Annotated in this window: 98 protein-coding genes, 6 tRNA genes and 1 other annotated feature (1 of these 105 running past the window's edge); of the genes, 69 read left to right on the forward strand and 35 right to left on the reverse strand. The window is 69.8% G+C overall.

Annotated features, from left to right (window positions below; genetic code table 11):
* Positions 1-1,524 precede the first annotated feature (1,524 nt).
* Genes CJ197_RS05695 through CJ197_RS05750 form a run of 12 tightly spaced genes read left to right on the forward strand, consistent with a single transcriptional unit; the run spans position 1,525 to position 15,522 of the window.
* The gene (locus tag CJ197_RS05695) at positions 1,525-2,514 is read left to right on the forward strand and encodes a hypothetical protein (RefSeq protein WP_233190664.1); all 990 of its coding nucleotides are present in this window, start codon (positions 1,525-1,527) and stop codon (positions 2,512-2,514) included.
* On the forward strand, positions 2,511-3,527 hold the full coding sequence (locus CJ197_RS05700) for an HAD-IIA family hydrolase (protein WP_102235788.1): 1,017 nt from the start codon (positions 2,511-2,513) through the stop codon (positions 3,525-3,527). Before CJ197_RS05695 ends, CJ197_RS05700 begins: the two co-directional genes overlap by 4 nt.
* Positions 3,524-4,423, forward strand: coding sequence for a TlyA family RNA methyltransferase (locus CJ197_RS05705; protein ID WP_102235789.1), 900 nt, complete (start codon positions 3,524-3,526; stop codon positions 4,421-4,423). Before CJ197_RS05700 ends, CJ197_RS05705 begins: the two co-directional genes overlap by 4 nt.
* Before the next feature lie 3 nt (positions 4,424-4,426).
* Positions 4,427-5,371: an NAD kinase gene (locus CJ197_RS05710; protein WP_102235790.1), complete on the forward strand. Its 945-nt coding sequence runs from the start codon at positions 4,427-4,429 to the stop codon at positions 5,369-5,371.
* Positions 5,372-5,383: 12 nt separating this feature from the next.
* Entirely contained in the window at positions 5,384-7,105 is a 1,722-nt protein-coding gene (gene recN, locus CJ197_RS05715; RefSeq protein WP_102235791.1) for a DNA repair protein RecN, read from the forward strand.
* Positions 7,102-8,286 carry a putative cytokinetic ring protein SteA gene (steA, locus tag CJ197_RS05720; protein WP_102235792.1) on the forward strand — a complete coding sequence of 395 codons (1,185 nt, stop codon included), beginning with the start codon at positions 7,102-7,104 and terminating at the stop codon, positions 8,284-8,286. Before recN ends, steA begins: the two co-directional genes overlap by 4 nt.
* 14 nt (positions 8,287-8,300) lie before the next feature.
* A complete protein-coding gene (locus tag CJ197_RS05725) occupies positions 8,301-9,392 on the forward strand; it encodes a copper transporter (protein WP_102235793.1) in 1,092 nt (363 codons plus the stop codon).
* On the forward strand, positions 9,389-10,192 hold the full coding sequence (locus CJ197_RS05730) for a hypothetical protein (protein WP_102235794.1): 804 nt from the start codon (positions 9,389-9,391) through the stop codon (positions 10,190-10,192). Before CJ197_RS05725 ends, CJ197_RS05730 begins: the two co-directional genes overlap by 4 nt.
* Positions 10,189-11,943: a murein biosynthesis integral membrane protein MurJ gene (gene murJ / locus CJ197_RS05735; RefSeq protein WP_233190665.1), complete on the forward strand. Its 1,755-nt coding sequence runs from the start codon at positions 10,189-10,191 to the stop codon at positions 11,941-11,943. Before CJ197_RS05730 ends, murJ begins: the two co-directional genes overlap by 4 nt.
* A complete protein-coding gene (locus CJ197_RS05740) occupies positions 11,940-13,067 on the forward strand; it encodes a glycosyltransferase family 4 protein (protein ID WP_102235795.1) in 1,128 nt (375 codons plus the stop codon). The genes murJ and CJ197_RS05740 overlap by 4 nt, the downstream gene beginning before the upstream one ends.
* Before the next feature lie 6 nt (positions 13,068-13,073).
* Positions 13,074-14,852, forward strand: a complete 1,779-nt coding sequence (locus CJ197_RS05745) for a CTP synthase (RefSeq protein WP_102235796.1) — start codon at positions 13,074-13,076, stop codon at positions 14,850-14,852.
* 4 nt (positions 14,853-14,856) lie between these two features.
* Positions 14,857-15,522, forward strand: coding sequence for an NUDIX hydrolase (locus CJ197_RS05750; RefSeq protein WP_102235797.1), 666 nt, complete (start codon positions 14,857-14,859; stop codon positions 15,520-15,522).
* Between the two features lie 9 nt (positions 15,523-15,531).
* Here CJ197_RS05750 and CJ197_RS05755 read toward each other — a convergent pair whose 3' ends face one another.
* From CJ197_RS05755 to msrB, 3 genes are all read right to left on the reverse strand, one after another.
* Positions 15,532-16,803 (reverse strand): HRDC domain-containing protein, encoded by a 1,272-nt coding sequence (locus tag CJ197_RS05755; protein WP_158239384.1) that lies wholly within the window; start codon positions 16,801-16,803, stop codon positions 15,532-15,534.
* Positions 16,800-17,426 carry a DUF3000 domain-containing protein gene (locus tag CJ197_RS05760; protein WP_102235798.1) on the reverse strand — a complete coding sequence of 209 codons (627 nt, stop codon included), beginning with the start codon at positions 17,424-17,426 and terminating at the stop codon, positions 16,800-16,802. Before CJ197_RS05760 ends, CJ197_RS05755 begins: the two co-directional genes overlap by 4 nt.
* Positions 17,427-17,546: 120 nt before the next feature.
* Positions 17,547-17,975 carry a peptide-methionine (R)-S-oxide reductase MsrB gene (gene msrB / locus CJ197_RS05765; protein ID WP_102235799.1) on the reverse strand — a complete coding sequence of 143 codons (429 nt, stop codon included), beginning with the start codon at positions 17,973-17,975 and terminating at the stop codon, positions 17,547-17,549.
* Positions 17,976-18,054: 79 nt separating this feature from the next.
* Between msrB and CJ197_RS05770 the strand changes: the two genes are divergently transcribed.
* Positions 18,055-19,407 carry a S9 family peptidase gene (locus CJ197_RS05770; protein ID WP_102235800.1) on the forward strand — a complete coding sequence of 451 codons (1,353 nt, stop codon included), beginning with the start codon at positions 18,055-18,057 and terminating at the stop codon, positions 19,405-19,407.
* A 24-nt stretch (positions 19,408-19,431) separates the two neighbouring features.
* Here CJ197_RS05770 and CJ197_RS05775 read toward each other — a convergent pair whose 3' ends face one another.
* Positions 19,432-20,175 (reverse strand): dihydrofolate reductase family protein, encoded by a 744-nt coding sequence (locus CJ197_RS05775; RefSeq protein ID WP_102235801.1) that lies wholly within the window; start codon positions 20,173-20,175, stop codon positions 19,432-19,434.
* Positions 20,176-20,306: 131 nt separating this feature from the next.
* On the opposite strand from CJ197_RS05775, the gene zapE reads away from it, so the two are divergent.
* Entirely contained in the window at positions 20,307-21,338 is a 1,032-nt protein-coding gene (gene zapE / locus CJ197_RS05780; protein ID WP_102235802.1) for a cell division protein ZapE, read from the forward strand.
* A gap of 43 nt (positions 21,339-21,381) precedes the next feature.
* On the opposite strand, the gene treZ is transcribed toward zapE, so the two are convergent.
* From treZ to CJ197_RS05805, 5 genes are all read right to left on the reverse strand, one after another.
* Positions 21,382-23,172, reverse strand: a complete 1,791-nt coding sequence (gene treZ / locus CJ197_RS05785; protein WP_102235803.1) for a malto-oligosyltrehalose trehalohydrolase — start codon at positions 23,170-23,172, stop codon at positions 21,382-21,384.
* The gene (gene treY, locus CJ197_RS05790; protein ID WP_233190666.1) at positions 23,169-25,739 is read right to left on the reverse strand and encodes a malto-oligosyltrehalose synthase; all 2,571 of its coding nucleotides are present in this window, start codon (positions 25,737-25,739) and stop codon (positions 23,169-23,171) included. Before treY ends, treZ begins: the two co-directional genes overlap by 4 nt.
* Positions 25,740-25,812: 73 nt before the next feature.
* Entirely contained in the window at positions 25,813-27,978 is a 2,166-nt protein-coding gene (glgX, locus tag CJ197_RS05795; RefSeq protein ID WP_102235805.1) for a glycogen debranching protein GlgX, read from the reverse strand.
* A 173-nt stretch (positions 27,979-28,151) separates the two neighbouring features.
* Positions 28,152-28,223: transfer RNA gene (locus CJ197_RS05800), tRNA-Val, on the reverse strand.
* Positions 28,224-28,250: 27 nt separating this feature from the next.
* A tRNA-Gly gene (locus CJ197_RS05805) sits at positions 28,251-28,326 on the reverse strand.
* Between the two features lie 238 nt (positions 28,327-28,564).
* On the opposite strand from CJ197_RS05805, the gene CJ197_RS05810 reads away from it, so the two are divergent.
* From CJ197_RS05810 to CJ197_RS05850, 9 genes are all read left to right on the forward strand, one after another.
* Positions 28,565-28,636, forward strand: a tRNA-Val gene (locus CJ197_RS05810).
* Between the two features lie 23 nt (positions 28,637-28,659).
* A tRNA-Gly gene (locus tag CJ197_RS05815) sits at positions 28,660-28,732 on the forward strand.
* Positions 28,733-28,805: 73 nt separating this feature from the next.
* Positions 28,806-28,876: transfer RNA gene (locus CJ197_RS05820), tRNA-Cys, on the forward strand.
* A gap of 24 nt (positions 28,877-28,900) precedes the next feature.
* Positions 28,901-28,972: transfer RNA gene (locus CJ197_RS05825), tRNA-Val, on the forward strand.
* A 182-nt stretch (positions 28,973-29,154) separates the two neighbouring features.
* The gene (locus CJ197_RS05830; protein WP_102235806.1) at positions 29,155-29,859 is read left to right on the forward strand and encodes a hypothetical protein; all 705 of its coding nucleotides are present in this window, start codon (positions 29,155-29,157) and stop codon (positions 29,857-29,859) included.
* A complete protein-coding gene (locus CJ197_RS05835) occupies positions 29,856-30,383 on the forward strand; it encodes an OmpA family protein (protein ID WP_233190667.1) in 528 nt (175 codons plus the stop codon). Before CJ197_RS05830 ends, CJ197_RS05835 begins: the two co-directional genes overlap by 4 nt.
* Positions 30,384-30,440: 57 nt before the next feature.
* The gene (locus tag CJ197_RS05840) at positions 30,441-31,163 is read left to right on the forward strand and encodes a response regulator transcription factor (RefSeq protein ID WP_102235807.1); all 723 of its coding nucleotides are present in this window, start codon (positions 30,441-30,443) and stop codon (positions 31,161-31,163) included.
* Entirely contained in the window at positions 31,160-32,059 is a 900-nt protein-coding gene (locus CJ197_RS05845; RefSeq protein ID WP_102235808.1) for a sensor histidine kinase KdpD, read from the forward strand. The genes CJ197_RS05840 and CJ197_RS05845 overlap by 4 nt, the downstream gene beginning before the upstream one ends.
* A gap of 97 nt (positions 32,060-32,156) precedes the next feature.
* Complete coding sequence (locus CJ197_RS05850) at positions 32,157-32,774, forward strand: FMN-dependent NADH-azoreductase (RefSeq protein ID WP_102235809.1); 618 nt, start codon at positions 32,157-32,159, stop codon at positions 32,772-32,774.
* A 104-nt stretch (positions 32,775-32,878) separates the two neighbouring features.
* Here the strand turns inward: CJ197_RS05850 and ctlX are convergent, their stop codons facing one another.
* Together ctlX and CJ197_RS05860 are read right to left on the reverse strand one after the other, a co-directional pair.
* Complete coding sequence (ctlX, locus tag CJ197_RS05855; protein ID WP_102235810.1) at positions 32,879-33,898, reverse strand: citrulline utilization hydrolase CtlX; 1,020 nt, start codon at positions 33,896-33,898, stop codon at positions 32,879-32,881.
* Between the two features lie 2 nt (positions 33,899-33,900).
* A complete protein-coding gene (locus CJ197_RS05860; protein WP_102235811.1) occupies positions 33,901-34,929 on the reverse strand; it encodes an ornithine cyclodeaminase in 1,029 nt (342 codons plus the stop codon).
* 196 nt (positions 34,930-35,125) lie between these two features.
* On the opposite strand from CJ197_RS05860, the gene CJ197_RS05865 reads away from it, so the two are divergent.
* The 13 genes from CJ197_RS05865 (at position 35,126) to CJ197_RS05925 (ending at position 49,705) form a co-directional block, all read left to right on the forward strand.
* A complete protein-coding gene (locus CJ197_RS05865; protein ID WP_102236001.1) occupies positions 35,126-35,557 on the forward strand; it encodes an Lrp/AsnC family transcriptional regulator in 432 nt (143 codons plus the stop codon).
* Between the two features lie 117 nt (positions 35,558-35,674).
* Positions 35,675-37,672 (forward strand): threonine--tRNA ligase, encoded by a 1,998-nt coding sequence (thrS, locus tag CJ197_RS05870; RefSeq protein ID WP_102235812.1) that lies wholly within the window; start codon positions 35,675-35,677, stop codon positions 37,670-37,672.
* A gap of 44 nt (positions 37,673-37,716) precedes the next feature.
* A complete protein-coding gene (locus CJ197_RS05875; RefSeq protein ID WP_102235813.1) occupies positions 37,717-38,316 on the forward strand; it encodes an HIT domain-containing protein in 600 nt (199 codons plus the stop codon).
* On the forward strand, positions 38,313-39,593 hold the full coding sequence (locus tag CJ197_RS05880) for a PrsW family intramembrane metalloprotease (RefSeq protein WP_102235814.1): 1,281 nt from the start codon (positions 38,313-38,315) through the stop codon (positions 39,591-39,593). The genes CJ197_RS05875 and CJ197_RS05880 overlap by 4 nt, the downstream gene beginning before the upstream one ends.
* Positions 39,594-39,755: 162 nt before the next feature.
* Entirely contained in the window at positions 39,756-40,514 is a 759-nt protein-coding gene (locus tag CJ197_RS05885) for a YebC/PmpR family DNA-binding transcriptional regulator (protein WP_102235815.1), read from the forward strand.
* A 77-nt stretch (positions 40,515-40,591) separates the two neighbouring features.
* Positions 40,592-41,185, forward strand: coding sequence for a crossover junction endodeoxyribonuclease RuvC (gene ruvC / locus CJ197_RS05890; protein WP_102235816.1), 594 nt, complete (start codon positions 40,592-40,594; stop codon positions 41,183-41,185).
* A 26-nt stretch (positions 41,186-41,211) separates the two neighbouring features.
* Complete coding sequence (gene ruvA, locus CJ197_RS05895) at positions 41,212-41,844, forward strand: Holliday junction branch migration protein RuvA (protein ID WP_102235817.1); 633 nt, start codon at positions 41,212-41,214, stop codon at positions 41,842-41,844.
* A gap of 26 nt (positions 41,845-41,870) precedes the next feature.
* Positions 41,871-42,929, forward strand: coding sequence for a Holliday junction branch migration DNA helicase RuvB (ruvB, locus tag CJ197_RS05900; RefSeq protein ID WP_102236002.1), 1,059 nt, complete (start codon positions 41,871-41,873; stop codon positions 42,927-42,929).
* Positions 42,930-43,082: 153 nt separating this feature from the next.
* Complete coding sequence (yajC, locus tag CJ197_RS05905; protein WP_233190668.1) at positions 43,083-43,535, forward strand: preprotein translocase subunit YajC; 453 nt, start codon at positions 43,083-43,085, stop codon at positions 43,533-43,535.
* A 62-nt stretch (positions 43,536-43,597) separates the two neighbouring features.
* A complete protein-coding gene (gene secD / locus CJ197_RS05910; protein WP_102235818.1) occupies positions 43,598-45,562 on the forward strand; it encodes a protein translocase subunit SecD in 1,965 nt (654 codons plus the stop codon).
* Positions 45,559-46,578 carry a protein translocase subunit SecF gene (gene secF, locus CJ197_RS05915; RefSeq protein ID WP_102235819.1) on the forward strand — a complete coding sequence of 340 codons (1,020 nt, stop codon included), beginning with the start codon at positions 45,559-45,561 and terminating at the stop codon, positions 46,576-46,578. The genes secD and secF overlap by 4 nt, the downstream gene beginning before the upstream one ends.
* Positions 46,579-46,586: 8 nt before the next feature.
* On the forward strand, positions 46,587-47,141 hold the full coding sequence (locus CJ197_RS05920) for an adenine phosphoribosyltransferase (protein WP_102235820.1): 555 nt from the start codon (positions 46,587-46,589) through the stop codon (positions 47,139-47,141).
* A 158-nt stretch (positions 47,142-47,299) separates the two neighbouring features.
* Positions 47,300-49,705, forward strand: coding sequence for a bifunctional (p)ppGpp synthetase/guanosine-3',5'-bis(diphosphate) 3'-pyrophosphohydrolase (locus tag CJ197_RS05925; RefSeq protein WP_102235821.1), 2,406 nt, complete (start codon positions 47,300-47,302; stop codon positions 49,703-49,705).
* On the opposite strand, the gene CJ197_RS05930 is transcribed toward CJ197_RS05925, so the two are convergent.
* Positions 49,692-50,360, reverse strand: a complete 669-nt coding sequence (locus tag CJ197_RS05930; RefSeq protein ID WP_233190669.1) for a hypothetical protein — start codon at positions 50,358-50,360, stop codon at positions 49,692-49,694. The genes CJ197_RS05925 and CJ197_RS05930 overlap by 14 nt on opposite strands.
* A gap of 128 nt (positions 50,361-50,488) precedes the next feature.
* Positions 50,489-52,099 carry a DUF349 domain-containing protein gene (locus tag CJ197_RS05935; RefSeq protein WP_102235823.1) on the reverse strand — a complete coding sequence of 537 codons (1,611 nt, stop codon included), beginning with the start codon at positions 52,097-52,099 and terminating at the stop codon, positions 50,489-50,491.
* Positions 52,100-52,308: 209 nt separating this feature from the next.
* Here CJ197_RS05935 and hisS point away from each other — a divergent pair, with 209 nt between their 5' ends.
* Together hisS and trxA are read left to right on the forward strand one after the other, a co-directional pair.
* Positions 52,309-53,706 (forward strand): histidine--tRNA ligase, encoded by a 1,398-nt coding sequence (gene hisS / locus CJ197_RS05940; protein WP_102235824.1) that lies wholly within the window; start codon positions 52,309-52,311, stop codon positions 53,704-53,706.
* 60 nt (positions 53,707-53,766) lie between these two features.
* On the forward strand, positions 53,767-54,147 hold the full coding sequence (gene trxA, locus CJ197_RS05945; RefSeq protein WP_102235825.1) for a thioredoxin: 381 nt from the start codon (positions 53,767-53,769) through the stop codon (positions 54,145-54,147).
* A gap of 104 nt (positions 54,148-54,251) precedes the next feature.
* On the opposite strand, the gene CJ197_RS05950 is transcribed toward trxA, so the two are convergent.
* Complete coding sequence (locus tag CJ197_RS05950) at positions 54,252-56,147, reverse strand: DEAD/DEAH box helicase (RefSeq protein ID WP_102235826.1); 1,896 nt, start codon at positions 56,145-56,147, stop codon at positions 54,252-54,254.
* A 265-nt stretch (positions 56,148-56,412) separates the two neighbouring features.
* Here CJ197_RS05950 and aspS point away from each other — a divergent pair, with 265 nt between their 5' ends.
* Positions 56,413-58,248 carry an aspartate--tRNA ligase gene (gene aspS, locus CJ197_RS05955; RefSeq protein ID WP_102235827.1) on the forward strand — a complete coding sequence of 612 codons (1,836 nt, stop codon included), beginning with the start codon at positions 56,413-56,415 and terminating at the stop codon, positions 58,246-58,248.
* A gap of 155 nt (positions 58,249-58,403) precedes the next feature.
* Here aspS and CJ197_RS05960 read toward each other — a convergent pair whose 3' ends face one another.
* Complete coding sequence (locus CJ197_RS05960; RefSeq protein ID WP_102235828.1) at positions 58,404-58,997, reverse strand: DUF3043 domain-containing protein; 594 nt, start codon at positions 58,995-58,997, stop codon at positions 58,404-58,406.
* An 81-nt stretch (positions 58,998-59,078) separates the two neighbouring features.
* On the opposite strand from CJ197_RS05960, the gene CJ197_RS05965 reads away from it, so the two are divergent.
* The 7 genes from CJ197_RS05965 (at position 59,079) to CJ197_RS05995 (ending at position 65,176) form a co-directional block, all read left to right on the forward strand.
* Complete coding sequence (locus CJ197_RS05965; RefSeq protein WP_102235829.1) at positions 59,079-60,482, forward strand: dipeptidase; 1,404 nt, start codon at positions 59,079-59,081, stop codon at positions 60,480-60,482.
* Positions 60,479-60,766, forward strand: a complete 288-nt coding sequence (locus CJ197_RS05970; protein WP_102235830.1) for a hypothetical protein — start codon at positions 60,479-60,481, stop codon at positions 60,764-60,766. The genes CJ197_RS05965 and CJ197_RS05970 overlap by 4 nt, the downstream gene beginning before the upstream one ends.
* A gap of 115 nt (positions 60,767-60,881) precedes the next feature.
* On the forward strand, positions 60,882-61,241 hold the full coding sequence (gene erpA, locus CJ197_RS05975; RefSeq protein WP_102235831.1) for an iron-sulfur cluster insertion protein ErpA: 360 nt from the start codon (positions 60,882-60,884) through the stop codon (positions 61,239-61,241).
* 389 nt (positions 61,242-61,630) lie between these two features.
* On the forward strand, positions 61,631-62,554 hold the full coding sequence (gene coxB / locus CJ197_RS05980; protein ID WP_102235832.1) for a cytochrome c oxidase subunit II: 924 nt from the start codon (positions 61,631-61,633) through the stop codon (positions 62,552-62,554).
* Positions 62,555-62,557: 3 nt separating this feature from the next.
* Positions 62,558-64,273: a cytochrome c oxidase subunit I gene (ctaD, locus tag CJ197_RS05985; protein ID WP_102235833.1), complete on the forward strand. Its 1,716-nt coding sequence runs from the start codon at positions 62,558-62,560 to the stop codon at positions 64,271-64,273.
* Position 64,274: 1 nt separating this feature from the next.
* Positions 64,275-64,691 (forward strand): cytochrome c oxidase subunit 4, encoded by a 417-nt coding sequence (locus CJ197_RS05990; RefSeq protein ID WP_102235834.1) that lies wholly within the window; start codon positions 64,275-64,277, stop codon positions 64,689-64,691.
* A gap of 212 nt (positions 64,692-64,903) precedes the next feature.
* Entirely contained in the window at positions 64,904-65,176 is a 273-nt protein-coding gene (locus CJ197_RS05995; RefSeq protein WP_102235835.1) for a hypothetical protein, read from the forward strand.
* A 319-nt stretch (positions 65,177-65,495) separates the two neighbouring features.
* Here the strand turns inward: CJ197_RS05995 and CJ197_RS06000 are convergent, their stop codons facing one another.
* Genes CJ197_RS06000 through CJ197_RS06010 form a run of 3 tightly spaced genes read right to left on the reverse strand, consistent with a single transcriptional unit; the run spans position 65,496 to position 68,481 of the window.
* A complete protein-coding gene (locus CJ197_RS06000; RefSeq protein WP_102235836.1) occupies positions 65,496-66,287 on the reverse strand; it encodes a FadR/GntR family transcriptional regulator in 792 nt (263 codons plus the stop codon).
* Positions 66,284-67,276: a dihydrodipicolinate synthase family protein gene (locus CJ197_RS06005; protein WP_102235837.1), complete on the reverse strand. Its 993-nt coding sequence runs from the start codon at positions 67,274-67,276 to the stop codon at positions 66,284-66,286. Before CJ197_RS06005 ends, CJ197_RS06000 begins: the two co-directional genes overlap by 4 nt.
* Complete coding sequence (locus CJ197_RS06010; protein ID WP_158239386.1) at positions 67,273-68,481, reverse strand: sialidase family protein; 1,209 nt, start codon at positions 68,479-68,481, stop codon at positions 67,273-67,275. The genes CJ197_RS06005 and CJ197_RS06010 overlap by 4 nt, the downstream gene beginning before the upstream one ends.
* A gap of 250 nt (positions 68,482-68,731) precedes the next feature.
* On the opposite strand from CJ197_RS06010, the gene CJ197_RS06015 reads away from it, so the two are divergent.
* From CJ197_RS06015 to CJ197_RS06030, 4 genes are read left to right on the forward strand one after another with little or no spacing between them, the layout of a single operon-like run.
* Positions 68,732-70,357, forward strand: coding sequence for an extracellular solute-binding protein (locus tag CJ197_RS06015; protein ID WP_158239387.1), 1,626 nt, complete (start codon positions 68,732-68,734; stop codon positions 70,355-70,357).
* Between the two features lie 4 nt (positions 70,358-70,361).
* Positions 70,362-71,375: a sugar ABC transporter permease gene (locus CJ197_RS06020; RefSeq protein WP_102235840.1), complete on the forward strand. Its 1,014-nt coding sequence runs from the start codon at positions 70,362-70,364 to the stop codon at positions 71,373-71,375.
* Position 71,376: 1 nt separating this feature from the next.
* A complete protein-coding gene (locus tag CJ197_RS06025) occupies positions 71,377-72,261 on the forward strand; it encodes a carbohydrate ABC transporter permease (protein WP_102235841.1) in 885 nt (294 codons plus the stop codon).
* Between the two features lie 3 nt (positions 72,262-72,264).
* The gene (locus CJ197_RS06030) at positions 72,265-73,473 is read left to right on the forward strand and encodes an exo-alpha-sialidase (RefSeq protein ID WP_102235842.1); all 1,209 of its coding nucleotides are present in this window, start codon (positions 72,265-72,267) and stop codon (positions 73,471-73,473) included.
* 391 nt (positions 73,474-73,864) lie between these two features.
* On the opposite strand, the gene CJ197_RS06035 is transcribed toward CJ197_RS06030, so the two are convergent.
* The 5 genes from CJ197_RS06035 to CJ197_RS06055 form a co-directional block, all read right to left on the reverse strand.
* A protein-coding gene (locus CJ197_RS06035; protein ID WP_233190670.1) for an IS3 family transposase occupies positions 73,865-75,132 on the reverse strand; the annotation gives its coding sequence in 2 pieces (ribosomal slippage) (positions 73,865-74,850 and positions 74,850-75,132; 1,269 coding nt in all).
* Positions 74,723-74,851 (reverse strand) — a sequence feature (AL1L pseudoknot). Its footprint overlaps the gene before it by 129 nt.
* A 283-nt stretch (positions 75,133-75,415) precedes the next feature.
* Positions 75,416-77,092, reverse strand: coding sequence for a cytochrome bc complex cytochrome b subunit (locus CJ197_RS06040; RefSeq protein ID WP_102235843.1), 1,677 nt, complete (start codon positions 77,090-77,092; stop codon positions 75,416-75,418).
* Positions 77,093-77,097: 5 nt separating this feature from the next.
* Positions 77,098-78,174, reverse strand: a complete 1,077-nt coding sequence (locus CJ197_RS06045) for a ubiquinol-cytochrome c reductase iron-sulfur subunit (protein WP_102235844.1) — start codon at positions 78,172-78,174, stop codon at positions 77,098-77,100.
* Between the two features lie 8 nt (positions 78,175-78,182).
* Entirely contained in the window at positions 78,183-78,983 is an 801-nt protein-coding gene (locus CJ197_RS06050; protein ID WP_102235845.1) for a c-type cytochrome, read from the reverse strand.
* Positions 78,984-79,074: 91 nt separating this feature from the next.
* Entirely contained in the window at positions 79,075-79,806 is a 732-nt protein-coding gene (locus CJ197_RS06055) for a heme-copper oxidase subunit III (protein ID WP_102235846.1), read from the reverse strand.
* A 235-nt stretch (positions 79,807-80,041) separates the two neighbouring features.
* Here CJ197_RS06055 and trpD point away from each other — a divergent pair, with 235 nt between their 5' ends.
* Positions 80,042-81,124, forward strand: coding sequence for an anthranilate phosphoribosyltransferase (gene trpD, locus CJ197_RS06060; RefSeq protein ID WP_102235847.1), 1,083 nt, complete (start codon positions 80,042-80,044; stop codon positions 81,122-81,124).
* An 89-nt stretch (positions 81,125-81,213) separates the two neighbouring features.
* On the opposite strand, the gene CJ197_RS06065 is transcribed toward trpD, so the two are convergent.
* The 3 genes from CJ197_RS06065 to CJ197_RS06075 form a co-directional block, all read right to left on the reverse strand.
* Entirely contained in the window at positions 81,214-81,495 is a 282-nt protein-coding gene (locus tag CJ197_RS06065; RefSeq protein WP_102235848.1) for an Lrp/AsnC family transcriptional regulator, read from the reverse strand.
* A gap of 55 nt (positions 81,496-81,550) precedes the next feature.
* Positions 81,551-83,212, reverse strand: coding sequence for a DEDD exonuclease domain-containing protein (locus CJ197_RS06070; protein WP_102235849.1), 1,662 nt, complete (start codon positions 83,210-83,212; stop codon positions 81,551-81,553).
* Between the two features lie 137 nt (positions 83,213-83,349).
* Complete coding sequence (locus CJ197_RS06075; RefSeq protein ID WP_102235850.1) at positions 83,350-85,158, reverse strand: long-chain fatty acid--CoA ligase; 1,809 nt, start codon at positions 85,156-85,158, stop codon at positions 83,350-83,352.
* Positions 85,159-85,363: 205 nt separating this feature from the next.
* On the opposite strand from CJ197_RS06075, the gene CJ197_RS06080 reads away from it, so the two are divergent.
* Positions 85,364-86,299 (forward strand): ROK family glucokinase, encoded by a 936-nt coding sequence (locus CJ197_RS06080; protein WP_102235851.1) that lies wholly within the window; start codon positions 85,364-85,366, stop codon positions 86,297-86,299.
* A gap of 77 nt (positions 86,300-86,376) precedes the next feature.
* Here the strand turns inward: CJ197_RS06080 and CJ197_RS06085 are convergent, their stop codons facing one another.
* The gene (locus CJ197_RS06085; RefSeq protein ID WP_102235852.1) at positions 86,377-86,934 is read right to left on the reverse strand and encodes a hypothetical protein; all 558 of its coding nucleotides are present in this window, start codon (positions 86,932-86,934) and stop codon (positions 86,377-86,379) included.
* Positions 86,931-87,704 carry a carboxylesterase gene (locus tag CJ197_RS06090; protein WP_102235853.1) on the reverse strand — a complete coding sequence of 258 codons (774 nt, stop codon included), beginning with the start codon at positions 87,702-87,704 and terminating at the stop codon, positions 86,931-86,933. The genes CJ197_RS06085 and CJ197_RS06090 overlap by 4 nt, the downstream gene beginning before the upstream one ends.
* Before the next feature lie 68 nt (positions 87,705-87,772).
* Here CJ197_RS06090 and CJ197_RS06095 point away from each other — a divergent pair, with 68 nt between their 5' ends.
* Together CJ197_RS06095 and CJ197_RS06100 are read left to right on the forward strand one after the other, a co-directional pair.
* A complete protein-coding gene (locus CJ197_RS06095) occupies positions 87,773-88,498 on the forward strand; it encodes a 1-acyl-sn-glycerol-3-phosphate acyltransferase (protein ID WP_233190671.1) in 726 nt (241 codons plus the stop codon).
* 112 nt (positions 88,499-88,610) lie between these two features.
* Positions 88,611-90,008, forward strand: a complete 1,398-nt coding sequence (locus CJ197_RS06100; protein WP_102235854.1) for a class II 3-deoxy-7-phosphoheptulonate synthase — start codon at positions 88,611-88,613, stop codon at positions 90,006-90,008.
* A gap of 90 nt (positions 90,009-90,098) precedes the next feature.
* Here CJ197_RS06100 and pknB read toward each other — a convergent pair whose 3' ends face one another.
* Positions 90,099-92,201, reverse strand: a complete 2,103-nt coding sequence (pknB, locus tag CJ197_RS06105) for a Stk1 family PASTA domain-containing Ser/Thr kinase (protein ID WP_102235855.1) — start codon at positions 92,199-92,201, stop codon at positions 90,099-90,101.
* Between the two features lie 155 nt (positions 92,202-92,356).
* Here pknB and CJ197_RS06110 point away from each other — a divergent pair, with 155 nt between their 5' ends.
* Complete coding sequence (locus tag CJ197_RS06110; RefSeq protein WP_102235856.1) at positions 92,357-92,710, forward strand: Rv2175c family DNA-binding protein; 354 nt, start codon at positions 92,357-92,359, stop codon at positions 92,708-92,710.
* Between the two features lie 51 nt (positions 92,711-92,761).
* Here the strand turns inward: CJ197_RS06110 and CJ197_RS06115 are convergent, their stop codons facing one another.
* Complete coding sequence (locus CJ197_RS06115) at positions 92,762-93,889, reverse strand: polyprenyl synthetase family protein (RefSeq protein WP_102235857.1); 1,128 nt, start codon at positions 93,887-93,889, stop codon at positions 92,762-92,764.
* Positions 93,890-94,052: 163 nt separating this feature from the next.
* On the opposite strand from CJ197_RS06115, the gene CJ197_RS06120 reads away from it, so the two are divergent.
* The 5 genes from CJ197_RS06120 to CJ197_RS06140 all read left to right on the forward strand — a co-directional run bounded on the left by CJ197_RS06120 (position 94,053) and on the right by CJ197_RS06140 (position 99,220).
* Entirely contained in the window at positions 94,053-95,210 is a 1,158-nt protein-coding gene (locus CJ197_RS06120; RefSeq protein WP_102236005.1) for a hypothetical protein, read from the forward strand.
* Positions 95,211-95,261: 51 nt separating this feature from the next.
* Positions 95,262-96,407 (forward strand): homoserine O-acetyltransferase, encoded by a 1,146-nt coding sequence (locus CJ197_RS06125; RefSeq protein ID WP_102235858.1) that lies wholly within the window; start codon positions 95,262-95,264, stop codon positions 96,405-96,407.
* A 63-nt stretch (positions 96,408-96,470) separates the two neighbouring features.
* Positions 96,471-96,869, forward strand: a complete 399-nt coding sequence (locus tag CJ197_RS06130) for a universal stress protein (RefSeq protein WP_102235859.1) — start codon at positions 96,471-96,473, stop codon at positions 96,867-96,869.
* A 328-nt stretch (positions 96,870-97,197) separates the two neighbouring features.
* Positions 97,198-98,703 carry an RNA polymerase sigma factor gene (locus tag CJ197_RS06135; protein WP_233190672.1) on the forward strand — a complete coding sequence of 502 codons (1,506 nt, stop codon included), beginning with the start codon at positions 97,198-97,200 and terminating at the stop codon, positions 98,701-98,703.
* 1 nt (position 98,704) lies between these two features.
* Positions 98,705-99,220 carry a GNAT family N-acetyltransferase gene (locus CJ197_RS06140; protein ID WP_102235861.1) on the forward strand — a complete coding sequence of 172 codons (516 nt, stop codon included), beginning with the start codon at positions 98,705-98,707 and terminating at the stop codon, positions 99,218-99,220.
* Between the two features lie 167 nt (positions 99,221-99,387).
* Here the strand turns inward: CJ197_RS06140 and CJ197_RS06145 are convergent, their stop codons facing one another.
* Positions 99,388-99,606: a hypothetical protein gene (locus tag CJ197_RS06145; protein ID WP_102235862.1), complete on the reverse strand. Its 219-nt coding sequence runs from the start codon at positions 99,604-99,606 to the stop codon at positions 99,388-99,390.
* A gap of 141 nt (positions 99,607-99,747) precedes the next feature.
* Here CJ197_RS06145 and CJ197_RS06150 point away from each other — a divergent pair, with 141 nt between their 5' ends.
* From CJ197_RS06150 to CJ197_RS06160, 3 genes are read left to right on the forward strand one after another with little or no spacing between them, the layout of a single operon-like run.
* Positions 99,748-101,865, forward strand: a complete 2,118-nt coding sequence (locus CJ197_RS06150; RefSeq protein ID WP_102235863.1) for a type IIA DNA topoisomerase subunit B — start codon at positions 99,748-99,750, stop codon at positions 101,863-101,865.
* Positions 101,862-102,647: an imidazole glycerol phosphate synthase subunit HisF gene (hisF, locus tag CJ197_RS06155; protein WP_102235864.1), complete on the forward strand. Its 786-nt coding sequence runs from the start codon at positions 101,862-101,864 to the stop codon at positions 102,645-102,647. Before CJ197_RS06150 ends, hisF begins: the two co-directional genes overlap by 4 nt.
* Positions 102,644-103,549 carry a metallophosphoesterase gene (locus CJ197_RS06160; protein WP_102235865.1) on the forward strand — a complete coding sequence of 302 codons (906 nt, stop codon included), beginning with the start codon at positions 102,644-102,646 and terminating at the stop codon, positions 103,547-103,549. The genes hisF and CJ197_RS06160 overlap by 4 nt, the downstream gene beginning before the upstream one ends.
* A gap of 44 nt (positions 103,550-103,593) precedes the next feature.
* On the opposite strand, the gene CJ197_RS06165 is transcribed toward CJ197_RS06160, so the two are convergent.
* Both CJ197_RS06165 and CJ197_RS06170 read right to left on the reverse strand, forming a co-directional pair.
* On the reverse strand, positions 103,594-104,481 hold the full coding sequence (locus tag CJ197_RS06165; protein WP_102235866.1) for a D-hexose-6-phosphate mutarotase: 888 nt from the start codon (positions 104,479-104,481) through the stop codon (positions 103,594-103,596).
* A 4-nt stretch (positions 104,482-104,485) separates the two neighbouring features.
* A complete protein-coding gene (locus CJ197_RS06170) occupies positions 104,486-106,942 on the reverse strand; it encodes a DNA topoisomerase (ATP-hydrolyzing) subunit A (protein ID WP_102235867.1) in 2,457 nt (818 codons plus the stop codon).
* Between the two features lie 180 nt (positions 106,943-107,122).
* Between CJ197_RS06170 and CJ197_RS06175 the strand changes: the two genes are divergently transcribed.
* From CJ197_RS06175 to CJ197_RS06185, 3 genes are all read left to right on the forward strand, one after another.
* The gene (locus CJ197_RS06175; RefSeq protein ID WP_102235868.1) at positions 107,123-109,864 is read left to right on the forward strand and encodes a GNAT family N-acetyltransferase; all 2,742 of its coding nucleotides are present in this window, start codon (positions 107,123-107,125) and stop codon (positions 109,862-109,864) included.
* Positions 109,865-109,999: 135 nt separating this feature from the next.
* Entirely contained in the window at positions 110,000-110,596 is a 597-nt protein-coding gene (locus CJ197_RS06180) for a DUF5998 family protein (protein WP_102235869.1), read from the forward strand.
* Between the two features lie 7 nt (positions 110,597-110,603).
* Positions 110,604-111,731 carry an alkaline phosphatase family protein gene (locus CJ197_RS06185; protein WP_233190673.1) on the forward strand — a complete coding sequence of 376 codons (1,128 nt, stop codon included), beginning with the start codon at positions 110,604-110,606 and terminating at the stop codon, positions 111,729-111,731.
* A gap of 56 nt (positions 111,732-111,787) precedes the next feature.
* Here CJ197_RS06185 and sepH read toward each other — a convergent pair whose 3' ends face one another.
* Positions 111,788-113,089 carry a septation protein SepH gene (gene sepH, locus CJ197_RS06190; protein ID WP_102235871.1) on the reverse strand — a complete coding sequence of 434 codons (1,302 nt, stop codon included), beginning with the start codon at positions 113,087-113,089 and terminating at the stop codon, positions 111,788-111,790.
* 368 nt (positions 113,090-113,457) lie between these two features.
* Between sepH and CJ197_RS06195 the strand changes: the two genes are divergently transcribed.
* Positions 113,458-113,757, forward strand: coding sequence for a DUF4193 domain-containing protein (locus CJ197_RS06195; protein WP_102235872.1), 300 nt, complete (start codon positions 113,458-113,460; stop codon positions 113,755-113,757).
* A gap of 101 nt (positions 113,758-113,858) precedes the next feature.
* Here CJ197_RS06195 and CJ197_RS06200 read toward each other — a convergent pair whose 3' ends face one another.
* Positions 113,859-114,419 (reverse strand): DUF3093 family protein, encoded by a 561-nt coding sequence (locus tag CJ197_RS06200; protein ID WP_102235873.1) that lies wholly within the window; start codon positions 114,417-114,419, stop codon positions 113,859-113,861.
* A gap of 73 nt (positions 114,420-114,492) precedes the next feature.
* Between CJ197_RS06200 and dut the strand changes: the two genes are divergently transcribed.
* Positions 114,493-114,996: a dUTP diphosphatase gene (gene dut, locus CJ197_RS06205; RefSeq protein WP_102235874.1), complete on the forward strand. Its 504-nt coding sequence runs from the start codon at positions 114,493-114,495 to the stop codon at positions 114,994-114,996.
* Positions 114,993-115,343 carry the beginning of a DUF3710 domain-containing protein gene (locus CJ197_RS06210; RefSeq protein ID WP_233190674.1) on the forward strand. Its footprint extends 435 nt past the window's final position, so only the first 351 of its 786 coding nucleotides appear in the window; the start codon lies at positions 114,993-114,995; its stop codon lies off the right edge, out of view. The genes dut and CJ197_RS06210 overlap by 4 nt, the downstream gene beginning before the upstream one ends.

Below are 115,343 nucleotides of genomic sequence, written 5' to 3' on the forward strand. Positions count from 1 at the left end.
AGGGAGCGGGTCACGCAGACCCCCACCAGCACAATGGTGGGAGCGTCGCGGACCCGCTCCCTTTCTCATACCCGAAAACACTCGTCCGCAACAGATGCGCCGTGACAGGCAGGAGTTTCACCCAGGCGGTCCCAGTTTCACAGTGACGAGCGGCGGTCTCAGAGGGACGGGCAGCAGCTTCACGATGCCAGGCAGCAACGTCGGCACCGCATCTTGCGTCGCGCACGCTGCATGCGCCAGGCCACGCCCCGGGCACGTGGTGGACTCGCCTTTCCCGGCCACGCTTGAGCATGATCCACCATCTACCCCGGAGTACCGCGGGCCCGAGCCCGCATATGCCGCTGAGACCCGCACTACGCCGGGGTAAGTGGCGGGCAGGACGCTGGAAGACCAAGCTGGCGAACCCAGGGGCGGGAGGGCCCAGTGGAAGAAAGTGGGGGCGGGAGTGTGCAGCGGGAGAACGCAGTGTGAGGGAGGGTGCAGCGGGGGATTTGCCAGGGGCGGGAGGGCTTAGCGGGGGAGCGCCCGGGAGCAGGAGGGCCTGCGGGAGACGTGGGGCTGGAGTGTGGCGAGGGGGAGCTCAGTCGAGCACAGGGTGCGAGCGCCGCAGGCATCGCTGAGTGATATCGCTGAGTGATGGGGATGCTGCGTCGGTGGATTGTCCTCGCTGATGGCGCAGCTGCGAGGGTCGTCACCTCTACGCAGGGTTCTGCCGTGAAAGCTGTCACGGATCCGCCAGCTACTGGCAAGTCAGCTGTCGTGGGTCCCGTACGCTCACAGGACAACGGTATAGGGCGAGCAGAGACGGAACTTCACGTGGCTGAACACAGGCAGGACGACGATCACCGAGCCCCGCGCGAGCGGGAGCATCGGGCTGCTCGCCGCCCCGCCGGGAAGTCCCCACGCACGGGCTCGCACTCCGGACGCCAGGATCACCGGGCAGGCCGTAACCCGTCGCGTCGCGAAGACAGTTCCTCGCGGTCTGATGGCGGCGGCGAACGTCGGGACGGTTTTGGCCCACGACGCGATGAAGGCAAGCCGCGTCGAGAGGGCTACCAGGACCGCACCACGCGCCGTGACGAGCAAGGTGGGCGGTGGGAGAACTCCGGCCGTCCCCGCGAGGACCGAAGTGGTCGCTGGGAGAAGCCCGGCCGCTCCCGTGACGACCGCGGCGGTCGCTGGGAAGGCGCACGACGCAGCCGCGACGACCGCGGGGGGCGGAGGGAGAATTCCGGCCGTCCCCGCGAGGACCGGGGCGGGCGCTGGGGCGATCGCGACCGCAACCGGGGTGAGCGGGGTACGCAGCTCGACAATCGCGGACCCCACCGTGAAGACCGTGCGCCTCACCGTGATGACCGTGGTCGCCGCCGCGAGGATCGCGCGCCGCGTCGCGATGACCGCGGATACCGCGGTGACGACCGGCGGGCCCACCGCTCGCGCGAACGCTACAACGACCGGAGCACCAGCCGGCCCGGACAGGACGCACGCGCGGATCGTCCCTTGGAACCGCGCACCCTCGATGGCGTGACCGGTCGGGAGCTTGCCGCCGAGACCTACGACGAACTGCGCGGACTCAGCAAGGAGACTGCGGAACGCGTCGCCCGGCATATGGTCTCCGCATACCTGCTCGAAGCCGAGGATCAGGAGACCGCTCAGGCTCACGCCCGCTTCGCCGCGCGCCTCGGCGGACGCGTCGGCGTCGTCCGAGAATGCTTCGGCATCATCGCTTACAACGCCGGTGACTACCGCACAGCAGTGCGGGAGCTGCGCACCGCGATGCGGATCACGGGCCGCGTGGATCTGCTGCCCCTGCTCGCCGATGCCGAACGTGGACTGGGCCGACCAGAACGCGCCCTGGACATCGCCGCCTCCGACGACGCCGCGGCCCTGTCCGTCAGCGAATCGATCGAGCTGATGATCGTCGTGGCCGGCGCCTATGCCGACACCGGCGATATCGAGACTGCGCTGCGCACCCTCGAGACGCCCGCTCTGCGTCACAAGGTCGACGGGAAATGGCAGGTCCGCCTTTGGGTCGCCTACTCCGACCTGCTCGACCGGGCCGGACGCAGCGAAGAGGCACGCCGCTGGCTGACTCTCGCCGCCGACGCCGACACCGACGGCATCACGGACGCCGGCGAGCGCCTGGGGCGCCCCGCCTCGGTCGTCCCTGCGGATCCCACCTGGGAAGACGACGAGCAGGTCAGCGTCCTGGACACCTACGATCCGGATGCCGATGCGGCCGACGCCGAGGTGGCAGAGCCGGACGCAGGGGAGTCGGTGACAGCCGACACCGACTCGCCGGAAACTAACAGCGAGTCCACGGAAACTGACACCGAATCGACGGAAACCGGCGCCGAGACGACAGAGACGGACCGGCGGGCAGATGAGACATCCGGCGCCTCGCCGACCGTCTCCGAGCCGACTGCCGCTGAGCAGACTGCCCCCGATACAGCTGCCCCTGAGACCGCCGACGCCGATACTCCGGCCGTCGACCCTGCTGAGGAGCGCGTGTGATCCGCCGTCCCGACCCCTCGCTGCTGGACCTGTACGACACCCTGCTGCTGGACCTCGACGGCACCCTCATGCACGGCGGCAATCCCATCCCGCACGCCGCCGAGGCCGTTCAGCGCGCCCGCGAGGCCGACCGCACCATCGTCTTCGCCACCAACAACGCGTCCCGCACCCCGCAGCAGGCCGCCGAGCACCTCGCGCACGTCGGCGTCACAGCGCATCCGGCAGAGTTCGCGACCTCCCCGCAGATCGCTGCCCGCCTCCTGGCCGAGCAGCTCGAGCAGGGACAGCACGTCCTCGTCGTCGGGGGGCCGGCCCTCGCCAGCGAGGTGCGCGCAGCCGGCCTCACCCCCGTGGAACGCGATAACGATGACGTCGCCGCCGTGATCCAGGGCTGGTCCCCGGAGCTCGGCTGGTCGCATCTGGCGGAAGGGGCCTACGCGATCGCCCGCGGCGCCCTGTGGATGGCCACCAACACCGACGCCACCCTCCCCACCGAACGCGGTATGGCCCCCGGCAACGGCTCCCTCGTCGCTGCCCTGCGCCACGCCACCGGCCAGGAGCCGATGGTCGCCGGCAAGCCCGGGCCCGGGATGTTCCGCCTCGCAGCCGAGAGCCACGGTGCCCGGCGCCCCCTGGTGATCGGCGACCGGCTCGACACCGACATCGAAGGTGCCGTCCGCGCCGAGATGGACTCCCTGCTGGTCCTCACCGGCGTCGACACAATCGAGACTGCCCTGCGCGCCGACGCGATCCGTCGGCCCACCTATGTGTTGCCGGACCTCTCTGGCCTGCATGCCCCCTTCGTGCTGCCCGTCGTGGACGGCACCGCCGCCCGCTGCGGCGCCACCGGCGCGGACCTCGCCGGCGATGATCTGCACCTGCGCGGGGAGCTCAGCGATGCGCGGGTGGTCGCCGCGGCCTTGGCGCTGCTGCGTCGGCACTATCCCGAAACCGCCTTCACCGGCCGCATCCTGGGGCCCGACGGCACCGAGACGGTGCCGCTGCCGCGGTGAGCACCCAGCGACTGGACGTCGCGCTGCTCGCGGCGGGCCTCGCCCGCTCGCGCACCCACGCCCGGCGCATCATCGAGGAGGGCCGCGCCCGCCTCAACGGCACCGCACCCACCCGGGCTGCCACCCCGGTGCCTCGCGGCGCCCGCCTGGAGGTCGTCGACGTCCCCGACGGCATCGAGTACGCCTCCCGCGCCGCCCACAAGCTGCTCGGCGCACTGGACGCCCTCGGCCTGGACCCGGCCGGGTTGAGTTGCCTGGACGCCGGTGCCTCCACCGGCGGGTTCACCGATGTTCTGCTACGCCGTGGCGCAGCGCATGTCCTCGCCGTCGACATCGGCCACGACCAGTTGGCCGAGCATGTGCGATCCGATGCGCGGGTCAGCGTCCACGACGGCACCAGCGTGCGCGACCTCACCCCCGACCTGCTGGGGCAGCGCGTCGACCTCATCGTCGCGGATCTGTCCTTCATCTCCCTGCGCACCGTGCTACCCGCCCTCGCCACCGTGCTGCGACCCCGCGGCGAGCTGCTGCTCATGGTCAAACCCCAGTTCGAGGTGGGCCGACAGGCCCTGCCGAAGTCCGGTGTGGTCACCGACCCGGCGGCGCGCCTCCGCGCCGTCGAGGGGGTCGTGGAAGCTGCCGCGCACGAAGGGCTCGAGCTGCTGGCCGTCGGCCCCAGCACCCTGCCCGGACAGGACGGGAACCACGAGTACTTTGTGCATCTGGCCCCTGGCGGCGCGCGGTCCGCTCCCGCGGCCCAGGCCTGTGACATGATCAGGACTGCCGTGCATGACCAGCGCCCGATGCGCCGCGCTGACCTGCCCGCCCAGCAGCGCATGAGCGACCGCGCGACCATGACCAGCACCGACCAGCAGCACAGCGATGAGGGGGACTGAGCGATGCGACGCTTCCTCCTGTACGTCCACACCGGACGCGCCGCCGCCCTGCAGGCCGCCCTCAGCGTCCTCGAGGAGCTGCGGCTGCGGGGCGTGCGCGGCGTGATCATGCAGCAGCAGTCCCAGGAGATCCTCGCCCTTGGCCCAGACCTCGCGCCCCCGCGCCTGCAGAGCTTCCTCACCAGCGGCGCAGTGGACATCATCGATGCGGACGCGGCCCCGGGCGACATCGAACTCGGCATCGTCCTGGGCGGCGACGGGACCATCCTGCGTGCCCTGGAGGCCGTCCGCGACGTCGACGTCCCCGTGCACGGGGTGAACCTCGGGCACGTCGGCTTCCTCGCCGAGAGCGAGGTCGAAGATCTCTCCATCACCGTGGCCCGGCTGCTGGATGGCGACTACGAGATCGAAGAGCGCAGCACGCTGGAGATCACCGTGCTGGATGCCGACGATGAGCCCGTCGCCCATCACTGGGCCCTCAACGAGGCCTCCCTCGAGAAGGCCGACCGCCAGCGCATGATCAACGTCGCTATCGAGATCGATGGCCGCCCCGTCTCCTCCTTCGGCTGTGACGGTGTGCTGATGTCCACCCCCACCGGCTCCACCGCTTACGCCTTCAGCGCCGGTGGGCCGGTGGTGTGGCCCGAGGTCGATGCGATCGTGCTCGTGCCCCTGGCAGCCCACGCCCTGTTCGCCCGCCCCCTCGTGCTGGGTCGCTCCTCTGTTGTCGCCGTGGAGATGACTCTGGACAATCGCGAGGAAGGCGAGCTGACCCTCGACGGTCGCCGCACAGAGTCCATTCGCGCCGGCATGCGGATCGAGGCGCGGCTGTCCCCCAACTCCGTCACGCTCGCCCGCCTGGCCCCGACCCCCTTCGCCGACCGCCTGGTGGAGAAGTTCCAGCTGCCCGTGGTGGGCTGGCGGGGCCGCGGTCCCCGCACCCGCTGAGGCCGGCCCAGCATGCTGTCCACGCTGCGCATCCGCAACATCGGCGTCATCGACGACGCCCTGCTCGAGTTCGGACCCGGCTTCACCGCCCTGACCGGCGAGACCGGCGCCGGCAAGACCATGATCGTCACGGGCCTGACCATGCTGCTGGGCGCCCGCCTGGACCGCGGCCGCACCCGCGAGGCCTCCACCGTGGATGGCACCCTGTCCCTGACCGGCCACACCGACCTCGCCGCGGCCCTCGACGAGCTGGGCGCCGAGGAGGAGGACGGGGAGGTGCTCGTGGTCCGACGGGTCACCCGTGACGGCCGCTCCCGCGCCCAGCTCGGCGGGGTGCCCATCCCCATCGGCACCCTCTCCCGCCTGGTGGGCACCGCCGTCACCGTCCACGGCCAGTCCGACCAGCAGCGCCTGCGCGACCCCGATGCGCAGCGCGAGGCCCTGGACCGCTTCGCCGGAAACGACGTCGCAGAACCGCTCGAGCGTCATCAGCGACTGTGGCGCGAACGCGGCAGCCTCGCCGCACGGGTCCAGGAGCTGCAGGAGCTGCTGGCTGAGCGGGACCGCCGCGGCACCGCCCTGCGCGAGGCCCTCGAACGCCTCGAACAGGCCGACCCCCAGGCGGGTGAGGACGCGGCCCTGCGCACCGAGATCGAACGGCTCGGCAATGCTGAGGAGCTGCGCGGTGCCGCCGCCCAGGCGGCCCTCGCCCTGGTGGGGGAGGACGACGGGCCCGCCGCCGGTGCACTGGTGGACATCGCCTCCCAGGCCGTGGGCCGCGCCGCCCGCACCGATCAGACCCTTGCCCCGCTCGGCGAGCGACTGGATGCCCTGCGCATCGAGATCAGCGATCTGGCCGCCGAGCTGTCACGCTACGCCGAGGACATCGACACCTCTCCGGGCCGTATCGCCGCAGCGAATGAGCGCCTCCACGAACTGACCGTCCTGGTGCGGGAGCTCGGGCCATTGCTGCCCGGTCCCGATGGGCCCGCCGAGAGCATCAGCGAGCTGCTGGAGACCTCCCGCGGCGCCGCCGCCGACCTCGAGAGCTACGACGGGGCTGAGACCGAGCTCGCGAGCGCCCGCGAGCGCCTCGAGGAGCTGAACTCCGAGCTGGAGGAGACTGCCGCCGCGCTCACCGCCGCTCGCACTCGCGCCGCCGAGGCCCTCTCCCAGGCGGTGCAGGAGGAGCTGCGGCACCTGGAGATGCCCGATGCGCGTTTGCAGGTCGAGGTCGCTGAACACGCGCCCCGCTCCCACGGCCGCGATGCGGTGGCGATCCTGCTGGCTCCCCACCCCGGGGCGGAGCACCTGCCGGTCGCGCAGGCCGCCTCCGGCGGTGAGCTCTCCCGCGTCATGCTCGCCCTCGAGGTGGCGCTGGCCTCCTCCCGCCGCGACCGCAGTGCCGCCCCCGTGTTCGTGTTCGACGAGATCGACGCCGGGATCGGCGGGCGCGCCGCCCTCGCCGTCGGCCAGCGCCTGGCCCGTCTGGCCCGCCACGCGCAGGTCATCGTCGTCACCCATCTGCCGCAGGTCGCCGCGCACGCCGGCACTCACCTGCAGATCGTGAAGACGACCGACGGCACCGCGACCAGCTCCACCGTTGTCACCCTGGATCGGGCCGCACGGATCCGGGAGCTCGCCCGCATGCTCGCCGGCGATGACGCCTCCGATGTTGCCCTCGCCCACGCTGAGGAGCTGCTGGATGAGGCCGGGCCGCGGGGGCGCGCATGAACCGCACCGACCTCCCACAGAGCGTCACCGGCACCGCCCGGCTCGGCAAACGCACCAAGGACCTCACCAAACGCCTGCAGCCCGGCGACATCGCCGTCATCGACCATGAGGACATCGACCGCGTAGCCGCCGAAGCGCTCGTGGATCGTCGCCCCGCGGCGGTGCTGAACGCCGCCGCCTCCACCTCTGGGCGCTACCCCAACGCCGGCCCGCAGATCCTCGTGGACGCCGGGGTGCTGCTCGTCGATAACCTCGGCGCCGCCGTGTTCGAGGACCTCCACGACGGGGAGCACATCACCGTCGACGGCGCGAGCGTCCATCACGAGGACGGCGAGGTGGCCCGCGGCACCCGCCAGGACCCCGAGACGATCGCCGCCGCGCTCGAGGCCGCCCGCGAGGGTCTGTCCGAGCAGCTTGAGCTGTTCGCCCAGAACACCATGGAGTACATGCTGCGCGAGCGGGACCTGCTGCTGGACGGCATCGGAGCCCCGGATGTGCGCACCCGCCTGGAGGGGCGCCCCGTGCTGATCGTGGTGCGCGGCTACCACTACAAGGAGGACCTGGCGACCCTGCGCCCCTTCCTGCGGGAGAACCGCCCGGTGATCATCGGGGTGGACGGCGGGGCCGATGCGGTCATCGAGGCCGGATTCCATCCCGACATGATCATCGGCGATATGGACTCCGTCTCGGATCGAGCCCTGCGCAGCGGCAGCGAACTGGTGGTCCACGCCTATCGCGACGGGCGCGCCCCCGGCATGGAACGCCTCGAGGCCCTGGGTCTGGCGAAGAATGCGATCGCCTTCCCTGCTTCCGGCACCAGCGAGGACATCGCCATGCTGCTGGCTGATGAGAAGGGCGCGAGCGTCATCGTGGCCGTCGGCACCCACGGCACCCTCGAGGAGTTCCTGGACAAAGGCCGTGCCGGTATGAGCTCCACCTTCCTCACCCGGCTGCGGATCGGCTCGAAGCTCGTGGACGCCAAGGGCGTCTCCCGCCTGTACCGTCAGAGGATCTCCACCTTCCAGCTGGTGCTGCTGGCCCTGGCCGGGCTGGCGGCCCTCGCGGTCGCGCTGTGGGCCACCCCGGGCGGGCAGGCGCTCGTCCAGATCCTCGGGGCCCGCATCGATTCCGTGCTGTCCTGGTTCACCCTGCTGTTCTCACCCCGGCCCCCCGGGTCCTAGGAGGCCCCGATCCCGTGATCGACTTCCGCTATCACCTCGTCTCCCTGATCTCGGTGTTCCTCGCGCTCGCCGTGGGCATCGTGCTGGGCGCCGGCCCGCTGCGCGAGAACCTCGGCGACCAGCTCGCCGGGCAGGTCGAGCAGCTGCGCACCGAGGCCGAGCAGCTGCGCAACGACAAGGAGGACCTGGCCGCACGCAACGATCAGCTGACCACCTTCATCGCGGAGGCGGGGCCCCAGCTGGTGGACACCACCCTCGAGGGGCGGCACATCGTGGTTCTCACCGACGGGGACGCCACCCGCACCGCTGTGGAGCGGATGAACGGCCTGCTCGATGAGGCTGATGTCGCCTCCCGCGCCGAGGTGCGCCTGCGCAGCAGCCTGTGGGATCCCGCCGAGGCGCAGACGCGGGCCGAAGCACTCGAGCAGATCCGGGCGATCGCCCCCGCCGTGCTGCCCAGCTCCGATGCCGGAGCGCTGACCGACCCGGCGCTGCTGGCCGGGACCATCCCCACTCTGCTGGACCCGGAGCCGGCTGAGCCGCTTCCCTCCGAGCTGCGCTCCCAGGTGTGGCAGGTGCTGATCGACCTGCAGCTCGTCTCGATCGTCGGCGATCTGCCCGAGCGGGTGGACGGCATCGTCGTGGCCGCCGCTTCCCCCGAGGAGCTTGCCACCGGGCAGGACGAGCAGGCGGCCGCCGAGCAGTCCCAGAACCTCCTGGGCGCCCAGACCGCCCTGGTCGATGCCCTGGCCGGTGCGCAGCTGCCCACGGTGGTTTCCGCCGTCACCCCCGATAACGACGGCTCCACCGGCATTCTGCGCACCGTGCGCGGCAATGACGCCGGGCAGGTGCTGTCCACGACGGACCGACTGCAGGAGCCCGATGGGCCGCTGCTGAGCATCCTCGCGCTGGTGGAGCAGACCCGCGGCGGGAACGGCGCCTACGGCACCACGGTCGATGCCGACGCCCGGATGCCCGAGCTGCCCGAGACCGTAGCCGTGAGCGGGCAGGACGCCCAGAATGCGCAGGACGGTTCCGCACCCTCCGACGGCGGGGGAGAGGGCGGCGCCGATCGTGACGACACGGCCGACGGGGGCGAGGGATGATCCGCACCCTCGCGCGCGAGCTGCGCCGCACCAACTATGCCGGGCGTGAGGTGACCCTGCTCGAAGGGGCCCTGGTGATCGCCTCGACCAGCGCTCTGGCCTGCCGCGGACCCCAGCGCCGGGACGCCGTAGTGCTGCTCGGAATCGGCGCCCTGGGGCTCGCCGATGACCTTCTGGAGCCGCATCAGCGCCGCGCCGGACGGGCCACCGCCAAGGGGCTGCGGGGGCATCTGGGCCAGCTGCGCCGCGGACACCTCACCACCGGCGGGGCGAAAGCCCTGGGCATCCCGGTGCTGGCCCTGCTCGGGGCGGTTGGCGCTCCGGCCCCGCGCAGCGGCGGGATGATCCTCGCCGATGCCGCGCTCGCCGCAGGCTGCGCGAACCTCGTGAACCTCCTGGATCTGCGGCCTGGCCGCGCCCTGAAGGCGACGCTGCCCGCGGCGGCGCTGCTGGCAGCCCCCGCCAGCCGACCCGGCGCCGATACGGACCGCAGCGCCTCCGGCCGCATCCTCGCCACCGCCGCGCTGCTGCCGGGACTTGCCGCCCTGCCTGCTGATCTGGCTGAGCGCGGCATGCTCGGCGATGCGGGCGCGAACGTGCTCGGCGCTGCTGTCGGCACCGCTGCCGCGCGTCGGCTGCCCGTCCCCGCTCGTCTGCTCGCCCTCACGACCGTTCTTACCCTCACCCTGATCAGCGAACGCGTGTCCTTCAGCGCCGTGATCGACCGGACCCCGGCACTGCACGCCCTGGATCAGCTGGGCCGGCGCCGAGGGCCCGCCGCGACGGAGGAGACCTCGTGAGCGCCCCCGCGACCCCGGATCCGGCCGACCCGGCAGCGGTGGCATCCGGCCGCCGGATCGGCCGGGCGGTGCTGCGCGGCGCCGGGGTGATCCTCGTGGTCACCATCCTTGCGCGCATCGCCGGATTCGCCCGCTACCTCGTGTTCGGGGCGAGCGTCGGCGCGGGGGACGTCGGCACCGCCTATGCGACCGCGAACCTGCTGCCCAATGTGCTGTTCGAGATCGCCGCAGGTGGGGCGCTCGCCGCCGTGGTGGTGCCGCTCGTGGCAGGACTGATGCCCGAGCGGGACGGCACGGAGCAGGTCACCGGCGCAGCACCTGATGCTGCCGCTCCCCGCGATGGCCGCGCCCTGGCGGATCGCATCATCTCCGCGCTTCTGACCTGGACGCTGCTCGGAACGGGAGTGCTCACAGCCGCGCTCGTGCTGCTGGCCGATCAGCTTGCGACCCTCCTGCTGGCCTCCGATGGGACCGTGGGCGTCGCCCTCGGGGCGACGCTGCTGCGGATCTTCGCTCTCCAGCTGCCGCTGTACGGCATCTCCGTGGTCCTCGGCGCCTACCTCCAGGCCCGCAAACGCTTCCTGTGGCCAGCGATGATGCCGCTGCTGAGCTCCCTGACCGTCATGATCGCCTACCGCGCCTACGCCCACCTCGTGCCGCCCGTGGCGACCACCGCGACGATCGACCCCGCGGCGGTGGCCTGGCTCGGCTGGGGCACCACCGCCGGGGTCGCCGCAATGGCACTGCCCGTCCTGATCGTCTCGCTGCGTGCCGGACTGCGCCTGCGCCCCACCCTGCGCATGCCCGGCGGGTATGGCCGACGCGCCCTGGCCCTGGGAGGTGCCGGCGTCGGAGCCGTCGGTGCCCAGCAGCTCGTGCTGGCCCTGGTGATGCTGCTGGCCATGCGCGCCGGCGGTGTCGGCACCCTCCCGGTGTTCCAGTACGCCCAGGCGCTGTACCTGCTGCCCTTCGCGGTGCTCGTGGTTCCGCTGGTCACCGCGGTCTTCTCGCACCTGTCGGAGATGCGTCTGGTCAGCGACCGCACCGGCTTCTCCCGTATCGCGGCGATCTCCGTGCGCACCGTCATCATGGTCAGCGTCATCGGGGCGGCGATGCTCATCGCCGGTGGCCCCGCCCTCGAGCAGTTCTTCCGCATCGTGGACCGCGCCGGCGCCGCCGGGGTGGGGGCCGCGACCGCCGGGATGGGGCTGGGCCTGATCGGCTATGCGACCACCCACCAGTGCACCCGCATCCTCTCCGCCGCGCTGCGGGCGAAGGATGCGCTGCTGGTCGGCTCGGTGGGATGGGCCGTCGCCGCCGGGCTGATCGTTGTGCTGGTGCTGGTCAGCCCTACCCGCTCCGCGGCGGAGGCCGCGACGGTCTTCGCGCTGTGCATCGGCGTGGGGATGGGCGTGGGCGGGCTCGTGGGGCTCATGCGCATCGCCGACATCCTCGAGCTCGGCGGGCACCTCGCCCAGGTGCGCCGCTGCGCCCTCGTGGTCCCCATCGCGCTGGCCACCGGAGCGGTGCCCGGACTGCTGCTGGGCCGCGCCCTCATCACCACCGACACAGGGGAGATCGGTGCGGTCCTCAGCGGTATCGCCGCCGGACTGCTCGCCGCGCTCCTCAGCGCCGCGGTGATGGTCCTCGCGGACCCGTCGCTGATCCGTCAGGTCCGTGGCCGCCTGCGCCGCCGCCACGAGCAGGACCCCGCCACCGCCGAGGAGCTGGACCCGGGCGAGGCCGCATGAGCATCCTGGTGGTGCGACCGCGCGCGAGCGGGGGACTGGCCGCCCACGTGGACCAGGAGCTCGCCGTGCTGCGCCGCGCCGGCGTGGATGTGCGCGAAGCGGCCGTGACCATTCGCGAACGCCCCCACCTGCGCGAAGACGCCCGTACCATCCAGGCGCTGCGCCGCCAGGTCGCACAGACCCCCGGGCCCGTGACCGTCCACGCCCATGGACTGCGGGCCGGGGCTCTTACGGCCCTGGCCCTGCCCAGACGGCGCCACCGCCTCGTCGTCACGCTGCATAACCTCCCCATCGGCTCCCGCGCCACCCGCCTGATCGGCACCGCCCTGCTGCGCATCCTCGCCCGCCGGGCCGATGCTGTGCTCGCCGTCTCCCCGGACCTCGCCGCGGCCGCGCGCGCAGCCGGTGCGCGGGAGGTCCACCACGCCGTGATCCCCGCCCCCGCGCGAGAGCACCGCAGCGACGCGCAGAGCGCTGCCCTACCGGTCTCTCCCACGGACGACGCCCCCGCGGTGGACAGGGGGCACGGGGAGCCCGGACACCCCGCTGGTCCGGCGCCGACGGAGGCGCTGCGCGCCCTGGTCATCGCCCGCCTGGCCCCCCAGAAAGGCCTGGACACCCTCCTGGACGCCGCCGCGCTGCTGCACCAGCCGCCGCACCGCCACGAGCCCGACGCCCCGCCGCGTGTGCACATCGACATCGCCGGGGACGGTCCGCTGCACGATCAGCTCGCCGCTCGCATCGCCCGCGAGGACCTCCCCGTGCGGCTCCTGGGCCGCCGCGAGGACATCCCCGCGCTGCTGGCCTCGAGCGACCTCGTGATCTCCGCCGCCCGCTGGGAAGGGCAGCCCGTCTCCCTGCAGGAAGCGCTGCAGGCCGGACGGGCCATCGTCGCCACCGACGCGGGCGGCACCCGCTGGGTCACGGGCGGCGCCGCCGCCCTGGTCCCGGTGGGGGATGCTCCCGCGCTCGCCGCTGCGATCCGCGCGCTCGCCGACCCCGACGTGCGCCGACACGCCGAAGCCGCCGCCCGCCGCCGCGCCCGCGACCTGCCCGATGCGGAGGATCTGCTCGGCCAGCTGCGGACGGTGCTCACGCCGTCCGGGGCTGACCTGATAGGTTGACAGTCCGTGGCAGATACCAGCGCGAACACCCCCACGCCCACCACCGGCCCTCTCCCGCGGATCAGCGCCGCCCCCACCAAGCCGTTCCGAAATCCCGGCGCGACCAAGCACATCTTCGTCACCGGCGGGGTGGTCTCGAGCCTCGGCAAAGGCCTGACCGCCTCGAGCCTCGGCATGCTGCTGAAGAACCGTGGACTGCGCGTGCGGATGCAGAAGCTGGACCCGTACCTCAACGTCGACCCCGGCACCATGAACCCCTTCCAGCACGGCGAGGTGTTCGTCACCGACGACGGCGCCGAGACCGACCTGGACATCGGGCATTACGAACGGTTCCTCGACGAGAACCTCACCGCCGATGCGAACGTCACCACCGGCCAGGTGTACTCCACCGTCATCGCCAAGGAACGGCGCGGCGAATACCTCGGCGACACCGTCCAGGTCATCCCCCATATCACCGGGGCGATCAAGGACCGCATGCGCGCCCAGGCCGGGGAAGACGTCGACGTGATCATCACCGAGATCGGCGGGACCGTCGGCGACATCGAATCCCAGCCCTTCCTCGAAGCCGCCCGCCAGGTCCGCCAGGACGTCGGCCGGGATGACGTGTTCTTCATCCACGTCTCCCTGGTGCCGTTCATCGGCCCCTCCCAGGAGCTCAAGACCAAGCCCACCCAGCATTCCGTGGCGGCGCTGCGCTCGATCGGCATCCAGCCCGATGCGATCGTGCTGCGCAGCGACCGGGAGCTGCCCGCCTCCGTCAAAGCGAAGATCTCCTCGATGTGCGACGTGGACCTCGATGCCGTCGTCACCTGCCCGGACGCCCCCTCGATCTACGACATCCCGCGGGTGCTGCACGCCGAAGGGCTGGACGCCTACGCGATCCGCCGCCTGAACCTGCTCAGCCGCGATGTGGACTGGACCGCCTGGGAAGACCTGCTGCAGCGCGTCCACCACCCCGCCTACGAACTGACCGTTGCGCTGGTGGGCAAGTACATCGACCTGCCCGACGCCTACCTCTCCGTGACCGAAGCGCTGCGCGCCGGAGGGTTCCACCACGGCGCCCGCATCCACCTGCGCTGGGTGCAGGCCGATGACTGCACCACCCCCGAGGGCGCCCGCGAGCAGCTGAAGGACGTCGATGCGATCGTCGTGCCCGGCGGCTTCGGGATCCGCGGCGTCGACGGGAAGATCGGCGCCCTCCACCACGCCCGCACCCACCGCATCCCCACCCTCGGCCTGTGCCTGGGCATGCAGTCCATGGTGATCGAGCACGCCCGGCACCAGCTGGGCCTGCTCGTCGCGAACTCCACCGAGTTCGACCCGGAGACCACCGACCCGGTGATCGCCACCATGGCCGAGCAGCGGGACATCATCGCCGGGGAGGGGGACTTGGGCGGCACCATGCGCCTGGGCACCTACGCGCATCACCTGGCCGAGGGATCGCTCGCCGCCGACACCTACGGCAGCACCGAGGTGTCCGAGCGCCACCGCCACCGCTACGAGGTCAACGATGCCTACCGCGCCCGGCTCGAGGAGACGGGCCTGAAGATCTCCGGCACCTCCACTCTCGAGGACGGTCACGAGCTGGTGGAGTTCGTCGAGCTCGACCGCAGCGAGCACCCCTACTACATCGGCACCCAGGCCCATCCGGAGCTGCGCAGCCGCCCCACCCGCGCGCATCCCCTGTTCGCCGGGCTGATCGGCGCGGCCCTGCAGGCGCAGATGGACACGCGACTGCTCGAAGTCGACCCCGAGCCCGCCGAGCCCCTGCGCTTCAAGGAGTGAGACGATGACCGACCAGACCAGTCCCGAGCCCGCCCTGGAGACGGGCGCTGCGCTGCGCGACGAGGTCGGGCGGCGTTCCGTCGCCGCCCGACGCACCCTCCACGAGGGCATGATCTTCGACCTCGTGCGCGACACCGTCGACTTCACCGCCGAGGTCCGTTTCGACCGCGAGTACCTGTGCCACACCGGGGCCGTCGCCGTCCTCGCCCTGGACGAACAGGACCGCGTGCTGCTGATCCGGCAGTACCGCCATGCCGTCGGCGCGACGCTGTGGGAGATCCCCGCCGGGCTGCTGGACCGGGACGGAGAGGCACCGCACCGCGCTGCCCTGCGCGAGCTCGCCGAGGAGGCGGGGGTCAGTGCCACCGCCCTGCGCACTCTGGTGGATCTGCGTCCCTCACCCGGCGGCAGCGACGAGGTGATCCGCGTCTACCTCGCCACCGGCCTCACTGCGGCCACGCTGGACTTCGAGCGCACCGACGAGGAGGCGGAGCTCATCACCGCCTGGGTGCCGCTGCAGGAGGCCATCACCGCGGCGCTCGATGGCCGGATCACGAACGCCACCACTGTCAGCGCCTTGCTGACGCTGGCTGCGGTGCGTTCCGGGGAGGGCATCGCCGCCCTCCGCCCGGCCGATGCACCCTTCCTCGAGCGGCCCGGGCGCGACTGACCGCCCCGCTCAGGGGGCGTTCGTCGCGGGAGGAGCAACGTCCTCGAGCATCGCCCGATGGATGACGGGGGCGGACTGCTCCACCTGCCAGGGGCGCGCCCCCAGCTGCTGCAGCGCCGCGGCGACCTCCTCTTCCGCGCCGGCGCCCTCGTGCTCCCACACCCAGTGCCGCAGCAGTCCCGGCTGCAGCAGGTTCTCGCTGGGCAGCTCGAGGTCCTCGGCCCGCTGCGCGACGGCCGCGCGCACCGCCCGGTAGCGCTCGGCCACCTCCGGATACTTCTTCGACCACAGCTTGTGCGGCGGGGGATAGGACCGCTCGGACCGTGCGGGCAGATGCGCCTCCGGCAGCTCCACCCCGCTGCGGGCCGTCTTCCACCACTGGTCCTTGGCCCGCATCGCCTTCGGCAGCGCCCGCTCAAAAGCCTCCCGCCCCCGCGGAGCCTCCTTCGCCGCAGCCACCAGATCCCGGTCCCGGATCACCCGATGCGGGGACAGATCCTCGCGCGCAGCGATCTCATCGCGCCGCGTCCACATCGCGCGCGCTGCCGCGAGCTGCCTCGGTGACTTCAGCGCCCCCAGACCGTGCAGCCCCCGCCAGCTCGCCGAGCGCGTGGGCCCCGGCTCATGGGTGCGCTCATGCTCGAACTCCTGCTGCGCCCACGCGGTCTTCCCCGCCTGTGCGAGACGCTGGGCGAGCACATCCTTGACCTCGATCAGCACCTCCACATCCAGCGCCGCGTACACCAGCCAGCTCTCCGGCAGCGGACGCTGTGACCAGTCCGCGGCAGAATGCTCCTTCGCCAGGCGCAGCCCCAGGGTGTCGGCGACCACGGCGCCCAGCCCCACCTTCTCCATCCCCAGCAGGCGCGCCGCCAGCTCGGTGTCGAACAGCGATGCGGGCACAAGCCCCAGCTCCGCCAGGCTCGGCAGATCCGCCCCGGCCGCATGCAGCACCCATTCACGCTGCCCGAGCAGAGTCTTCAGACCCTGGGGGATCGTGAAGGCCAGCGGGTCGATCAGCGCGGTGCCCGCGCTGGCGGTGCGCAGCTGGATGAGGTAGGCGCGGGCGCTGTAGCGGTAGCTCGAGGCACGCTCGGCATCCACCGCCACCGGTTCCTGCGGCGCACGTGCGGCGGCCTCGCACCACGCGCGCAGCGGCTGGATCCGGTCGATCACCGGCACGAGTCCATCGCGCGGCGCCGTGAGGTCCCGCAACACCGGGGAGTCAGGGGAGCCCTGCGAGTCAGGGGAGTTCTTGGGGATGCTCTGCTCTGCGCTCACGCGAGCCCCTCATCGGCAGCGGCATGCGGGGCGCGTGCCCGGTGCGTCGGCGCGATCGGCGCGATCCGCGGAGGCGCTGGCGGCAGACCACCTGCGGCCGCGAGCATCGCCGTCCAGGCCGCGAAGTGCGGCCCCAGCTCCACGGTCCCGGCCGCATCCGGCTCCGGGGTCCAGGAGATCCGCATCTCCACATCCACCGTGGAGGGGCGCCCTGCAAGCGCCCCATAGGACTGGGAGACAACCCGCGTGGCGGTGCAGCCCAGCTCCCGGGCGTCAGCATCATGCAGCTCGAGCGACTCGGTCACCCACGACCACGCCACATCCCCCAGCATCGATTCGATCGCGAACTCGGGCTCCAGCTGTGCCTGCACCAGCGCCACCATCCGGAACGTCCCGTCCCAGGACTCCTGCCCGGCCGGGTCGTGGAGGATCACGAGGCGTCCCGATGAGAGCTCCTCGTCATGGACCGTGATCTCGCCTGTGCACGCCCACGTCGAGGGCGCCATCCGGGACGGCGCAGGAATGGTGCGCCAGACCATCTCGGGGCGCAGCGGCGCCGCGATCATCGCATCGATCGCGGCGGTGAAGGCGTCATCACCGGAGCGGATTCTATGGACGGACACCCTGCGAGGCTATCCGCGCACCCTCGCGCTCCCGCTCAGGCGCGCCGTCGTGCCCGCCGGGTGCAGGGACCACAGCGCGCTGACAGCCCTCGTGAGGCTCCGCGCCTCGGGGTGAGCGGCTCAGGCGTCGTCGCTGTGCCGCAGGGAGATCGAATTGATGCAGTACCGCTGATCGGTGGGAGTGGGAAAGCCCTCTCCCTCGAACACATGCCCCAGGTGGGAGCCGCAGCGCGCGCACCGAACCTCGATCCGGCGCATCCCCAGCGAGGTGTCCTCCAGCAGCTCCACCGCCGCAGAGTCCGTCGGCGCCCAGAATGCGGGCCAGCCGCAGTGGGCATCGAACTGGGTGTCCGCGGTGAACAGCTCTGCCCCGCAGGCCCGGCAGGCATAGGTGCCCGCCTCACGCACCTCCTCGTACTCCCCGGTGCCCGGACGCTCCGTGCCGCCCTCGCGCAGCACGTGGAACTCGGCGGGGGAGAGGCGTTCGCGCCACTGCTCGGCGCTGAGCGCCACCGGGTAGGAGGAGGAACCGATCTGCTCGCTGCTCATGGGGCCGATGCTATCTGGCTTGCCGTGCTCACGACTTTGCCGTCCTCACTGCATTGCCGCCCTCACTACACTGCCCGCTATGAGCAGCGAACCCACGCCCCAGCGCCCTCCCGGGCTGCTCCAGCGCGCACTCACCAGCCCGCCGATCCGGCCCGACCTCGCCCGCTGGCATGAGGTAGCGGTGATGGGTGCTATCGGCGCTGCGGCGGCGTTCACACTCAGCGGCGGCCTGCTGACTCTGGGCGCGCGCGTCATGGCGCGCCTGCCCCTGGTGCCCCGCGAGGGTCTGCGCGGCCGCCCCGACCTCACCGTCCGCGCTGTCCACGAGGACCGGGTGCACCTGGATGCGAACCCCACCTCGTTGCGCGGAGGCGTCATGGCGCTGCGGCAGAACACGGGCACCGCGCATGTGCGGCTCGGCGAGGTCATCGGCCACCCCACACCCCGCACGGTGGCGCGACAGATGCTCGCCGCGGACACCGATGTGCCGCTGGCTGTGGACCGGGCGACCTCGAACGGTTTTTTCTGGGCCGGGGACCCGCGCACCGCGCACGGACTGCCCACGACCGAAGTGCATATCGAATCCCCGGTGGGGCACATGCCCGCCTGGCTGGTCCGTCCTGATGCGGTGCGCGGCGCGGCCGATGGTCACGCGGACACCTGGGCGATCCTCGTGCACGGGCACGGATCCGCCCGCGGGGAGGCGCTGCGCGTGATCCCCCTGCTGCACCGCCTGGGGCTCACCAGCCTGGTCATCACCTACCGCAATGACGCCGGGGCCCCGGCCTCCGCGGACCGCATGCATCACCTGGGGTCGGCGGAATGGGAGGACACTGAGGCGGCGATCGAGTTCGCCCTGGCCCACGGCGCCCGTCGAATCCTGCTGATGGGCTGGTCGATGGGTGGCGGGATCGTGCTGCGCACCTCCGTGCGCTCAGCGCACCGCGAGCAGATCGCCGCGCTCGTGCTCGACTCCCCAGCCGTGGACTGGCAGGACATCCTCATCTACCACGCGACCGCGCTGAAGGCCCCGGCACCGATGCGGCGCCTGGCCCTGTGGATGATGACCTCCCAGATGGGCGCGAGGATGGTGCGCCTGCACGAACCGCTCGCCCTGCATGAGATGACCCCCAGCTACTACGCTGAGCATCTGCGCCACCGCACCCTGCTGTTCCACGCCATGGACGATGCCACCGTCCCGCCCGAGCCCAGCCGACTGCTGGCCGCCCGCCGCAAGGACCTCATCGAGTACGTGCCGGTCGACGGCGCCTCCCACACCCGCGAGTGGAACCGGGACCCCGCCCGGTACGAGCGGCGCCTGGCGGACTTCCTCATCGATGCCCTGGACCTCGAGGACGTCGGCGAGATCAGCTTCCCGGTCCGCGATCCCGCCGCGCCGGCCCTCGAAGGATCCATCGGCCTGCGCCTGTGACGCGGTTCCGCGGGGGAGAGCTGCTTACGCCGGGCGCGTGTAACGGCTGCTGCTTGCGTGCTCGCCCACCAGCAGGGAGCGCAGCTGCCAGGGCTGATCATGCGCCGGCGCCCGCAGCACCGGCGGGGAATCGCCGCCCACGGTCCGATGGGTGGTGGACAGGCACAGCTCATCGAGCACACCGGCGTGCAGCAGCCATCCCAGGGTCGACGGACCGCCCTCGGCCTGGATGCCGCGCAGCCCCCGCGCCGCGAGCAGCGCGATGACCTGCTGTGGGGTATCTGCCCCCAGCACCCGCTCCCGCGGCAGCCCTGAGCGCTCCGCCGCGTCCTTGGCCCCCGCGGCGGGGGTGATGAGCAGCGTGGTGCCGTCCGGATCCACCCCGCGGGGCAGCTCACCGCTGCGGGAGAGGATCGCCAGCACCGGGCGGTCCCCGCCGCCGGGCCGACGGGAGGGCGTGAGCAGCCCCGCATGCCCCTGCACCTGGGTGTAGTCCTCCGCTCGCGCCGTCTGCGCCCCCACCAGCACCACATCTGCGAGGGCCCGCAGTACCGAGAACACGAGCGAGTCATCCGGATTGCGCAGCGGGCCGCTCGTCCCATCGGCCCCCACCACCGCCCCGTCGATCGTCGTGTTCATCATGGCGCGCACCCGCACGGCATCGCGCGGCAGCGCATACAGCTCGGCGAGCAGCTGCACCCCCGCGGCGTTATCGCGCACCGGCAGCGAGGCAGGCAGCACCGCACCATGGCGCAGCAGCAGATGCATCGAACCTCCCCGGGGACAGCAGGCGGCGCCTCGGGGCATGTCCCCGTCGGCCCACCGGACCATGTGGTACCGATCATCCCGCAGGCTCGCGGCTCACCGCCAGCTCACGGCCTGCGCCTAGACTCGGCCGGGTGATCGAAGCCCTCAGCGACCGCCGGCCCGAACCGTCTCTCGAGCGCATGCTCGCAGACCTCGTGCCCCCGCCGCGGTTCGCGAGCGCCCGCCTGGACACCTACGTGCCCGACCCCGCGCACGCCTCCCAGCAGGAGGCCAAGGAGCGCATCGCCGCCTTCGCCGCCGCGCTGGACCGGCCCCGCGGGGGGATCCTCTCCAAGCTGCGGCGCCGCAGCGAACCCGCCCGCGGCATCTACCTCGACGGCGGCTTCGGGGTCGGCAAGACCCACCTGCTGACCTCCCTGTTCCATGAGGCGGGCGGCCAGCGGGTGTACGGCACCTTTGTGGAGTACACGGACCTGGTGGGGGAGCTCGGCTTCCAGAAGGCCGTGGACCTGCTGGCTGAATCCCGGCTCGTGTGCATCGACGAGTTCGAGCTCGACGACCCCGGCGACACCCTGCTCATGACCCGGCTGATCCGCGAGCTGTCCGACCGGCAGGTCGCGATCGTCGCCACCTCCAACACCCTCCCGGACGCCCTGGGGGAGGGGCGGTTCGCCGCCCAGGACTTCCTGCGAGAGATCCAGGCGATGGCGGAGCGTTTCGAGGTGCTGCGGATCGACGGTGAGGACTACCGGCGCCGCGACTCCACCGCCGAGATCACCGCCGTGGCCGAGGAGGCGCTGCGCGAGCACGCTGCTGCGGCCGATGGTGCCACGCTCGATGCCTTCGAGGACCTGCTGGCCCACCTCACGCAGGTGCATCCCTCCCGCTACGAGGCGCTGATCGACGATGTGCGCGCCGTCCACCTCACCGGGGTGCGGGGCCTGACGCATCATCACGACGCGCTGCGCTTCGTGGTGCTCATCGACCGTCTCTACGATCAGCAGATCCCGGTGCTGCTGTCCCTCGCCGGGGCGGGGGATCAGGGGGTGCTCGAGGACCTGTTCACCCCCGAGATGCTCACCTCCGGGTACCGCAAGAAGTATCTCCGGGCCCTGTCACGCTTGGCCTCCCTCACCCGCGACGGCGCCGCCCTGCTGGGCTGAGCAGCCTGCCTCAGCGGCACGGCCCCGTGGCGGGCAGTGCCGGTCAGGCGAGCTGCAGCACGATCACGCCCGGGCCTGGGAGGTACCCCGGATCTGCGGCATCGGCGCCGAAGCTCGCGAGCACCCCATCGGCCGCAGAGATCCCGGCCTGATCGAGCACCTGCGCCGCCTCGAGCGGCTGCTCTCCCTGGTGGGCGAGCACGCCGATGCTCCCGCGGCGCAGCAGCACGGTCTGCTCGCCCAGCACGGTCACCTCCGCGGAGCGCAGATCCGGGTCGCGCAGGTCCTCGTGCTCGCGCCGCAGCCGCAGCAGCGTGCGATACCACTCCAGCATCACCGCATGCGGGGCCTGCTCCCGCTCTTCCCAGCGCAGCAGCGCGGAGGTGAAGGTCTGCTCCTGCTGCGGGTCCGGGACCGGATCGGACCAGCCCATCGCCGCGAACTCCTCGGCCCGGCCAGCGCTGACCAGGGGGCCAAGCTCTTCGTCATGGTCGGTGAAGAAGGGGAACGGCGTCGAGGCCGCCCATTCTTCCCCCTGGAACAGCATCGGCGTGCCCGGCCCCAGCAAGATCAGCGCGGCCGCAGCCGCATGCAGCGCTGGCGGCAGGCCATGGTGAATGCGGTCACCGGCCGCCCGGTTCCCCACCTGGTCGTGGTCCTGCAGGAAGGTGACGAAGGAATGCGCGTCATAGTCGGTGCTCGCGGGATCCACCGGGGCACCCCACGTCTGCCCGCGGAAGGAGGAGTAGCTGCCGTCATGCAGGAACATGCCCGTCAGGACCTTCGCCAGTGCCTCGGCGGACCCGAAATCGCCGTAGTAGCCCTGGCGCTCGCCGGTGATCCACGCATGCACCCCGTGGTGCACATCATCGGCCCACTGCATATCCATCCCGAGCCCGCCAACAGCAGTAGGCGAGACGGTCGTGGGCTGATTGCGATCCGATTCCGCGATGAGGGTGAGGGGCCGTCCGGTCTCCTCCTCCCAGGCGGTGACGGCATCGGCGAGCTCGGCGAGGAAAGGCTGCGATGCTTCCTCATCGCGCAGCTCATGCACGGCATCCAGCCGCAGGCCATCCACCCCCACGTCCACGAGCCACTGCCGGGCGCTGCCCAGCAGGAAGGCACGCACCTGCGCGGAGCCCTCCTGGTCGAGGTTGACCGCATCGCCCCACGGGGTCTGGTAGTGCTCCGTGAAATACGGGCCGAACATGCCCAGGTAGTTCCCGGAAGGCCCCAGATGGTTGTGCACCACATCGAGCAGCACCGCGAGGCCGCGCCGATGCGCCGCCGCGACGAAACGGGCCAGCGCCGCCGGGCCCCCGTAGGCGGCATGCGTCGCATACAGGCCCACCCCGTCGTATCCCCAGCCGCGGGAACCGGGGAAAGTCGCCACCGGCATGAGCTCTACCGCGTCCACTCCCAGGTCCACCAGCTCATCAAGACGCTCAATCGCGCTGTCCAGGGTGCCGCCGCGGCCGTCCGGGCCGGGCGTGAACGTGCCCACGTGCAGCTCGTACAGCACCGCCCCGCGCAGGTCAGCGCCCCGCCAGCCGACGTTTTCCCGCAGGGCCCGCGGATCGACCACCTCGGACGGCGCATGGACCCCGTCGGGCTGGGACAGCGAGCGCGGATCCGGCAGCCACAGCGGCCCGCCATCGAGCCGGAAAGCGTAGCGTTCCCCGGGCCGGGCCGGCCGATCAGGCAACTCGAACCACCCCTGGCCACACGGGCGCAGCGGATGGATGACCCCCTCCACCTGCACGTCCACAGCGGACGCGGCGGGGGCCCACACCTCGTAGCGGTCGTAGGCACGCTCCGGCACGGGGCGGCTCATCGGGTGGTCTCCGGCGCGGCCGACGGGGCAGCGGCCGGCACGAGCAGCGCCACCGGCCAGCCGCTGAGCAGCTCGGCGAGGGGCAGGCGTCCGCCGTCATGCTCGGCCCCGGTGAGCAGGTCGCGCCACCGCCCCTCAGGCAGGGCGATCCAGTTCTCGCCCCAGCCGCCGCGCCGCTCAAGGCCGCTCGCCAGGCGCGTGACCACGGTGACTGCTTCCACCGGCCCGTCGGCGACGGCGCGACCGAAAGCCACGGCGTGCGCGGTGGTCGTGGGCAGCGGACGGTAGGAGGCCTCCCGGCCGCGGAACAGCTCGGGCCGCTCCCTGCGCAGCACGAGCGCCCGATGCGTCAGCCACTGCTTCTCATCGCCGAGCCCCTCCGGCCCGGCACCGTCGATCATGCGGACCAGGCGCTCGGCATGCGCGGCATGATCCACCGGGCGGCGGTTATCGGGATCCACGAGGGAGAAGTCCACCCGCTCATTGCCCTGATACACATCCGGCACGCCCGGCATTGTCAGCTGCACGAGCTTCTGCCCGAGGATCGCGGCGCGCTGCGCGCTCGCGGTGCGGCGGTTCCACTGCGCGAGGATCTCGGCGACCTCCGCACTGGTGATCGCGGCGCGGCCCAAATCCTGGACCTGCTGCTCATAGTCGGCGTCCTGCTCAGTCCAGGTGGTGTGCACTTTCGCTTCGCGCATCGCCTTGGCGAGGTAGCTCTCGAGCCGCTCGGCATCCAGCGGCGGCGCGTCACAGCCGGGCAGCGGGGAGCAGCCAGCCAGCACCTGCCACAGCAGCAGCTCGATCGCGCCATCCACGCGGTCGCCACGGTGCGCACTCGTCGTGCGATCCAGCTCCTGAACCACCAGGGACCACTCGAGCGGCAGCTCCGTCAGCACCGCCAGGCGTGCGCGCACGTCCTCGCTGCGCTTGGTGTCATGCGTGGACAGCGTCGTCATCGCATCGGGGTAGGTGCGCAGCATGTGCTGGGCGTGATCGTGCAGCTCATCGGGCTCCACGCCGATCCGCTCCGGATCCGCGCCCACCTCCGTCACCGGCGCGAAGCGGGTGTAGCGGTAGAAGGCGGTGTCCTCCAGGCCCTTGGCGTGCACTGGCCCGCAGGTCTGGGCGAAGCGCACCACCACTTCGTCGCGCTCGGCGCGCCGGGTGCGGCCCGCGCTGCCCACCTCATCGCCGCACACGAGCGCCAGCACGATCTCGAGCGTCGCCGTGAGATCCTCATCGTCCCCCAGCTCGGTGCGGGCCCGGGCCGCCGCCTGCTCGAGCACCGCCCTTTCGGATCCGGGCGCCGGCTCCCCGGGCACGATGTAGGCGCGGTAGCGATCCATCGACCCCAGCAGCGCCACGATCACGGTCTGGATGTTCCGCCGCGTGGTGTCCCGCAGCCGGATGTCCTCTTGGCAGATGCGGTGGATCAGCGTGGTCAGCCGCTCGATCTCCGCCCACAGGCTGGTGGACATGATCAGCGCCGCAGACTCCCGGGCGATCTCCGCGAAGGGGCGCAGATCCCCGGTGCGACGCTGCCACAGATGCGTCAGCCCCAGCGCGCCATGCGGATCATGGAACAGCCCGCCCACGCGCCATAGCGCGTCATAGCCCGTGGTGCCCGCACAGGGGAAATCGGAGGGCAGATGCTCCTCGCCCTCCAGGATTTTCTCCACCACCGTCCAGGCGCCCCCGGAGGCTGCGTGCAGATCCCGCAGGTAGCCGCGCGGATCGGCGAGCCCATCGGGATGGTCGATGCGGTAGCCGTCGATCACGCCCTCAGCCTGCAGGCCCAGCAGCAGCTCATGGGTGGCCGCGAACACCTCGGGGTCCTCCACTCGCACCGCCGCGAGGGTGTTCACATCGAAGAAGCGCCGGTAGTTCAGCTCCTCATCGGAGACCTTCCAGTACGCCAGGCGGTACCACTGGCGATCCAGCAGATCCGCGAGCCCCAGATGCTCGGTGCCCTCCGCGACCGGCAGCACGTGCTCGAAGTACCGCACCACCGTCTCGGTGCGCACCGACCCGTCGGCCTGCGGCACATCGACCTCATCCAGGGCGATCTCACCATCGGCGAGGACCGCGCCGATCGGGCGGCCCAGCACCGGCACCAGCAGGGACCGTTCGGCCGAGAGCTCTACGTCGAACCACGCCGCGTACGGGGAGGCGGGGCCCTCGCGCAGCACCGACCACAGGGCGCGGTTGTGCCAGATCGGGGTGGGGATCGCCATGTGGTTGGGGACCACATCGACGATCAGGCCCATGCCGTGGTCATGCGCCTGCGCGGCGAGGCGCCGCAGGGCCGCCTCACCGCCGATCTCCGCGCTGATGCGCGTGTGGTCCACGACGTCATAGCCATGCATCGACCCGGGCGCGGCCTGCAGGACGGGTGAGCAGAACAGGTGCCCGACGCCGAGCCGCGCCAGATACGGCACCACCCGCACCGCGTCATCGGCGGTGAACTCCGCGCTCAGCTGCAGCCGGTAGGTCGACGTGGGGGCGGCAGGCGCAGCGGGCGGAGTGGAGGTCAGGGAGGTGGGGGCGGCGGGTGCGGTGCTCACGATGGGGCTCCTCGGCTCGACGGCTGGTCGGCCGGGCGCGCTGGCGCAGCCCGGCCGACGGGGCAGGTTGGTCTCAGGCGCGGGCCGGACGGTCCGTGTCCGCGCTCTCGGTCTCCTCGGCGTCCAGGTCCATTGGCGGACGCAGGAGGATCAGCAGGGAGTGGCCCGGTCGGGTCAGCGTCGCGCCGGCCTCGAGCGTGGTGCCCACGTCGATCGTGTCGCCGGTGCCCAGGACCACCTCCCACTGCTCCCCGTGATGCGCGGGCGGCAGGGTGAAGTTCACGTCATTGCCGGAGGCGTTGAACATCACCAGGGCGGAGTCGTCCACGATCTGCTCGCCGCGCTGATTGGGCTCGGGGATCGCGGAGCCGTTGAGGAACATGGTCAGGCACTTGTTCTGCGCCTCGTCCCAGTCCTCCTGGGTCATCGGCTCCCCGTCGGTGGCGAACCACTCCACATCCGGCAGTTCGCTCTCGGCGCCGTCGCGCACCGTGCCCTGCAGGAAGCGGCGCCGCCGGAAGATCGGATGCTCCTGCCGCAGGGCGATCATCTCCCGGGTGAAGGCCAGCATGTCCTGCTGGTGTGCATCCAGGTCCCAGTCCATCCAGGACAGCTCATTGTCCTGGCAGTAGGTGTTGTTGTTGCCGTCCTGGGTGCGGCCCATCTCGTCGCCGTGCAGGATCATCGGCACGCCCTGGCTGAGCAGCAGCGTGGCCATGAGGTTCTTCGCCCGACGGGTGCGCAGCGCCAGCACGTCCGCATCCTCCGTCGGCCCTTCGGCGCCGGAGTTCCACGAACGGTTGTGGCTCTCGCCGTCGTTGCCGCCCTCGCCGTTGGCCTCATTGTGGCGGTCGTTGTAGGAGACCAGGTCCCGCAGGGTGAAACCGTCGTGCGCGGTGACGAAATTGATCGAGGCGATCGGGGTGCGGCCGGTGTGCTGGTACAGATCCGACGAGCCGGCCAGACGCGAGGTGAAGTCGGCGAGCTTGCCCGGCTCAGAGCGGTGGAAGTCCCGCACTGTGTCGCGGTACTTGCCGTTCCACTCCGACCACAGCGGTGGAAAGCCGCCCACCTGGTAGCCGCCCTCGCCCAGATCCCACGGCTCGGCGATCAGCTTCACCTGGGAGATGATCGGATCCTGCTGGATGATGTCGAAGAACGCCGACAGGCGATCCACCTCGTGCAGCTCCCGGGCGAGCGTGGAGGCCAGATCGAAGCGGAAGCCGTCCACGTGCATCTCGGTCACCCAGTACCGCAGCGAGTCCATGATCAGCTGCAGCACATGCGGCGTGCGCATGAGCAGCGAGTTCCCGGTGCCGGTGGTGTCGTAGTAGTGGGAGCGGTCCTCCTCCACCAGGCGGTAGTAGGCGGCGTTGTCGATGCCGCGGAAGCACAGGGTGGGGCCCATGTGGTTGCCTTCGGCGGTGTGGTTGTAGACCACGTCGAGGATCACCTCGATGTTCGCTTCGTGCAGGTTCTTCACCATCTGCTTGAACTCTTGGACCTGCTGACCCGCGTCCCCGGCGTAGGCGTACTCGTTGTGCGGGGCGAAGAAGCCGATGGTGTTGTAGCCCCAATAGTTGCGCAGGCCCTTCTCCACCAGGTGGCCGTCCTGGACGAACTGGTGCACGGGCATCAGCTCCACCGCCGTGACACCCAGCTCCTTGAGGTGCTCGATGATCGCCGGGTGACCCATCGCCACATAGGTGCCCCGGATCGACTCATCGATGTCCGGGTGCTGCATGGTCAGGCCCTTGACGTGGGCCTCGTAGATGACGGTGTCGTGGTACTCATGGGCCGGGGGGTGATCGTTGCCCCAGTCGAAGTAGGGCGAGACCACGACGGAGTGCATGGTGTGCGCACCGGAGTCCTCGGTGTTGCGCTGGGCGTGGTCATCGAAGTCGTAGCTGTACAGCGAAGGATGGTTGGAGGCCATGCCGGCGATCGCCTTCGCGTACGGGTCCAGCAGCAGTTTGCTGGGGTCGCAGCGGTGCCCGGAGGCCGGGTCGTAAGGGCCGTGCACGCGGTAGCCGTATCGCTGACCGGGCTGCACCGCGGGGAGGTAGACGTGCCACACGTAGGCGTCGACCTCGGTGACCTCGATGCGACGCTCGCTGCCGTCATCGTCGATGAGGCACAGTTCGACGCGCTCGGCGACCTCCGAGAAGAGTGCGAAGTTCGTGCCCGAGCCGTCGAAGGTGGCACCCAGGGGGTAGGACTGTCCGGTCCAGATCTGCATGGGCTCAGAGTACGTGCCATCATCGCCCGGCCCGGTGGTTGCAGCGTGTCTGTGCGGGGTCGGTCACCTGGTGGACATCTCCGCGTGACCTGGATGACCATCGCGGGGTGATGCGCAGGGCAGCGGGGAGAGCACAGAAACGGCCCCGGCAGCTACCGGGGCCGTTCAGGGCGTGGGCGATACTGGGATCGAACCAGTGACCTCTTCCGTGTCAGGGAAGCGCGCTACCGCTGCGCCAATCGCCCGCTGCGTCCGAGGACGCGAGGGAGGGATGGAGCGGACGACCGGATTCGAACCGGCGACCCTCACCTTGGCAAGGTGATGCTCTACCAACTGAGCTACGTCCGCAGGTGTCAGGCGCTGTGCTGAGCGGGGTGTGCTCGGCGGCATGACCGACGAGGAAGAACAGTAGTCCGCATCGATGGCTCGAGGCAAATGCGCGGGGCCGGCCGTGGCCGAGGTCACCGGGGGTGAGTCCTGGGGACTCACCGGCAGTGGATCGGATGTAGGTCACACTGGATCTGGCGTGAACCGCACCGAAAAGCGTGTAGGCTTCTTCGAGTCCGCTTCCGAGCGGGCGCACCGAGGGCGATTGGCGCAGCGGTAGCGCGCTTCCTTCACACGGAAGAGGTCACTGGTTCGATCCCAGTATCGCCCACGCGGGATCCACGGATCCCCCGTGCGGACATAGCTCAGCTGGTAGAGCATCACCTTGCCAAGGTGAGGGTCGCCGGTTCGAATCCGGTTGTCCGCTCCGAGGAACGGCGCCTCGACGATCCCGTCGGGAGCGCCGTTTCGCATGGAGGGGCGGCGCACGCCATCTCCCTGGTGGGTTGGCCGAGTGGTTAGGCAACGGCCTGCAAAGCCGTGTACACGGGTTCGAATCCCGTACCCACCTCTCCGCGACGCGCAGGCGTCGTCGGCGCGATTGGCGCAGCGGTAGCGCGCTTCCCTGACACGGAAGAGGTCACTGGTTCGATCCCAGTATCGCGCACGGGAAGCAGGGCCCCGATCTTCGGATCGGGGCCCTGTCGCATGCCGGATAACCTCGTGTCGCAGGACTGCGACAGACGCGCCGCACCTGGTACACCGATGCGACGTTTCTCCGCCGGACGATACGTAGTCTCCTACTCGTCAGCGCGGAGACGCCGCGCATCACGATGGGGGAGGACCACCATGACCACGGCCGCACGCACATCCGTCATGTCGCGCCGCGGAGCTGTTGCGCTCGCGCTGCTCGGCGCGGCGAGCCTCACCGGCTGCTCCTTGAGCCTCGGCGAGGAGAAGAAGGACTCCGGTGTCTCTGGGGGAGAGGGCGAGAACGCCCCGCAGGAGGACGGGCAGGAGCCGTCCGACGGCAGCGGACCGCAGGACGGCACCGAGCCGGCCGCCTCTGACGGCGGCGGCGATGAAGACACCGTCATCGATGAGGAGACGCAGGCCGCGGGCGTGAACCCGGCCGACCTCGGAGAGCCCGTCTTCACCGCCGAGATCCCTGCCGTCGTGGACGGCGACCCCGAGGCGACGATGACCGTCTCGCTGTACGGCCTGCGCCGCAGCGGCGAGACCCTCATCGCCACCTTCAGCTTCCTCGTCAATTCCTCAGCGAAGGACGTCGAGTCCTCCTGGCTCTGGGACTACCTGGGGGGCCAGGGCTGGAACCCGTTCGCGGTGGACACCGTGAATCTCAACCGCCACGGTGTCATGAAGTCCGACCAGAACCAGTACACGCAGACCGAGTACCAGGGAACGGAATTCCTGCCCGGGCAGACGTTCTACGCCTTCGCCATGTTCGCCGCCCCGCCGAAGGACGTCACCACGATGGATGTCAACCTGGTCGACGGCGCTCCGATGGCGACCGACGTGGAGATCGAAGGATGAGCGCCGCACCCGCCCCGCAGGCCACCTGGAGCCGACGCGGAGCCGTCATGCTGCTCGGCCTTGCCGCCGTGGGACTGGCCGGCCGTGCCCTCGCCGATGGCGAGGAGAACATCTCGCCCCTGGACCCGATGATCGCCCCGCTGGACAAGCAGATCACGCCGCTGGAGACCGTCGACCGCGACGGTGAGGACACGGTCATCACCCTCGCCTCCGACATCCTGTTCGAGACCGGCAAGAGCGACCTCAGTGACGCGGCGACCGCCAAGATCGGGAAGCTCGTGAAGGATGTCCCGAAGGGGGTGGAGATCCTCGTCGACGGGTACACCGACAATGTGCCCTACCAGCGCGGTAACGACGTGCTGTCGAAGGAGCGTGCGCAGGCGGTGGCCGATGCGATCACCGCATCGCGATCGGATCTGAAGCCGAAGGTCACCGGACACGGCGAAGCCGACCCGGTGGCCAGCAATGACGAGCCCGATGGCCGCGCCCAGAACCGTCGGGTGGAGATCCGCTATGACGGCTGACATTGAACCGGGCGGGGCTGCCGGCCCCGCAACCGGATCCTGACCGGAAGGACACCGATGCTCCCTCCCGCTACTCGGCCGAGGATCCTTCTCGTCGACGACGATGCGACGATCCGCGAGCATCTCGGCCCGGTGCTCGAGCGCAACGGCCTCGAGGTCACTACGGCCATCGACGGTGCCGATGCCCTGCGCCGCATCAGCTCGCGGCGCCCGGACCTCGTGATCCTCGATGTGCTCATGCCCGTGCTGGACGGCCGCGAGACCCTGCGGCGCATCCGCGCCGAAGGAGATTGGCTGCCCGTCATCCTGCTCACCGAGGTGGGGGAGACCTTCGAGCGGGCCGCCGCGCTGGATGAGGGGGCCGATGACTACCTCACCAAGCCCTTTGACCCCCTCGAGCTGCTGGCCCGCATTCGCGCGGTGCTGCGCCGCAGCATCGCCGGGGTAGCGCCCCTGAGCGCGGCCGAGGCCCTGGTGGCTGGGAACGTGCGGCTCGAGCGCCCCGCTCGGCGCGTGCTGCTGGACGGACGGGAAAGGGCGCTCACGCCGCGTGCATTCGCGCTGCTGGAGTTCCTCATGAGCCATCCCGACGAGGTGTTCAGCAGGGAGCGCCTCATGGAACGCGTGTGGGGCTTCGAGTCGATCGTCACCACGCGCGCGGTAGACCACCGCATCGCTGAGATCCGCCGCGTGCTCGAGGACGATCCCTCCACCCCGATCTACCTCGAGACCGTTCCCGGCACGGGGTATCGCTTCCTGGCTGCGGTGGAGCGCGCATGAGGCGCTTCCTCCTGTCCGCTCTGCTCGCCCTGCCCGCACTGGGCCTGGTGACGAGCCTGGTGTGGTGGCTGCTCGGCGGCGGCCCTGACTACCGCATCACCGGCTCCCTCACCTGGGTTCCGGTGCTGGTGGGGCTCCTCGCCGCCCTCGCCCTGTTGCCCACCCTCGCCGTCGGGGCGCTTGTGCGCCGGCGCGAGGAGCATGTCCGCGCCGAAGCTCAGCAGGAGCATGCGGAACGGCGCCGACGACTGCTGGCCCGGCTGGATCACGAGATGAAGAACCCCATCCAGGGGATCCGGGCGGCGCTCGCCGATGAACCCTCCGACCGGCAGCGTGCCAGCATCGACCTGCAGGCTCGCCGCCTCAGCGGGCTGCTGGGGGATCTGCGCAAGATCAGCGAGGTGGAGCACGCCACGCTGGAGCGCTCCACCGTCAACCTCGCCGAACTGGTCGATGAGGTGGTGCTCTGCGCCGGGGAACTGCCCGGCGCATCCCAGCGCCGGCTCGGCATCTCCCTGCCGCGAGCACCCCGTCCGCTGCCACCGGTGAGCGCGGACTCCGACCTGCTGTTCCTGGCACTCAGCAATGTGCTCACCAACGCTGTGAAGTACTCCGCGCCCGGGGACGCGATCGAGATCCGGGGCCGCGAGGAGGACGGCCAGGTGGTGCTCGAGATCGCCGATACCGGGCGCGGCATCCCGGCCGATGAGCTGGCCCTGGTGTGGGAGGAGCTCGAACGCTCCCGCGAGGTGCGGGGGACGGAAGGTTCCGGACTCGGACTGCCCATGGTGCGCGCGATCATGGAGCGTCACGGCGGTACGGCAAACCTCGCCTCCTGGCACGGCCAGGGATCTACAGTCACGCTGCGCCTGCCGGCCGCACCCGCAGGAGGCTGAGTGGGAACGGGTGCACACGTGAGGCTCCTCACGTAGGGTGATTGCGAGCCGCACATCCAGCTCGGCGCACGCCGGGTACGACGTCGAAGGAGACATCATGCGAGTCCTCGTCATCCGCGCCCACCCCCTGGGCTCCGACAAGTCCCGTTCCATGGCCATGACCGATGCTTTTCTCGAGGGGCTGCGCAGTGCACATCCCAATGCCGCGGTGGATGAGGTCCGGCTGTACGACACCGCCGTCCCGGAGATCGACCTCGACCTCATGAGCGCATGGGAGGCCCAGGCCGCGGGGGAGCACTTCTCGCATCTCTCGGCGCAGCAGCAGAACAAGCTCGCGCTGTTCGACCAGTACACGAAGCAGTTCCTCGCTGCGGACCTCGTGGTGATCGCCAACCCCCTGTGGAACCTCTCGATCCCCACCCGTCTGAAGGCCTGGATCGACACCGTCTGCCGCTCCGGCATCTCTTTCCGCTACAACGAGTCCGGGGAGCCCGAGGGCCTGATCACCGGGAAGAAGGTCGTTCACCTGCAGGCCAGCGGCGGTCACTTCAACCAGCAGGATCCTGCCACGCAGTACGTCGCAGGAATGTTCCGTTTCCTGGGCTGCGAGGTGGAGTCCTACGCCGCCGAGGGCATGGACCACGAACCGGACCGGGCCGAGGAGATCATGCAGCAGGCCCTTGCTGCGGTGCGAGAGCTCGCGGCGAGCCTGTGACCGCAGAAGAGTGTTTCTAGCCGCACAGAGCTTCTGGCCGCACAGAGCTTCTGGCCGATCGGCGCGCCGGGCTGGGCTGGTCTCAGCCCGGCCCGGCGCGCTGATCATTGCGCGCGGCGCTGCAGGTGCAGTCCCGCGATCATGCAGCGTACGGATCCGCCGGCCGCCTCGATCGTCGGCACCGGCTGCGCGAGCACGCGCACATGCGCCTCCAGCATCGCCAGCTGATCCGGCTGCAGCGAGGCATGGGCGGTGGTGGACATCGCCAGCACCGGGCCGCCGCGGCCAGTCAGCTCCTTGCAGTTCCCCGCGAAGGAGCGCACCTGCGCCTCGGTCAGCTCGACCACGGTGCGGCCGCTCTCGCGCAGCGCGTGCAGCACCCGCTCGCGCTGGATCTGGTCCCGGATCATCTCCGCGCCGATCACGGCGATCTCTTCGCCGATGCTCATGAGCACGTTCGTGTGGTATACGGGCACGCCCGTCGCATCGCTCGCATCGAACACGAGCGGCACGTAGCCGCGGTCACGGCAGAACTCCGCCAGCAGCTCTTCGTCCATCCGCCGGGACCGGCAGGCGTAGGCCACCCGGTGCACATGGTCGAGCACCATCGCGCCGGTGCCCTCGAGGAACCGGCCGTCCTCCTCGCCGGGGGAGTAGTCCACCACGCGGCGCACCACGAAGCCCTGGCGCAGGCGTCGCAGCACATCACCACGTCGTTCGGGACGACGGTTCGGGGCGTACAGCGGGAACAGGCACACCGTCCCGTCGGCGTGGGTGGTGATCCAGTTGTTCGGGAACACGCTGTCCGGGCGGCGGGCCGAGGCGTCGTCGAACACCGTCACCGCGACACCGGCCCGCCGCAGCGCCGCCGCGAGGGCCGTCACCTCCGCGCGAGCTCGCGCGGCGACGTCTGCGGGGCTGCCGTCGGCCAGGCGCTGGAAGGCGTTGTCCGCCCGCGTGACCGGGTTCGGGGTGAAGTGGTGGGGGCGCACCAGGAACACGGCCGATGGCGACTGCGCCGTGCGCAGCCCGGAGGCATCCGCCGCGCGGGCCGCGCGCGCATCCGCGTCGGTGAGCGGAACCTGGGCACCTCGGACGGGGGAGAGCACGTCCGTGAGGCTCATCCTCAGCCCACCGGGCTGAGGGCAGCGACCAGGGAGAACAGGTCCTTGGGATCCTCGGGATCCGCCACCAGGTCCACCTGTCCCATCAGCTCGGTGCCGAGGTTCGCCTCGCGCGCGTAGCGCAGCCCCGCGAAGTCGGAGACCGCGAAGCCCACGGAGTCGAAGATCGTGACCTGCTCGGCGCTCTCGCGGCCCGGATGCGCCCCCGAGAGCACCTCGAACAGCTCCACGACGGGGAAGTCGGGCTCCTTCTGCTGAATCTCGCCCTCGATCCGGGTCTGCGGCGTGAACTCCACGAACACCGGTCCGCGGTCGAGGACCGCGGCCTCCAGCTCGGTCTTGCCAGGGCAGTCCCCGCCGATCGCGTTCAGGTGCATGCCGGGGGCGACCATGTCGTCGGTGAGGATCGTGGCGAGAGCCTTGTCCGCGGTGCACGTCGTGACGATGTCCGCGCCCTGGACGGCCTCCTGCGGCGAGTCGGCGCGGTGGATCCGGAAGCCCAGCGGCTCGAGGTTGCGGCACATCTTGTCTATCGCCGCGGGATCGATGTCGTAAATCCGCAAATCCTCGATGCCCAGCACCGCCCGCATCGCCAGGGCCTGGAACTCAGACTGCGAGCCGGAGCCGATCATCGCGCTGATGCGGGAGTCCGGCCGGGCCAGGTGCTTCGCGGCCATCGCGGAGGTCGCCGCGGTGCGCAGCGCCGTCAGCAGTGTCATCTCCGCCAGGAAGATCGGGTACCCGTTGTCCACATCCGCCAGGGCGCCGAAGGCTGTCACGGTCTGGAACCCGCGCGCCGGGTTCAGCGGATGACCGTTGACGAACTTGAAGGAGTACAGCTCACCATCGGAGGTGGGCATCAGCTCGATCACGCCGAACGGGGTGTGGGAGGCCACGCGCGGCGTCTTGTCGAAGCGGTCGAAGCGCCGGTAGTCATCCTCCACGTACTGCGCCATGCCGCGCAGGATCGCCTCCGCACCATCGCGCTGAATCCAGCGCGCCATCGCGGCCACATCGAGCAGATCGGTCATCTCGCATCCTTCCCGGCACCTCGTCGTGCCCTGGTCCAGTCATCGTGCAGTTCCAGTCAGCGTGCGGTGCCTCGCGCAGCACCTGGGCACGCTTGGCCCGACGCTACGGAGAACGAAGTGCGTGCTCAAGAGGCGACGTGCGCGAAATTTTCGCCATAGCTTCGCAATGTGTCGGGGTCTGATTAGCATGCTGTTCATGTCAGCCCTCAGCGACCTCGATCAGCGGCTCCTGGCAGCGCTGCGCACCGACGGACGCGCTCCCATCACGCACCTGGCCGAGCGCCTGGGCGTCTCCCGCGCGACCGTCACCGCGCGCATGGATGCCCTCGCCGCGCGGGGCGTGATCACCGGGTACACGGTGCGGGTGCGTGAGCCTGCAGCGCTCGGCCAGGTCCGGGCCGTGAGCTTCATCGAGGTCGAGGGGCGCACCACCGACCGGGTGATCCGCCACCTGCGCGGCTTCGAGGAGATCCAGGCACTGCACACCACCAACGGCGGCTGGGATCTGGTGGCGGAGATCGTCTGCCGAGACCTGCCGGCCTTCGATGCGGTGCTGCGGCGCCTGCGCGCCATCGAGGGCGTGGTCAACTCTGAGACGTCACTGCTGCTGAGCTCCGTGCTGCGCTGAGCACGCCGCAGTGCGGCGCGCCCGCTGAGGCGGCTACGATCACGGGTGGATCCGGCATCGTCGGTCGGATCGACCCGATCCAAGGAGAACAGCACCGTGAATCAGCCCCCGTCCGCCATGGACATCCGCATCACCCTCGATGGCACTCCGCACGCCACGACCGCCGGGACCACGGGCACCGAGCTGTTCACGGGCCGCTCCGAGATCATCGCCCTGCGGATCGACGGTCAGCTGCGCGACCTCGCGACCGCCGTCGAGGACGGACAGGACGTCCAGGGCGTGGAGATCACCAGCGAAGACGGGCTGAACATTCTGCGGCACTCGACCGCGCACGTCCTCGCCCAGGCCGTCCAGAAGGTGAATCCCGCAGCGAAGCTCGGCATCGGCCCCTTCATCACCGACGGCTTCTACTACGACTTCGACGTCGCCGAGCCCTTCACCCCCGAGGACCTCAAGGCCCTCGAGAAGCAGATGATGCGCATCATCAAGGAGGGCCAGCGCTTCGTGCGCCGCGAGATCTCCGACGATGACGCCCGCGCCGAGGAAGCCGATGAGCCCTACAAGATGGAGCTCATCGGCCTGAAGTCGAGCGCTGCCGATGCTGCCGAGGGCGCCTCCGTTGAGGTCGGCGAGGGCGGGCTGACCATGTACGACAACGTCAACCGCCGCGATGAGGTGGTATGGACGGACCTGTGCCGTGGCCCGCACCTGCCCACCACCAAGCACATCGGCAACGGCTTCGCCCTCACCCGCTCCGCCGCCGCCTACTGGCGCGGCAGCGAGAAGAACCCGATGCTGCAGCGCATCTACGGCACCGCCTGGGCCACCAAGGAGGACCTGCGCGCCCACCAGGAGCGCATCGCCGAGGCCGAGCGGCGCGACCACCGCAAGCTGGGCAGCGAGCTGGATCTGTTCTCCTTCCCCGACGAGATCGGCTCGGGCCTGGCGGTCTTCCACCCCAAGGGCGCGATGATCCGCATGGAGATGGAGGAATACTCCCGCCGCCAGCACGTGAAGGCCGGCTACTCCTTCGTGAACACCCCGCACATCACCAAGGGGCAGCTGTTCCAGACCTCCGGCCACCTGGACTGGTACCAGGAGGGCATGTACCCCGCCATGCACCTCGATGAGGAGCGTGACGAGACCGGGCAGATCACCAAGCAGGGCCAGGACTACTACCTCAAGCCCATGAACTGCCCGATGCACAACCTCGTCTTCCGCTCCCGCGGCCGCTCCTACCGCGAGCTGCCGCTGCGGCTGTTCGAGTTCGGCACCGTGTACCGCAATGAGAAGTCCGGCGTCGTGCACGGTCTCACTCGCGCCCGCGGCTTCACGCAGGACGATGCGCACATCTACTGCACCCGCGAGCAGATGCGCGAGGAGCTCACCACGCTGCTGACCTTCGTGCTGGACCTGCTCAAGGACTACGGGCTGGAAGACTTCTACCTCGAGCTGTCCACCAAGAACCCCGAGAAGTTCGTGGGCGATGACGCGACCTGGGAGGAGGCCACCCGCACGCTCGAGGAGGTCGCCACCGCCTCGGGTCTGGATCTCGTGCCCGATTCCGGCGGCGCCGCCTTCTACGGCCCCAAGATCTCCGTCCAGGCCAAGGACGCGATCGGCCGCACCTGGCAGATGTCCACCATCCAGCTGGACTTCAACCTCCCGGAGCGCTTCGACCTGGAGTACACCGCGCCCGACGGCTCCCGCCAGCGCCCGGTGATGATCCATCGTGCCCTGTTCGGCTCCATCGAGCGGTTCTTCGGGGTGCTCACCGAGCATTACGCGGGCGCGTTCCCGGTGTGGCTGGCCCCCGTGCAGGTGGTCGGCATCCCCGTGGCCGCTGAGTACGTGCCCTACCTCGAGCAGGTCGCCGCGAAGCTGCGCGAGCACGGGGTGCGCGTCCAGGTGGACGCCTCCGATGACCGCATGCAGAAGAAGATCCGCACCCACACCAAGGAGAAGGTGCCGTACCTGCTGATCGCCGGTGGCGAGGACCAGGACAAGGGCGCGGTCTCCTTCCGCCTGCGCGACGGCTCCCAGGACAACGGCATCCCCGTCGACGAAGCTGTAGAGCGCATCGTCACGGCGATCCGGGACAAGGTGCAGGTGTGATCCCAGCGGGGGGAGTGCAGGGGACGGGCGGCCACGAGGATCCGATGATCGAGGATGCCCGCGACTTCGCGGGCATCCCCGATGACACCGAGCGGCTGTGGACACCGCACCGCATGGCGTACATCGGCGGGCAGGACAAGCCCGAGGACCCCGATGACGGCCAGCAGTGCCCCTTCTGCCGGGGACCGCAGCGCAGCGACGAGGACGCCCTGATCGTCCACCGCGGCGAGGTGGCCTACGTGATCCTGAACCTGTACCCCTACAACTCCGGGCACCTGCTGGTGTGCCCGTACCGGCACGTCTCGGACTACACCGACCTCACCGATGCGGAGGTGACGGAGGTTGCGGAGCTCACGCGCACCGCCATGCGCGTGATCCGTGAGGTCTCCGCCCCAGCCGGGTTCAACCTGGGTATGAACCAGGGCGAGGTGGCCGGTGCGGGGATCGCCGCCCACCTGCACCAGCACGTGGTGCCGCGCTGGCGGGGAGATGCGAACTTCCTGCCGATCGTGGCGCGCACCAAGGCGGTGCCGATCCTGCTGGCGGACACCCGTCGGCTCTACGCCGCGGCCTGGCCGGGCACCGATGATCGACCGGGCACCAAGGACCGGCCCGGCGCCGAAGATCGAACGGGGGAGCGATGAGCAGCACGGAGGCACCGCCGCGCGCGGGAGCACCCACGACCGCTTACGGCTATGACATCGACCGGGTGGACCCCCGAGCCCCCGGCCGTCTGGGAGCGGACCCCGCGCCGCTGCGACGGCCCGCCCGCTGGATGCGCTGGCTCGTGCTGGCCTCCGCTATCGCCAGCGCCCTGATCCTGCTGGGCATGCTGATCTATCTGCTGATCAAGGTGTTCATCCCGATGGGGATCGGCACCTCCCTGGTCGCGCTCACCGCTGCGCTCGTGCCCGTCGGCATCGTTGTCGCCGCCGTGTGGTGGATCGACCGGTACACCCCGCAGCCCCTGGGCAGCCTCGGCTATGCCTTCGCCTGGGGAGCGATCGGCTCGATTGTCACCACGCTGCTGTTCGGCCCGTACTTCACCTCCGCGATCACCCCCGAGGACGCCCATCCCGTGGTCCAGCAGTTCCTCGGCGCGGTCATCCAGGCTCCCGTGGTCGAGGAGAGCTTCAAATCGCTGGGCCTTGTGCTGCTGCTGGTCTTCGGCCGCCGCTACATCGCCGGGCCGATCGACGGCGTGGTGTACGCCGCGTTGATCGCCGGCGGTTTCGCCTTCACCGAGAACATCCTGTACTTCGCGAACTCTTTCCACGAGGCTCAGGCCTCCGGGCAGCTGGCCGGTTTCTGGGAGATCTTCTTCATGCGCGGTCTGCTCTCCCCCTTCGCGCATGTGTCCTTCACCGCGCTCGCCGGGCTCGGGCTCGGCATCGCCGCCGAACGGCGTTCGCTCATGCTCTACTTCGGCCTCGGCATCGGCGGGCTCGCCCTGGGAATGGTGCTGCACGCCCTGTGGAACGGCTCCACCTTCTTCATCCCCATGGATCCCGAAAACCCGATGGCCGGGTTCCTGCGCTACTACCTCATCGTGCAGGTGCCGATCTTCCTGCTGCTCAGCGCCCTGGTGATCGTGCTGCGACTGCGGGAGAAACGGATCCTGCGCCGACAGCTGTCCGCCTACGGACGGGCCGGCTGGTTCTCCCCCGAGGAGGTGGAGATGCTCGTCTCGATGCGCCGCCGCGGCAAGGCCGAACGCTGGGCCCGCCGCCACGGCGCGGTGGCGCGCCTGGGCATGCGCCACCTCATCCGCACCGCGATCGCCCTGGGGCTCGAGCGGCACAGCGTCCTGTTCGCCCGCGCCACGCCTCGCACTCGCGCCCGCGAACGCCACCTGCTCGAGGCCATCACGGCCGACCGGCGCCTGATCGGCTCCCTCAGCGCGCCGGTCGTGCGCTCCTGATCTGCGGCACCACCGGCGCGCCGAGGCTGCGATGCCCTGCGAACCCCGCTCGCAGGTGACATCGCTGCCTGTCGGCCCGCGCCCGTCGGCCCCTGCCTGTCCGGTCGCCTAGACTGGGGCGGCATTCCGCCATGTGGTGGCGGACGAGATGGGAGGAGAGAGATGGCCGGGCATTCCAAGTGGGCGACGACCAAGCATAAGAAGGCCGTCATCGACGCCAAGCGCGGCAAGCTGTTCGCCAAGCTGGTGAAGAACATCGAGGTGGCCGCGCGCATGGGCGGCCCCGACCCCGCGGGCAACCCGACGCTCTACGACGCCATCCAGAAGGCGAAGAAGTCCTCCGTCCCCAATGACAACATAGACCGCGCCGTCAAGCGCGGCGGCGGTCTCGACGGCGGGGGAGTGAACTACGAGACCCTCATGTACGAGGGATACGCGCCCGGTGGCGTGGCCGTGCTCGTCGAGTGCCTCACCGACAACAAGAACCGTGCGGTCTCCGAGGTGCGGCTGGCCTTCAGCCGCAACGGCGGCAACATGGCCGAATCCGGCTCGGTGGCCTATCTCTTCGAGCGCCGCGGCGTGGTGACGCTCGCCAAGGGTGAGCACACGGAGGATGAGCTGCTCGAGGTCGTGCTCGATGCCGGCGCCGAGGAGATCAACGACGAGGGCGAGACCTTCGAGATCATCTCCGAGGCCACGGATGTCGTGGCGGTGCGCTCCGCGCTGCAGGAAGCGGACATCGACTACGACAGCGCCGAGGCGCAGTTCGTGCCCACGATGCGCACCCCCGTGGACCTTGATGGCGCGAAGAAGGCACTGCGTCTTATCGAGGCGCTCGAGGATAGCGACGACGTGCAGAACGTCTACTCCAACCTCGACATCCCCGACGATATCGCCGCCCAGCTCGAGGACGAGGACTGACCTGTGCGACGGTCCGCCGCTCCGCCGCGCGGACCGTCGCGCCCCGGATCCCGGGCCCACCCCGGATGAGGAGCACCGTGACGACGCTGCGCGTGATGGGGATCGACCCCGGCCTGACCCGCTGCGGCGTAGGCATCGTGGACGCCCTGGGCGGGCGGCGCGCGCGCCTCGTGCAGGCCCACGTGATCCGCTCAGCCGCCGAGGACCCGCTGGATCAGCGCCTGCTCACGATCGCGCGCGGACTGCGTGCGGCGCTCGAGGAGTTCGACCCCGATGCCGTGGCCGTCGAGCGCGTGTTCAGCCAATCGAACATCTCCACCGTGATGGGCACGGCCCAGGTCTCCGGCATCGCCCTGCTCGAGGCGGCCGAGCGGGGCATCCCGACCGCCCAGCACACCCCCTCCGAGGTGAAAGCCGCGGTGACCGGCAGTGGCCGCGCCGACAAGAAGCAGATCCAGACCGTGCTGATGAAGGTGCTGCGGCTGGACGCCGCCCCGCAGCCCGCCGATGCCTCCGATGCGGTGGCGATCGCGCTCACCCAGCTGTGGCGCGGTGGGGGACCGGTGGCCCTGGATGCCACCGGCGGCGCCCGCACCAGCGCCCAGGCCATCTGGGCGCGCGCCGAGCGGGAGGCCCGACGCGCCCGGGAACGCTCCACCTCCCGGCAGTGATCGAACACGTGTTCTAGGGTGTCCCCGTGATCGCAACTCTCACCGGCACCGTCACCCGCATCGGCCTGGATTTCCTCATCCTCGAGGTGGCCGGGGTGGGCTACCTGGTGCGCACCACTCCGCAGGCCCTGTCCGCGACCCGGCACGGGGCCGAGCTCATGTTGCACACCGAGATGATCGTGCGCGAGGACGCCCTGACTCTCTACGGCTTCCCGCAGGCGGAGGAGGCCGAGACCTTCCGGATCATCCAGTCCGTCAGCGGCATCGGCCCGCGCACCGCCCTGGCCGTGCTGACGGTGATGGATCCCGAGGAGCTGCGGCGTGCCGTGGCCGAGCAGGACCAGAAGGCGCTCACCCGCATCCCCGGCATCGGCCCCAAGGGCGCCTCCCGCATGCTCCTGGAGCTCGGCGGGAAGCTCCCGGCGCCGACGGAGAGCGCCCCCGTCCCAGCCCGGGCGGACGCCCCCGCCCCGGTCACCGGTGCGGATACCGATGTGGTCGAGGCCCTCGTGGGGCTCGGCTGGGCAGAGAAGGCCGCGCACGGTGCGGTCACCGCCGCACGCGAAGAGATCACCGGGACCGACGGTGGGGCTGGCGCTGACGTGGATGCGGCGTCGCTGCTGCGCCAGGCCCTGCGGCGCCTCGGGAGCCACCGATGAGCGAAGCCGCGCAGAGCCCGGACGCGATGAGCGCCGAGGCCACGAACACCACTGAATCGCCGCTGACCAGCCCCGATGCCGTCGCCCCCGAGCGCGCCGCCGAGGCCGCGCTGCGTCCGCGCCGCCTCGACGAGTTTGTCGGCCAGCAGGTGGTGCGCGACCAGCTCTCCCTCGTGCTCGACGCTGCCGTCGGGCGGGGACGCGCCCCTGAGCATGTGCTGCTGTCCGGGCCGCCGGGCCTGGGCAAGACCACCCTGGCGATGATCATCGCCGCGGAGCTGTCCGCGCCGCTGCGCATCACCTCCGGGCCCGCGATTCAGCATGCCGGGGACCTCGCGGCGATCCTCTCCTCCCTCGACGAGGGGGAGGTGCTGTTCATCGACGAGATCCACCGCCTGGCCCGCCCCGCAGAAGAGATGCTCTACATCGCCATGGAGGACTTCCGGGTCGATGTCGTGGTCGGCAAGGGCGTCGGCGCGACGTCGATCCCGCTGGACCTGCCGCCCTTCACGGTCGTGGGCGCCACCACCCGGGCCGGGCTCCTGCCCGCTCCGCTGCGCGACCGCTTCGGCTTCGTCGGACACCTGGACTTCTACACCGCCGCCGAGCTGCACGAGGTGGTGCGCCGCAGTGCAGACCGCCTCGAGGTGCAGCTCGAGGATGCCGCGGCCCGGGAGATCGCCTCCCGGTCTCGCGGCACTCCGCGCATCGCCAATCGCCTGCTGCGCCGCGTGCGGGACTGGGCGCAGGTGCGCGGCAGCGGCCGCCTGGATCTCGATGCCGCACGCGAGGCTCTGCGCGTCTATGAAGTGGACGAGCGGGGCTTGGACCGCCTGGATCGCGCGGTGCTCTCGGCCCTGTGCCGACGCTTCACCGGCGGCCCCGTGGGCCTGTCCACCCTCGCTGTCGCCGTGGGGGAGGAGACTGAGACCGTCGAGACGATGGTCGAGCCCTACCTCGTGCGGGAGGGTTTCCTGCTGCGCACCCCGCGGGGCCGAGCCGCCGCCCCCGCCGCGTGGGAGCACCTGGGGCTCGAGCCGCCCACCCCCGAGGAGGGCACCGCGCCGATGCTCGGCCGGTTCTGAGCCGCATTCCCCGCATATCGAGCATCGACGACGGCTGCGTCACCCTGGCATGGCAGGACCTGCTGCGGCAGGTACAGTGGACCGTCGGACACCATCGAGGACCGGGCCCGGTGCCCGGCGCCATGCGCCAGCCCACCCCCTGAAAGGACACCTGTGGAAGCCTTCCTGCCGCTCCTTCTCATCATGGGCGTGATGCTGCTGCCCATGCTGTTCCTCTCCAGCCGCCAGCGGAAGATGCAGCAGCGGCACCTGGAGATGGTGAACAAGCTGGGCGTCGGCGATGAAGTGCGCACCCACTCCGGGTTCTTCGGTCTGATCGTCGAGACCTACGACGACGTCGTCATCCTCGAATCCGAGGACGGCTCCCAGTCCAAGTGGGCGCGCCAGGCCATCGCCGCCGCGGTCGACCCGCAGGAGGGCACCGACCAGGAGGCCCTCGGCGCTGAGGAGAGCGACGCCGTCGAGAGCGCCGATGCCGACCAGTCCGCCGAGACCACCCTCACCGAGCCGGATGCTGAGGGCAGCACCGGGACCGCCCGGGAGGGCGAGGTCCCCGGTGTGACCACCTCCCCGGCCAACCACGAGGCCGAGCGCCGCCAGAACTGATCCAGCGTGCCGGGGGCGCGAGCTCCCGACCCCGAGCCCGTCGTCCTGAGGAACCACGCACCATGCCCGCACGTCGCATCGCCCTCGTGGCTCTCGCGGTGATCATCCTGCTGCTGGGCGGCGGGATCGGCGCCGGCGTCAGCCAGGGAGGCTGGCAGGCCGCCCCCAAACTCGCCCTTGACCTCGAGGGAGGCACTCAGGTCATCCTCCAGGCCCAGTCCCGTGACGGCTCAGCGATCGACGCCGCCGCCATGGAGCAAGCCCGCCAGATCATGAGCCAGCGCGTGAACGCGATGGGCGTGGCGGAGACCGAGATCACCGTCCAGGGCGGTACCAACATCGTCGTGGACGTCCCGGGGCAGCTCGACCAGGCGACCTCCGAAGCGATCCGCCAGACCGCCGCGATGTCTTTCCGCCCGGTGCTGGGGGTCGTCGCCCCCGAAGGCAGTGGAGATCCGATGCCCTCTGACGGCGGTGGCGCCGACGCCGGTGGTGGTTCCGACGCCGGTGGCGCCGAGGACACGGGCGAGGAGTCCAGTGCCCCGCCCGTGGATCCCTCCGAGCAGAAGTTCGAAGGGCTGATCGGCTCTGATCCCGCGCTCGGCCCGCCGCCGGCCGTCGCCGAGGGCGAGCTGCCCTACCCGGCGTGGTCCTCCGAATGGATCACCCCCGAGGTGCAGGCCGAGGTGATGGCCGCCGACTGCGTGGACCCCGCGGCGCAGCAGGAGCGCACCGCCCAGACCGCCGCCGATGAGCCGACGGTGGCCTGCGCCCCCGACGGCTCGGCGAAGTATCTGCTGGGTCCCGAAGTGGTCGCCGGTGCCGCCATCCAGGACGCCAGCGTCGCCTCCGATGTGACCCCCACCGGGCAGCCCACCGGCTTCTACGTGGTGAATCTGCGTTTCGATGACTCTGCCGCGCAGCCCTTCGCCTCCATGACCCAGGCGCTGTACAACGGGGAGGGTGCCAGCCCCGCCTTCGGCATCGTCCTGGACGGGCTGGTGATCTCCGCCCCGCAGGTGCAGGAGCCCTCCCCGGGCGGTGAAGCCTCGATCTCCGGTAACTTCACCCAGGAGCAGGCCTCTCAGCTCGCCGACCAGCTGCGCTTCGGTGCGCTGCCGCTCGAGTTCGAGGTGGCCTCCGAACAGCAGATCTCCGCCACCCTCGGGGCGGACCAGCTGCAGATGGGCCTGATCGCCGGCTTGATCGGCCTGGTGCTCGTGGTGCTGTATGCCTTCGCGCAGTACCGCCTGCTGGCGATCGTGACCACCGCGAGCCTGGCCCTGATGGGGCTGCTGACCTACGGCACCCTCACTGTGCTGTCCAACCTCCCGGAGATCGGCTACCGCCTCTCGCTGGCCGGCGTGGTGGGTCTGATCGTCGCGATCGCTTTCACCGCCGACTCCTTCATCGTCTACTTCGAGCGCGTGCGCGACGAGATCCGCGACGGCCGCGGGATCCTCGCCGCCGTGGATCACGGCTGGGACCGCGCCAAGCGCACCATCCTTGCCTCGGACGCGGTGAACCTCCTGGCTGCGGTGGTGCTGTACGTGCTCTCCACGGGCGGCGTGCGCGGTTTCGCTTTCGTGCTGGGGCTGACCACGATCCTGGATCTGCTGGTTGTGTTCCTGTTCACCCACCCCATCCTGCAGACGCTCGTACGCACCCGCTTCTTCGGCAAGGGCCACCCTCTGAGCGGTCTGGACCCCGCGACCATGGGGCGGAACGTTCCCGCCTACGCGGGCCGCGGGCGGGTGCGCAGCGTCGCCGAGCGCGGCGGGGGCGAGGAGCGCCGCCGAGGCCGTCGCCGCGGGGCCGCATCGGCCGAGCCGGCCCGCGAGCCGCTCGCGGTGCGGCGCGCCCGCGAAGCCCGGGAGGCTCGGGAGGCCGAGGAACGGCAGGATGGAGCTGGCAGCGCAGACATCACCGACAGCCCAGACAGCACTGACAGTACTGAGGGCGCAGACACCGCTGGTGGTACCGACACTCCGTCGAGCCCCGATGAGACGAAGGAGCAGGACCGATGACCGCCGCGTTCGCCCGCTTCGGCAATGACCTGCATGCCGGTCGTCGGATCCTGCCGATCGTCTCCCGCCGCCGCACCTGGTACCTGATCTCCCTGATCATCCTGGCGCTGCTGGTCGGCGGCTCTGCCCTGCGCGGCCCCAACCTGGGCATCGAGTTCACCGGTGGCTCCGAGTTCCAGATCGCCGGGGTGGCCGATACCGAGCAGACCTCTGCCCGCGATGTGGTGCGCGAGCGCCTGCCGGAGAACGAACCGAAGATCACGGTGCTGGGCCAGGACACCCTGCGGGTCCAGACCGAGCAGCTGGACTCGGGGGAGACCGCGCAGCTGGCGCAGGAGCTCGCCTCCGCGTACGACGTCTCCCCGGACGCGGTCTCCACCTCCTACATCGGCCCGGTGTGGAGCGGGGATGTCACCCAGAAAATGATCCGCGGTGTGGTCGTGTTCCTCGCGCTCGTCGCGGCGATGATGGCCCTGTACTTCCGGAACCTGAAGTCCTCCCTCGCGGCGATGGGAGCCCTGATCCACGACATGCTCGTGACCATCGGGGTCTACCTCGTGGTGGGCTTCGAGATCACCCCGGGCACCGTGATCGGCTTCCTTACCGTGATGGGCTACTCGCTGTACGACACGATCGTCGTGTTCGACAAGGTCCGCGAAAACACCGCGGACCTCACCGAGCAGAGGCGCCGCAGCTTCGCAGACCTCGTGGAGCTGGCCGCGAACCAGACCCTGGTGCGGTCGATCAACACCTCCGTGGTGGCGCTGTTGCCGGTGGGGTCGATCCTCGCCATCGGCGCGTTCCTGCTGGGCGCCGGGACGCTCAAGGACATATCCCTGGCCCTGTTCATCGGCATCATCGCCGGCACCTACTCGTCGATCTTCCTGGCCCCCGGATTCCTCGTGGATCTGCGTCGGCGGGAGCCTCAGATCGCCGCCCACACCCGCTCCGTGCAGGACGCGCGGAAGGCCCCGACCGATCGGCCCGCGACGGACCGACCCACCGCCACTGCCTGAGGACAGCGATGACCCCGACCTACCAGCCCACCACCGCCCAGATCGAGGCGCTGCGCGCCTCGCACATCGCCGAATACCCGAACTTCCCGACCGAGGGCGTGCTGTTCCGCGACATCACCCCGCTGCTGCGGGATGCGCGCGCCCTGCGCACGGTGCTCCACCACTGGATCTCCCTGTTGCCGCCGGACGTCGAGTACATCGTGGGCACCGAAGCGCGTGGCTTCGTGCTCGGGGCACCGCTCGCCTACGAGCTGGGCGCCGGCTTCATCCCGGTGCGCAAGGCCGGAAAGCTCCCCGGTAACCCCGCAAGCCTCACCTACGACCTCGAGTACGGCAGCGCCGAGATCCAGATCCCGGAGAACTCCCTGCCCGCGGGGGCGCGCACCCTCGTGGTCGATGATCTGCTCGCCACCGGCGGCACCGCCGCCGCGACGATCGAGCTGACCCGCTCCTTCGGCGTCGACCTGCTGGGCGCCTCCTTCCTCATCGAGCTCGAAGGCCTCGGCGGCCGCGAGAAGCTGCCCGATGTGGACATCACCACCGTCTGGTCCTTCCCCAACTGACAGGGCCGTCGCCAACTGACCGGTCCGTCCTCAACTGACAGGGGCCTGACGCCCCGGCGGAGGGCGCGATCGCGCTGCCGCGGCACGGGCCGGACGGTGTCCAGCACGGCGATGACCGGCGCGTAGACTGGAGCTCTCGCGTCCAGGAGGTGTGCGCCATGCAGCAGTCGGCATCCGAGCCCGGCCGGACCGAGACCGCCCCGGCCCCGGAGGACCGCAGCACGGAGGGGGGCCCCCGTCTCACCGCGAAGCCCGCCCCGCCCCGTCGCACCCGGTCGCGGCTGTCCTTCTTCAGCCCCTGGTCCACGACGGCCGCCGTGGACCCGCTGCTCGCGCCGCTGTTGGAGACCATGACGGCGGTCAGCCCCAAGGAGGACCAGGCGATCGTCCGCCGCGCCTTCGGTGTGGCCGAGCGTGCCCACCGCGGACAGATGCGCAAGAGCGGTGACCCCTACATCACCCATCCCGTCTCTGTCGCCACGATCCTCGCGGAGCTGGGCTCCCCGGCCGATGTGATCGCCGCCGGGCTGCTGCATGACACCGTCGAAGACACCGACTACTCCCTGGAGCGGCTCAAGGATGAGTTCGGCGAGGTCATCGCGGTGATGGTCGATGGCGTGACGAAGCTGGACAAGGTCACCTACGGCGAGGCCGCCCAGGCCGAGACGGTCCGCAAGATGATCGTGGCGATGAGCCGCGATGTGCGGGTGCTGTTGATCAAGCTGGCCGATCGGCTGCACAACGCCCGCACCTGGAAGTACGTTCCCTCGTCCTCCGCTGAGCGCAAGGCCAAGGAGACGCTGGAGATCTACGCGCCGCTGGCCCACCGCCTGGGACTGAACACGATGAAATGGGAGCTCGAGGACCGCTCCTTCCAGGTGCTCTACCCCAAGGTGTATGAGGAGATCGTGGCGCTCGTGGCCCAGCACGCCCCGGCCCGCGAGCAGTACCTGTCCACCGTGACCACGCAGATCAATGAGGACCTGCGCAAGGCCAAAATCAAGGCCGAGGTCACCGGACGGCCCAAGCACTACTACTCGATCTACCAGAAGATGATCGTGCGCGGCCGCGACTTCCAGGACATCTACGACCTGGTGGGCATCCGTGTGCTGGTGGACACCGTGCGGGACTGCTACGCGGTGCTGGGCACACTGCACTCCCGCTGGTCCCCGGTCCAAGGCCGGTTCAAGGACTACATCGCGCTGCCCAAGTTCAATCTCTACCAGTCGCTGCACACCACCGTGATCGGCCCCACCGGCAAGCCGGTGGAGATCCAGATCCGCACCTGGGAGATGCACCGCCGCGCCGAATACGGGGTGGCCGCGCACTGGAAGTACAAGGCGATGGGTGCGCACCAGAACGCGGGGGAGGCCGCCCGGATCGGGAACGACGCCGCGTGGCTGCGGCAGCTCATGGACTGGCAGAAGGAGACCACCGACTCCGGGGAGTTCCTGGACTCCCTGCGTTTCGAGATCACCACGCAGGAGGTCTACGTCTTCACTCCCAAGGGGGACGTGCTGGCCCTCACCCAGGGTGCGACCCCCGTGGACTTTGCCTATGCCGTGCACACCGAGGTCGGGCACCGCACCATCGGCGCGCGGGTCAACGGTCGTCTCGTGTCCTTGGAGACTCCGCTGAACACCGGGGACACGGTCGAGGTCTTCACCTCGAAGTCCGCGGACGCCGGCCCCAGCCGCGACTGGCTGGGCTTCGTGAAGACCCCGCGGGCACGCAACAAGATCCGCCACTGGTTCTCCAAGGAACGCCGGGAGGAAGCGCTTGAGAAGGGCAAGGACGAGCTCGCCAAGGCGCTGCGTCGCCAGGATCTGCCGATGCGCCGCCTGCTCACCCACGAGACCCTCGCGACCGTCGCCTCGGATCTGAACCTCGCCTCAGTCGATGCGCTGTACACCGCGATCGGTGAGGGGCACACGAGCGCCCAGCACGTGGTGGAGCGTCTGCGCGCCTCCTTCGGCGGCACCGATGGTGCCGAAGAGGACGTCGCAGAGGTGACGCTGCCCTCCAAGGTCCGCTCGCGCGCCGGGCGCACCGAACGGCATGCCGCGGAGACCGATCAGGGCGTGATCGTCGACGGGCACTCCGATCTGTGGGTCAAGCTCGCCAAATGCTGCGCCCCCGTGCCGGGCGATCCGATCGTCGGCTTCATCACCCGCGGCTCCGGCATCTCGGTGCACCACAGCTCCTGCTCCAATGCGATCCAGCTGCAGGAGCAGCAGGCGGACCGGATCGTGGACGTCTCCTGGTCGGGCCGCCACTCCACCGCGTACCTGGTACACATCAAGATCGAGGCGCTGGACCGCCCACGGTTGCTGACGGACCTTGCGCAGGTCATCTCCGAGCAGCAGGTGAATCTGCAGTCCGCGTCGGCGCAGTCCAACACCGATCGCCTGGCCACTTCCTTCTTCTCCTTCGAGCTGGCCGACCCTTCGCATCTGCAGTCTGTGCTGTCGCAGGTGCGCCGCGTGGAGGGCGTCTACGACGTCTACCGCGTCACCGCCGATGGCAAACCGGTCGAAGACCGAGCCCCGCTCACCGCGAGCTAAGGGCGGGGACCTGCTGCGGATAGAGGGCGGCCAGACGCGTACGTGCCGCGGAGATCCCCGGGTAGCGCCAGGCAGTCCGCAGCAGATGCGCGATCTGCGTCGGCCGCGTATGGCCGCTGTCCACCAGCTCGTGCACGAGCGCCGCGGCCTCTTCGGGCGGGCTGAAGCGCAGCAGATCCGCGGCGGTGCGCGCGGGGACCGTGACTGGCGCGCCGCCGATGGTCTCCACGTCCCAGGGCCGCAGCAGTCCGTATCGCTGCACCACCCCGGCGAGGTCGCCGCGATGGGTTGGGGACAGCAGCTCGATCGGCGTGGGCGGCACCCCGCCCAGCAGCACCCAGGCCGCGGTGGGCCCGGCGATCACATGATGGGCCTGCAACTGTCCGCCCAGAGCGCAGCCCACCAGGAGGGCGCGGCTGATCGCCGTGCCCAGCACATCGGGCGGGACGAACAGGCCGGGCCGCAGGCGCACCACGTAGCCATCGGCCACCAGGCGCGCGGTCGCGGGCGTCTCCGCGAAGCGCAGCAGCTCCTGCCCGAGGGGGACGGCGAGCTCCGCGGCGTGATGCGACCACGCCGCACACAGGCCGACAGACCGGGGCGGCGGGTGCCGGGGCCGTGAGGCGGCAGGGGCGGTGAGCAGCGCAGCAGTCATGGGCCGACCCTGCCAGAAACCGGCGAGGGACGGATTCGGCATTGTGGATGACTGCATTCCGACCGCCCTCCGAAGGCCTTGTGGAGGACGTTGAGATGCCGCCGCCGACTGGTCGAGCGAGGAGAGGGTCAGCCCAGATCGCGCGCCGAGCGCTCGATCACCGCGAGCCATTCGCGGCGGGCATCCAGCGCGGCCTGCGCCTCCTGGATCTTCTTCGGATCGCCTCCGGCCTGCGCCTTCTCCAGCGCCTCCTCATAGGAGGCGATCGCGGAGTGCAGCTGCGAGCTGGCTCCCTCCACGCGGGCGCGCGTGCGCGGATCGGTGCGGCGCCACTCGGCCTGCTCGGCGTCCTTCACCGCCCGTTCCACGGCGCGCAGACGAGCGTCGATCCGGCGCATATCCGCCCGCGGCACCTTCCCGGCGTCCTCCCAGCGGTCCTGCACCGAGCGCAGCGCCTTCTTCGCGGCCTCCAGATCGGCGCTGGGATCGATCGCCTCCGCCTCGGTGAGCAGCTCCTCCTTGACGGCCAGATTCTGCTTCTGCTCCGCCTCGGTCTCGTGTAGATCCGCGTTGCGGGCGGCGAAGAACGTGTCCTGCGCAGCCTTGAAGCGCTTCCACTGCGCATCGTCCTTCCTGCGGTTGCCGCGCGGCGCCTCCCGCCAGCGGGACATGAGGTCTTTGTAGGCGCGGACCGTCGGCCCCCAATCGGTGGAGTCCTGCATCGACTCCGCCTGAGCAATCAGACGCTCCTTGATCTGTGCGGCCTCCGCATGGCGCTCATCGAGCTGGGAGAAGAACTGCTTGCGCATGCGATCGAAGGTCGAGCGCGCCGCAGACAGGCGCTTCCACAGCGCCTCCTCGGTCGGACGATCCAGAGACACACCCTCGGACTGCATCTGCTTCCACGCCGGCACCATCTGCCGCATGGTCTCCCCGGCTTTCTTCCAGGAGATCTGCTGCGGATCGGTCGCCACCAGCTGCTCGATGGACTCCACGAACTCGGTGCGCGCACGGGTGGCCTCCGCACGTGCCGCCGCCCGCTCGGCCTCGAGGGCGTGAATCTTCTCCTTCGCGCGCTCACGCAGCTCGTTCGCCCGCACCCGCAGCGCAGGAATGTCGCCCACCACGGCGGGCTCCTTCATGTTCTTGCGGAGGTTCTCCAGCAGCCGGTTCAGCTCATTCTGCGTGTGCTCGGGAGCGTTCAGCGTGGTCTCGGTCAGATCAAGGAACGCCACCAGGTCCAGGTAGCCGCGGGCATAGGGCTCCAGCACCGCATCGTGATCGGCGTTGGCCTCGGTGCTCTGCCCGATCACACGCACCTGGGTGCCGTCTTGCACCGTGACCGTCCCGTCCTCCGCAACGGCGCCGTGGGTCTTCGCCTCGGCGATCGCTGCCGGGTCGTACTCGGTGACCGGCGGGGCCACCGGCAGCAGCGTCGCCCGCGGCTTCTTCGCAGCCATCGCCGCGGGGGAGGGACCGGCCGGACGTGCAGGGCCCGGGCGGGGAGCCGCAGGCTTCGGCGCCGGAGATGCGGGGGCAGCCGTGGTGGGCGCGGCCTCCGTGGCATCCTCGGGCGCCGCCTCGGCAGTGGGCTCTGCGGGGGCCTGGGCTGCGTCGTCCGCCGCGGCGTCGGCAGTGGGCTCCGCGGCAGCCTCAGGGGCGGCCTCGACGGTGGGCTCCTCGGGGGTCTCCGGGGCGGGGGAGGACGGCACGGACTGGGGGTTCTCGGACTCGCTCATGATCGAGCTCCTTCGACGGGATCCGCTGCAGGGCGGGACACTGCCACCGGGTAGGCGGCTGACGGGCACATCGATCCACCGGCCTTCGCTCGTGGACCACGTCACGGAACTCTACCGTGACCGGCCCGGGCACGATGCGCCGTCCGCTGTGGCCGCGCCGACGGGCGATAATGGGACGCGCAGACCCCGACTCGAAGGAAGTGCCCTCCATGGCGAAGCCCGCCAAGAACACCGGCCTCTCGGGATTCCCCGAGCACCTCCCCGCCGAGCGCGCCGTCGAACAGCACGTCATCGACGTGTTCCGTGAGGTGGCCGAGCTGCATGGCTTCGCCGGTATCGAGACTCGCGCCGTCGAGCCGCTCTCGCAGCTGCTGCGCAAGGGCGAGATCGACAAGGAGGTCTACCTCCTGCGGCGCCTGCACGCCGAGGACGACGGCGCCGACGATGACGGTGCCGACCCGGACCGCACCCTCGGGCTGCACTTCGACCTCACCGTGCCGCTGGCCCGCTACGTCCTGGAGCACCAGAACGACCTCGCCTTCCCCTTCCGGCGCTACCAGATCCAGAAGGTCTGGCGCGGCGAGCGGCCCCAGGAAGGCCGGTACCGCGAGTTCTACCAGGCCGATCTCGACGTCATCGGCCAGGACACCCTGCCCGGGCATGTGGAGGCCGAGGTCGCCGTCGTGATGGCGGAGATCCTCGCGCGCCTCCCGCTGGGCTCCTTCACCATCCACGCCAACACCCGTCGCCTGTCCGAGGGTTTCTTCCGCTCCCTGGGCCTGAGTGACCACGCCGCGGTGCTGCGCAGCCTCGACAAACTGCCGAAGATCGGCGCTGACGCGGTGACCGAGCTGCTGCTGCGCGATGCCGGAGCGAGCCGTGAACAGGCCCAGGCCTGCCTGGCCTTTGCGAGCATCCGCACCCGTGATGCTTCCTTCGCCCAGCAGGTGCGGGACCTCGGCGGCAGTGGCGAGATGGTTGAGCAGGGCATCGCCGAGCTCACCGCCGTGCTCGAGCGCGTCGAGGCCGCCGTGCCCGGCGTGATCATGGCGGACCTCTCCATCGCCCGGGGCCTGGACTACTACACCGGCACCGTGTTCGAGACCTTCATCGCCGGGCACGAGTCGCTGGGCTCGATCTGCTCCGGCGGCCGCTACGACCAGCTCGCCGCGGATAACCGTCACACCTATCCCGGGGTGGGCCTGTCCATCGGTCTGTCCCGACTGGTCTCCCGGATGCTCTCCGCGGACCTCGCGCGGGCCTCCCGCCCCGTGCCCACCTGTGTGCTGGTCTCCGTGAGCGATGAGGAGCACCGCGCCTCCAGCGATGCTGTCGCCGCACAGCTGCGCCGCCGCGGCATCCCCTGCGAGGTGGCCCCGAGCGCAGCGAAGTTCGGCAAGCAGATCCGCTACGCCGACCGCCGCGGTATCCCTTTCGTCTGGTTCCCCGGCACCGAGGGTCGGGCCGATGAGGTCAAGGACATCCGCAGCGGCGAGCAGGCTCCGGCCGATGCCGGGACCTGGGAGCCGTCGGCCGCAGACCGCACCGTGCAGATCCTGGCCGGATCCACGACTGCGGACGAGGACACCTCTCGCGGGGATCGGTGAGCCACATCACAGCGGCGGCGGGGGAGGAATGCTCCCGCGCCGCCACGCGTTCCTCTCGTCATGGCCACCATCACCATGACCTCCGAGAACCACGACAAGACCATCGAGGATGGCATCGTCCTGATCGACTTCTGGGCGGGCTGGTGCGTGCCCTGCCAGCGGTTCGCCCCCGTCTTCGAGGAGTCCTCCGAGAAGAACCCCGATGTCACCTACGCGAAGGTGGACACCGAGGACCAGCAGGAGCTGGCGATGCGCTACGGCGTGACCTCCATCCCCACCCTCGTCGCCTACCGCGACGGGATCCCGGTGTTCTCCCAGCCCGGCGCGCTGCCGCAGGCCGCGCTCGAGGACCTGGTCAGCCAGGTGAAGCAGCTCGACATGGATGAGGTCCGCAAGGCCTACGCCGAAGCCCAGGCCCAGCAGGGCGAGCAGCAGAAGTGATCGACGTCCGCCGGGTCTGCCCCTGACCCCGGCCCGTCCCTGAACCGCACAGGACCCCGCCCGATCCGGCGGGGTCCTGTCCTGTCTGGGGCCCTGTTCTGGCGTCAGTCGCGGCGGCGGCGCGCCGCGTGCTTCTTCGCGGCAAGCCGATCCCGGTCACGCCCGCCGCGCTCTGTGCGCTTCCACGGCGGGATGCCATCCCCGCGCCGAGGACGCTCGGCCCCCTCGCGCCGCCCGCGTCCGCCGCGGGGACCCTGATCCGGGGCGATCCGCAGCTCGCGCCCAGCCACCGTAGCCTTGCCGATGCGCTGCATCTGCTCGCCGCTGAGGCCGCCGCGGATCTGCACCAGGGAGAAGGTCGGAAAGATCTGAATCTTGCCCACGTCCTTGCCGCGCAGGCCACCTTCCCCGGTGAGCGCACCGACCAGGCTCTGCGGCCGCGCCCCATGCGTATGGCCGACCCCCACCTTGTACGCGGTGAAGCCGTGCTCAGCCCTGCCCGGCTCTGCGCGCCGCGGCCGGTCGGGACGGTCCGAGCCGGCCAGCGTCGCGGAGGTGAACTCCTCGTCCTCACTCGCGGTGCCGGGACCGTCATCGCCGACGGTGGTCGCGGCGAGCACGGCGGCGAGCTCGAGCGGATCCATCTCATGCTCGGCCAGGAACTCGCCGATCAGCTCGCGGTACAGCTCGAGGCGTCCGCGGTCAGCGCGCGCCGGGACCTCGGCCAGCACGGCCGCGGCCCGATGCTTGGAGACATCGCGCGGGGAGGGGATGATCGCCTCGGCGAGCTTCTGCTTGGTGGACCGCTCGATGTTCTTCAGCGCCCGTCGCTCATGCGGGCCGATAAAGGTCAGCGCCTTCCCGGAGCGGCCCGCCCGGCCGGTGCGGCCGATGCGGTGCACATACGCCTCCGGCTCGCGCGGCACATCGAAGTTCACCACCAGCCCGATGCGCTCCACGTCCAGGCCGCGCGCGGCGACATCGGTCGCGACAAGCACATGCAGGGATCCGTCGCGCAGCCGCTCGACGATCTTTTCGCGCTCCTTCTGCGGCACATCCCCGCTGATCGACGCCGCGATCACGCCGCGGGCGACGAGGGCGGTGCCGACCTCTTCGGCGGCGGCGCGAGTGCGGACGAACACGATCGCGGCATCGGCGCTCGAGGTGGCGAGCACACGGGCGAGCGCCCCGGTGCGGTGCCGGAACGGCACCGCCGCATAGGACTGCTCGACGGAGTCGACGGTCGAGGACTGCGGGGTGACGCTCACGCGCACCGGGTCCTTCATGTGCTCGGCGGCCACACGCTCGATCGCCGGGGGCATCGTCGCGGAGAACAGCGCCACCTGCCGGGTGGCGGGGGAGTGGGAGAGGATCTCCTCGACATCCTCCGCGAAGCCCATGCGCAGCATCTCATCGGCCTCATCGAGGACCGCGAAGCGCACCTGATCCAGCCGCAGCGTGGTGCGGCGCATGTGGTCCATGATGCGGCCCGGCGTGCCGACGACCACCTGCGCGCCGCGGGTGAGAGCGCGCTCCTGCGGGCCGTAGGGGGAGCCGCCGTAGACGGCAACGACATCGAGCCCGCCGATCGCGGTGGCGAAGGAGGAGATCGCCTCGGCGACCTGCATGGCCAGCTCACGGGTGGGGGCGAGGACCAGGCCCTGCACCTCCCGGCGCGAGGGGTCGATCGCCGCGAGCAGCGGCAGGCCGAAGGCGGCGGTCTTCCCGGTGCCGGTCTGCGCCACCCCGATCACATCGCGGCCCTCCAGCAGCGGCGGGATGGCCTGCGCTTGGATCGCCGACGGGGTGGTGAACCCCAGCTCATCGACCGCCTCGCGCAGCGCGGACGGCAGCTCCAGGGCGTCGAAGCCGTTCGGGGCCTCCGCGGCGGGCGTCTTACCGGGCGTCGGCTCGACGGCGGGAGCCTCACCGCCGGCCGTCTCGGCCGGGGCGGGAGTCTCGTCGGCGGGGGTCTCGGGGGCAGGGGAGGCGTCAGTCATGGGTGTCCTTCGACGGTCAGGGGGTGAGGTGGCCCGTACGCGTCCAAGGCGCCTGCCATAGGGCAAAGACCTCGCAGGTCGGACAGCATCCCACTGTAGGCCCCGGGGTGGCCGGATCAACAGGGCCCGCGGTGGCGAGATCCCTCACCCTGCGCGGTAGGGTGGATGGGCCGTGCCCCCAGTGCACGGACATCGGCCGACGGACCCCCGGGCCCCGCCCGCACCGCTGCGACCGATCGCCCCGGCCCCTCACGAAGGACACCCCGTGCTGCGCACTCATCATGCAGGCTCTCTGCGCCCCGAGCACATCGGCCAGACCGTCACCCTCACCGGCTGGATCGGCCGTCGCCGTGACCACGGCGGCGTGACGTTCCTGGATCTGCGCGATGCCAGCGGTGTGGCCCAGGTGGTTGTGCGCGAGGACGAGGCGATGCACCTGCGCAACGAGTACGTGCTGAAGGTGACCGGTGAGGTGGGGCGCCGCCCCGAGGGCAATGAGAACCCGCTGCTGCCCACTGGTGACGTGGAGGTGACCGCGAGCGAGGTCGAGGTGCTGAACACCTCCGCCCCGCTGCCCTTCCAGCTGGATGAGCACACCGAGGTGGGCGAGGAAGCGCGCCTGCGCTACCGCTACCTGGACCTGCGCCGTCAGGGTCCCGCCGCGGCCATGCGCCTGCGCTCCCAGGTCAACCGCGCCGCGCGCGACACCCTCCTGGACCAGGGCTTCGTCGAGGTGGAGACCCCCACCCTGACCCGCTCCACCCCCGAGGGAGCCCGCGACTTCCTGGTGCCCGCGCGGCTGGCGCCCGGTTCCTGGTACGCGCTGCCGCAGTCCCCGCAGCTGTTCAAGCAGCTGCTCATGGTGGGCGGCATCGAGAAGTACTTCCAGCTGGCCCGCTGCTACCGCGATGAGGACTTCCGCGCCGACCGCCAGCCCGAGTTCACCCAGCTCGACATCGAGATGAGCTTCGTGGACCAGGAGGATGTGATCGCGCTCGCCGAGCAGATCATCACCGCCGTGTGGTCCGCCGCCGGCCACGAGGTCACCACCCCGTTCCCGCGCATCACCTACGCCGAGTCGATGCGACGCTTCGGCTCCGACAAGCCGGACCTGCGCTTCGACCTCGAGCTCGTGGAGATGACCGAGTACTTCGCCGACACGCCCTTCCGCGTGTTCCAGGCGCCGTACGTCGGTGCCGTGGTGATGCGCGGCGGTGCCTCCCAGCCGCGTCGCCAGCTGGATGCCTGGCAGGAGTGGGCCAAGCAGCGCGGCGCCAAGGGCCTCGCCTACGTGCTGGTCCAGGAGGACGGCACCCTCGGCGGTCCGGTCGCCAAGAACCTCTCCGAGTCCGAGCGCGAGGGCCTGGCCCAGAAGGTCGGCGCCGAGCCCGGGGACTGCGTGTTCTTCGCCGCCGGCGCCCCGAAGGCTTCGCGCGCCCTGCTCGGTGCGGCGCGCGCCGAGATCGCCGAGCGCCTGGGCCTGGTGGACCACGACGCCTTCGCCTTCGTGTGGGTGGTGGACGCTCCGCTGTTCGAACCCGCGGACGAAGCGATCGAGGCCGGGGACGTGGCCGTCGGCTCCGGGGCCTGGACCGCCGTGCACCACGCCTTCACCGCCCCGAAGCCCGAGTTCATGGACACCTTCGACACCGATCCGGGCAGCGCTCTGGCCTATGCCTACGACATCGTGTGCAACGGCAATGAGATCGGCGGCGGCTCGATCCGTATCCACCAGCAGTCCGTGCAGGAGCGTGTCTTCTCCGTGATGGGCATCGGCGAGCAGGAGGCGCGCGAGAAGTTCGGTTTCCTGCTGGATGCCTTCCAGTTCGGCGCCCCGCCGCACGGCGGCATCGCCTTCGGCTGGGACCGTATCGTCGCCCTGCTCGCGGGGGAGGAGTCGATCCGCGAGGTCATCGCCTTCCCCAAGACCGGCAATGGCTACGACCCGCTGACCGCTGCCCCCGCGCCGATCACCGCTCAGCAGCGCAAGGAGGCCGGGGTGGATGCGAAGCCCCGCAGCGCCGAGAAACCGCAGGCCTCCGCAGCCGGTGCCGCCACCGATCAGGAGGCCGACGGGAAGGCTGCGCCGAAGCGGGCCTGACCCGGACACGAGCTCGCGACACCCAGCAGCGAGCATGCGACGCAGCACTGCGGCCGACGCGGATTCCTCCGCGTCGGCCGCTGTGTCACTCAGCTGGTGAGCGCCGTGCTCGTCAGTGCTGCGTTCGTGCGTGCCGGGTCAGACCGCCTCCGTGCTCAGCGCGGCTCCTGGCCATGCGCGATCACGGGGCGCGGCAGCCGGAAACGACGGATCTGGATCTGCCGCATGATGCCGTAGCCCACCAGGCCCCGCTCCACTTCACCGTAGCGCTCGATCAGCGCCAGCCGCAGCACCCTGCGCAGCAGGAAGCCGTCCACCACGCACAGCAGCATGCCGCCCCACAGCACCACCACGACCACGGTGCTCATGACGTTCAGCAGCTGCGGACGCAGCAGTGGGACGATCAGCACCACGAGCATCACCACGAGCGCGAACGGCAGGAAGTACTCGGCGATATTGCGCCGTGAATCCACCAGGTCGCGCACCAGGCGGCGCTCGGGGCCGCGATGCTGCAGCGGCATCTTCCGCTCATCCCCGGTGAGCAGTGCCTGCTGTGCCTCTCGGTTGGCCGCTGCGCGGCGCTCCCGGTCCCGCTTGCGGGCCTCCTTGCGGTTGTCCACCACGAGGGGTCGGCGGCGGGCCGCCTCGGCCTCCTTGCGGGTGCGGGTGGGGCGGCCCTTGCTGCCGGGACGGGCAGGCTTCGCCTCCACCGGGGCGGGCTGGGGAGTCTGCTGCTTACGGAAGATCACCAGGACATTCTAGGCGAGAAGGCAGTGCTGGCCTGGGGATGGCGCACGTGCCCTCGCCCACGACGGCGGTACCGTGAGCACATGACCACCACTGATCACACCCCCGCCCCCGAACCCGATGCCGCCCAGGTCGCCGCGCTGCGCGAGCGCCTCGATGAGCTGCTGCCTGCCGCGATCGGCGACCTCGAGGACCTGGTGCGCATCCCCTCCATCGCCTTCGAGGGCTACGACCGCGAGCCCGTGACCCGCAGTGCCGAGGCGGTGGCCGAGCTGCTGCGCGGCACCGGCCTGCCCGAGGTGCGCATCGAAGCGGTCGATGGCGGCAGTCCTGCCGTGATCGCCCGTCGGCCTGCTGCCGCGGGGAAGCCCACCGTCATGCTGTACGCCCACCATGACGTCCAGCCCACCGGTGATGAGTCCCAGTGGACCACCGCACCGTTCGAGCCCAGCCAGCGCGATGGCCGCCTGTACGGTCGCGGCGCTGCCGATGACAAGGCCGGGGTGATGGCGCATGTGACCGCCCTGCGGCTGGTCGGCGAGGAGCTCGCCGAGCAGGGCATCGGCGTGACCGTGTTCGTCGAGGGGGAGGAGGAGTGCGGGTCGCCGACCTTCCGCTCCTTCATCGAGACCCACCGTGAGGCCCTGGCTGCGGACCTCATCATCGTCGCGGACTCCGCGAACTGGGAGGTTGGGGTGCCGGCGCTGACCACATCGCTGCGCGGTGTTGTGGACTGCGTCGTCGAGGTGCGCGCCCTCGAGCACGCCGTGCACTCCGGTCTGTTCGGCGGACCGGTGCTTGATTCACTCACGCAGCTTTCCCGTCTGCTGGCCACCCTGCACGACGAGCATGGTGAGGTCGCCGTGGAGGGCCTGGTGCGGGCCGAGGACCCGGCCGTCGACCTCGAGGAGAGCACCTGGCGCTCCGACGCCGGGGTGCCCGCGGGGCTTGAGCTGTCCGGCTCCGGGCCGCTCACGGCTCGGCTGTGGACCCGCCCGGCGCTGTCGGTGATCGGCATCGACGCTCCTGCTGTACGTGAGGCCTCCAACACCCTTGTGCCGGTGGCGCGGGCCAAGGTGTCACTGCGCATCCCCGCCGGCCAGGACCCGAGCGCAGCGATGGATGCCCTGGTCGCGCACATTGAGCAGCATGCCCCGGCCACCGCGAAGGTCACCGTGGAGCGCGGCGAGGAGGGCAAGCCCTTCAGCGCTCCGGCCCATTCCCCGGCCACGGACCTGGCCCGCAGCGCCTTCACCGCCGCCTGGGGCACGCAGACCGTGGATACGGGGCTCGGTGGCTCGATTCCCTTCATCGCCGATCTGCTCGAGGTGTTCCCGCAGGCCGAGGTGCTCGTCACCGGGGTGGAGGACCCGCAGTCCCGGGCCCATGGCATCGATGAGTCCCTGCACCTGGGCGATTTCGCGAAGGTGTGCCTGGGTGAGGCCCTGCTGCTGCGCGGTGCCGAAACCCTGGGTGCGCAGCGATGAACCGCCCTCAGCCTCCCGAGCCGTCCGCCCGGAATGAGGAGCACCAGAGCCCGACGGTGTCACCGCTCGTGGTGCCGCTGCTCATGCTGGGGCTCACCATCGGGTTCTTCACCGGCTACTTCCTGCTGCTGTGGGGTCTGCTGGTCGTCGCTGCCGTGATCGCGCTGGCCGTGGCTGTTGTGCTGCGCGGCGGCGACCGCGAGGGCATGCTCGCCCTGGTGGCGGGGACGGCGCTCGCGTTCCTCGCAGTGATGCTGCTGGCGGTGTTCCGGCGAGCGTTCTGAGCCTGCCGGGGCCGGGCGCCACGCCCCGGAGCACCGAGGTGAGACGTGCCTCCACCCAGCCGATGTGCGGGGTCGGGGCGTATCCTGGTCCGACTCGAGCTTTCAGGAGGACAGCATGACCACTCCCACCACCGAGCGGCCCACGAAGGCGCACGGCGTCACCCTGACTTCCGTCGCCGCCCAGAAGGTCACGAGCCTGCTGGAGCAGGAGGGCCGTGATGACCTGCGGCTGCGCATCGCCGTGCAGCCCGGGGGCTGCTCCGGTCTGATCTACCAGCTCTACTTCGACGAGCGCCTGATGGACGATGACCTCATCGCGGAGTTCGACGGCGTCGAGGTGATCGTGGACAAGATGAGCGATCCGTACCTCAGCGGTGCGGTGATCGACTTCGCCGACACCATCGAGAAGCAGGGCTTCACGATCGACAACCCCAACGCGGGCAGCTCCTGCGCCTGCGGCGACTCCTTCAGCTGATTCAGCGCCGCGGCCAGCAGGCCGCCAGGCCGCGGGCGGTCGCGCTGCGCACTGCTGACCCATCGGGCCCCATCGGAGACCAGCACGGTCCCCGGTGGGGCCCGATGCCGATGTGACGCCCGTGACGATCAGATCACGGAGCGGTCACGGACCTGCCTGCGAGCCATCTTGCGGCGCGTCCAGGTGGACCAGGACCATCGCGAAGACCGTATGATGACAGGGTGCCGTCATCCGGCGGGCCGTCGGCCTGCCATCGCATCCGCTCCCGGATGCCGACGGCACACGGGCGCTGAGCGCCCTGACAGCACCAGCTCCGTCGTGCGGAGCCGGGCCACCTCCCAGCGGGGCCCGGAACCGCGGACGGAGACGACGAGCGGAAGGTCATCCCTGTGATCCCCCAGGTCCCCCAGCGAGTGCGGCATGGTCGTCGCCTCGCCGCCGCCGGCCTCGCCCTGGCGGTCATGGTCCTAGCCGGCTGCACCCTGCCGCAGCAGCGCGGATTCATGCCCCACCAGACCGATGGTCAGGAGGTCACCAACCACACCGAGCGCATCACCAACCTGTGGGTCGGTTCATGGGTGATCCTCGTGGTCGTCGGCCTCATCGTGTGGGGTCTGACGATCTGGTGCGCGATCGCCTACCGGCGCCACAAGAACGACACCGGTTTCCCGATCCAGCTGCGCTACCACGTGCCCCTCGAGCTGATGTTCACGCTCGTGCCCGTGGTGATGGTGCTCACCTTCTTCTACTTCACCCAGCGGGACGCCCGTGAGATCGAGATGCACGTGGCCGAACCCGATGTCACGGTCAACGTGGTCGGCAAGCAGTGGAGCTGGGACATCAACTACGTGGATGAGGACGTCCACGAGGACGCCGGTGTGCAGTCCTTCCGCACCGGCGAGCCCGGTGCGGCTGAGTCGCTGCCGGTGATCTACCTGCCGGTGGACCAGACCGTCGAGTTCCGCCTGGACTCCCGTGACGTCATCCACTCCTTCTGGGTCGTGGACTTCCTCTACAAGAAGGACATGTTCCCCGGCCACACCACGTCCTTCCAGGTCACCCCCACCCGCATCGGTGAGTACGAGGGCAAGTGCGCCGAGCTGTGCGGCGAGTACCACTCGGACATGCTGTTCATCGTCAAGGTGGTCAGCCAGGAGGAGTACGACCAGCACATCCAGGAGCTGCGTGAGCGCGGCAACGAGGGACAGCTGGGTGTGGACCTGAGCCGCAACGAGCGGGAGTGGGAGATGCGCGAGAAGCACGACGAGGTCGGCCCGCGCTACACCGAGCCCGCCGCGAACGAAGGGGAGTGACCCGTGAGCACTGACGTCTCCGCTCCGACCACGCGGACCGCCGCGCCCGCCCGGTTCCAGGACCACCGCAGCCATAGCCTGGGCTCGCAGTTCTTCAAGTTGCTGACCACCACCGATCACAAGCTGATCGGCATCATGTACATGGGGATGGCGTTCGCGTTCTTCGCCTTTGGCGGCCTGCTCGCGCTCGGCATCCGCTCCGAGCTGTGGGAGCCCGGCCTGCAGGTCGTGGTCTCCAAGGACCAGTACAACCAGCTGTTCACGATGCACGGCACGATCATGCTGCTGATGTTCGGCACGCCGCTGGTCAACGGCTTCGCGAACTACCTGGTGCCGCTGCAGATCGGCGCCGTGGACATGGCCTTCCCGCGTCTGAACATGTTCGCGTTCTGGATCACCGGCTGGGGCTCGCTGATCGCCGTCTCCGGCTTCCTGACCCCGCAGGGCGCAGCGTCGTTCGGCTGGTTCGCCTATGCCCCGCTCTCGGACACCACGTTCTCCCCGGGACTCGGTGGTGACCTGTGGGTCTTCGGCCTGGCGCTGCAGGGCTTCGGTACGATCCTCGGCTCGGTCAACTTCATCACCACGATCCTGTGCATGCGCATGCCGGGCATGACGATGTTCCGGATGCCGATCTTCACCTGGAACATCCTCATCACCGGTGTGCTGGTGCTGATGGCGTTCCCGCCGCTGGCTTCCGCGCTGCTGGCCCTGGGCGCGGATCGCCGCTTCGACGCGCTGATCTTCGATCCCGCCAACGGCGGCCCCGTGCTGTGGCAGCACCTGTTCTGGTTCTTCGGCCACCCCGAGGTGTACGTGCTGGCGCTGCCGTTCTTCGGCATCGCCTCCGAGATCGTCCCGACCTTCTCCCGCAAGCCGATCTTCGGGTACAAGACGCTGGTGGGCGCGACCATCTCGATCGCCGCGCTGTCGGTGACCGTGTGGGCGCACCACATGTACACCACCGGCGCCGTGATGCTGGACTTCTTCGCCTTCATGACGATGCTCATCGCCGTGCCCACGGGCGTGAAGTTCTTCAACTGGATCGGCACCATGTGGCGCGGCTCGCTGACCTTCGAGACGCCGATGCTGTTCACCCTCGGGTTCCTCACCACGTTCATCTTCGGCGGCTTGACGGGCGTGATCCTGTCCTCGCCGGTGCTGAACTTCCACATCTCCGATACCTACTTCGTCGTCGCCCACTTCCACTACGTGATGGCCGGCACCGTGGTGTTCGAGATGTTCGCGGGCTTCTACTTCTGGTGGCCCAAGATGTTCGGCTACAAGCTCCATGAAGGCCTCGGCAAGATCCACTTCTGGCTGCTGGTCATCGGCTTCCACCTGACGTTCCTCATCCAGCACTGGCTCGGTGTGGCCGGCGCCCCGCGCCGCTACGTGAACTACCTGGCGGAGGACGGCTTCGACTGGATGAACCAGATCTCCACCGTGGGCGCCTTCATCATGGCCGGGTCCACCCTGCCGTTCCTGCTGAACGTGGTCCTGACCCACGTGAAGGGTGAGAAGGTCACGGTCGATGACCCGTGGGGCTACGGGGCCTCCCTGGAATGGGCCACCTCCTGCCCGCCTCCGCGCCACAACTTCCACTCCCTCCCGCGCGTGCGCTCCGAGCGTCCCGCCTTCGACCTCCACCATCCCGAGGTCGCACTGCAGGACCACATGCTCGATGAGGAGCCCGCCCTGAACCCGAGGACGAACTGACATGAGAGCAATTGCTAAGGTTTTCTGGATCCTGGCGGCCTTCTTTCTGATCGTTGCGATCGCCTACGGGTTCCTGACCGGCATGTTTGAGCCGCACGGTGTCGAGCCGGTGGGCTTCCCCGCGTTCCTGGCGCTGACCGCAATGTTCGTGATGGTTGGCATGGCCATGAACCTCACGATCCGCAAGAATGAGCTGGGCGCCAGTGAGGACTTGGATGGCGAAGTCCATCACGACGCCGGCGTGCAGGGCTCCTTCTCGCCCTACAGCTGGGCGCCGCTGTGGCTCTCTTCCGGGGCGGCACTGTGCTTCCTGGGCGTGGCCGCCGGCTGGTGGATCTTCGCCTTCGGCATCATCTTCACCGTGTACGGACTCCTGCAGTGGGTCCTCGAGTTCTCAGTGGGACAGCACGCCCACTGATCCTCCACGCAGTCCATCACAGGCCCTGCTCCCACACCGGGGGCAGGGCCTGCTGCATCTGTACTGCTACCGTGAGCGCCATCAGCGCGCGGTGCCATCCGGAACGCGGAGGATAGAGAGCCGCTGACACGCAGTGAGTGCCGTCCGGCAGACGTGTCAGAGCGACGCTGGGACGCAAGGAGTGCGGAAGCACCACGAAGGAGGGGCTGGACATGATCGACGCAGGCATCACGCCGGTGGGGCTCGCCGAGCGGGAGATCAGCCGACTGTTCGCCGATCGCGGCGGCCGTGAGGCAGCGGGCACCTGGGCGCGAGAAGTCCTTGCCGCGGCGGAACTCGATCCCCGGCGCAAGCCGCTGCGCTCCGTCCGCGCCCTGCGTCGGGCCGAGCGTCGTCTGAGCCCAATCGGCGCCCGATACCTGGTGGAGGTCGCCGCCGGGCGCACCCCGAGCCGCTGCACGCGCAGATCCCAGATCCTTATGTGACGCCGATGCAACGGTGCGGCCACATCTCTTGTCGCGGAGACGCAGCCTTGGACGTTGTCGGGGATTACTGGCTCTACACAGATGAGGGCGTAGCTGGTGGTGCGCGTCGGTCTTGGGGTAGGGGAGCGAGGCTTCGGCGTACTGGAAGCTCGGACTCAACCTGCATGATTAAGGGTTCGCGGGCAGCGCGATCATCTCCGATGCCGCCAGGATCGGTGAGGTCATGGACCACGGCACCGTCAGCTGCCTGTAGGACGCACCGGGCTGAATGACCATCCGCCGGATGACGGCTCGCGCTCCTCCTCCCGTCGGACGTCGTTCAGGTACCGCCCTTCTCCTCACCGTCCGTTGCCCCAGTGACGCCGTTACTGTCCGCAGTGGCCTCGCCCGGCGGCTCTGCGCGGCTTAACCGCACCCTGATCCCGTCGAAGTGGTCCCGCATACGGACCCGGTACAGATCTACGTCACCGCGCTCGATCGCCTCCAGGATCCGTTGGTGCCAGCCCCAGGCTTCATGCGGAGTGAACTGGGGACCTGGAAGGACCGGGTCTATTTGATGGAACGCAGCCCAGAAGATCTCTTGTAGCTCGGCGACCAGGCCGTTGTCGAGGGGAGCGTAGAGGGTCTCGTGGAAGGCGAGATCTTCCTCAGGGAAATACTCGCCGGCGTCGGCTCGGTGGCGCATTTCGCTGGTGATCGCGCGCAGTTGCTCAGTACCGGTCACGGCATGGCGCTGCACCACGTCACTGGCGAGCCCTACCTCGAGCGCCTCGCGCAGCTGCAGCAGATTCCGCACCTCACGGAGATCCTCGGGTGCGGACTTTCGCAACCGAAAGGAGAGGAAGTCTTGCAGCGGAGCGAGGGGGAGAGCACCGACAAAGGTGCCGTGGCCATGGCGCACATCCACATAGCCGAGCGCCTGCAACGCCTTGATAGCCTCGCGCACTGCATTGCGTGAGGCGCCCAGCAGACTCACCAACTTGCTCTCAGTGGGCAACAGGTCTCCGGGCTGTAGGCCCCACTCCAGGATCAGTTGTTTTATGGATTCGCGCAGGCGCTCCTGATTGGAGGTCTCTCTGGCAGGGGCAGTGCTCGAGGGCTCGGCATTCATGACGCGACCATGCGATCGGTGCCCGAGAGTGCTCCTCGTGGGGAGGGACCGTGGGCGCGCAGTAGCGCCGCGACGCGTGCCCGGTCCGTGTCGTCGTAGAGCACCGACGGTGGAGCGCAGCGGTCTTCGTCGATCAAGTCGAGGAGTTTCATCGCCGCCTTGAAGGCGCCGAGTGCCCGGGAGGAGTCGCCCATCTGCGTATGTGTTGGAATCGCGACGATCGCGAACAGCTCCCGCAGTCTCTGTTGCTCCGCATCGCAAGCCGCGTCATCGACCCCGGCTGTTGAATAGATCCGCACGTAGCCGACAGGATCCACGTTCCCGAGCCCGGGCACCAGCCCGTCGGCTCCGGCGCGCAGCGACTCTGCGGCTAGGGTTTCAGAGCCGGAGAGAACTCGGAAAGCGTCCAGGCCTCGCTCGCGCCGTCCGGTTAGAAGCGCGGCCAGGTAGTCAAGATCCCCGGACGAGTCCTTGTACCCGGCTAAGGTACCGTCCTCTGCGAGGTCCAGGACCGTTGTGACGGGGATCGACACCCCGTTCACCCGCGGTGGGTTTTCGTATCCGAACAGCGGTAGTTCCCCGAGCTCCTGCTTGATACGTCGGAAATGCGCGGCGATCTCCGCTGGCCCCGTCGCAGCGAAGAAGGGGGCGGTGGCGACCGCACCGTCAGCCCCGAAGCCCATGAGCAGCCGAACCTGCGCGGCCGCGCGCTCCGAGGCGGTGTCGGAGACGCCGACGAGCACAGGGACTCGACCCGCGACGTGGTCGACCGTCGTGCGCACGACAGCCACCCGCTGTCGGTCCGTGAGGAAGCCGAACTCTCCGCTGGTCCCGAGCGCGAACACACCGTCGACCCCATTGTTGATCAGGTGGTCGAGGTGACGTCGCAGCGAGGGGGAGTCGATCTCGCCGCCGGGGGTCAGCGGTGTGCACAGCGGGATTACGACCCCGGTTCCGGGCCGGGTTTGAGCGGCGGCGATGGTGGTCATGGGTGCTGCTCCTTGGGATGGCCGACCGCTCGGAGCGCGGTCGGGAGGTCGATGGTGATCAGGTCCAGGCGCTCGTGCGTCGTTTTGTCCCCGGTCTCGACAAGTACATGCACCGCTTCCGGCCCGACGGCGATGTCCGAGTAGCCGGCTGGCCCCTCCATCAGGAGGCCGACGGGTCGGCACATGGTGCCTGAAGAGGCGGAGGCCGACGTGCCTGCTGCCGAAGACCTAACCTTCGAGCTTCCTGAACTAGCCGGGTTGGGGCCGAGCAAAGCGTGTAGCGCCAGATCGCGACGCGACTCCATCCGCAGCGGCGCGCAGAGCAGGGCAGGACCACCAGGGAGGGCATCCAGTCCGACTTGGAGGCGCGGCCCCGCAAAGCCGGTCAGGATATGGGTAGCCCCCAGCGTCTCGCCGCCATCTCTAGTCCGGGCGAGCAATCGTGTGCACGCCTCGGAGCGGTGCTCGTTGCGCATCGTCACGAGTGACTCAGAGGGGGCGGCGGGATCGATGCACAGCGCGGACTCATTCGGGCCAGAGGCGCCATTTATGCCGCCAGTGACCCAGCCGATCCGCCACGTGCGTCCGTCGTCGTCGCTCAGCAGGCCATGTGCGCCGTAGGGAGAGGTGGCGGAAGTGCCAAGGACAGAGTGGTTTGCGGCTGCGACGAGCCTCCCGGAGGGGAGCCGGATCCCGTGCCCGGGCCCGGTCGCATACCAGCCCCAGTCCTTCCGCTTCGCCTCTGTGGTGATCTCTCTGTCCTCGCGCACCTCGAGGTCACGGGAGAGACGCGTGAGGTGAACGCGGCGGCTCTGGGTGGTATCCACTGCGCCGGCGAGGATGTCGCGTTCGGTGGCAGTAGCGGCGTTCGAAGTGGTCAGGAGCACGATGTCTCCGTCAGCTGCCTCGATCGGGACAGGGTTGCCTCGTGTGCCGCCCGCTCCGTGCGCGACCGTCACGGGCACACCGAAAGAATCGCCTTCGTCGTCGGAGACCGTGGCGATGACGTCGATCTGCCCCGTATCCCCGGCGTTCTCGTGGCGCGCCTCCGCGAAAACGACGAGTCGACCGTCCCGGCAGCGCAGGAGTGCAGGGATCCGCACCGCTGTAATGCCGAGCCGCGCAGCGTCCAGCACCGTCTTTTTCGTAGAGGCAAGCAGGGGCGGGGTCTTAGTGGACTCGGGCGACAGCCGTGCTGAGGACATGGGACGTACTATCTCAAAGCCCGAATCGTGGGGCAAGAGAGGGTGGTCTGCGGATGCGCGACCGCCGTCGACCTCCTCAAAGACCGGGTGTAAATCGCTATTCATGCAGGTTGGTGCCGCGGTGATGCCTCATCATCCACGCTGGCCTCCGTCCTGGCGCGAGGGGTTGTGAGGTGGGATGTCCTCTGGCATAGTGGCGTCCATCGTTCCGTCGAGGAGGTCGGAACGGCTCACGAGGGAGGGTCTCGACATGGTCCAGATGACGCGACGTGCAGCGTTGGTGGGTGGATTGGCCGCAATAACCGCGAGCGGCTCAATAAGCGCGTGCGACTCGAGCAGTAGCCCGAAGGATGTTCAGCAGGCCAACTCGGGCGTAGAGCTGCCCACCTACACCAAATATGAGGGAGTCGCCCCTGATTGGGCCGGGGACGACGTGCTGCTGGACGGCTTCAAGGAGTATCCGGCCGACCCCGTAGTTGGTGTCAATGAGCCGCCAGGAGACGGCACTCCGATCAGCTTCATCACCAACATTCCCGGTGCGATCCCGCCCCAACGGGGATCGAACCCGTTCTGGGCGGCCATCGAGGAGAAGATCGGCTCCGAACTGCACATCGAGATGGCGCCCAACGCTGACTACCAAACGAAGTTCCAGACCAAGATCGCCAGCGGCGATCTCCCCGACCTCATCAACATCCCCACCAACATCTCGGACGTGCCCGGTCTGCTCGAAGCCACCTGCATGGACATCACCGAGCATGTCGCTGGGGACGCAATTTCGAAGTACCCCTATCTCGCAAACCTCGGGCCGGAGTATTGGAAGGGTTGTGTCGCGAACGGCGCGATCTACGGTGTGCCCGTCCCGCGGCTGTTCTCCCGCAACTTCTCCCTGCTGACCCGCCGCGACCTGTTCGAAAAGGCGGGTATTGACCCCGATGTCCAACCGGAGACATGGGAGGAGCTCGTGGATCTGTGCGCTGAGCTCACTGACGCGAAGCGCGGGCGCTGGGCGCTGACCACCATGCCCGGCAATCTCGCGAACATGGCGGCGGGCGTGCCCAATGAGTGGCAGCGAGCCGAGGACGGCACGTTCACCCATTTCATTGAGCACGAGAATATCGCTGCGAGCCTCGAGGCGCAGTTACAGCTGTGGGAGGCAGGGGTCGTCAACCCTGACGCTTACACCGCGAACTCCAGCACCAAGAAGGAGTGGTTCACCGGTGGGACCGCTGCGATTGACTTCGACTCCTTTGTAGCATGGACTCAGTACGAGTCGGCCTCCGCTTCGGTTGAAGACTTCTCTGTCGGCGGGATTATTGCGCCCTCTTATCAGGGTGCCGAACCATTCACCTGGTTGGGCGGAGCGCTGAACAACATCACCGGTTTCAACGCGGCATCCGGGCACTCAGTCGAGACATTGCTAGCGGTCGCAAACTGGTTCGCAGCGCCCTTCGGTACCGCCGAGTACCTCGAAAAGAAGTACGGCACCGAGGGGGAGCAGTACAAGCTCGACGGCACCGATCCCATCCCCACCGATCGCGGTGTGCGCGAGACCGGGATTGGTCTGCAGTACATCTGCGACTCCCCGATGGCGTATTACTTCCCGGGCGATCCTGGGGTTCCCGAGCGGCAGTATGCGGTGCAGGAGAGGATGTCCCAGAATCTTTCGCAGAACGCAGCCTACGGTCTGTACTCCGAAACCCTCGACCAGAAAGGCGGAGACCTCACCAGCCCCGTCTGGGATGCGATGAGTCAGATGGCGCAGGGCAAGCGCCCCATCTCCGAGTTGCCCGAGGTCGTGAAGACCTGGCGGGACGCGGGCGGCGCCAAGGCTGCCGAGGAGCTTGCAGAGGCGTATGAGGCCTCCGGGATCGAGTGACCCCATGAGTGTGACCGTCCCCCAGGCCCAGGGCGCCGCCCGCGAGGCGGAGAGCTCAGTCGGCGGCGCGGCGGGGCAATCTCCCTCGGAGCGGCGCCGCCCCGGTTTCTGGCAGAAGCTGTGGCGCGACCGCCTGTTGGTCATGTTCGCCCTGCCCGGCTTTCTGGTGCTGCTCGTCTACCACTATTACCCACTGCTTGGAAACATCATCGCCTTCAAGGACTACCGCCCTTACCGCGGTGTCTGGGGCAGCGACTGGGTGGGACTGAAGAACTTCGAGGTCATCTATACCGGTGATCCCGCCTTCCTCAACGCCCTGACCAACACACTGATCCTCACCGCGCTGCAGGCTGTACTTGTATTCCCTGCCCCGATCATCCTTGCGCTTCTGCTGAACTCCCTGCTCAACGAGAAGATCAAGCGGGTCATCCAGTCGATCTTGTACCTGCCGCACTTCCTGTCCTGGGTCGTTGTCGTGGCACTGTTCCAGCAGCTGCTGGGCGGCTCCGGGCTTTTGAACACCTTTCTGCGCGCACACGACCTCGGTGCGGTGAGCATTATCGGCAACGGGGAGCTGTTTCGCTATCTGCTGCTGGGCCAGGTGATCTGGAAGGACACCGGGTGGGCGACGATCATCTTTCTCGCGGCGCTGGCCACCATCAACGCCGAGTTGTACGAGGCCGCGGCCGTGGATGGTGCGGGCCGTTGGCGCCAGATGCTCCACGTGACCCTTCCGGGTCTCAAAGGCGTCGTGATCCTGCTGTTCATCCTGCAGCTGGGCACTTCGCTCACAGTTGGTTTCGAGCAAATCCTCCTGCAGCAGGCGGCGGTGGGGCTGGACCGCTCCGAAGTGCTCGACACCTTCGTATACAACCGGGGCGTGATCGGCGGCCACTGGGGGATGGCAACCGCGGTGGGCCTGGTCAAGAGCGTGGTCGGGGTTGCGCTCGTGCTCGGGGCTAACAAGCTCGCCCACGCCTTCGGCGAGGCTGGCGTCTACGCAACCAAGGAGTCATGACATGCCTGCTCTCCTAAACGGACAGGCCCCGCCCTCGGCACCCGAGCGCCTCATCAAGGCGATCGTGTTCACGGTGATGTGCCTCGCGGTACTGATCCCTTTCCTCGCCGTGTTCGCCACCTCGGTCGCACCCCGCGAGCAGATCAGTGCGGCCGGCGGGCTCGTGCTGCTTCCGCGTGGCATCGACCTCACCGCCTACAAAGCAATCTTCAGCGGGGGAGTGGTCACCCGCGCGCTCGGCGTGAGTGTCTTCGTGACCGTAGTCGGCACAGGACTGAGCCTGCTGGTCTCTTGCCTACTCGCCTACGCGATCAGCCGCAGTCACTTCGTGCTCGCCCGGCCCGTGCTGATGGTGGTGTTGATCGGGATGCTGTTCTCTCCGGGCATCATCCCGGTCTACCTGGTAGTGAAACAGACCGGTCTGCTGAACAGCCTGTGGGCGCTGATCCTCCCCACCATGGTCAGCGGCTTCAACGTGATCGTGTTGCGCTCCTTCTTCCAGGGAATCCCCGAGGAGCTCACGGAGTCCGCCACAATCGACGGCGCCTCTGAGTGGACGATCTTCTCCCGGATCGTGATGCCGCTGTCCAAGGCGGTGCTCGCCGTCATCGGTCTCTTCTACGCCGTCGGCTACTGGAACTCGTTCTTCAGCGCCCTGCTGTACATCGACGACGCCGCCAAGTGGCCGATGCAGCTGGTACTGCGCACTTACGTCGTCAACGACGCTGCGATGGGCCAGGCCGACATCGGCCTCGAGCAGATGCCGCCGCAGTCCTCGCTGCAGATGGCAATCCTCGTCGTCTCCATGGTTCCGATCCTCATCGTGTACCCGTTCCTGCAACGCCACTTCGCCAAGGGCGTCCTCACGGGCGCCGTGAAAGGATGACCGATGCGCACCACGACCTTCTTTACTACTGGCGCGCTCCTCGCGATGACCGCGCCACTGCTCGGTGGCACCCCTGCCGCGGCAGGCGATCCCGAATGGCCCACCGAGACCGACGGCGTGACAGTCTTCGACAAGGGCACCCACGGTTTCGAGTGCTACCGCATCCCCGCCATCGTCACCGCTCCCGATGGGAGCCTCCTCGCCTTCGCCGAGGCCAGGCGTGCCTTCGAGGACAGATTCTGCCATGACGACGGCTCGATCGACCTGGTCCTGCGCCGCAGTACCGATGGCGGCCGCACCTGGGGCGAGATGGAGACAGTCCTCGCCGGTGACCCCTGGGGCCGAGACGAGGGCGCCACACGCGGCAACCCCGTGCCCATCGTCATCAAGCACGGCCCCCATGCTGGCCGCATTGTGCTGCTAAGTACCTGGAACGTCGAGGGCTCCCGCGCCGAGCGACGGCCCTTCGTCCAGTACAGTGACGACAGCGGACGCACCTGGTCCGAGGCTGTCGACCTCACCGACCAGCTCAAGCCCAACTTCCCCGACGAGGGTTGGTACGCCACCGGTCCCCAGCACGGCATCGAACTGACGCGCGGTCCGCATGTCGGCCGTCTGGTCGCTGGGGTGAACTTTCTCGGTCCTAAGAGTGGTGTCTCCGAAGGCGGGCTCGCCTACAGCGACGATGGCGGGGTCACCTGGACTCTCGGCGCGACCGCGCCGATGCCCGAGGACGCCGACCACTTCTCCGAGGTTGCTGTCGAGGAGACCGCCGACGGATCGCTGTACGCGATCGGCCGTAGCCGCAAAGGGCCGAAGAGTGATGAGACCCGCGAGTTCTCGCGCGCTGTCGCGATCAGCCGTGACGGCGGTGAAAGCTTTGAGACCAAGACTTTCGAGTACCAGAGCGACCTGATCACGACTCCCGAAGTGCAGGGCTCGATCGTCAACGCTTCTCAAGCGTGCGGACCGGCCGGTGACCGGCTCGTTTACGCGGCGCCACAGCACGGCACCCTGCGTAAAGACCTGGGCCTGTTTGTCTCGGAGGACGCCGGTGCCAGTTGGACCCACCACGCCGACCTCACCCGCAACCGCTCAGGCTACTCGGACCTCGTGATGCTCGATTGCGACAACGTTGGCGTGCTTTATGAGACCGGGCTCGAATCGGGAGATGCACGCGACCGGATTGTCTTCCAGGTCGCCGAACTCTGAAGAACATCCGGGAGGATGATGCAACGCACTCTGGTTCAGTCCCTTCGTCCAGCTCAATGCGGCGCTGCTCCGTCCTGACTGCTGCATCGTTCCTGGGTCATCTGGCTCAATGAGAGCAGAACTGGGTGCGGGCAGCTAGGGCAGGTGTCCACCAGCTGGTGGTGAGGCGGGCAGTGAAAGGCCCCACACGGGATGGGGCATGGATGTTGATCTCGGTCCGGATCAAGACGGTGTGGGCGTCGAAGGCGTTGCCCACGATGCGCCATAGAACGTCCGCGATCGCGGGCTCTTCGACGAGCCGCACCGGAAGAGCCGCCGAGGAGACCGAGAGCGTAAGGGACTCTGGGGCCGATGGTCTCTGTGTCAAGCCCCGGGTTTGGTGGAGGCTGGGTTATCTGGCGTTCAGGGGTTCGGGGGCGGGTTCTGACGAGCTGGTGAGGGTCTCCCGGTGCGCGGTCCGGTAGGCCTGCGGGGTGAGGCCGTTCAGTGCGCTGTGGGGTCGGAAGGTGTTGAACCAGTGGACCCATTCGGCGGTCGTGATCTCGACGTCGTCGACGCCGTGCCAGGGTCCGCGGTTACGGATCAATTCGGCTTTGAATAGGGAGTTCAGGGCTTCAGCCAGGGCGTTGTCGTAGGAGTCACCGCGAGAGCCGACCGAGGCGACGGCGTCGTGCTCAGCGAGTGCTTCGCCGTAGCGGATGGCTCGATACTGGACTCCTCGATCGGAATGATGGATCAGTCCTGACAGGTCATCTCCATCTCGTGTGCGCAGGTAGATGGCCATGTTCAGTGCGTCCAGCGCGAGGTCGGTGTGCAGGGAGCGGGAAACGCGCCAGCCCACGATCTCGCGGTTGAACACGTCAGTCACGAACGCGACATAGACCCAGCCGGTGAACGTGTGGACGTAGGTGATGTCCGCGACCCACAGCTGGTTCGGCCCGAAGGCAGAGAAGTGACGATTCACCAGGTCCTGCGGGCAGTGCTCGCGAGGAGCCGAACGAGTGGTGTTCGGGGCCTTAGCCCGGCGGATCCCGTGCAGGCCAAGGTCCTTCATCAATCGCTCGATCGTGCAGCGGGCGACATGACCTCTGCCTCGGGTGTCTGCTTCGCGATTGAGAACGATGTGCATCTTCCTGGCCCCGAACGCGTCGAAGTTCTTGTGATGCACTTCGGTGATCTCCTCTTTCAGGACCTCGTCGCGCTGTTCACGCGCGGAGGGGGGACGGTGCTGGCGGGCGTAGTAGGTGCTCGGAGCGATCTGGAGCCCTGCTTCTCGCAGGGTCTGGCAGATCGGCTCGACTCCGAACTCTTCCTTGTGCTCATCGATGTATGAGCAGGTCAGCGCGATGGGCGGTCGAGCTCCGCCGCGAAGAAAGCCGAGGCCGACTTCAAGATCGAGTTCGCCCGCCGCAGCTCGCGGACTTCCTTCTCCAGCTCGTGAATGCGTTCGGCCTCTGCTGTGGTGGTGCCGGGCCGGTCGCCGGCATCGACCTGGCGCTGACGGACCCAGCCGCGCAGCGTTTCGGAGTTGACTCCGAGTTGCTCGCCGACCCGGCGGAAGACTCCGCGCTGGGAGCCGGGGTCGTCTTCGAGCGCATCGAGAACCATACGAACCGCTCGCTCACGCAGCTCGTCAGGGTACTTGCGTGGTGCAGGCATGACAGAGAAGTCCTTTCCGTGGCTTCACTGCCTCCATCATCCCCGGGGCGATCCACTGTGCCCGACGACTCGGATACCTTCGAGGACCTCTCGACCGTTTTCACGACCACCCGCATCGGCCCGAGCTCGAAAAGGCTCCAGCGCTGACGCCAACACCCCGATGCACGCGGGGGAGGAGCGCCACTGGCAGCCCTGCCAGCCGCTGCTGCGTCGCATCAAGAGCGCGGGCCCCGAGGAATGATCCCTCGGGGCCCGCGCTCGTCTGCTGGGGCTCAGAGCCCGCTCAGTGGCTCGCCTTCTCCATCGGCGTGCGGTAGTCCCCGCCGGTGAGCTGATCGATCATGTGCTTCTCATGACCGGCATGCTCAAGGGCCTCGCGCAGCTCCGCGGGGGTGACCGGCTCGATGCGGTCCTTGAAGAAGAAGCTCGTGGCCTTGGCCCGCAGGGAGGAGACGCCCTTACCGGCCTTCAGAGGACGGTAGTCGTCATGCTGCACCAGAACCCAGCGGTCGTACTCGGACAGCGGAGTGTGGATCTCGATCATGTCACCGGTCTCGGTGCGCACAATCCGCGAGGACTCCAGGCCGTGCAGGGCCTGCTCGCGCTTATGCCGCTGGATGGACAGGCAGAGCCGCTTGGTGATGAAGAATGCCAGAGGCGGCACCACGAAGATTCCGATGCGGAACGCCCACGTGAGGTCGTTGATCGACAGATCCAGCGCGATAGCGATGAGGTCGTTGGTCGCGGCGAGCGCGAGGATCAGGTAGATCATGATCCAGGCGACGCCGAGTCCGGTGCGGACCGGCGCGTTGTACGGCAGATCGTTCAGGTGGTGCTCACGGTCATCACCGGTCACCCACGCCTCGATGAAGGGGTACAGCGCCAGGAACCCGAGCAGTGCGCCATACACGGCCATCGGGATCAGCATGTTCAGCGAGATCGGATAGCCGAAGATCGTGAACTCCCAGCCCGGGATGAGACGCAGGCCACCATCGGTCCACAGCATGTACCAGTCCGGCTGCGAGCCCGCCGAGACGGGAGAGGGATCGTAGGGGCCGTAGATCCACATGGCGTTGATCGACGTGGTGGCGGAGATCAGGGTGATCACACCGAACACCAGGAAGAAGAAACCACCGGCCTTCGCGGCGTACACCGGGAACACCGGGAAGCCGACGACGTTGCGCTGCGTGCGGCCCGGGCCGGGGTACTGGGTGTGCTTGTGCAGCACGAGCAGCACCATGTGGATGCCGATTAGGCCCAGGATCATCGCGGGCACCAGCAGGATATGGATCGTGAACAGGCGCGGGATGATGTCGGTGCCTGGGAACTCGCCGCCGAACAGCAGCATCGAGAGGTAGGCGCCGACGATCGGGATGGACTTCATGAGCCCGTCGACCACGCGCAGACCGTTGCCGGAGAGCACGTCATCGGGCAGGGAGTAGCCGGAGAAGCCCGCCACCATGCCTAGGACCATCAGCGCGAAGCCCACCAGCCAGTTCAGCTCACGGGGCTTGCGGAACGCGCCGGTGAAGAACACGCGGAACATGTGCACGAAGATCGCGACCATGAACACCAGTGCCGACCAGTGGTGCATCTGCCGGAACAGCAGACCGCCCTTGACCTCGAAGGAGATCTCCATCGTGGATTCGAAGGCGCGGGATACCGCGGCGCCCTGCAGCGGGACGTACGGGCCCTCATACACGACCTCCTCCATGGAGGGGTCGAAGAACATGGTCAGGAACGTGCCGGAGATCAGCAGGATGACGAAGCTGTACAGCGCCACCTCGCCGAACATGAACGACCAGTGGTCGGGGAAGATCTTCCGGGCGATGAAGCGGACGAAGCCGCCGCCGGCCAGGCGCTGGTCGAGCCAGTCGCCGCCCACCGCGCCGAGCTTCATCATCCGCGAAGGCTGCTCCTCGGAGGAGTTGCGGGAGGAGGAGGGAGTCGTGGTCGTCATGGGGATCACTTGTCCTTGTGGATGTCCCAGAAGCTGGGACCGATCGGCTCGGTGAAGTCGCCGGGGGCGATGAGGTAGCCCTCGTCATCGACCTCGATCGGCAGCTGGGGAAGGGGACGGTGGGCAGGGCCGAAGATGACCTTGGCACCGTCGGTCACGTCGAAGGTGGACTGGTGGCAGGGGCAGAGCATGTGATGCGTCTGCTGCTCGTACAGCGCCACGGGGCAGCCCACGTGGGTGCAGATCTTCGAGAAGGCCAGCACGCCCTCCACGCCCATGGCCATGGACTCGTCGTTCTTGCCCAGGGCCGGGTCGAAGCGGACGATCACCGCCGCGGCCTTCGCGCGCTCTTCGAGGTAGTGCTCGGTGTCGTGGGTCAGGCCCTCGGGCATGACGTGGAAGATCGAGTTCATCGCGACGTCGGACAGCTTGATGGGGGTGCCGTCGTGGTCACGGGCCAGGCGCTGACCGGGGTTGTGGCCCCAGTACGTGTGGTGCAGCTTGTTGCCCGGCAGCGGACCCAGGGTGGACAGCGGCGCGAGCACCGCGACCGGCAGCGCGGCCAGGGCCGCGACCATCGAGGTCACGATCAGGGGGCGACGGCCGATGCCGGACTCCTGCAGCCCATCGGTGATGATGCCGGCGGCGATCTCGCGGGTCTCATCGGAGCTGCGGATGTCGTGCCGCTCCTCGACCATCTCCTCATCGGGCATGAGGGTCTTGGCCCAGTGGATCGCCGCGGCACCGATGAAGAAGACGGCGACCGCGAAGCCCAGACCGGTCACGAGGTTCGACCACCACAGAGCCTGCGGGGTGCCGGGCTCGGCGAAGAGGTTCGTGGTGCCCTCACCGTAGGGAGAGACCAGGAAGTACGCGCCGATGAAGACCACGGTGCCGATGACCGACAGCAGGAACATTCCGGCCACGACGCGCTCGGCGCGCTTCTCCGCGGACTTCGAGACGTCCGCCTGGCGGTGCTGATGCGGGGGCAGACCCGGGTTGGGGAAGCCACCGCCCTCCTTGGGGGCGAGCGCGGACACGCGCCCGGAGGAGGCGGGGGAGGAGGAAGGGGAGGTGTTCATGTTCGTGCTCACTTGGCCTTCGCCCCCAGCCACACAGCGCAGCTGAGGAGCAGGGTCAGGATGATCGTCCAGGCGTACAGGCCCTCGGTGACCGGGCCCAGGGAGCCCAGGGAGATGCCGCCCGGCGAGCCGGTCTCATCGATCGCCTCGAGGTAGGCGATGACGTCGCGCTTGTCCTCGGCAGAGAGGTTCGAGTCGGAGAACACGGGCATGTTCTGCGGGCCGGTCTCCATCGCCTCGTAGACGTGCTTGGGCTCCACGCCGACCACCGGCGGGGCGTACTTGCCGCGGGTCAGCGCGCCGCCCGCCCCGGCGGCGTTGTGGCACATGGCGCAGTTGATGCGGAAGATCTCGCCGCCCTGGGTGGGATCGCCCTGGGAGGCGTCGAGGTACTCGTCAGCGGGGACCGCGGGGCCCGGGCCCAGCGACGCCACGTAGGCGGCGAGCTGGCGGGTCTGCTCCTCGGTCATCTGCGGAGGCTTGCGGGCGGCCTGCGGCCCGGAGGCCTGCATCGGCATGCGGCCGGTACCCACCTGGAAGTCCACGGCGGCGGCGCCCACGCCGATCAGCGAGGGGCCGATGGTCTCGCCCTCGAGGTCCGTCAGGCCCTCGGCGTTGCGGCCGTGGCAGGTGGCACAGTTGCGCAGGAACAGCTGCTGGCCGGCGTCGATGTCGTCCTGCGTGTAGGCCTCGGCCTGTGCGGTACTGGGCTGGAGGGCCGCGTACAGCCCGCCGGTCGCGACGAGCGCGAGCAGCAGGATCACGAGAAGCGCCATCGGATGGTGGCGACGTGCGGCGAGAGCCTTCACGGTTCGGACCTCGATTCGTGGAGGGGGCGGTCAGGGCGGGCGGATCGGGGAGCGGAAGGGAGAGCCGGGCGAGCGGCCCTGCCGGGGCGGGTCAGAAGATCGACCACACGAACTCGACCGGCACCACGTGATTGGAGTTGACGAGGGTGAGGATCGGGTCCAGGAGGTAGACCACGAAGAACAGCACGATCCACACCACATCCACGAAGTGCCAGTAGTAGGACACGCAGATCGCGGAGACCTTCTCGTGGGTGGTGAACTTCTCGGCCGCCCAGGCGCGCAGCAGCACCATGAGGAAGGCGATCAGACCGCCCAGCACGTGCAGGCCGTGGAAGCCGGTGGAGAGGTAGAAGATCGAGCCGAAGGGCGAGGACGACATCGTCACACCGTGGTGAACGAGCTCGGCGTACTCGAAGGCCTGACCGGCCACGAACACGGAGCCCATGATGAAGGTGAGCACGTACCACTCGACCATGCCCCAGCCGGCGATGTTGAAGATCGAGCCGGTGCGGCGCTTGCGGGGCGTGAAGGGCTTGCCCCAGGGGAAGCGGCCTTCGGCGATGTACACGCCCATCTGGCAGGTGAAGGAGGACGCCACCAGGATCGAGGTGTTCAGCAGCGCGAAGCCATGGGTGAAGTTCCCCTGGCCGGCGGAGAACGTGTCCGGCGACATCGAGCGGATCGTGAAGAGCATCGCGAACAGGCCGCCGAAGAACATCACTTCGCTCGCGAGCCAGACGAGCGTGCCGATCTGCGTGGGGTTGGGGCGGCCGACCGCCGGGGCGGCGGGCGCTGTGCGCTCAGGCAGGGTCGCTGTAGTCACGTCACCATTATGTCGTGTCGTCAGATTCGCGGTGTCGGCCCACGACGGCCGAGCACAGCGCGGGGCCTGCGCCCCGGGCGGACCCGGCCAGCATAGCTCGCCTGACGCAGTGTCATGAACCCGGACACGCAATCGATACGCGCTGGTGGCGGACCTTCGGGCCGCTGTGACCGTTCTGTGATCCGCAGCGTGGTCGGCGCCCCGGCCGTGGGCCCGGAGGTGACATCATCGAGGCATGAGCGAGAACACCCCCACCTGGCCCCAGATCACGTCGCGGCTCGTCCGCGGGCAGGACCTGGAGCCCGCGCAGGCCAGCTGGGCGATGGACGAGGTCATGTCCGGGAACGCGAACCCCGTGCAGCTGGCCGGATTCCTGGTGGCCCTCCAGTCCAAGGGCGTGACCAGTGGGGAGCTCGAGGCCCTCGCCGATGCGATGGTGGCGCACGCCCGCACGGTGGAGGCGCCGCGCGAAGCAGTGGACATCGTCGGCACCGGGGGTGATCTCGCCCAGACCGTGAACATCTCCACCATGGCCTCGATGGTGATCGCCTCGACCGGCCGGACCGTGGTCAAGCACGGCAATCGCGCCTCCACCTCCCGCTCCGGCTCGGCCGATGTGCTCGAAGCGCTCGGGGTGCGCCTGGATCTCCCAGTTCCCACCGTGGAGCGGCTGATCGGGGAGATCGGGATGACCTTCCTGTTCGCGCAGGTGTTCCATCCCTCGATGCGCTTCGCCGCCGACGCCCGCAAGGGCCTGGGGATCCCGACTGTGATGAACATCCTGGGCCCGATCACCAATCCCGCGCGGCCGCGCGCGAGCGCCGTCGGCGTGGCGGATGTGGCCCTCGCCCCCGTGGTCGCGGGAGTGTTCGCCGCCCGCGACACCAGCGCGCTCGTGTTCCGCGGTCAGGACGGGCTGGATGAGCTGACGGTCACGGCGCCGAGCGATGTCTGGGAGGTCCGGGGAGGGCAGGTGCGTGAGCACGTGCTGGATCCCGCGGCGCTGCTGGGTATCCCGCGCAGCGGTCACGATGCGCTGCGCGGCGGCACCGCGGAGGAGAACGCCCAGGTGGCCCGGGATCTCTTCGCGGGGGAGTCGGAGGGCCGGATGGGACCCATCCGGGATGCGGTGCTGCTGAACGCCGCCGCGGGCATGGTGGCCTTCGACGGGATCGGCCAGGACGCGGCCGATGGGTTTGACGAGCGGCTGGCCGCCGCCTATGCCGAGGCCCAGGAGGCGCTGGACTCCGGGCGTCCGACCGTGCTCGTGACCCGATGGGCGGAGCTATCGCAGCAGGAGCACGGCGCAGGCCGGTGAGCGCGCGGGCGCTCGGCTCTCCGCTGCGCCTGCACCAGCGCTCTCGCAGGTGCTCTCAGCGGCGGGTCAGGATCAACGGTGGGGCCGGATCAGCTGTCCAGGCCGAGGTCGAAAGCGGCGTCCAGATCCCGGCTGGAGTACGTCTTGAAGGCGATGTTGGTGGTGGTCTCCAGCACGCCCTCGATCTTCGACAGCTGACCGGCGATCACGTCGGCGAGATCCTCATGGTTGCGCACCCGCACCACCGCGATGAGGTCCACATCCCCCGTGACCGAGTACACGTGATCCACTCCGTCGATGTCCACGATGGCCTGCGCGACCTCCGGGATGCGGTGGGGGTCGACGTCGATCGAGACGATGGCGGTGATCATGGCTCCTCCTGGGGCGACCGGTGGGCGCCGACGGCGCGCTGGCGATGCCTCGAGCCTAGACCGCCCGGGACGGCGCCGTGCGCGCAAAGCGCTCGCTGAGATGCTCGGGCGTGAAGCGGGCCCGGGCGGGGACCTGCCAGGTCCCCTCCACGAGGACCGTGCGCACACCCTCGGCCTCGAGCCAGCCCAGCAGGATCTCTGCCTCCTGGTGGTATCCCTGGCACAGCGGCGCGGCGAGCTCCGTCTCGCCCAGCCCCGTCATCGCCAAAGACCGGGCGAACGGCAGCGGATCAGTGCCCCAGGGCACCAGTGTGGTGCCGGAGAAGCGGCCATGCCGCACCGCCAGCAGCTCCCAGCCGCGGCCACCCAGCACCGCGGCCGTGCTGGGCCGCGCCGCGATCAGCAGCGGCACCGCCGCAAGCGCCCGCAGCCGACTGGCCCGTCGGGCCGCCCGCAGGTACGTCACCGCGAGCGCCCGCAGACGCTCCGCATCCTCGTAGCGTCCGGCCTGCACGTGGGTGCGCATCCGTGCGGCCACATGGTCGAGCACCTCCCGCGGGTCCTCGAGCAGCGCCCGACGCAGACTCTCGCGGTGCTCACCGCTGCGCAGGGCCGGCCCGCGCGTGAGGGCAGAGCCGCGCCCCAGCACCGCGTCATACAGCAGATCCCGCAGCGGCTGAGCGTCATGATGCGAGGCGAGCGGGCCGATCTGCGCGGTGCCATCGGACTCCTCACGAGCCAGGCGCGCCGCTCGCAGACCTTCGGTCCCACGCCCCAGCCGCAGCCAGTGCGCTTTCTCAGGCTTCAGCCCCTGCCGGTTCGCGGGAGGCTGCTCACCGGCGATGATCCGCAGCTCGCGCACCGCCGCCTCCGTCGCCGTGGCGCATTCGATGACGTCGATCCGCTCCGCTCGCGGCAGCATGTCGAGCACCCGGCGACGCTTCTCCGCGGCCGTGAAATAGGTGCGCACCCGGGCACGCACATTCTGGGAGGTGCCGACATAGAGCGCATCCCCCTGGGCATCGACGAAGCGGTACACGCCCGGGACGGCCGGGATGTGCTCAGCCAGATGCTTCGTGCGTAGCTGCACCGCGCTGGGCTTGCGATGCGCCGCGGCGAGATCCTCGAGCGTGGACGCGCCCGTCGGGCCCAATCGGCCGATGATGGCGTGCAGGACATCCACCGTGGCGCGGGCATCGGACAGCGCCCGGTGATCCGGGGTCACGGCGGCCCCGACATGCGCGGCGAGCGTCCCCAGCCGATGGTCACGCACCTCGTCACGATGGAACACGCGCCGCGCCAGAGCGAGCGTGTCCAGCACCGTCGGCCGCGTCCAGCCCAGGTCCAGGGCTGCCGCGTGGGCGGCGAGGAACCCGATGTCGAAGCGCGCGTTGTGCGCCACGAGCGCGGCGGGGCCCGCGAAATCCAGGAACATCGGCAGGGCCACCGCGATCGTCGGCGCCCCGCGCACCGTGGCATCGGTGATGCCCGTCAGCCGGGCGATGTACGCGGGGATCGGGCGCTCGGGATCCACAAAGGTGCGGAACTCACCGAGCACCTCGCCGCCGCGCACCTTGACCGCGCCGATCTCGGTGATCGCATCGCTCGTGGGATCGGTGCCGGTGGTCTCCAGATCCACCACGACGAGCGTCGCTTCGTCCAGCGGGGTGCCCAGATCCGCGAAGCTCAGCTGACGACGGGACGGGGCGGCGGGCATGCTGCCACGGTACGCCGCGGCCCCGACATCCCTGGGGGAGGGAGGTCGGGGCCGCGAGACGCAGCACAGCGTGCGGCGCGGTGGCCGCGCTACGGCGGTGCCGCTAGGCGGGCCAAGCGCCGATGCTGTAGCGCTGGTCAGGCCTTCGGCTTGGGGCCGGAGTAGATCTTGTCGATCACCTCGGCCAGGTCCTTGACCACGACGTTGCGCTTGAGCTTCATCGACGGCGTGAGGTAGCCGTTCTCCTCGGTGAAATCGGTGTCGATCACCTCGAAGACGCGGATGGACTCCGCACGGGAGACGGAGGTGTTGGCCGCGTCAACCGCGGTCTGCAGCTCGGCGCGAATCCGCTCATCGCGAGCGGCCTCGGCGACAGACATGGAGGGCAGATCATTGTTGGACAGCCACGTGCCCAGCATCTCCTCATCCAGCGTGAGGATCGCCGAGACGAAGGGCTTCTGATCACCGATGACGATGCACTGGCTGACCAGCGGGTGGGAGCGCAACTGGTCCTCGAGTTGAGCGGGCGAGATGTTCTTGCCGCCGGCGGTGACGATGACCTCCTTGGAACGACCGGTGATCGAGAGGTTCCCGTGCTCGTCCAGCGAGCCGAGGTCGCCGGTGCGGAACCAGCCATTCTGCAGCGACTCCGCCGTGGCCTCGGGGTTGTTGTGGTAACCGCGGAAGACCATCACGCCCTTGACGAGGATCTCACCGTTCTCGTCTATCGCGATGGTGGAGCCCGGCAGGGGCGGGCCGACGGTGCCCGGGCGCACATCCCAGGGCAGGTTCACGCTCACCGGCGCGGTGGTCTCGGTCAGGCCGTAGCCCTCCAGCACCGTCACCCCGATGCCGCGGAAGAAGTGGGCCAGTCGCGCGCCCAGCGGGGCACCGCCGGAGATGGCCGAGGAGACCTTCCCGCCCATGGCTTCGCGCAGCTTGCCGTAGACGAGCTTGTCGAAGGCGGCGTGCTTGAGCTTCAGGCCCAGCGGCACCTTCCCTTCGGACAGCGCGCGGGAGTAGTCGATCGCGGTCTGCGCGGCGCTGGCGAAGATCTTGCCGCGCCCCCCGGCGATGGCCTTGGCCTCGGCGCCGTTGTAGACCTTCTCGAACACTCGCGGCACCGCCAGCAGGAACGTCGGCTTGAAGGCCGCCAGATCCGGCAGCAGATTCTTCGTGTCCGGAGTGAAGGCGGTGGTCACCGGCCAGGCGACGGCCACCACCATGATCAGCCGGGCGAACACATGCGCCATCGGCAGGAACATCAGCAGACGCGAGCCGGGCGGGAGCACGGCCTCCCCCAGCAGCGTCACGGCACTGCGGGTGGTGTCCACGAAGTTGGCATGGGTGAGCTCGGCGCCCTTGGGACGGCCTGTGGTGCCGGAGGTGTAGATGATCGTGGCCAGGTCCTCCATACGACGGGAGGTGCGGCGCTGCTCGAGCTCCTCATCGCTGATGGACTCGCCGCGCCGGGTCAGCTCCTCGATGATCCCTTCCTCCAGCACGCCGATGCGCTCCAGGGTGGGGACCTCTCCGCGCACGGATTCCATGTCCTCGCGATGCCGGGCCGTCTCGACCACGGCGAAGCGGGCCCCGGAGTCCGAGGCGATCCACTGGATCTGGCTGGGGGAGGAGGTCTCGTAGATCGGCACGCCGACGCCGCCGGCCCACCACACCGCCCAGTCCACGAGCGACCATTCGTAGCGGGTGCGCGAGAGGATCGCGACCACGTCACCGCTGTCCACCCCGGACGCGATCAGGCCTTTGGCCACCTGCTTGACCTGGGTGAGGAAATCGGCGCCGCTGAGCGGGATGTAGGTGCCCTCGCCCCGGCTCAGCTCGAACACGGGCACCGAGGGGCTCGTGCGCAGCCGCTCCAGGAGGAGATCGGTGATGTTCTCCTCGGGGCGGCTCTCGTGCTGCGAAGGGGTGCTGGACTGTTTCATCGAATCTCCTTCGATCCGGTGGTGAGCATCGGGCGGTAGGCCGAGCACCGGCCCGGAAGCGCTGGTGGGGTCCCGAACATCGTACGTCAGGGGCCTCTACCATGGTGCCCCGGGTCCGTGCCCGCGAGCGGTCGGATGCACCCCGCCACCGTGGCGCGAGTCTCGGGACCCGGACCCCACAGCAGCCCCCAGGAACAGGAACAGCATGCTCTCCATCGGCGTGGATATCGGCGGCACGAAGATCGCGGCGGGAGTCGTGGATGAGGACGGCGAGATCATCGCCGCGACCACGCGCAGCACCCCGGCGACCGATGCGGCGCTGATCGAGGCCGCCTGCGCGGAGGCCGTCGCTGAGCTGCGCGGCGACCACGACGTGGTGGGCGTGGGCGTGGGGGCGGCGGGCTTCGTCAGCTCCGACCGTCGCACCGTGACCTTCTCCGCCAACCTCGCCTGGCGCGGTCATCCCCTGGCCGATGAGCTCGAGCAGCTCACAGGTCTGCCGGTGGTGGTCGAGAATGACGCCAATGCCGCGGGCTGGGCCGAGTACCGCTTCGGTGCCGCCCGCGAGGCCGAGCACATGCTCATGGTCACCGTCGGGACGGGCCTCGGCGGCGCCCTCGTGATGGACGGACAGCTGGTGCGCGGACGCTGGGGCTTCGCCGGGGAGATCGCGCATATGACGGCGGTGCCCGATGGGCAGTGGTGCGGCTGCGGTCGCCGCGGCTGCCTCGAGCAGTACACGGCCGGCACCGCGCTGGTGCGCACCGCCAAGCGCCGAGCCAGCGCGGGAGACCCGCTGATGGGGCCGCTCGTGCAGGCCGCCGGCGGCAGCCGCAAGGAGATCGACGGGCCGCTGATCACGCGCCTTGCCCAGCACGGGGATCCGGGCGCGGTGGAGCTCATCGCAGAGCTCGGCGACTGGTTGGGCCGGGGACTCTCCTCGATCGCCACGCTGCTGGATCCGGACATGATCGTGGTGGGTGGCGGGGTCGCCGCCGCGGGGGATCTGCTGCTGGATCCGGCGCGTGCCGCCTACGCCCGCACCATCACCGCAGCTGCGCAGCGGGAGCTCGCCCCGTTCGTGCTCGCCCGGATGGGCAACCGCGCCGGAATCGTCGGAGCCGCCGACCTCGCCCGCTGACCCGGCTCCGACGGCTGGCGAGCGCACAGCGTCTGACCAGGGCGAAACAGCCCATCAGCGCACGGCCGACGGCCAGCTCAGAGCTGGGCGCCGTCATCTCCATCCTGCCGTGGGGTGCGCGGTGCCCGGGCCAACAGGGCGATCACCCCGCCGACCGCCGCAGCGCCGCCGAGCAGCCCGAGACCGCGGGGCAGCGCTGGCGTGACGGTGGCGAGCACGAGCAGCAGGATCCCGCCCAGCAGGGCCGTCCATGCCCACAGCGCCCCGGAGGACGGCGGGGGCAGGTCCGGATCCGGGGGCTCGAAGTCCCCGTAGAGCACCTCGTCATCGTCGAGCTCGCGCGGGCCTGCTCCGCCGCGGATTCCCGCGGTGCCCATCGGCCCCACCGGAGTCCCGGCGGAGGGGTGCGCGGCCCGCGCCCGTGCCCGAGCTTCGGGATCCGGTGGCTGGTCGGGGGATGCGGCGCTCCACTCCCACAGCTCATCGTCATCGGCGGGATGCGGCGGGGCGACGGGTTCCCGCGGGGCCTGCCCGGGACGCAGCGCGAGGCCCTCGCCCTCGAGCATGCGGGCGAACTCGGCGTCGACGTTCCGGCCGTCGTCGGCGCCGGGCGGTGTGGGCTCCCGGGTGGTCATCGTCGGTGCTCCACAGCGATGAGGTGCTGGTCCAGAAAACGAGCTGTGGTCTCGAACAGCAGCGGCGCGTCATGGTCCAGCGGCGCCAGGTGGTAGCTGCGCGTGAGCGCCAGCCGCTCGACGGGGCCGCGGACCCCGGCGGCGACCAGATCGCTGTCCCGCGGTGGCACCACATGGTCCACCCGCGATGTGGCCAGCAGCAGCGGGGCGCGCACCAGGTCCAGGCGCGAGCGGGTGCGGGTGAACAGGCGCCGCAGCTGCGCGACGGCGCGCAGCGGCATCCGCGCGTATGTCTCCTCCGCAACCCCGTCGCGCGCGAGGTCCGAGCCGATGCCCGGCAGGGTGGGTACGAGCGGGGCGATGAGCCCTGCCGCCCGGGCCGCGAGCGGCAGCGTCATCCCCGGGTTCACCGCGACGAGCGCGCCGATGTGCTCGCGCAGCTGCTCATCCTGGCCGAGCGCCAGCGTCAGGGTGCCACCCATCGACAGGCCCGCCACCGCGATGCGCCCATGCTGCTCGGCGAGCCCAAGAGCCGCCTGTTTCGCCGCCTCATACCAGTCCTGCCAGGCCGTCGACGCGAGATCGGCCACCGTCGTGCCATGGCCGGGCAGCAGCGGCAGATCCACGTCCCAGCCGCGCCCGGCGAGATCCTCCGCCCAGGGGCGCAGGGACTGCGGGGTGGAGGTGAAGCCGTGGACCAGGAGCAGCCCGCCGCGCGCGGTAGAGTGTCCCGGCGCGCGCCAGGGGCGGGTCAGTTCGCTGAAGGCCATGGCACCATCGTCGCATCCCCACCGCCGGAGGGCACGATGGTCCGCTGTGCGGCGCTCGGATCGAGACCGTGGAGGACGACGTGCTGTACGAGCTCGCCAAACCGTTCGTGATGACGGTGGTGCGACTGTGCTGGAACCCGACCATCAGCGGCCAGGAGAACATCCCGGCCAGCGGACCGGTGATCCTCGCCTCCAATCATCAGGCCTATTCCGACACCGTTTTCCTCCCCGGGCAGGTGCGCCGCAGCGTGCACTTCCTGGGCAAGGGCGAGATCTTCTCCGGCCGGGGCCCGATCAAGCGTCTGGCCGCGGCGGTGATGCGCGGCCTGCACGTCATGCCCGTGGACCGCTCCGGTGGGACCGCCTCACGCTCCGCGATCCAGGCGGGTCTGGACGTGCTGGCGCAGGGGAAGGTGCTGGGCATCTACCCGGAGGGAACCCGCAGCCCCGACGGGAGACTGCACCGCGGCAAGACCGGCGTGGCACGCCTCGCCCTCGCCTCCGGGGCACCGATCGTGCCGGTGGCGATGCTCGGCGCCCATGAGGCCCAGCGTGGCCGACGCTGGTTCCCGCGCCGCCACCCGCGGATCCGTGCCGTGGTGGGGGCCCCGCTGGATGCCGCGCAGATCGCCGCCGAGCACGCGGGCCGCAGCGAAGGGGAGGTGCTGCGTGGGGTGACCGACGCGGTGATGGATGCGATCGCGGAGCTCTCCGGGCAGGAGCGGGTGGATGAGTACGCCGCCGATGTGAAGCGTCGACAGCGCGAACAGCGCGAGCAGGACGCCGCGAGCTGACCGATTCCGGCCCTCGGACCGACGGGATGATCCCCGGCGGGCGTCCCGGCATCGGTGACCGAGCAGTGAAACTCGGCCTCGAGCACCCGGGGATACTGGCTACCCTGGTCATGTGAACCTCTTCAGCCCTGATGCTCCGGCCCGCGCCCACTCCTTCAGCCTGTCCTCGGCCGCCGACGGCCTGGCGGCCCTCGGCGTGTGGCGCGACTATCCGCTGGTGCAGCAGCCGGTGTGGCCCGATGAGGAGGAGCGCGCGAAGGTCTTCGCCGATCTGCGCTCCGCTCCGCCGCTGGTGTTCGCCGGCGAGGTGGATGTGCTGCGCGAGCGCATCGCTGCGGCCGCCCGCGGGGAGGCGTTCCTGCTCACCGGTGGGGACTGCGCCGAGACCTTCGCCGACTCCACCGCGGACCGCATCCGCAACAAGATCCGCACCATCCTGCAGATGGCGGCGGTGCTGACCTACGGCGCTTCGGTGCCGGTGGTGAAGATGGGTCGCATGGCCGGGCAGTTCGCCAAGCCGCGCTCGAATGAAGAAGAGACCCGCGACGGCCTGACGCTGCCCACCTACCGGGGGGATGCGGTCAATGAGTTCGCCTTCACCCCGGAGGCCCGCCGCCCCGATCCGGCCCGGCTGTGGAAGACCTACACCACCAGCGCCTCCACGCTCAACCTCATGCGTGCCTTCACCGGCGGTGGCTTCGCGGATCTGCGCGAGGTCCACTCGTGGAACCGCGGCTTCACCTCGAGCGGGGTGGGCTACGCCCGCTACGAGGAGCTGGCCGGGCAGATCGATAAGGCCGTGCGCTTCATGGAGGCGATCGGCGCGGACTTCGATGCGCTCAAGGTCGTGGAGTTCTACGCCTCCCATGAGGCGCTGCTACTGGACTACGAGGAGGCGCTGGCTCGGATCGACTCGCGCACCGGGGAGATCTACGGCTGCTCCGGCCACTTCCTGTGGATCGGGGAGCGCACCCGCCAGCTCGAGGGCGCGCACGTGGACTTCATGGCGAAGCTGCGCAACCCCATCGGCGTGAAGCTCGGCCCCCATGCCACCGTCGAGGATGCTCTCGAGCTGATCGAACGCCTGGATCCCGAGCGCGAGCCCGGGCGGCTGACCTTCATCACCCGGATGGGCGCGAGCATGATCCGCGACCGCCTGCCCGCCCTGGTGGAAGGGGTGCGGGATGCCGGCGCCCAGGTGGCGTGGGTGACCGACCCGATGCACGGCAACACCATCACGTCCTCCAACGGCTACAAGACCCGCCGCTTCGAGGACATCCTCGACGAGGTGGTGGGCTTCTTCGAGGTGCACAAGGCCGCCGGCACCGTCCCGGCCGGACTGCACATCGAACTCACCGGCGATGACGTTACCGAGGTGCTCGGCGGCACCGGGGAGATCGACGAGGAGGGCCTGGCCCGCCGCTACGAGACCCTCGTGGACCCGCGGCTGAACCACCAGCAGTCCCTCGAACTCGCGTTCCTCGTCGCGGAGATGCTCACCCGCGCCTGATCAGATGCGGTGGGCCGACGGTGCCGTGCGCGCCGTCGGCCCCGGCGCACGGGAGCGGATAGCCGGGACTCGGCGGGATCTCGGGAGCGGTCAGAACACCTTGATCGTGACCGTGGAGCCCTTGGCCAGCTCGCTGCCGGGCTCGGCGGACTGCTCATAGACCATCCCGAACACCGGCTCGCCCTTGTCGTGGCTGACCTGCACGGTGAACCCGGCCTTCTCCAGGGCCTTCCGCGCGTCCTTCTCGGACTTGCGGAACACATCGGGGACCTTCACCATCTCGGGCCCGAGCGACGTCACCAGGTGGACCTCATCCCCGCGGAACAGGGTGCCTGAGGCCGGGTTCTGAGAGATCACGGCACCGCGCGGCACCGAACCGGAGTGCTCCTGCGAGGTGGTCACGGTGAAACCGGCCTGCTCAAGCGCTGAGCGGGCGGCAGCCTCGCTATTGCCCCGCTGATCCGGCACGGTGATCGGCTCGCGGCCCTGGGAGACGACGACGTGGACCTCCCCGCCGGCGGGCAGCGCCTCAGCATCGGCGCTCTGGGAGATGATCTCGCCCTCCGGAACGGTCTCGGAGTAGGCCGCCTCATCCTCGACGAGAGTGAGGGAAGCATCCTCGACCTGGGTGCGGGCGTCCTCGAGCGAGAGCCCTTCCAGGGCCGGCACCGGGAACGTCTGGATGCCCTTGGAGACCACCACGTGGATGGCTGCGCCCTTCTTCACATCGCTGCCGGTGGAGGGATCGGCGGTGATCACATGCCCGGCCGGGACCTCGTCGTCGAACCGCTCCTCGGTGCTGACCTGAAGGTCCGCCGCGCGCAGGGCGGACTCCGCGTCGGCCAGGGGAGTGCCGACCACAAGCGGCACGGTGCGGTTCGCGCCCGGCCCCTCATCGAGGTACCAGGTGGTGGCCGCCCAGGTGCCGCCGGTCATCGTGCCCACCAGGGCGACGGCGGCGGCCGCTGCCATCGCGCGGGAGCGCAGACGGGTCCCGGCGACCAGGTGCCGACCTCGCCGACCCCGCGGGCTGCGCAGCGTGACCTGGCGGGAGGATTCCCCGTCCTCGGACTGCTGCGTATCCGCGGGCTCATCAGCAGCACAGTCCGCGGCGGGGTCCGCATCAGGGTCTGCTGCGGGATCGGTGGGATCAGCGGGGAAAGAGTGCGCGGCAGCGGGCGCGTGGTCCTCTCCCGTCCCCGCATCACCGGTGAGGGCGGGCGGGAAGGCGCGGGGGCTGCCCGTCAGATCCGCGGCAACGTCATCCAGGGCGGCGGTCAGGCGCGGCACCTCTCCGGTGGCGGCATCCTCGATCTGCACCGGGCAGGTGGCCAGGACCGTCGCGGGCAGGGTTCGAAGCAGTTCCCGGACCGCCTCCAGCAGGTCGATCGCGGTGGCGGGACGCTGGCCGACGGGCCGGGCCGCCGCCCAGGTCACGAGGGAATCGAGCTCACGCGGCACCCCGCTGACGCGGGTGGACGGGGCCGGGATGTCCTCGTGCACATGCTGGAAGGCGATATGCACCGGCTGCTCGCCGCGGAACGGCTGGGTGCCGGTGAGCATCTCGAACAGCACCACACCCAGGGAGTACAGGTCGCTGCGCTCATCACAGTGTCCCCGGGTCACCACCTCGGGGCTGATGTACGCGACGGTGCCCAGCAGCGCGGCGCTCGCCGAGGAGTTGTTCGAGCCGGTCGCGCGGGCCAGCCCGAAGTCCGCGACCTTCACGGTGTCCTGCGCGTCCAGCAGGATGTTCTCCGGTTTGATGTCGCGGTGGACGATCCCCGCCTCATGCGCGGCCACCAGCGCCTGCAGCACCTGCTCGGTCACCCGCAGGCTTTCGCCGACGCTCAGGGGGCCCTGGCGCACCATGCGCGCCCGCAGCGTCTCACCCTCCACGAGCTCCATCGCCAGGTAGATGCTGTCCCCGTCCTCGCCCTGGTCGAAGACGCCCACCACGTTGCGGTGCGCCAGGCGGGCCGCCGCCCGGGCCTCTCGGCCGAAGCGGCGTCGGAAATCCTCATCCATCGCCAGGTGGGGGTGCATGATCTTGAGCGCCACCACACGGTCCAGGCGCTCGTCATGGCCGCGGTACACGGTGGCCATGCCGCCGCGCGCGATCGGCTCCTCGACCCGATAGCGGTCATCGAGGAGCAGGCTGATGCCGGGGGAAGTCGACGTCGCCGAGCTCACAGGGCCAATCTAGGGTGCTTCACGCGCGCGGGAGGGGACCGACACACGGCACGGGTGTCACACGCTGTGAGGTGCCTCCCGGGGCCGGGTGGCCCGGTGCTGAAGGGCGCCCGGTGCGATGCGCTCCCCGGTCGGTGCATGGCACCCTAGGAGGCGTGAACGACATCGATACCCTCATCACCGATTGGCTCACGCTCCCCGATGTCGCCGAGCGACTGGACCTGGAGGTCTCCAAGGTCCGCCGTCTCATCGAGGATGGCCACCTCGTCGCGGTGCGGCGCGGTCACCCGGTGGTGCGGATGATTCCCGCTGAGCTGCTGGTGAACGATGCTCCGGTCCCGCATCTGACCGGTACCATCACCGTGCTGCGCGATGGCGGATTCAGCGACCTGGAGCTGCTGGAGTGGCTGTTCACGGCCGATGACACCCTGCCCGGGCGCCCCATCGATCACCTGCGCCGCGGTCAGCGCGGCGAGGTGCGCCGCCGCGCGCTCGCCCTCGCGCTGTGAGGCGCGTGCCCCGCTGACCAGCGGGCACAGCGCGTTGCGGGGGAGTCGGCGTCAGGCCGACAGTGCGTCCACATCAGTCGCCAGATCCGCCATCCGCTGCAGCCCCGCCAGGCCCGGCCCGTCGATCGCCCCCGCGCCCTGCAGGATCTCGCGGGCTCGGGAGGCGCGTGCCCGGATATCCGTCGCAACGGAGGCGACCGCACCGGTGGCGCGCATCAGCTCATGCACCGCCAAGATGTCCTCCGGATCCGCATCGGCCTGGCCCACGGTGCGCTCGAGCAGCTGCCGACCCGCCGCATCGGCCGCCTGTTCGGTGCGTGCCAGCAGCGCCGTGCGCTTGCCCTCGAGGATGTCCCCGCCCACGGGCTTGCCGGTGCTGTCCTGATCCCCGATCACGCTGAGGAGGTCATCGCGCAGCTGGAACGCTGTGCCCACCTCGATCGACCAGGCCGAGAGCGCATCCAGCAGCGGCGCCTCGGCTCCCATGAGCGCAGCGCCCATCCGCACCGGGCGGAGCACCGAATAAGGCACCGTCTTCCACCGGATCACCGCTAGGGCCGCCTGCTCGGGATCCTCGACGGAGCCGAGCCCCGCCGCCTGATGCAGGATGTCCAGATACTGCCCGGACATCACCTCGGTGCGCAGGGCATCGAACTCCGCCCGGGCCCGCGCCACGGCGTCCGCGTCCCCGGTGATCTCAGAGGCGAGCTGCTCGGACCAGCTGAGCGCCAGATCCCCGAGCACGATCGCCACCGCGATCCCGAACTCCTCAGCGTCGCCCCGCAACGAAGCCGCACGGTGCCGCTGCGCCGCCTGCACATGCAGTGCAGGCCGGCCGCGCCGCACGGGGGAGTGGTCGATGACATCGTCATGCATGAGCGCCGCTGCCTGCACCAGCTCGATCGCCGCCCCGCAGCGGGCGAGCTGATCCAGCTCATCGGGGTGCGCCTCGCGGCCGAGCGCGGTGACCCCACCCCAGAAGCACAGCCGGGGACGCAGCAGCTTTCCGCCCTCGAGATAGGTACCGAGGTCATCGACCAGAGCAGCGGCCTCCGGGGCGATGCCTGCCAGGTGCTCCGATCCCGCCGCGAGCGCTTCGCGGGTGATGCGATCGGCCTGCTGCACCATCTGCTGCTCCAGGGCGGAGAGCACGGCGCTGGAGGGGGCGGAGGCAGTCATGAGCAGTCCTTTCTCGCGAGCCCCCCGATCCTCCCACAGCGCGCCTGGATGCCGATCCCTGGTGCGGTCCGCCGCGGGACGACCTCTCCTCCACAATGCCCCCTCATCCACAATCGGGCAGGGGGTGATGCTCGTAGAGCGCTCGGTGGGACAGGGTCGCTTCATGACGATGAACATTCCGCCCACCGCCCCTCACGAGCCGCCTCTGCTGCCGCTCGCCGATCCCTCCGAGCTGCTCGCCCAGGCACACCTGAGCCTCGCGGTGATGCCGTGCGACTGCCTGCTGCTGGCGACCGCCGGCACGGTGACCGAGCCGCCCATGATCACGCGCAGTCCCCTGCAGGACATCACGGATCCGGGAGGTGCGGAGCGCCTGGCCCACCAGCTGCACCTCATGGCCCCCGGATGCGATCAGGTCATCGAAGCGCTCGTGGTGATCGGGGACGGTTTCCAGGAGGTGCTTGAGCCGCTGGTGCGTGAGACTCTCGAACGCCTGGGAGAGATGCTGCAGCAGGCAGCCCGCAGCCTTGCACTGGATCGTGAGGATGTGCTGGTGCGCGGTGCCGCCTGTGGCCGCTGGTGGTCGGTGGACCCGGCCAGCTCGGACTCCGCTGCTGCGGTGCAGGTGGCCGCAGCGGGGGAGCTGCTCCCCTTCTCCCGCACGCGCACCGCCGCGAGCGCGGTCCTGGCCGGACGCTGCATTCCCCGCCCGCCGCTGGACACCGCCCGCCTGCGCGCCCTCGGCTCGGATCTCACCATCCCTGCCCCGGATATCTCGTCACGGGTCGATGTCGGCATGCTGTTCGCCCGCGCCCGCACCGCGCTGGAGCGCCTGGAACGCACCCCGGGGCCGGATGCCCAGGGGGTGTGGATGACGGAATGTGAACACATCGCTGCGCTGCTCTCGGCGCTCGCCGTGGACCGGCTGCACTGGGAGCTGATGGGCCGCTGCGTCGAGCGCGGTGCAGCGCGAAAAATCGACCGTGAGGACCTGCTGCCCATCCTCGCCAGCGACGGCAGCTGGCGCCCCCACGCCGACGTCTGCGCAGGTGGCAGTTGGTATCGAGCACTCGAGGAGCTGCAGGCAGTGGCCGCCGGAGCGATGACTGCCGCGCCCGTGCAGGAACGCTCCACGGCGCGCTGCGCCTGGCGCGCGGTGACCACGCTGCTGGTGCTGCTGGCGTGGTGGAACCACCGCTATGCGAGCGCCGGAGAGCTCGTGGCCGCCCTCGAGGAGGTGGAACCGCACTCCTCTTTGGCACGCTTGCTCACACGCCTGATCGACACTCCGGTCCGCCCGGCCTGGAGAGCGGCGCCCTGACGCGGCTCCGCCCCGGCTGCCGCGGTCGGCCTATGGACAAGGAGCCTCGGTATGCCCGCAGCAGTGGATGCGCCCGCGCTCCCGCGCGCTCCCGGCCCCTGGCGCCCTGAGCACGGCCCCGGAGACCGCCGCTTCATGCCGATCGGAGATCTGCCCCTGGAGAGCGGTGAGGTTCTGCGGGACGTCACCATCGCCTACGAAGCCTGGGGAGAACCCGCCCCGGATCGCTCCAATGCGGTGCTGGTGCTGCATGCCCTGACCGGAGACTCCCATGTGCGCGGACCGGCCGGTCCCGCACATCCCAGTCCCGGCTGGTGGGAGAGCCTCGTCGGCCCCGGTCGTCCCATCGACACGGAGCGACACTGGGTCATCGCACCGAACGTCCTGGGGGGTTGCCAGGGCAGCACCGGGCCCTCCAGCCCGGCTCCCGACGGACGCCCCTACGGCTCCCGCTTCCCGCAGCTGACCATTCGTGACCAGGTCGCGGCGGAGCGCCGGCTGCAGCAGGCCCTGGGACTGCCCAGCTGGGAGCTCGTGATCGGCGGGTCGATGGGCGGCATGCGCGCGATCGAATGGGGCGTGAGCCACCCTCAGCTCGTGCGGAACCTCGCGGTCATCGCCTCGAGCGCACGCGCGAGCGCCGACCAGATCGCCTGGAACAGCGCCCAGATCGCTGCGATCGAAGCCGACCCCTGGTTCCGCGGCGGCGACTACCACGACAACCCCGCCGGCCAGACCCCAAGTGTGGGACTGGGAATCGCCCGCCGCATCGCCCACACCACCTATCGCAGCGCCCAGGAGTTCCAGGCCCGCTTCGGCAATGACCCCCAGGATGGTGAGGACCCCCTGGACGGGCGCGGCCGCCACCAGGTCACCAGCTACCTCGACCACCATGCCGACAAACTCATCCGCCGCTTCGACGCGGGCACCTACCTGTCCCTCGTCCGCTCCATGAGCACGCACGACGTCGGCCGCGGCCGCGGCGGGGTAGCGGCGGCGCTTGGCCGCATCCGGGCCCGCACCTTGGCCCTCGCGATCGACTCCGACCGTCTCTTCCCACCCGCCCTCGTCCAGGAGATCGCCGAGCACACCCCGTCGGCCCGATACCACCTGGTCAGCTCACCGATCGGGCATGATGCCTTCCTGCTGGAGCATCCGGGACTTCAGCGGTGGATAGCACAGCTGCTGGACGGCTAAAGTGAGCGGTTGCCGGGCCGCGGACCAGCGCCCGGCAGGCATCGCCGAGCAGAACGGAGCGGCATGACGATCGTCGTGGGCTACTCGCCCTCCGGGCAGGGACGCGCCGCGCTGCGCGCCGCCCTGCGCCAGCAGCGCCGCACCGGGGAGGTGCTCGCGATCGCGTCCCATCGCTACGACGACCCCGAGATCGGCATGACCTCTGCCAGCGAGCAGCAGATCCGGGAGGCTCTCGCCGCGGAGGGCGCCGCCGCTGCCGAGGTGATGATCCGCTCGTGCTCCGAACAGGACATCGGCGAATTCGTCCTCGCCCTGGCTGAGGAGGTCTCCGCCTCCCTCGTCGTCTTCGGGCTGCGGCGCAAATCCCGCATCGGCAAGCTCAATCTCGGGGCCTCCGCCCGGCGCATCGTGCTGGGGGCGCGCTGCCCGGTGCTGACCGTGAAGGCCGAGCCCGCCGCGTGAACCCGCCATAGCGGGGACCCGCCTCGGAGGGGACTGCGGCGGGACCGCCCCGGAAGGGAAGCGAATCCGAGGCCCGGCGGCAGATCTGCAGGACGGAAAACAGTCGCCCCGACGATCGGACTGCGGTGCGGGAAACTGCGGTGCGGGAATAGGGGGCGGTCCCGGCCGCGTTGTATAGTGATGAGGCTTGACGGCACCGTGCCCTCGTGCGCCATGAAACGGTCTGACCACCGTCCGCGCCGGGCAGCGGAGCCACCAGCCGCGCCGAGATGACGACCGCCCGAGAGCGGTGGACCGCCCAGCGGGCCGCTGCCGGAAGAAGGAACGAGTGACCTCTCCCAAGACCGCCGAGAAGACCGCCACCCCGCGCCGCTCGACCCAGAGCACCGCGAAGAGCTCGACCGCGAAGAGCTCGAAGGCCGCCACCACCTCCGCGACGCCCGATGAGCAGGACACCGCGACGACGTCGGCGACGAAGACCTCGGAGAAGAAGACCCCCGCGAAGAAGGCTCCTGCGAAGAAGGCCTCCGCGAAGAGGACGGCCGCGAAGAAGTCCCCGGCGAAGACGACCGCCGCGAAGGACACCGCATCTGAGGCCGCGCCCGGGGCCGAGTCGGCCGAGGACACCGCCACGGAGCAGACCGCGGACAAGCCCGAGAGCAAGACGGCCGCCAAGCGCACCGCCGCCAAGAAGACCACGGGCAAGAGCTCCTCCGGTACCTCTGCGAAGAAGGCAGCGGCCAAGAAGTCTGCCGCGAAGGCCGCGCAGAACGCCGAGGTGGATACCGACGAGGAGGAGGACTCCGAGTCCGCCGCCAAGGCCGAGAAGGACGCCGACACCAAGAAGGTCGAGGAATCCGGCGGCTTCGTCTTCAACTCCTCCGAGGACGACGCTCCCGCGCAGCAGGTCGTCACGGCCGGGGCCACCGCGGACCCGGTCAAGGACTACCTCAAGCAGATCGGTAAGGTCGCGCTGCTGAACGCCGCCCAGGAGGTCGAGCTCGCCGAGCGTATCGAGGCCGGTCTGTTCGCGGAGCAGAAGCTCAAGCGCGATGAATCCCTGGCCCGCACCAAGGCCGGGCGTGAGCTCGCGATCATCGTGCAGGACGGCCGTGCGGCGAAGGACCACCTGCTGGAGGCGAACCTGCGCCTGGTGGTCTCCCTCGCCAAGCGCTACACCGGCCGCGGGATGCTGTTCCTGGATCTCATCCAGGAGGGCAACCTGGGCCTGATCCGCGCGGTCGAGAAGTTCGACTACGCCAAGGGCTACAAGTTCTCCACCTACGCCACGTGGTGGATCCGCCAGGCCATCACCCGTGCCATGGCCGATCAGGCCCGCACCATCCGCATTCCCGTGCACATGGTCGAGGTCATCAACAAGCTCGCCCGCGTGCAGCGCCAGATGCTGCAGGACCTGGGCCGTGAGCCCACCCCGGAGGAGCTCGCCAAGGAACTGGACATGACCCCGGAGAAGGTGGTCGAGGTCCAGAAGTACGGCCGCGAGCCCATCTCCCTGCACACTCCGCTGGGTGAGGACGGCGACAGCGAGTTCGGTGACCTCATCGAGGACTCCGAGGCCGTTGTGCCCGCGGATGCGGTGAGCTTCACCCTGCTGCAGGAGCAGCTGCACTCTGTCCTGGACACTCTCTCCGAGCGGGAGGCCGGTGTGGTCTCCATGCGGTTCGGTCTCGAGGACGGCCAGCCCAAGACCCTGGATGAGATCGGCAAGGTCTACGGCGTCACCCGCGAGCGGATCCGCCAGATCGAGTCCAAGACCATGAGTAAGCTGCGCCACCCCTCGCGTTCGCAGGTCCTGCGCGACTACCTGGACTGAGATGGCAGCAGACCTGGCGGTGCGCCGCCTGGTGCCCGATGACTGGGCGGCGTACCGGATGCTGCGCCTGGAGATGCTGGCCGATGCCCCGGACTATTTCTGGAGCACGCTCGAGATGGTGCAGGACCGCGACGAACAGGCCTGGCGGTCCGAGGTGGCCGGGCCTCGCACGCATTACCAGGCCGTGCGTGACGGCGAGGTGGTCGGGGCGCTGAGCATCGATTGGGTGGGCTACACGGCTGAGCATCCGCTGGCCGAGGGCTCGGTGAACATCGTCTCGGTGTTCGTGCGCCCCGCCCACCGCGGCACCGGCGTCACCGCAGCCCTTCTCGCTGCTGCGGATCAGGCGATGCGTGAGCGGGGCCGCACCCGGCAGCTGCTGGAGACCCCGGAGGACAACACCCCGGCCCGGCGCACCTACGAGCGACTGGGCTTCACCGAGACGGGACGACGGTTCCCTGATCCGCGCCGCGCCGGGCTCGAGGAAGTCGAGTACGAGCGGATTCTCCCGGCCTGAACACCCCTGCTCCGTGCTCGCCACCGGCGTCATGGCAGCGTCGGCATCACGGCAGCGCCGGTATGACGGCAGCGCCTAGATCACTAGCGCCTGCATCACGGCAGCGAATGGGCCCCGCACCTGAGGGTGCGGGGCCCATTCGCGTGAAGAACAAGGAGGGAGCCGGATCAGTCCTCGACCGGCTCCGGCTTGATGTGCAGACGCTCCGTCTCATCGATCACCTCGGCCGCCAGGGGACGCAGAGCATCCTCATGGGCACGGGCATGGTGCGCACAGAACATCAGCTCGCCACCGGCCTCCAGGAGCACCTTGACGTACGCCTGGGCGCCGCAGCGGTCACAGCGGTCCTGCGTCGACAGAAGGGGAGCTTCAAGAGTGAGGTTCATGAGGCCATTTGTAGCACCGCGAGGGCCCCGATGGTCGCCGCGTCCATCACAGGTTCGCTCCGGGCGCAAACCGACTGTGAACCCTGCCGCGCAGCGGGTCGATCCCCGCCCCGGCCAGGCCATCCCCGTAGTATCCGAGGGGTGTCCACCTCCTCAGCTGCGAAGAAGACCGCCTACGACGCCCGCAACCTTCAGGTCCTCGAAGGGCTGGAGGCCGTGCGCAAGCGCCCCGGCATGTACATCGGCTCCACCGACTCCCGGGGCCTCATGCACTGCCTGTGGGAGATCCTCGACAACGCCGTGGACGAGGCGCTGGGCGGGCACGGCGATGAGATCGCGGTGATCCTCCACGAGGATCACTCGGTGGAGGTGCGCGATACGGGCCGCGGCGTCCCGGTGGACACCGAACCCCGCACTGGCCTGACCGGCGTCGAGGTGGTGTACACCAAACTGCATGCGGGCGGGAAGTTCGGCGGCGGCTCCTACGCCGCCTCCGGCGGTCTGCACGGCGTGGGCGCGAGCGTCGTCAATGCCCTCTCGGGCCGCCTCGACGTGGAGGTGGACCGGGCCGGCAAGACGTACGCCATGAGCTTCCAGCGCGGCAAACCCGGTGTGTTCGCCGATGGCGACCAGCCCAGCCTCGATGCGCCCTTCACCCCGGCCGACGGTCCCGCCGAGCTGCGTGTCGTCGGCAAGGCCAAGCGCGGCGTGACCGGCACCCGCGTGCGCTACTGGGCCGATCCGCAGATCTTCGTCAAAGGCTCCCACTTCTCCCTCGAGGAGCTGACCCGCCGAGCCCGGCAGACCGCCTTCCTCGTGCCCGGCCTGAAGCTCTCGGTGACCGATCAGCGGCCCGAGCGCAACCCCGATCAGCCCGCCACCACCGCCTTCCGCTACGAGGGCGGGATCTCCGAGTTCGTCGAACATCTCGCGCAGGATCAGCGCATCAGCGACGTGATCCGCCTGCAGGGCAGCGGCGAGTACACCGAGACCATCCCCGTGCTGGACAAGAACGGGCAGATGGTCTCCACCGATGTGCAGCGCTCGTGCGAGGTGGACATCGCGCTGCGCTGGGGCGAGGACTTCGACTCCACCCTGCGCTCCTTTGTGAACATCGTCGCGACCCCCAAGGGCGGCACACACGTCACCGGCTTCGAACAGGCACTGGTCAAGACGCTGCGCAAGCAGGTGGAGAACCAGGCGCGGCGCGTGAAGTTCAACGCGAAGAACGAGAAGATCGAGAAGGACGACACCCTCGCGGGGCTCACCGCCGTGGTGAGCGTGCGCATCGACGAACCGCAGTTCGAGGGCCAGACCAAGGAGGTGCTGGGCACCCCCGCGATCCGCCAGATCGTCGCACGGGTCGTCGAGGACCAGCTCACGACGTTCCTCACGTCCACCAAGAAGGGGGAGAAGGAGCAGGCCGCCTTGGTAATCGACAAGGTGGTCTCCGAAATGCGCGCCCGCATCGCCGCGCGCATGCACAAGGAGGTCTCGCGCCGCAAGAACGCGCTGGAGTCCTCCACCATGCCCACGAAACTCGCGGACTGCCGTACCCACGACGTGGAGCGCTCCGAGCTGTTCATCGTCGAGGGCGACAGCGCCCTGGGCACCGCGAAGAACGCCCGCTCGAGCGAGTTCCAGGCCCTGCTGCCCATCCGCGGCAAGATCCTCAACGTCCAGAAGGCCACCGTCACCGACATGCTGAAGAACGCCGAATGCGCGGCGATCATCCAGGTGATCGGGGCGGGCAGCGGCCGCACCTTCGATCTGGAGGCCGCCCGCTACGGCAAGATCATCATGATGACCGACGCCGACGTGGACGGCGCCCACATCCGCACCCTGCTGCTGACCCTCTTCCACCGCTACATGCGGCCACTGGTCGAAGCGGGGCGGGTGTACGCGGCGGTGCCGCCCCTGCACCGCGTGGAGATCATCCACGGCGGCAAGCGCAAGAACGAGTACGTGTACACCTACTCCGAGGCGGAGCTGACGAAGCTGCTGAAGTCCCTCGAGCGGCGCGGCAAGAGCTACAAGGAGCCGATCCAGCGCTACAAGGGCCTGGGTGAGATGGACGCCGACCAGCTGGCCGACACCACGATGGATCCCGCACACCGCACCCTGCGCCGGGTGCGGATCGAGGATGCCGAGGCGGCGAGCGCCATGTTCGAGCTGCTCATGGGCTCCGAGGTGGCGCCGCGCAAACAGTTCATCATCGAAGGCGCCGACGAGCTGGACCTGGAGAGGATCGACGCATGAGCCTCGCCGTGCGGGTGATTCCGTGCCTGGATGTGGATGCCGGGCGAGTGGTCAAAGGCGTGAACTTCCAGAACCTGCGTGATGCCGGGGATCCGGTGGAGCTCGGAGCCCGCTACGGCGCCGCCGGCGCGGATGAGCTGACGTTCCTGGATGTCACCGCCTCATCGGGCGGCCGCGACACCATGATCGACGTGGTGCGTGCCACCGCCGAGCAGGTATTCATCCCGCTGACCGTCGGCGGGGGAGTGCGCACGGTGCAGGACGTGGATCAGCTGCTGCGCGCCGGCGCGGACAAATGCTCGATCAACACCGCAGCGATCGCTCGCCCGGAGCTGATCGGGGAGATCAGCCACCGCTTCGGCAACCAGGTGCTGGTGATGTCGATCGACGCCCGCCGCGTCACCGCTGACACCCCGGAGGGCACCGCCCGCCGCGGCTCCGGCTTCGAGGTCACGACCCATGGGGGCCGCCGCGGCACCGGCATCGACGCGATCGCCTGGATCCGCGAGGTCACCGAGCGGGGCGCGGGCGAGATCCTGCTGAACTCGATGGACGCCGACGGCACGAAGGACGGCTTCGATCTCGAGCTGATCCGTCTGGCTCGGGAGGCCAGCAGTGTGCCGCTCATCGCCTCCGGCGGGGCCGGGCGCGCCGAGGACTTCGCTCCCGCCGTGCGGGCGGGCGCCGATGCGGTGCTCGCCGCGAGTATCTTCCACTTCGGCGAGGTGACGATCGCCGAGGCGAAAGCGGCGATGGCCGCCGAGGGCATCACGGTCCGGTGAGCGCCCCGCTGTCCGTCGGCGCCCGCAGTCCGAGCCGCCGCCCCACGAGCCGATCCCGTCTGGCCAACGCCGCACTGATCCTGCTGGTGCTGCTGCATGCGGTGGGAGGCTGGCTGGTGTGGGACAACCGCCGCCTGGTCGTCACGGACTATGAGGTGACGATGGCGGACCTGCCTGCGGACAGCAGCGGGATCCGGATCGCCCAGGTCTCGGATCTGCATGCCGCCCATTTCGGGTCTTTCGAAGACCGTCTGCTGCAGGCCGTTACGGCGGCGAAGCCGGATCTGGTGGTGATCACCGGGGACATCGTGGACCGCTCTACCCGGGACCTCACCGCGCCGCTGCGGACCGCGGAGCGGCTGGCGCAGGTGGCGCCGACGGTGTTCATCACCGGCAACCATGAGGCGGATCTCGGCCAGCGCGCGCAGCTGCTCGAGGGTCTCGAGCAGCGCGGCGTCCTGGTGCTGCGCGATGAGGCTCACTCGATGACGCTGAACGGGACGGACCTCGTGGTGGTGGGTCTGGATGATGCGAAGCACCGGCGCAATAGGAAGCTCCCGGCACGCTCCCCGGGTGAGGTGATGGACTCGCTGAGCATCACCGATGACGCGCCGGTGCTGGTCCTCGCCCATCGGCCCACCCTCCTTCCGGAGCTCGCCGAGCATGGCGCGGATGTGGTGCTGTCCGGGCATGCGCATGGCGGACAGGTGCGCATCCCCAGGGTCGGAGGACTCATCGCCCCGGACCAGGGGCTGTTTCCCGCCCTGACCTCGGGCGTGCACCGGCACGGGGACGCGAGCATGGTGATCAGCCGGGGACTGGGAAACACGGCGCTCGCCCAGGTGCGGGTGAACAACCCCCGCGAGCTTGTGATCGTGGACCTCGTGCCCGCGGCCGACTGAGAGGCACGCGGCCGCGGGAGCGGCCCGGGTGTCGACCCGGTGGATCAGCTAGGCAACGGCTCGATGCGGTATGTGACCGCGAGGGTGTGCGAGGCGCCCGGGCCGAGGGCCACGGCGGCATCCTTCGCCACGGCCGGCTCGCTGCACACGAAACGGCTCCAGTGCCCCGGCGTGATGTCGCCGATCTCGCGGGCGCCATCTTCGCCCGGATTCCACACCACGGTGCGTGCCGCACCCCGCGGCCGGGCATGGATCCGCCGTCCCGCTGCGGGATCGGTGAGCGTGACCGGGGCCCCGGACTCGACCACCGCATCCGTCGGCCCCTGCACCCGCAGCGGTGCCTGCGGCATGACATCCGCGCACAGCCCGCGCGTGTTGTCGAGGTAGGGCGCCCCTTCCAGTCCGCTGATCTCGATGCCGCGCACATCGGCCACCGCGAGGTAGGTGTGCAGCGCCGCCTCCAGCTCCAGCCCCTCCGCCCCGGCGGTGATCCGCAGCTCGATATCCAGGTCGGCGCCGATGCGCAGCGTCAGCTGGGCCTGCAGCTCCCGGCGCGCGGCAGGACTGGTGAGCGCCAGCAGCACCTCATCGTCGGTGCGCTCGGCGCGGGCGAGATCCCAGCGCACCTGCCGCAGCCAGCCGTGCTTGTACGGCGCGTCGCCGTGGCGGCCGGCCCCGAACCACGGGCCGACCACCGGCACCCCGCCGCGGACCGAGCGTCCCGGACCACCGGCGGAGTCCGGACTCACCCACAGCAGATCACGGCTGCCGGTCGGCACCCAGCTGAGCAGCTGCGCACCATCGGGCAGCAGCGCAGCCGTGCATGCTGCGGTGTCCACGGCGATCGCATCGGCCCCCTGGACGGTCGACCAGGTGATCCCGGCGGGCAGAGCAGAGCCGACCGGCAGAGCAGAGGCAGCGGCGTCGCGCATCGGATCAACCGACCGCGGCGATCGGGACCGGAACCGGAGTGCCGGAACCATCACGGCGCCCCGTCGGCTCGGGCAGGTCGATGGGTTGGCCCGCCTCGGAGCAGGCACGGGCCGGATGTGGCACCACCCACGCCCCGATCAGCACGTCCTCGCCGCGCAGGAACCGGTGGCAGCGCACCCCCGCGGTGGATCGGCCCTTGGCCGGGTACTCGCTGAGCGCCGAGACCTTGAGCGAGCCGGTCTGCAGGGTGGGCAGGGTGCCGGAACTGCCGGCCACGGTCACCACATCCCCGGGGCGGGTCACGTCGATCGCCCCGAAGGAGAGCACATGAGCGCCCGCCGCCAAGCGGATCCCGGCCACGCCGCCGGCACCGCGACCCTGCGGCCGCACCCCGGAGGCGGGAAAGTGCAGCAGCTGCGCATCGGAGGTGATGAACACCAGGTCCAGATCCGCATCGTCCTCGAGATCCACGACCCCCACGACCTCGTCATCGTCCTTCAGGGCGATGATCTCGAAACCGTCGGTGCGCGGGAAGTCCAGCTGCACGCGCTTGACCACCCCGGCGCGCGTGCCCAAGGCGATCGCGCCGCCGCGGGCGATATCCGCCTCCGCTAGGCGGATCAGGCTTAGCGCCCGCTCATCCCGCTCAAGATCCACGAGATCAGCCAGGCGCGTGCCGCCCGCGAGCGACGGCGCCCCCGCCGTCGGCGCAAGGGACGGCAGATCCACCACCGACAGCCGCAGCACCCGGGCGCGGCTGGTGACCACACCGATCATCGAACGGGTGGTGGTCGCGACATGGGAGGTGACGACGTCATGCGAGCCGCGCTGCCCCTCCCGCAGCAGCGGCCCCTCCCCGCTCAACCGGGCGATCAGCCCGGTGCCGGTCAGCAGCACGCTACAGGGCTCATCGGCCACCTCCAGGGATGCGCCGGCCGCGACGGCGGGAGCCTCCGCAGCCTCCAGCAGCACGGTGCGCCGCGGGGTCCCATGCGCGGCGGCCACCGCGGCGAGCTCCTCCGAGACCAGAGCCCGCAGCACCTCATCGGAGCCCAGGATCTCCTCCAGGCGCTCGATCTCGCGCTGCAGCTCGTCCCGCTCGGCCTCTAGATCGATCTGGGAGAACTTCGTCAGTCGGCGCAGCCGCAGCTCGAGGATGTACTCCGCCTGCACCTCGGTGAGATCGAAAACCTGCATCAGGCGGGTGCGCGCACTGGTCGCATCATCACTGGTGCGAATGATCTGGATGACTTCGTCGATATCCAGGATCGCCAGCAGCAGGCCCTCCACCAGGTGCAGGCGGTCCTTGCGCTTGCCGAGCCGGTGCTCCGTGCGGCGGCGCACCACATCCAGGCGATGCGCCACGAACACCTCGAGCAGCTGCTTGAGGCCCATGGTGCGCGGCTGCCCATCCACGAGCGCCACATTGTTGATCCCGAAGGACTCCTCCAGCGGCGTGTACTTGTACAGCTGCTCGAGCACCGCCTCCGGCTCGAACCCGGACTTGACCGTGAGCACCAGGCGCAGCCCATGGTGGCGGTCGGTGAGGTCCTGATAGTCGGAGATGCCCTGCACACGCTTGCGCTGCACCGCATCCCGCAGCTTCTCCGCCACCCGCTCCGGACCCACCTGGTACGGCAGCTCCGTGATGACGATGCCCTTGCGCCGCGAGGTGATGTTCTCGATCCGGCTGGTGGCGCGCATCTTGAAGGAGCCGCGGCCGGTGCGGTACGCATCGCGGATCCCATCCAGGCCGATGATCCGCCCGCCCGTGGGCAGATCCGGTCCGGGCACGAAGCGCATGAGCTCCTCGAGCTCCGCCTCGGGATGATCGATCAGGTGGCGGGCCGCCGCAATCGTCTCCACCAGGTTGTGGGGCGCCATGTTCGTGGCCATCCCCACCGCGATCCCGGAGGCCCCGTTCACCAGCAGGTTCGGGTACTGCGCGGGCAGCACCTCGGGCTGAGTGAGCTGATTGTCGTAGTTGGGCACCAGGCCCACGACGTCCTCGTCCAGTGAGTCGGTCATGAGCAGCGCCGCCGGGGCGGGGCGCGCCTCGGTGTAGCGAGCCGCAGCCGGCCCGTTGTCCAGGGAGCCGAAGTTGCCGTGCCCATCCACGAGCGGCAGGCGCATGTTGAAGTCCTGCGCCATGCGCACCAGCGCGTCGTAGATTGCCGTATCGCCGTGCGGATGGAGCTTGCCCATCACCTCGCCCACCACACGCTGGCTCTTGACATGCCCACGATCCGGGCGCAGCCCCATATCGGCCATCATGTAGAGGATCCGACGCTGCACGGGCTTGAGCCCGTCGCGCGCATCCGGCAGCGCACGCGAATAGATCACCGAGTACGCGTACTCGAGGAACGAGGATTCCATCTCGCTGGTGACGTCGATGTCGACGATCGTCTCGGGGACCGCCTGATCGCCGCCGGGCGGCTGGGTGCTTCGGGATCGGGCCATGGGGGACATGATGACGCACCCACGGCGCTAGAGAGCGTAGGACACCCCAGGCCACGCCGCAGACGCCGCCTATCCCACACCTCGGGTGAGGTCATCGGCGACACGCCCCGCACCTGCCCTCGCGCGTGCTCCAACGCGATCGGGCCGCTGTGCGAACGGCCTCTCAGCTAGGATCACGGCATGGCGGAAAGACGCGATGGCCTGCGCTCCCGACGTCGACGAGGACGGGGTGGCGAGTCCGCACGGCCCGCCTACCCCCGGCACTGGGAGGCGGATATCGCCCTGCGCGACGGCTCCGCCGCGCATCTGCGCCCGATCCTCCCCGGGGATGCCGCCGCCCTGCAGGAGATGCACCTGCACCAGTCCGAGCGCTCCCGCTACATGCGGTTCTTCGCCCCGATGCCGCGCCTGTCGGACAAGGACCTCGAACGCTTCACCACCGTCGACCACGTCGACCGCGTCGCCTTCGTCGTGTACATCGGCGAGGACCTTGTGGCCGTGGGCCGCTACGACCGCATCGAACCCGACACCGCGGAGGTCGCCTTCTATGTCGCCGACGCCCGGCAGGGCAGAGGGCTGGGCTCGGTGCTGCTCGAGCACCTGGCCGCCGCGGCGCGCGAACGCGGCATCGACCGCTTCACCGCCGAGGTGCTGCCGCAGAACACCCAGATGATCACCGTGTTCACCGAAGCCGGTTTCGATGTGGAACGCACCCTGGACGACGGGGTGGTGCTCGTGTCCTTCCGCATCGACCCCACCGCCCGCTCCCGCGCCGTCATGGCCGAACGGGAACAGCGCGCCGAGGCCCGGGCCATGGAGCGCATGCTCAATCCCACGAGCATCCTGCTGGTGGGCGTCTCCTCCCGGCGCGACAGCGTGGGCGGCCGCGTGCTGAGCGCCCTCGAGCTGTCCGGCTTCAGCGGGGCGCTGCACATCATCTCCCGTGAAGCCCTCGAGCTGCGCGGCCACCGCACCCACGCTCGCATCACCGACGTCCCCGGCCCCGTGGACCTCGCCGTGATCGCCCTGCGCCCCGAAGCGTGCCTGGAGGCTGTGGAGGACTGCGCCCAGATCGGCGTGCGCAGCATCGTCATCCCCACCGAAGGCTTCTCCGAGACCCCCGAACGCCGCGCCCTGCAGCGCGAGATCGTCACCCGCGCCCGCCGCCACGGCATGCGCCTGCTGGGCCCCGGCTCCCTCGGCTTCCTGCGCACCGGCGCGGACCCGATCTCCCTGTCCATCGCCCCGCGCATGCCCCGCCCCGGCGGGGTGGCGCTCGCCGGGCAGTCCAGCGCCCTGGCCGCGATGCTGCTCGCGGGCGCGGACGTGCGCGGCCTGGGCGTGCACGAGTTCGTGTCGGTGGGCAACCGGGCCGATGTGTCCCTCAACGACACCCTGCAGCACTGGCAGGACGACCCGGACGTGGACGTCATCGGCCTCGCCCTCGAATCGATGGGCAATCCCCGCAAATTCACCCGCATCGCCCGGCGCCTGACCCCCACCACGCCCCTGGTGGTGCTGCGCCCGCCAGGCAGCGAGCAGCAGCTGCCGCCCGGGCACGACGTACGGCCATCGACCCTGCCGCGCGCAGCCCTGGACCAGGTGCTCGGCCAGGCCGGTGTGGTGCGTGCCGAGGGTGTGGACGAGCTGCTGGACGTGGTCGACGCGATCGGCCGCCAGGGACTGCCGCTCGGCCCGCGCGTCGGGATCCTCTCGAACACCGCGGCGCTCGGCGCCTCCCTGCGGGGCGCCGCCGACCAGGCGGGGCTGACCGTCGTCGCCGACAACCGTTCCGTGCCGCTGTCCGAGGACCCGCGACTGATTCAGCGGGCTTTCACCTCGATGGCCGCGCTCGGCGAGGTCGACCTGGTGATCGCCGGAGTGCTCGACACGCACGCCGACCGCCGCAGCGGCGACCCTGCCGAGCTGCTGCGCCAGATGGCCATCGTCGCCCGTCACTCCGAAGTGGTCCTGCTGGCCTGCGTGATCACGGGCGTGGATCGCCTCGCCGGGATCCAGGCGGCCGTGCGGACCGAGGGCGACCTCCCGCCTGTGCACACCACCGTGCGCTCCACGGTGCGCACCGCCGCCGCGATGCTCGAAGCCGCCGCCCGCCCCCAGGCCGATGACGAGGACCCCCCGCGCCGCGAGGACGTGGACCGCGCTGCCGCCCGTCAGCTGGTGGAGACGGCGCTCACCCACCGCCACGGCCCCCATGACCTCGATGCCGCCCAGACCGCCGCGCTGCTGGCCGCCTACGGCATCACGCTGCTGCCCACTGTGACCGTGCAGGACGAGGACGACGCCGTGACCGCCGCTGGACAGCTCGGCTACCCCGTGGCGCTCAAGAGCACTGACCCGGTGCTGCGACACCGGGCGGACCTCGGCGGTGTGCGCCTGGCCATCCCCGATGCGATCCAGCTGCGCCACGCCCTCGCGCAGATGCGCGCGGACCTCTCCTACTCCTCGGCGCCGCTGGCCGTGCAGAGCATGGCCCCTGCCGGCGTGCCGGTCGTGGTGCGCAGCGTCGAGGATCCCTCCGTCGGCCCGGTGGTGTCCCTGTCCATCGCGGGGGATGCTACTGATCTGCTGGGCGATATCGCCTACGCCCTGCCCCCGCTCGGAGAAGCAGCGGCCCGGCGCCTCATCGACACCCCCGCCGCGAGTGTGAAACTGCGCGGCCTGAAGGGACTGCCGCCCGCGGACCGGGAAGCGCTCGCCGATCTCGTGGTGCGGGTGGGGATGCTCGCCGAGGACCTGCCCGAGCTCGCCGAACTCGAGCTGTACCCCGTGCTCGTGGCCGCTGAAGGCCTGACCGTGGTGGGGGCGAGCGTGCGGCTCGCACCAGCCCCGAACCGCACCGACGGGACGCGGCGGGTGCTGCTCGGACCCACCGCGAGCCCCGAGGCCCCCGCAACCTGACCGGCCCGGGGGGAAGGAGCCCCGCGCTCGGGGAGCCCGGAGCCGGCGGAGCGCCCTCTCCTCCACAATGCAGTGCCATCCACATCCGGTCCGGCAGCGCGCTGTCAGCGCGGCAACCCGTGCGAGGATGGGCTGATGACCACCGTGCTGCCTGCCGCACTGCTGCGTGACCTCGAAAGCGCCGGATACTTCCCGGCCACGGCCGCGCAGACGCTCGACCGCGCCGTCCGCCGCTCCGAGGTGCTCGCCCACCTGGTGCGCCCCGAGACCACCTTCGACGGCCCCGAGGTGCGTCGGCACCTGACCGTGCTCGCTCTGACCCGCAGCCACCTGCTGATCACCCATCTGGACGATGACCCGGCCGATGCCCTGAACCCCAGCCAGGTGGTCGCCACCACCGAACGGATCGCCCTGACCGCGATCACCGCCACCGGGCTCTCGCAGGTGTTCGACACCGACGGCGATGGCGGCCGCGCCGGAGCCCAGGAGGCCGAGGTGACGCTCGGCATCAGCTGGGGCGGCACGCGCCGCATCGACCTCGAGCGCGCCGTCTGCGAGGACCCCACCTGCCAGATGGACCACGGCTACACCGGCGCCATCGCCCCCTCCGACCTTGCGCTGCGCATCAGTGCCCTGGCCGATGGCGCCACCGCCGTCACTGCTGCTCTCGACTTCCACGACCAGCTGGTGGATGCGATCGACAGCGTCGGCGCCCCCGCCACGTCCCGCTGAGGTGCCGGTGACGCTCCCGGCCACCGACGATCTGCTGCCGCCGCCCTTCGCGGACGGCGCGCGCCCCGGCCTGCTGGACCTCCTGCCACCCCTGGTACAGAACCCGGTCCCGGGCCGCGACGTCATCGTCCTGCTGGACGGCGTGGGCTCGACCCTGCTGGACGAGCACCGCTCGATCACCCCGACGCTGCGCCGCCTGAGCGGACAGGTCCAGCACGTGCGCGCCCCCGCCCCCACCACCACGAGCGTGAGCATGGTCTGCCTGCACACCGCGCGAGCCCCGATCGAGCACGGGGTGCTGGGCCATATGACCTTCGACCCCGCCCGCGGCGCAGCGATCAATCAGCTCACCGGAGCGCCCGATGTCGATCCACGCACCTGGATGCCGCTGCGCACCCCCGTGGAAGCAGGGTCCCGGCGTGCCATCCAGGTGGGCCCGGCCAAGCACGGCGGCTCGCATCTGAGCCGCGTCGCCTACCGCGGCTGGGAGTTCCTCGCCCACGGCCGCGGGGACCGGGTCGAGGCGGTCCGGACGGCTCTGCATCGCGCGGGGCCCGATGGGCTCGTGCACCTGCACGTCGATGACGCGGACCATGCCGGGCACCGCCACGGCGTGAACTCGGACCGCTGGCGAGAGGCACTCGCCGAGGTGGACGGCCTCGTGGCAGCGCTGCTGCGGCGCCTTCCACGCGGCACCCGCCTGCACATCACCGCCGATCACGGCATGGTGGATACGAGCGAGGAGGCCACCGTGGACCTCGCCGAGCAGCCCGCGATTCAGGGCCTTGTGCGGGCCATCTCCGGGGAGGCGCGGGCCCTTGGCTTGCACGCCGCTCCCGGTGACGGCGCCGCCGAGGAGCTCGCGGTGCGGCTCGAGGAGCTGCTGGGGGAGCGGGCGCTGGTGCTGCGCGCGGCGCAGCTGCTCGAGCGCGGCGTGCTCGGGCCACCGGATGCGGTGGTACCGCCGTGGGTCGCGCCGCGCATCCCCGATGTGCTGCTGCTGGCCCGCGGGATCTGGCGCGTCGATGACTACTCCCGGCGCGAGGAGCCGCACAAGGCGCGAGCGATGATCGGCGCGCATGGCTCGCTGACAGCCGCCGAAGCTGTGGTGCCGCTGCTGCAGCTGGACGTATGAGCCCGCCAGCCGCCTGCGACCCCTGACGCCTGTGATCCCGCGCCGAGTGGGGCAGGTCAGTCGTGTTTGGAGCCGAAGACGATCTCGTCCCAGCTGGGCATCGAGGCGCGCTTGCTGCGCGACCGGCTCTGCTTCGCAGGCTTCGCCGGGGTCTTCTCCGCCTCGCCGTCGGCCGCGCTCTCGCGCGGGGCGGGGACATCGTCGAAGCCCGGCAGCGGCGTGAGATCCACAGTGTCCTGGTAGTGGACTGACTCCGCGTCCTGATCGGGCTGCTCGGCGCCGGTCTCGCCCGCCTGCGCATCATCCGATCCCGCTTCGGCAGCATCGTCGCCCTGCGCAGCACTCTCCGGGCCGTGAGCGTCCTCGTGCTGATCTGCAGAATCGTCCTCGTCAGCGGAATCCTCCGCGGAGCTGTCTGCGGCATGCTCACGGGCGGCCTCCGAATCGGCGTCCAGCACCCCGATCAGCGGGCCATCTGCCGCATCATCGGCGGCATCCTTGTCCGTCTCCTCGTTGTCGGGAGCATCCGTCGGGCTCTGTTCCGCCTCACTGAGATCGGACCACACCGTCTCGGAGGCGTCATCCTCGCTGTCGTCGACCGCGCGGGGGACCGGACGCAGACCCCGCCGGGCGTTCAGCGCATCGAGGTCGGACTCATCGAAGGTCGAGGGATGCTCCGGCGGCAGGGTGCGGCGCGGCGGCGCCGAGGGGCCGTGGCCCTCGAGGGAGCCATCGGCCTCGAGGTCGTAGACCGCAGAACGGACCGCCTGCAGGCGGGCACGGCCTCGCGTCGGCTCCACGGGGGCGTCCTCATCGCTGATCCAACGCGCCTCGTCATCGATCGCGGAGAGCGAGCGGTTCTGCACATCGGCCACCCAATGCGCCTGCCGGGTGCGGCCGCCTGCGGAGAACGTCAGCTCAAGAGTCCAGGTCCCATCGGGCCGACGCCACGCATCCCACACATGCTCACCGGCGGCCTCACGGGCCGCGAGGCGTTCGATGACCACGGAATCCAGGGCGGGACCACCCCGGCCGATGGGGAAGGCGCGGGCGCGCTGCGCGGTCCACTCGCGCTCGGCGATCACGGGGCCCTCATAGCGCCGCACATGCTCAAGCGGAATATCGGAGGTCTCTGCGATGTCCTCCGCGCTGCGGCCCGAGCGCAGCAGCGCCTGGATTTCGCGAGGCCGCAGGGGCGTGCTGTCCTCCGCCTGGATCATGTTCAGAGCGGGCCGGTCGGAGCGCACCGCGGCGCGCAGCGCCTTATCGATGCGCAGGGTGTACCGCTCGCCGTCGGAATCGATGAGGAGCACATGTTCCCCGTCGTCGTGGATCCCGTCGAGTTCGAGCTCGCGCATCGTCGTCCTCTCCGTCGGCGGTGGCCGACTCGCGGCGGACACCGGCCCGGGTGGCCGATGACATCCCGGCGGCGCCTCCGGCTGGCTGGCGGACCGCCCCACGGGACAGAAGTCTAGGCCGTGACCATACCGTGCTATCTGTGGATCGCAGCTGGGGACACTCCGCCTCCACACTCCGATGCGGGGCCGGACACAGAGGATCCGATCAGCAGCCAGACGTGTTGTCCCCTGCGAGGGGCTCTGCAATAATGCCGCCGCATTGAGCGTTGGGACACGCACCGGGAGCATTCCGGAGCTTCGCCCACACCGGCGCCGGAGCGCCCCCGGAACAAGGTCGCACCACCCGAACAACCAGGAACGGACCGTAGATGGCCACTGATTACGACGCCCCGCGCAAGAACGACGACGAGTCCGGCGACGACTCCATCGAGGAGCTGAAGGGCCGACGGAACGAGGCGGCGACCCCTGCAGTCGATGAGGACGAGGCTGAAGCAGCGGACTCCTATGAGCTGCCCGGCGCGGATCTGTCCGGCGAGGAGCTGTCCGTGCGGGTCCTGCCCCGCCAGGCGGATGAGTTCACCTGCGCCAGCTGCTTCCTCGTGAAGCACCGCAGCCAGATCGACCACGTCGAAGGCACCCTCATCATCTGCAAGGAGTGCGCCGCCTGACAGTGCGGCACAGCGCGGCAGAACACCGATACGACGACGGCACCGTCCCCGATCCGGGGAGGTGCCGTCGTCGTACTGTGCGGGCTGATCGAGTACGCCGCTCAGGACCGATCGGGCGGCGAGGAATGCATGCGCTGCGCCGCCTGCAGGGCCGCCGCCAAGTCCTCCGGGCGGCGGGTGGAGGCCACCCACGCGGTCACGGGATCCTCACGATCCAGCACCGGCACGCGGATGCCGCTGCGCGCCCAGCTGCGGATGCAGTGATGGGCCAGCGGCTCGAAATCCTGGCCGATGGTGCGCTGCCACTCCTGCCCGGTGAGCACCTGCACCTCGCCGAGCTCGGCGACATCGATATGGGCACGCCCGAGCCGGAAGGTGCTCCCGGTGACATCCAGCACAGGGGAGTACAGCATCACCAGAGCAATCGCTGCGAGGATCGCGACCACAGCCACGATCCCGCCGAGCTCGGGGCTCATCGGCACCAGGGCCAGCCCCAGCGAGCCGCCGAGGCCGAACGCGATCACCCAGCCGCCGAGGCCCGGCAGCAGATGCTCATGGAACAGCGTCCCGCCAGTCGGCCCCGTCGGTGCGTGTCCTGCGGCACGGGAGGAGCGCTGCGAGCGCGCGGCAGGATCAGGAGAGTTCGAGGTGGTGGCGGACATGGCCCCATCGTCTCATGGCCCGAGGGAAGAGCTTCTGCACCGCCGACCGGCAGCGGGGGCCTACGCTGTGAGCATGTCTGAGACTCTGCCCGCCGGGCCCGCCCCGGATGACCCGCCGGTGCTGCGCGTGCGTCGCCTCGGGGATGCCACCCTGCCGCACCGTGCCCACGCCGACGATGCGGGGCTGGACCTCACCAGCGCCGAGGACCTGGTGATCCCGCCCGGCGGCCGGGCGCTCGTCGGCACCGGGCTCGCCATCGCGCTGCCGCCCGGAACGGTGGGCATGGTGTGCCCGCGCTCGGGCCTTGCGGCGCGCCACGGCATCACGGTCCTCAACGGTCCGGGCATCATCGACGCCGGCTACCGCGGTGAGGTCAAGGTTCCGCTGCACAACACGGACCTTGAGGAACCCTTCACGCTCACCGCCGGAGACCGCATCGCCCAGCTGGTGGTGCTGCCGTATCTTGCGCCGCAGCTGGTGGAGGTCGACGACCTCGAGGCCACCGACCGGGCGGAGTCAGGTTTCGGCTCCAGCGGCGGTATCGCCGCCTTCGCCCAGACCCCGCAGGAGGGATGAAAATGGGACTGTTCTCCCGCCGCCGCAAGAGCAAGGACGCCGATCCTCAGCCGGAGGATGCCCGGACGACCGAGGATGCGGCCGTCGATGACGTCGACGACCGCGACCACAGCGACGACACGGACGCTGCGACATCGGACAGCGCCGCTGAGGACGCGCCGACTGAGCGCCCGGAGCACCTCGAGGACGGCCCCTTCGATGTCGCCGACGCCCCGGGGGAGTCCCGGATCGATCTGGGCGGCCTGCAGGTGCCCACCGTCGACGGCATGGAGCTGCGCATGGAAGTGGATCAGCGCAGCAAGGCCGTCACCGGCGCGAACCTCGTGATCCAGGGCTCATCCCTGCAG

Origin of the sequence: Brachybacterium sp. UMB0905, assembly GCF_002871795.1 — a bacterium.
GTDB lineage: Bacteria > Actinomycetota > Actinomycetes > Actinomycetales > Dermabacteraceae > Brachybacterium.

Coding starts and splice junctions, on each gene's coding strand:
- CJ197_RS05710 (WP_102235790.1), top strand. CDS start 4,427: ATGCGACGCTTCCTCCTGTACGTCCACACCGGACGCGCCGCCGCCCTG.
- recN (WP_102235791.1), top strand. CDS start 5,384: ATGCTGTCCACGCTGCGCATCCGCAACATCGGCGTCATCGACGACGCC.
- steA (WP_102235792.1), top strand. CDS start 7,102: ATGAACCGCACCGACCTCCCACAGAGCGTCACCGGCACCGCCCGGCTC.
- CJ197_RS05730 (WP_102235794.1), top strand. CDS start 9,389: ATGATCCGCACCCTCGCGCGCGAGCTGCGCCGCACCAACTATGCCGGG.
- CJ197_RS05740 (WP_102235795.1), top strand. CDS start 11,940: ATGAGCATCCTGGTGGTGCGACCGCGCGCGAGCGGGGGACTGGCCGCC.
- CJ197_RS05750 (WP_102235797.1), top strand. CDS start 14,857: ATGACCGACCAGACCAGTCCCGAGCCCGCCCTGGAGACGGGCGCTGCG.
- msrB (WP_102235799.1), bottom strand. CDS start 17,975: ATGAGCAGCGAGCAGATCGGTTCCTCCTCCTACCCGGTGGCGCTCAGC.
- CJ197_RS05770 (WP_102235800.1), top strand. CDS start 18,055: ATGAGCAGCGAACCCACGCCCCAGCGCCCTCCCGGGCTGCTCCAGCGC.
- CJ197_RS05775 (WP_102235801.1), bottom strand. CDS start 20,175: ATGCATCTGCTGCTGCGCCATGGTGCGGTGCTGCCTGCCTCGCTGCCG.
- treZ (WP_102235803.1), bottom strand. CDS start 23,172: ATGAGCCGCCCCGTGCCGGAGCGTGCCTACGACCGCTACGAGGTGTGG.
- glgX (WP_102235805.1), bottom strand. CDS start 27,978: ATGCAGATCTGGACCGGACAGTCCTACCCCCTGGGTGCCACCTTCGAC.
- CJ197_RS05830 (WP_102235806.1), top strand. CDS start 29,155: ATGACCACGGCCGCACGCACATCCGTCATGTCGCGCCGCGGAGCTGTT.
- CJ197_RS05835 (WP_233190667.1), top strand. CDS start 29,856: ATGAGCGCCGCACCCGCCCCGCAGGCCACCTGGAGCCGACGCGGAGCC.
- CJ197_RS05840 (WP_102235807.1), top strand. CDS start 30,441: ATGCTCCCTCCCGCTACTCGGCCGAGGATCCTTCTCGTCGACGACGAT.
- CJ197_RS05845 (WP_102235808.1), top strand. CDS start 31,160: ATGAGGCGCTTCCTCCTGTCCGCTCTGCTCGCCCTGCCCGCACTGGGC.
- CJ197_RS05850 (WP_102235809.1), top strand. CDS start 32,157: ATGCGAGTCCTCGTCATCCGCGCCCACCCCCTGGGCTCCGACAAGTCC.
- ctlX (WP_102235810.1), bottom strand. CDS start 33,898: ATGAGCCTCACGGACGTGCTCTCCCCCGTCCGAGGTGCCCAGGTTCCG.
- CJ197_RS05860 (WP_102235811.1), bottom strand. CDS start 34,929: ATGACCGATCTGCTCGATGTGGCCGCGATGGCGCGCTGGATTCAGCGC.
- CJ197_RS05865 (WP_102236001.1), top strand. CDS start 35,126: ATGTCAGCCCTCAGCGACCTCGATCAGCGGCTCCTGGCAGCGCTGCGC.
- thrS (WP_102235812.1), top strand. CDS start 35,675: ATGGACATCCGCATCACCCTCGATGGCACTCCGCACGCCACGACCGCC.
- CJ197_RS05875 (WP_102235813.1), top strand. CDS start 37,717: ATGATCGAGGATGCCCGCGACTTCGCGGGCATCCCCGATGACACCGAG.
- CJ197_RS05880 (WP_102235814.1), top strand. CDS start 38,313: ATGAGCAGCACGGAGGCACCGCCGCGCGCGGGAGCACCCACGACCGCT.
- CJ197_RS05885 (WP_102235815.1), top strand. CDS start 39,756: ATGGCCGGGCATTCCAAGTGGGCGACGACCAAGCATAAGAAGGCCGTC.
- ruvB (WP_102236002.1), top strand. CDS start 41,871: ATGAGCGCCGAGGCCACGAACACCACTGAATCGCCGCTGACCAGCCCC.
- secD (WP_102235818.1), top strand. CDS start 43,598: ATGCCCGCACGTCGCATCGCCCTCGTGGCTCTCGCGGTGATCATCCTG.
- secF (WP_102235819.1), top strand. CDS start 45,559: ATGACCGCCGCGTTCGCCCGCTTCGGCAATGACCTGCATGCCGGTCGT.
- CJ197_RS05920 (WP_102235820.1), top strand. CDS start 46,587: ATGACCCCGACCTACCAGCCCACCACCGCCCAGATCGAGGCGCTGCGC.
- CJ197_RS05925 (WP_102235821.1), top strand. CDS start 47,300: ATGCAGCAGTCGGCATCCGAGCCCGGCCGGACCGAGACCGCCCCGGCC.
- CJ197_RS05930 (WP_233190669.1), bottom strand. CDS start 50,360: ATGACTGCTGCGCTGCTCACCGCCCCTGCCGCCTCACGGCCCCGGCAC.
- CJ197_RS05935 (WP_102235823.1), bottom strand. CDS start 52,099: ATGAGCGAGTCCGAGAACCCCCAGTCCGTGCCGTCCTCCCCCGCCCCG.
- hisS (WP_102235824.1), top strand. CDS start 52,309: ATGGCGAAGCCCGCCAAGAACACCGGCCTCTCGGGATTCCCCGAGCAC.
- trxA (WP_102235825.1), top strand. CDS start 53,767: ATGGCCACCATCACCATGACCTCCGAGAACCACGACAAGACCATCGAG.
- CJ197_RS05950 (WP_102235826.1), bottom strand. CDS start 56,147: ATGACTGACGCCTCCCCTGCCCCCGAGACCCCCGCCGACGAGACTCCC.
- CJ197_RS05965 (WP_102235829.1), top strand. CDS start 59,079: ATGACCACCACTGATCACACCCCCGCCCCCGAACCCGATGCCGCCCAG.
- CJ197_RS05970 (WP_102235830.1), top strand. CDS start 60,479: ATGAACCGCCCTCAGCCTCCCGAGCCGTCCGCCCGGAATGAGGAGCAC.
- erpA (WP_102235831.1), top strand. CDS start 60,882: ATGACCACTCCCACCACCGAGCGGCCCACGAAGGCGCACGGCGTCACC.
- CJ197_RS05990 (WP_102235834.1), top strand. CDS start 64,275: ATGAGAGCAATTGCTAAGGTTTTCTGGATCCTGGCGGCCTTCTTTCTG.
- CJ197_RS05995 (WP_102235835.1), top strand. CDS start 64,904: ATGATCGACGCAGGCATCACGCCGGTGGGGCTCGCCGAGCGGGAGATC.
- CJ197_RS06000 (WP_102235836.1), bottom strand. CDS start 66,287: ATGAATGCCGAGCCCTCGAGCACTGCCCCTGCCAGAGAGACCTCCAAT.
- CJ197_RS06005 (WP_102235837.1), bottom strand. CDS start 67,276: ATGACCACCATCGCCGCCGCTCAAACCCGGCCCGGAACCGGGGTCGTA.
- CJ197_RS06010 (WP_158239386.1), bottom strand. CDS start 68,481: ATGTCCTCAGCACGGCTGTCGCCCGAGTCCACTAAGACCCCGCCCCTG.
- CJ197_RS06015 (WP_158239387.1), top strand. CDS start 68,732: ATGGTCCAGATGACGCGACGTGCAGCGTTGGTGGGTGGATTGGCCGCA.
- CJ197_RS06020 (WP_102235840.1), top strand. CDS start 70,362: ATGAGTGTGACCGTCCCCCAGGCCCAGGGCGCCGCCCGCGAGGCGGAG.
- CJ197_RS06025 (WP_102235841.1), top strand. CDS start 71,377: ATGCCTGCTCTCCTAAACGGACAGGCCCCGCCCTCGGCACCCGAGCGC.
- CJ197_RS06030 (WP_102235842.1), top strand. CDS start 72,265: ATGCGCACCACGACCTTCTTTACTACTGGCGCGCTCCTCGCGATGACC.
- CJ197_RS06040 (WP_102235843.1), bottom strand. CDS start 77,092: ATGACGACCACGACTCCCTCCTCCTCCCGCAACTCCTCCGAGGAGCAG.
- CJ197_RS06045 (WP_102235844.1), bottom strand. CDS start 78,174: ATGAACACCTCCCCTTCCTCCTCCCCCGCCTCCTCCGGGCGCGTGTCC.
- trpD (WP_102235847.1), top strand. CDS start 80,042: ATGAGCGAGAACACCCCCACCTGGCCCCAGATCACGTCGCGGCTCGTC.
- CJ197_RS06065 (WP_102235848.1), bottom strand. CDS start 81,495: ATGATCACCGCCATCGTCTCGATCGACGTCGACCCCCACCGCATCCCG.
- CJ197_RS06070 (WP_102235849.1), bottom strand. CDS start 83,212: ATGCCCGCCGCCCCGTCCCGTCGTCAGCTGAGCTTCGCGGATCTGGGC.
- CJ197_RS06075 (WP_102235850.1), bottom strand. CDS start 85,158: ATGAAACAGTCCAGCACCCCTTCGCAGCACGAGAGCCGCCCCGAGGAG.
- CJ197_RS06080 (WP_102235851.1), top strand. CDS start 85,364: ATGCTCTCCATCGGCGTGGATATCGGCGGCACGAAGATCGCGGCGGGA.
- CJ197_RS06085 (WP_102235852.1), bottom strand. CDS start 86,934: ATGACCACCCGGGAGCCCACACCGCCCGGCGCCGACGACGGCCGGAAC.
- CJ197_RS06090 (WP_102235853.1), bottom strand. CDS start 87,704: ATGGCCTTCAGCGAACTGACCCGCCCCTGGCGCGCGCCGGGACACTCT.
- CJ197_RS06115 (WP_102235857.1), bottom strand. CDS start 93,889: ATGACTGCCTCCGCCCCCTCCAGCGCCGTGCTCTCCGCCCTGGAGCAG.
- CJ197_RS06120 (WP_102236005.1), top strand. CDS start 94,053: ATGACGATGAACATTCCGCCCACCGCCCCTCACGAGCCGCCTCTGCTG.
- CJ197_RS06125 (WP_102235858.1), top strand. CDS start 95,262: ATGCCCGCAGCAGTGGATGCGCCCGCGCTCCCGCGCGCTCCCGGCCCC.
- CJ197_RS06130 (WP_102235859.1), top strand. CDS start 96,471: ATGACGATCGTCGTGGGCTACTCGCCCTCCGGGCAGGGACGCGCCGCG.
- CJ197_RS06140 (WP_102235861.1), top strand. CDS start 98,705: ATGGCAGCAGACCTGGCGGTGCGCCGCCTGGTGCCCGATGACTGGGCG.
- CJ197_RS06145 (WP_102235862.1), bottom strand. CDS start 99,606: ATGAACCTCACTCTTGAAGCTCCCCTTCTGTCGACGCAGGACCGCTGT.
- hisF (WP_102235864.1), top strand. CDS start 101,862: ATGAGCCTCGCCGTGCGGGTGATTCCGTGCCTGGATGTGGATGCCGGG.
- CJ197_RS06165 (WP_102235866.1), bottom strand. CDS start 104,481: ATGCGCGACGCCGCTGCCTCTGCTCTGCCGGTCGGCTCTGCTCTGCCC.
- CJ197_RS06170 (WP_102235867.1), bottom strand. CDS start 106,942: ATGGCCCGATCCCGAAGCACCCAGCCGCCCGGCGGCGATCAGGCGGTC.
- CJ197_RS06175 (WP_102235868.1), top strand. CDS start 107,123: ATGGCGGAAAGACGCGATGGCCTGCGCTCCCGACGTCGACGAGGACGG.
- CJ197_RS06180 (WP_102235869.1), top strand. CDS start 110,000: ATGACCACCGTGCTGCCTGCCGCACTGCTGCGTGACCTCGAAAGCGCC.
- sepH (WP_102235871.1), bottom strand. CDS start 113,089: ATGCGCGAGCTCGAACTCGACGGGATCCACGACGACGGGGAACATGTG.
- CJ197_RS06195 (WP_102235872.1), top strand. CDS start 113,458: ATGGCCACTGATTACGACGCCCCGCGCAAGAACGACGACGAGTCCGGC.
- CJ197_RS06200 (WP_102235873.1), bottom strand. CDS start 114,419: ATGTCCGCCACCACCTCGAACTCTCCTGATCCTGCCGCGCGCTCGCAG.
- dut (WP_102235874.1), top strand. CDS start 114,493: ATGTCTGAGACTCTGCCCGCCGGGCCCGCCCCGGATGACCCGCCGGTG.